This window comes from Leisingera aquimarina DSM 24565, assembly GCF_000473165.1.
GTDB lineage: Bacteria > Pseudomonadota > Alphaproteobacteria > Rhodobacterales > Rhodobacteraceae > Leisingera > Leisingera aquimarina.
The window spans coordinates 2,556,512-2,668,203 of record NZ_KI421504.1 but is presented as its reverse complement, the minus strand read 5'-3'; the positions used below and the strand labels follow the sequence as shown (position 1 = coordinate 2,668,203).

General features: G+C 62.5%; 109 protein-coding genes, 1 tRNA gene and 2 pseudogenes (2 of these 112 running past the window's edge). 55 read left to right on the top strand and 57 right to left on the bottom strand.

The annotated features are described in order from the left end of the window. From AQUI_RS0117310 to AQUI_RS0117290, 5 genes are all read left to right on the top strand, one after another. Positions 1–228 carry the 3' portion of an LPS-assembly protein LptD gene (locus tag AQUI_RS0117310; RefSeq protein ID WP_211236033.1) on the top strand. It extends 1,953 nt beyond the left edge of the window, so only the last 228 of its 2,181 coding nucleotides appear in the window; its start codon lies beyond the left edge, outside the window; its stop codon occupies positions 226–228. After that, positions 213–1,472, top strand: coding sequence for a peptidylprolyl isomerase (locus AQUI_RS0117305; protein ID WP_027258634.1), 1,260 nt, complete (start codon positions 213–215; stop codon positions 1,470–1,472). The genes AQUI_RS0117310 and AQUI_RS0117305 overlap by 16 nt, the downstream gene beginning before the upstream one ends. Further along, a complete protein-coding gene (pdxA, locus tag AQUI_RS0117300; RefSeq protein WP_027258633.1) occupies positions 1,469–2,440 on the top strand; it encodes a 4-hydroxythreonine-4-phosphate dehydrogenase PdxA in 972 nt (323 codons plus the stop codon). The genes AQUI_RS0117305 and pdxA overlap by 4 nt, the downstream gene beginning before the upstream one ends. 84 nt (positions 2,441–2,524) lie before the next feature. After that, positions 2,525–3,367, top strand: coding sequence for a 16S rRNA (adenine(1518)-N(6)/adenine(1519)-N(6))-dimethyltransferase RsmA (rsmA, locus tag AQUI_RS0117295; protein WP_027258632.1), 843 nt, complete (start codon positions 2,525–2,527; stop codon positions 3,365–3,367). A gap of 33 nt (positions 3,368–3,400) precedes the next feature. Further along, a complete protein-coding gene (locus tag AQUI_RS0117290) occupies positions 3,401–4,168 on the top strand; it encodes a pyridoxine 5'-phosphate synthase (protein ID WP_027258631.1) in 768 nt (255 codons plus the stop codon). 100 nt (positions 4,169–4,268) lie between these two features. Here AQUI_RS0117290 and AQUI_RS0117285 read toward each other — a convergent pair whose 3' ends face one another. From AQUI_RS0117285 to prfA, 3 genes are all read right to left on the bottom strand, one after another. Continuing rightward, entirely contained in the window at positions 4,269–4,952 is a 684-nt protein-coding gene (locus tag AQUI_RS0117285; RefSeq protein WP_027258630.1) for a DUF4167 domain-containing protein, read from the bottom strand. Between the two features lie 212 nt (positions 4,953–5,164). Next, entirely contained in the window at positions 5,165–6,016 is an 852-nt protein-coding gene (gene prmC / locus AQUI_RS0117280) for a peptide chain release factor N(5)-glutamine methyltransferase (RefSeq protein ID WP_211236032.1), read from the bottom strand. Positions 6,017–6,018: 2 nt separating this feature from the next. Next, entirely contained in the window at positions 6,019–7,074 is a 1,056-nt protein-coding gene (prfA, locus tag AQUI_RS0117275) for a peptide chain release factor 1 (protein ID WP_027258628.1), read from the bottom strand. 59 nt (positions 7,075–7,133) lie between these two features. Here prfA and AQUI_RS0117270 point away from each other — a divergent pair, with 59 nt between their 5' ends. Next, entirely contained in the window at positions 7,134–7,433 is a 300-nt protein-coding gene (locus AQUI_RS0117270; RefSeq protein WP_027258627.1) for a hypothetical protein, read from the top strand. A gap of 149 nt (positions 7,434–7,582) precedes the next feature. On the opposite strand, the gene AQUI_RS0117265 is transcribed toward AQUI_RS0117270, so the two are convergent. The 5 genes from AQUI_RS0117265 to AQUI_RS0117245 form a co-directional block, all read right to left on the bottom strand. After that, entirely contained in the window at positions 7,583–7,987 is a 405-nt protein-coding gene (locus AQUI_RS0117265; protein WP_027258626.1) for a hypothetical protein, read from the bottom strand. A gap of 332 nt (positions 7,988–8,319) precedes the next feature. Next, positions 8,320–8,763: a DUF1499 domain-containing protein gene (locus AQUI_RS0117260; RefSeq protein WP_027258625.1), complete on the bottom strand. Its 444-nt coding sequence runs from the start codon at positions 8,761–8,763 to the stop codon at positions 8,320–8,322. A gap of 72 nt (positions 8,764–8,835) precedes the next feature. Continuing rightward, positions 8,836–9,783: an agmatinase gene (gene speB, locus AQUI_RS0117255; protein WP_027258624.1), complete on the bottom strand. Its 948-nt coding sequence runs from the start codon at positions 9,781–9,783 to the stop codon at positions 8,836–8,838. Then, entirely contained in the window at positions 9,776–10,744 is a 969-nt protein-coding gene (gene speB / locus AQUI_RS0117250) for an agmatinase (RefSeq protein ID WP_027258623.1), read from the bottom strand. Before speB (AQUI_RS0117250) ends, speB (AQUI_RS0117255) begins: the two co-directional genes overlap by 8 nt. Before the next feature lie 79 nt (positions 10,745–10,823). After that, the gene (locus tag AQUI_RS0117245) at positions 10,824–11,990 is read right to left on the bottom strand and encodes a M20 aminoacylase family protein (protein ID WP_027258622.1); all 1,167 of its coding nucleotides are present in this window, start codon (positions 11,988–11,990) and stop codon (positions 10,824–10,826) included. A gap of 64 nt (positions 11,991–12,054) precedes the next feature. On the opposite strand from AQUI_RS0117245, the gene mazG reads away from it, so the two are divergent. After that, the gene (gene mazG / locus AQUI_RS0117240) at positions 12,055–12,870 is read left to right on the top strand and encodes a nucleoside triphosphate pyrophosphohydrolase (RefSeq protein WP_027258621.1); all 816 of its coding nucleotides are present in this window, start codon (positions 12,055–12,057) and stop codon (positions 12,868–12,870) included. A gap of 40 nt (positions 12,871–12,910) precedes the next feature. Here the strand turns inward: mazG and tnpA are convergent, their stop codons facing one another. Beyond that, the gene (gene tnpA, locus AQUI_RS0117235; protein ID WP_027258620.1) at positions 12,911–13,327 is read right to left on the bottom strand and encodes an IS200/IS605 family transposase; all 417 of its coding nucleotides are present in this window, start codon (positions 13,325–13,327) and stop codon (positions 12,911–12,913) included. A 250-nt stretch (positions 13,328–13,577) separates the two neighbouring features. On the opposite strand from tnpA, the pseudogene AQUI_RS28280 reads away from it, so the two are divergent. Further along, positions 13,578–14,704, top strand: a pseudogene (locus AQUI_RS28280) (integrase core domain-containing protein). Between the two features lie 34 nt (positions 14,705–14,738). Here the strand turns inward: AQUI_RS28280 and AQUI_RS0117225 are convergent. Next, positions 14,739–15,293: a hypothetical protein gene (locus AQUI_RS0117225; RefSeq protein ID WP_027258619.1), complete on the bottom strand. Its 555-nt coding sequence runs from the start codon at positions 15,291–15,293 to the stop codon at positions 14,739–14,741. Positions 15,294–15,568: 275 nt separating this feature from the next. On the opposite strand from AQUI_RS0117225, the gene AQUI_RS0117220 reads away from it, so the two are divergent. Together AQUI_RS0117220 and AQUI_RS0117215 are read left to right on the top strand one after the other, a co-directional pair. Next, positions 15,569–16,510, top strand: a complete 942-nt coding sequence (locus tag AQUI_RS0117220; RefSeq protein ID WP_027258618.1) for a nucleoside hydrolase — start codon at positions 15,569–15,571, stop codon at positions 16,508–16,510. Then, complete coding sequence (locus AQUI_RS0117215; RefSeq protein WP_027258617.1) at positions 16,507–16,956, top strand: GNAT family N-acetyltransferase; 450 nt, start codon at positions 16,507–16,509, stop codon at positions 16,954–16,956. The genes AQUI_RS0117220 and AQUI_RS0117215 overlap by 4 nt, the downstream gene beginning before the upstream one ends. Before the next feature lie 651 nt (positions 16,957–17,607). Here AQUI_RS0117215 and AQUI_RS31290 read toward each other — a convergent pair. The 5 genes from AQUI_RS31290 to AQUI_RS0117190 all read right to left on the bottom strand — a co-directional run bounded on the left by AQUI_RS31290 (position 17,608) and on the right by AQUI_RS0117190 (position 21,379). Then, positions 17,608–17,772, bottom strand: coding sequence for a hypothetical protein (locus AQUI_RS31290; RefSeq protein WP_169730805.1), 165 nt, complete (start codon positions 17,770–17,772; stop codon positions 17,608–17,610). A 162-nt stretch (positions 17,773–17,934) separates the two neighbouring features. Continuing rightward, positions 17,935–18,129: a hypothetical protein gene (locus AQUI_RS31555; RefSeq protein ID WP_211236031.1), complete on the bottom strand. Its 195-nt coding sequence runs from the start codon at positions 18,127–18,129 to the stop codon at positions 17,935–17,937. A gap of 226 nt (positions 18,130–18,355) precedes the next feature. Then, positions 18,356–19,633 (bottom strand): phosphopyruvate hydratase, encoded by a 1,278-nt coding sequence (eno, locus tag AQUI_RS0117200; RefSeq protein WP_027258615.1) that lies wholly within the window; start codon positions 19,631–19,633, stop codon positions 18,356–18,358. 184 nt (positions 19,634–19,817) lie between these two features. Further along, the gene (locus tag AQUI_RS0117195) at positions 19,818–20,711 is read right to left on the bottom strand and encodes a DMT family transporter (protein WP_027258614.1); all 894 of its coding nucleotides are present in this window, start codon (positions 20,709–20,711) and stop codon (positions 19,818–19,820) included. 254 nt (positions 20,712–20,965) lie between these two features. Further along, a complete protein-coding gene (locus AQUI_RS0117190) occupies positions 20,966–21,379 on the bottom strand; it encodes a Fur family transcriptional regulator (protein WP_027258613.1) in 414 nt (137 codons plus the stop codon). A gap of 349 nt (positions 21,380–21,728) precedes the next feature. Here AQUI_RS0117190 and AQUI_RS0117185 point away from each other — a divergent pair, with 349 nt between their 5' ends. Continuing rightward, positions 21,729–23,045: a DEAD/DEAH box helicase gene (locus AQUI_RS0117185; protein WP_035920056.1), complete on the top strand. Its 1,317-nt coding sequence runs from the start codon at positions 21,729–21,731 to the stop codon at positions 23,043–23,045. Between the two features lie 277 nt (positions 23,046–23,322). Here AQUI_RS0117185 and AQUI_RS0117180 read toward each other — a convergent pair whose 3' ends face one another. Next, the gene (locus tag AQUI_RS0117180) at positions 23,323–24,027 is read right to left on the bottom strand and encodes an endonuclease/exonuclease/phosphatase family protein (RefSeq protein ID WP_027258611.1); all 705 of its coding nucleotides are present in this window, start codon (positions 24,025–24,027) and stop codon (positions 23,323–23,325) included. 155 nt (positions 24,028–24,182) lie between these two features. Then, positions 24,183–25,601, bottom strand: coding sequence for a protein adenylyltransferase SelO (locus AQUI_RS0117175; protein WP_027258610.1), 1,419 nt, complete (start codon positions 25,599–25,601; stop codon positions 24,183–24,185). A 72-nt stretch (positions 25,602–25,673) separates the two neighbouring features. On the opposite strand from AQUI_RS0117175, the gene AQUI_RS0117170 reads away from it, so the two are divergent. Together AQUI_RS0117170 and AQUI_RS0117165 are read left to right on the top strand one after the other, a co-directional pair. Further along, positions 25,674–26,093: a cupin domain-containing protein gene (locus AQUI_RS0117170; protein ID WP_027258609.1), complete on the top strand. Its 420-nt coding sequence runs from the start codon at positions 25,674–25,676 to the stop codon at positions 26,091–26,093. 45 nt (positions 26,094–26,138) lie between these two features. Further along, positions 26,139–27,041 carry a fatty acid desaturase gene (locus AQUI_RS0117165; RefSeq protein WP_027258608.1) on the top strand — a complete coding sequence of 301 codons (903 nt, stop codon included), beginning with the start codon at positions 26,139–26,141 and terminating at the stop codon, positions 27,039–27,041. Positions 27,042–27,122: 81 nt separating this feature from the next. On the opposite strand, the gene AQUI_RS0117160 is transcribed toward AQUI_RS0117165, so the two are convergent. After that, positions 27,123–28,232: an anhydro-N-acetylmuramic acid kinase gene (locus AQUI_RS0117160; protein ID WP_027258607.1), complete on the bottom strand. Its 1,110-nt coding sequence runs from the start codon at positions 28,230–28,232 to the stop codon at positions 27,123–27,125. Between the two features lie 141 nt (positions 28,233–28,373). Between AQUI_RS0117160 and tyrS the strand changes: the two genes are divergently transcribed. Further along, on the top strand, positions 28,374–29,630 hold the full coding sequence (gene tyrS, locus AQUI_RS0117155; RefSeq protein WP_027258606.1) for a tyrosine--tRNA ligase: 1,257 nt from the start codon (positions 28,374–28,376) through the stop codon (positions 29,628–29,630). A gap of 402 nt (positions 29,631–30,032) precedes the next feature. Here the strand turns inward: tyrS and AQUI_RS31285 are convergent, their stop codons facing one another. Then, positions 30,033–30,170, bottom strand: a complete 138-nt coding sequence (locus AQUI_RS31285; protein WP_169730804.1) for a hypothetical protein — start codon at positions 30,168–30,170, stop codon at positions 30,033–30,035. A 46-nt stretch (positions 30,171–30,216) separates the two neighbouring features. On the opposite strand from AQUI_RS31285, the gene AQUI_RS0117145 reads away from it, so the two are divergent. From AQUI_RS0117145 to AQUI_RS0117135, 3 genes are all read left to right on the top strand, one after another. Beyond that, positions 30,217–31,143, top strand: coding sequence for a GNAT family N-acetyltransferase (locus AQUI_RS0117145; protein ID WP_027258605.1), 927 nt, complete (start codon positions 30,217–30,219; stop codon positions 31,141–31,143). Between the two features lie 89 nt (positions 31,144–31,232). Next, positions 31,233–31,988 carry an SDR family NAD(P)-dependent oxidoreductase gene (locus AQUI_RS0117140; protein ID WP_027258604.1) on the top strand — a complete coding sequence of 252 codons (756 nt, stop codon included), beginning with the start codon at positions 31,233–31,235 and terminating at the stop codon, positions 31,986–31,988. Positions 31,989–32,212: 224 nt separating this feature from the next. Next, positions 32,213–32,767, top strand: coding sequence for a sugar O-acetyltransferase (locus AQUI_RS0117135; protein ID WP_027258603.1), 555 nt, complete (start codon positions 32,213–32,215; stop codon positions 32,765–32,767). 145 nt (positions 32,768–32,912) lie between these two features. Here AQUI_RS0117135 and AQUI_RS0117130 read toward each other — a convergent pair whose 3' ends face one another. The 3 genes from AQUI_RS0117130 to AQUI_RS0117120 form a co-directional block, all read right to left on the bottom strand. Next, on the bottom strand, positions 32,913–34,721 hold the full coding sequence (locus AQUI_RS0117130) for an ABC-F family ATP-binding cassette domain-containing protein (RefSeq protein ID WP_035920054.1): 1,809 nt from the start codon (positions 34,719–34,721) through the stop codon (positions 32,913–32,915). A gap of 69 nt (positions 34,722–34,790) precedes the next feature. Beyond that, positions 34,791–35,534, bottom strand: coding sequence for a GNAT family N-acetyltransferase (locus tag AQUI_RS0117125; protein WP_027258601.1), 744 nt, complete (start codon positions 35,532–35,534; stop codon positions 34,791–34,793). Positions 35,535–35,619: 85 nt separating this feature from the next. Further along, positions 35,620–36,093: an outer membrane protein assembly factor BamE gene (locus AQUI_RS0117120; protein WP_027258600.1), complete on the bottom strand. Its 474-nt coding sequence runs from the start codon at positions 36,091–36,093 to the stop codon at positions 35,620–35,622. Between the two features lie 101 nt (positions 36,094–36,194). On the opposite strand from AQUI_RS0117120, the gene AQUI_RS0117115 reads away from it, so the two are divergent. The 8 genes from AQUI_RS0117115 (at position 36,195) to AQUI_RS0117080 (ending at position 43,206) form a co-directional block, all read left to right on the top strand. After that, positions 36,195–36,731, top strand: coding sequence for a YceD family protein (locus AQUI_RS0117115; protein WP_027258599.1), 537 nt, complete (start codon positions 36,195–36,197; stop codon positions 36,729–36,731). 223 nt (positions 36,732–36,954) lie between these two features. After that, positions 36,955–37,161: a 50S ribosomal protein L32 gene (gene rpmF, locus AQUI_RS0117110; RefSeq protein WP_008558107.1), complete on the top strand. Its 207-nt coding sequence runs from the start codon at positions 36,955–36,957 to the stop codon at positions 37,159–37,161. A gap of 36 nt (positions 37,162–37,197) precedes the next feature. Then, entirely contained in the window at positions 37,198–38,310 is a 1,113-nt protein-coding gene (gene plsX, locus AQUI_RS0117105) for a phosphate acyltransferase PlsX (RefSeq protein WP_027258598.1), read from the top strand. A gap of 17 nt (positions 38,311–38,327) precedes the next feature. Further along, entirely contained in the window at positions 38,328–39,299 is a 972-nt protein-coding gene (locus AQUI_RS0117100) for a beta-ketoacyl-ACP synthase III (protein ID WP_027258597.1), read from the top strand. 101 nt (positions 39,300–39,400) lie between these two features. Further along, positions 39,401–39,703, top strand: coding sequence for an integration host factor subunit alpha (gene ihfA, locus AQUI_RS0117095; RefSeq protein ID WP_024090431.1), 303 nt, complete (start codon positions 39,401–39,403; stop codon positions 39,701–39,703). Between the two features lie 15 nt (positions 39,704–39,718). After that, complete coding sequence (locus tag AQUI_RS32000) at positions 39,719–41,749, top strand: MerR family transcriptional regulator (protein ID WP_245596936.1); 2,031 nt, start codon at positions 39,719–39,721, stop codon at positions 41,747–41,749. A 175-nt stretch (positions 41,750–41,924) separates the two neighbouring features. Further along, positions 41,925–42,001 (top strand) — tRNA-Pro (locus AQUI_RS0117085). 125 nt (positions 42,002–42,126) lie between these two features. Beyond that, positions 42,127–43,206: a 2'-deoxycytidine 5'-triphosphate deaminase gene (locus tag AQUI_RS0117080; RefSeq protein ID WP_027258596.1), complete on the top strand. Its 1,080-nt coding sequence runs from the start codon at positions 42,127–42,129 to the stop codon at positions 43,204–43,206. An 81-nt stretch (positions 43,207–43,287) separates the two neighbouring features. On the opposite strand, the gene AQUI_RS0117075 is transcribed toward AQUI_RS0117080, so the two are convergent. Next, positions 43,288–43,818, bottom strand: a complete 531-nt coding sequence (locus AQUI_RS0117075; protein WP_027258595.1) for an Lrp/AsnC family transcriptional regulator — start codon at positions 43,816–43,818, stop codon at positions 43,288–43,290. 71 nt (positions 43,819–43,889) lie between these two features. On the opposite strand from AQUI_RS0117075, the gene AQUI_RS0117070 reads away from it, so the two are divergent. Beyond that, positions 43,890–45,041 carry an MFS transporter gene (locus AQUI_RS0117070; RefSeq protein ID WP_027258594.1) on the top strand — a complete coding sequence of 384 codons (1,152 nt, stop codon included), beginning with the start codon at positions 43,890–43,892 and terminating at the stop codon, positions 45,039–45,041. Here the strand turns inward: AQUI_RS0117070 and AQUI_RS0117065 are convergent. The 10 genes from AQUI_RS0117065 to AQUI_RS0117020 form a co-directional block, all read right to left on the bottom strand. Then, positions 45,016–45,231, bottom strand: coding sequence for a hypothetical protein (locus tag AQUI_RS0117065; protein WP_027258593.1), 216 nt, complete (start codon positions 45,229–45,231; stop codon positions 45,016–45,018). The two genes, AQUI_RS0117070 and AQUI_RS0117065, sit on opposite strands and share 26 nt — an antisense overlap. A 121-nt stretch (positions 45,232–45,352) precedes the next feature. After that, positions 45,353–46,030 (bottom strand): SMC-Scp complex subunit ScpB, encoded by a 678-nt coding sequence (scpB, locus tag AQUI_RS0117060; RefSeq protein WP_027258592.1) that lies wholly within the window; start codon positions 46,028–46,030, stop codon positions 45,353–45,355. Continuing rightward, positions 46,030–46,824, bottom strand: coding sequence for a segregation and condensation protein A (locus AQUI_RS0117055; RefSeq protein WP_027258591.1), 795 nt, complete (start codon positions 46,822–46,824; stop codon positions 46,030–46,032). Before AQUI_RS0117055 ends, scpB begins: the two co-directional genes overlap by 1 nt. Further along, complete coding sequence (gene nagZ, locus AQUI_RS0117050) at positions 46,817–47,821, bottom strand: beta-N-acetylhexosaminidase (protein WP_027258590.1); 1,005 nt, start codon at positions 47,819–47,821, stop codon at positions 46,817–46,819. The genes AQUI_RS0117055 and nagZ overlap by 8 nt, the downstream gene beginning before the upstream one ends. Before the next feature lie 127 nt (positions 47,822–47,948). Next, entirely contained in the window at positions 47,949–49,133 is a 1,185-nt protein-coding gene (locus AQUI_RS0117045) for an SPOR domain-containing protein (RefSeq protein WP_027258589.1), read from the bottom strand. Positions 49,134–49,250: 117 nt separating this feature from the next. Continuing rightward, complete coding sequence (argS, locus tag AQUI_RS0117040; RefSeq protein ID WP_027258588.1) at positions 49,251–50,996, bottom strand: arginine--tRNA ligase; 1,746 nt, start codon at positions 50,994–50,996, stop codon at positions 49,251–49,253. Positions 50,997–51,174: 178 nt separating this feature from the next. Next, positions 51,175–51,513: a YciI family protein gene (locus tag AQUI_RS0117035; protein ID WP_027258587.1), complete on the bottom strand. Its 339-nt coding sequence runs from the start codon at positions 51,511–51,513 to the stop codon at positions 51,175–51,177. Then, positions 51,510–51,809 carry a YciI family protein gene (locus AQUI_RS0117030; protein WP_027258586.1) on the bottom strand — a complete coding sequence of 100 codons (300 nt, stop codon included), beginning with the start codon at positions 51,807–51,809 and terminating at the stop codon, positions 51,510–51,512. Before AQUI_RS0117030 ends, AQUI_RS0117035 begins: the two co-directional genes overlap by 4 nt. Positions 51,810–52,040: 231 nt before the next feature. After that, the gene (locus AQUI_RS0117025; RefSeq protein ID WP_027258585.1) at positions 52,041–52,433 is read right to left on the bottom strand and encodes a GFA family protein; all 393 of its coding nucleotides are present in this window, start codon (positions 52,431–52,433) and stop codon (positions 52,041–52,043) included. Between the two features lie 409 nt (positions 52,434–52,842). Beyond that, positions 52,843–53,994, bottom strand: a complete 1,152-nt coding sequence (locus AQUI_RS0117020; RefSeq protein ID WP_027258584.1) for a deoxyguanosinetriphosphate triphosphohydrolase — start codon at positions 53,992–53,994, stop codon at positions 52,843–52,845. 89 nt (positions 53,995–54,083) lie between these two features. Between AQUI_RS0117020 and AQUI_RS0117015 the strand changes: the two genes are divergently transcribed. Then, complete coding sequence (locus AQUI_RS0117015) at positions 54,084–54,407, top strand: HesB/IscA family protein (protein WP_027258583.1); 324 nt, start codon at positions 54,084–54,086, stop codon at positions 54,405–54,407. Between the two features lie 123 nt (positions 54,408–54,530). Here the strand turns inward: AQUI_RS0117015 and AQUI_RS0117010 are convergent, their stop codons facing one another. From AQUI_RS0117010 to AQUI_RS0117000, 3 genes are all read right to left on the bottom strand, one after another. Continuing rightward, complete coding sequence (locus tag AQUI_RS0117010) at positions 54,531–55,448, bottom strand: DMT family transporter (protein ID WP_027258582.1); 918 nt, start codon at positions 55,446–55,448, stop codon at positions 54,531–54,533. Continuing rightward, positions 55,448–56,509, bottom strand: a complete 1,062-nt coding sequence (locus tag AQUI_RS0117005; RefSeq protein WP_027258581.1) for a DUF6902 family protein — start codon at positions 56,507–56,509, stop codon at positions 55,448–55,450. The genes AQUI_RS0117010 and AQUI_RS0117005 overlap by 1 nt, the downstream gene beginning before the upstream one ends. Before the next feature lie 97 nt (positions 56,510–56,606). Beyond that, positions 56,607–57,212 (bottom strand): DUF6749 family protein, encoded by a 606-nt coding sequence (locus tag AQUI_RS0117000; RefSeq protein WP_027258580.1) that lies wholly within the window; start codon positions 57,210–57,212, stop codon positions 56,607–56,609. 360 nt (positions 57,213–57,572) lie between these two features. Between AQUI_RS0117000 and xth the strand changes: the two genes are divergently transcribed. Then, positions 57,573–58,379 (top strand): exodeoxyribonuclease III, encoded by an 807-nt coding sequence (gene xth / locus AQUI_RS0116995; RefSeq protein WP_027258579.1) that lies wholly within the window; start codon positions 57,573–57,575, stop codon positions 58,377–58,379. A gap of 97 nt (positions 58,380–58,476) precedes the next feature. Here xth and AQUI_RS0116990 read toward each other — a convergent pair whose 3' ends face one another. Next, the gene (locus tag AQUI_RS0116990; RefSeq protein ID WP_027258578.1) at positions 58,477–59,643 is read right to left on the bottom strand and encodes an FAD-dependent monooxygenase; all 1,167 of its coding nucleotides are present in this window, start codon (positions 59,641–59,643) and stop codon (positions 58,477–58,479) included. A 103-nt stretch (positions 59,644–59,746) separates the two neighbouring features. Then, a complete protein-coding gene (gene dksA / locus AQUI_RS0116985; protein WP_035920362.1) occupies positions 59,747–60,169 on the bottom strand; it encodes an RNA polymerase-binding protein DksA in 423 nt (140 codons plus the stop codon). 186 nt (positions 60,170–60,355) lie between these two features. On the opposite strand from dksA, the gene AQUI_RS0116980 reads away from it, so the two are divergent. From AQUI_RS0116980 to AQUI_RS0116965, 4 genes are all read left to right on the top strand, one after another. Beyond that, positions 60,356–61,195: an AAA family ATPase gene (locus AQUI_RS0116980; protein WP_027258576.1), complete on the top strand. Its 840-nt coding sequence runs from the start codon at positions 60,356–60,358 to the stop codon at positions 61,193–61,195. 187 nt (positions 61,196–61,382) lie between these two features. Then, positions 61,383–62,753 carry a DUF2927 domain-containing protein gene (locus tag AQUI_RS0116975; protein ID WP_035920050.1) on the top strand — a complete coding sequence of 457 codons (1,371 nt, stop codon included), beginning with the start codon at positions 61,383–61,385 and terminating at the stop codon, positions 62,751–62,753. 33 nt (positions 62,754–62,786) lie between these two features. Next, positions 62,787–62,954, top strand: coding sequence for a hypothetical protein (locus AQUI_RS31280; RefSeq protein WP_027258574.1), 168 nt, complete (start codon positions 62,787–62,789; stop codon positions 62,952–62,954). A gap of 21 nt (positions 62,955–62,975) precedes the next feature. After that, positions 62,976–64,160: a vWA domain-containing protein gene (locus AQUI_RS0116965; protein ID WP_027258573.1), complete on the top strand. Its 1,185-nt coding sequence runs from the start codon at positions 62,976–62,978 to the stop codon at positions 64,158–64,160. 185 nt (positions 64,161–64,345) lie between these two features. Here the strand turns inward: AQUI_RS0116965 and AQUI_RS0116960 are convergent, their stop codons facing one another. Then, the gene (locus AQUI_RS0116960; RefSeq protein ID WP_027258572.1) at positions 64,346–64,714 is read right to left on the bottom strand and encodes a hypothetical protein; all 369 of its coding nucleotides are present in this window, start codon (positions 64,712–64,714) and stop codon (positions 64,346–64,348) included. Positions 64,715–65,243: 529 nt separating this feature from the next. Between AQUI_RS0116960 and minC the strand changes: the two genes are divergently transcribed. The 6 genes and pseudogenes from minC (at position 65,244) to AQUI_RS28260 (ending at position 70,650) form a co-directional block, all read left to right on the top strand. Next, a complete protein-coding gene (minC, locus tag AQUI_RS0116955; protein WP_051372027.1) occupies positions 65,244–66,008 on the top strand; it encodes a septum site-determining protein MinC in 765 nt (254 codons plus the stop codon). Between the two features lie 25 nt (positions 66,009–66,033). Then, positions 66,034–66,882 carry a septum site-determining protein MinD gene (gene minD, locus AQUI_RS0116950; RefSeq protein ID WP_035920049.1) on the top strand — a complete coding sequence of 283 codons (849 nt, stop codon included), beginning with the start codon at positions 66,034–66,036 and terminating at the stop codon, positions 66,880–66,882. Between the two features lie 4 nt (positions 66,883–66,886). Further along, on the top strand, positions 66,887–67,150 hold the full coding sequence (gene minE / locus AQUI_RS0116945; protein WP_027258569.1) for a cell division topological specificity factor MinE: 264 nt from the start codon (positions 66,887–66,889) through the stop codon (positions 67,148–67,150). 141 nt (positions 67,151–67,291) lie between these two features. Next, complete coding sequence (locus AQUI_RS28265; protein WP_051371923.1) at positions 67,292–68,734, top strand: HD-GYP domain-containing protein; 1,443 nt, start codon at positions 67,292–67,294, stop codon at positions 68,732–68,734. Positions 68,735–68,765: 31 nt separating this feature from the next. Then, complete coding sequence (locus tag AQUI_RS0116935; RefSeq protein ID WP_027258568.1) at positions 68,766–69,452, top strand: M48 family metallopeptidase; 687 nt, start codon at positions 68,766–68,768, stop codon at positions 69,450–69,452. 279 nt (positions 69,453–69,731) lie between these two features. After that, positions 69,732–70,650 (top strand): annotated as a pseudogene (locus AQUI_RS28260) (IS5 family transposase). A 116-nt stretch (positions 70,651–70,766) separates the two neighbouring features. On the opposite strand, the gene AQUI_RS0116925 reads toward AQUI_RS28260, so the two are convergent. From AQUI_RS0116925 to AQUI_RS0116900, 5 genes are all read right to left on the bottom strand, one after another. Continuing rightward, on the bottom strand, positions 70,767–71,315 hold the full coding sequence (locus AQUI_RS0116925) for an RSP_2648 family PIN domain-containing protein (protein WP_027258567.1): 549 nt from the start codon (positions 71,313–71,315) through the stop codon (positions 70,767–70,769). 6 nt (positions 71,316–71,321) lie between these two features. Further along, complete coding sequence (locus tag AQUI_RS0116920) at positions 71,322–72,536, bottom strand: RSP_2647 family RNA methyltransferase (RefSeq protein ID WP_027258566.1); 1,215 nt, start codon at positions 72,534–72,536, stop codon at positions 71,322–71,324. An 83-nt stretch (positions 72,537–72,619) separates the two neighbouring features. Beyond that, the gene (locus AQUI_RS0116915; protein ID WP_027258565.1) at positions 72,620–73,288 is read right to left on the bottom strand and encodes a DUF6778 family protein; all 669 of its coding nucleotides are present in this window, start codon (positions 73,286–73,288) and stop codon (positions 72,620–72,622) included. Positions 73,289–73,461: 173 nt separating this feature from the next. Then, a complete protein-coding gene (locus AQUI_RS0116905) occupies positions 73,462–73,731 on the bottom strand; it encodes a hypothetical protein (RefSeq protein ID WP_027258564.1) in 270 nt (89 codons plus the stop codon). Continuing rightward, positions 73,715–76,519 (bottom strand): bifunctional [glutamate--ammonia ligase]-adenylyl-L-tyrosine phosphorylase/[glutamate--ammonia-ligase] adenylyltransferase, encoded by a 2,805-nt coding sequence (locus AQUI_RS0116900; protein WP_027258563.1) that lies wholly within the window; start codon positions 76,517–76,519, stop codon positions 73,715–73,717. The genes AQUI_RS0116905 and AQUI_RS0116900 overlap by 17 nt, the downstream gene beginning before the upstream one ends. Before the next feature lie 664 nt (positions 76,520–77,183). Between AQUI_RS0116900 and AQUI_RS0116895 the strand changes: the two genes are divergently transcribed. Genes AQUI_RS0116895 through AQUI_RS0116875 form a run of 5 tightly spaced genes read left to right on the top strand, consistent with a single transcriptional unit; the run spans position 77,184 to position 80,939 of the window. Further along, positions 77,184–78,959: a phage tail tape measure protein gene (locus AQUI_RS0116895; protein ID WP_027258562.1), complete on the top strand. Its 1,776-nt coding sequence runs from the start codon at positions 77,184–77,186 to the stop codon at positions 78,957–78,959. After that, positions 78,959–79,387 carry a phage tail protein gene (locus tag AQUI_RS0116890; RefSeq protein ID WP_035920047.1) on the top strand — a complete coding sequence of 143 codons (429 nt, stop codon included), beginning with the start codon at positions 78,959–78,961 and terminating at the stop codon, positions 79,385–79,387. The genes AQUI_RS0116895 and AQUI_RS0116890 overlap by 1 nt, the downstream gene beginning before the upstream one ends. Further along, on the top strand, positions 79,387–79,590 hold the full coding sequence (locus tag AQUI_RS0116885; RefSeq protein ID WP_027258560.1) for a tail protein X: 204 nt from the start codon (positions 79,387–79,389) through the stop codon (positions 79,588–79,590). The genes AQUI_RS0116890 and AQUI_RS0116885 overlap by 1 nt, the downstream gene beginning before the upstream one ends. A 3-nt stretch (positions 79,591–79,593) precedes the next feature. Further along, the gene (locus tag AQUI_RS30135) at positions 79,594–80,574 is read left to right on the top strand and encodes a phage late control D family protein (protein WP_027258559.1); all 981 of its coding nucleotides are present in this window, start codon (positions 79,594–79,596) and stop codon (positions 80,572–80,574) included. Beyond that, positions 80,571–80,939, top strand: a complete 369-nt coding sequence (locus AQUI_RS0116875) for a DUF1353 domain-containing protein (RefSeq protein WP_027258558.1) — start codon at positions 80,571–80,573, stop codon at positions 80,937–80,939. Before AQUI_RS30135 ends, AQUI_RS0116875 begins: the two co-directional genes overlap by 4 nt. A gap of 430 nt (positions 80,940–81,369) precedes the next feature. Here the strand turns inward: AQUI_RS0116875 and AQUI_RS0116870 are convergent, their stop codons facing one another. Continuing rightward, on the bottom strand, positions 81,370–82,575 hold the full coding sequence (locus AQUI_RS0116870) for a DUF5677 domain-containing protein (RefSeq protein WP_027258557.1): 1,206 nt from the start codon (positions 82,573–82,575) through the stop codon (positions 81,370–81,372). Positions 82,576–83,180: 605 nt separating this feature from the next. On the opposite strand from AQUI_RS0116870, the gene AQUI_RS0116865 reads away from it, so the two are divergent. The 4 genes from AQUI_RS0116865 (at position 83,181) to AQUI_RS0116850 (ending at position 85,927) form a co-directional block, all read left to right on the top strand. Then, positions 83,181–83,636 (top strand): DUF2852 domain-containing protein, encoded by a 456-nt coding sequence (locus AQUI_RS0116865; RefSeq protein ID WP_027258556.1) that lies wholly within the window; start codon positions 83,181–83,183, stop codon positions 83,634–83,636. A gap of 109 nt (positions 83,637–83,745) precedes the next feature. Then, complete coding sequence (locus tag AQUI_RS0116860) at positions 83,746–84,177, top strand: RDD family protein (protein ID WP_027258555.1); 432 nt, start codon at positions 83,746–83,748, stop codon at positions 84,175–84,177. Between the two features lie 542 nt (positions 84,178–84,719). Continuing rightward, positions 84,720–85,544, top strand: coding sequence for an arginyltransferase (locus tag AQUI_RS0116855; protein ID WP_027258554.1), 825 nt, complete (start codon positions 84,720–84,722; stop codon positions 85,542–85,544). Beyond that, complete coding sequence (locus tag AQUI_RS0116850) at positions 85,544–85,927, top strand: VOC family protein (protein WP_027258553.1); 384 nt, start codon at positions 85,544–85,546, stop codon at positions 85,925–85,927. The genes AQUI_RS0116855 and AQUI_RS0116850 overlap by 1 nt, the downstream gene beginning before the upstream one ends. 135 nt (positions 85,928–86,062) lie before the next feature. Here the strand turns inward: AQUI_RS0116850 and AQUI_RS0116845 are convergent, their stop codons facing one another. The 3 genes from AQUI_RS0116845 to AQUI_RS0116835 form a co-directional block, all read right to left on the bottom strand. Continuing rightward, positions 86,063–88,417 (bottom strand): TRAP transporter large permease, encoded by a 2,355-nt coding sequence (locus AQUI_RS0116845; protein WP_027258552.1) that lies wholly within the window; start codon positions 88,415–88,417, stop codon positions 86,063–86,065. A gap of 14 nt (positions 88,418–88,431) precedes the next feature. Continuing rightward, positions 88,432–89,358: a TRAP transporter small permease subunit gene (locus tag AQUI_RS0116840; protein ID WP_027258551.1), complete on the bottom strand. Its 927-nt coding sequence runs from the start codon at positions 89,356–89,358 to the stop codon at positions 88,432–88,434. Between the two features lie 140 nt (positions 89,359–89,498). After that, positions 89,499–90,581 (bottom strand): TRAP transporter substrate-binding protein, encoded by a 1,083-nt coding sequence (locus AQUI_RS0116835; protein ID WP_027258550.1) that lies wholly within the window; start codon positions 90,579–90,581, stop codon positions 89,499–89,501. 282 nt (positions 90,582–90,863) lie between these two features. On the opposite strand from AQUI_RS0116835, the gene AQUI_RS0116830 reads away from it, so the two are divergent. The 3 genes from AQUI_RS0116830 (at position 90,864) to AQUI_RS0116820 (ending at position 94,064) form a co-directional block, all read left to right on the top strand. Further along, the gene (locus AQUI_RS0116830) at positions 90,864–92,291 is read left to right on the top strand and encodes a cache domain-containing protein (RefSeq protein WP_027258549.1); all 1,428 of its coding nucleotides are present in this window, start codon (positions 90,864–90,866) and stop codon (positions 92,289–92,291) included. A 62-nt stretch (positions 92,292–92,353) separates the two neighbouring features. After that, a complete protein-coding gene (locus tag AQUI_RS0116825; protein WP_027258548.1) occupies positions 92,354–92,998 on the top strand; it encodes a response regulator transcription factor in 645 nt (214 codons plus the stop codon). A gap of 70 nt (positions 92,999–93,068) precedes the next feature. Continuing rightward, entirely contained in the window at positions 93,069–94,064 is a 996-nt protein-coding gene (locus AQUI_RS0116820; RefSeq protein ID WP_027258547.1) for a LuxR C-terminal-related transcriptional regulator, read from the top strand. Between the two features lie 65 nt (positions 94,065–94,129). On the opposite strand, the gene AQUI_RS0116815 is transcribed toward AQUI_RS0116820, so the two are convergent. Continuing rightward, positions 94,130–95,287 carry a lytic murein transglycosylase gene (locus AQUI_RS0116815; RefSeq protein ID WP_027258546.1) on the bottom strand — a complete coding sequence of 386 codons (1,158 nt, stop codon included), beginning with the start codon at positions 95,285–95,287 and terminating at the stop codon, positions 94,130–94,132. Between the two features lie 262 nt (positions 95,288–95,549). Here AQUI_RS0116815 and AQUI_RS0116810 point away from each other — a divergent pair, with 262 nt between their 5' ends. Further along, positions 95,550–96,539, top strand: a complete 990-nt coding sequence (locus AQUI_RS0116810) for an MBL fold metallo-hydrolase (RefSeq protein WP_027258545.1) — start codon at positions 95,550–95,552, stop codon at positions 96,537–96,539. A gap of 81 nt (positions 96,540–96,620) precedes the next feature. On the opposite strand, the gene AQUI_RS0116805 is transcribed toward AQUI_RS0116810, so the two are convergent. Both AQUI_RS0116805 and AQUI_RS0116800 read right to left on the bottom strand, forming a co-directional pair. Continuing rightward, positions 96,621–97,595, bottom strand: coding sequence for a hypothetical protein (locus AQUI_RS0116805; RefSeq protein WP_156916857.1), 975 nt, complete (start codon positions 97,593–97,595; stop codon positions 96,621–96,623). A gap of 78 nt (positions 97,596–97,673) precedes the next feature. Continuing rightward, positions 97,674–98,525: a HalD/BesD family halogenase gene (locus AQUI_RS0116800; RefSeq protein ID WP_027258543.1), complete on the bottom strand. Its 852-nt coding sequence runs from the start codon at positions 98,523–98,525 to the stop codon at positions 97,674–97,676. Between the two features lie 404 nt (positions 98,526–98,929). On the opposite strand from AQUI_RS0116800, the gene AQUI_RS0116795 reads away from it, so the two are divergent. Both AQUI_RS0116795 and ilvN read left to right on the top strand, forming a co-directional pair. Then, positions 98,930–100,681 (top strand): acetolactate synthase 3 large subunit, encoded by a 1,752-nt coding sequence (locus AQUI_RS0116795; RefSeq protein ID WP_027258542.1) that lies wholly within the window; start codon positions 98,930–98,932, stop codon positions 100,679–100,681. A gap of 87 nt (positions 100,682–100,768) precedes the next feature. Further along, positions 100,769–101,329, top strand: coding sequence for an acetolactate synthase small subunit (gene ilvN, locus AQUI_RS0116790; RefSeq protein ID WP_027258541.1), 561 nt, complete (start codon positions 100,769–100,771; stop codon positions 101,327–101,329). Between the two features lie 33 nt (positions 101,330–101,362). Here ilvN and AQUI_RS0116785 read toward each other — a convergent pair whose 3' ends face one another. Then, positions 101,363–101,719, bottom strand: a complete 357-nt coding sequence (locus AQUI_RS0116785) for a S1 domain-containing protein (RefSeq protein WP_027258540.1) — start codon at positions 101,717–101,719, stop codon at positions 101,363–101,365. A gap of 236 nt (positions 101,720–101,955) precedes the next feature. Here AQUI_RS0116785 and AQUI_RS0116780 point away from each other — a divergent pair, with 236 nt between their 5' ends. Beyond that, on the top strand, positions 101,956–102,753 hold the full coding sequence (locus AQUI_RS0116780) for a helix-turn-helix domain-containing protein (protein WP_211236029.1): 798 nt from the start codon (positions 101,956–101,958) through the stop codon (positions 102,751–102,753). 2 nt (positions 102,754–102,755) lie between these two features. On the opposite strand, the gene AQUI_RS0116775 is transcribed toward AQUI_RS0116780, so the two are convergent. From AQUI_RS0116775 to prfB, 3 genes are all read right to left on the bottom strand, one after another. Then, the gene (locus AQUI_RS0116775; RefSeq protein WP_027258538.1) at positions 102,756–103,526 is read right to left on the bottom strand and encodes a DUF2189 domain-containing protein; all 771 of its coding nucleotides are present in this window, start codon (positions 103,524–103,526) and stop codon (positions 102,756–102,758) included. Between the two features lie 210 nt (positions 103,527–103,736). Further along, the gene (locus AQUI_RS29365; protein ID WP_051371922.1) at positions 103,737–105,146 is read right to left on the bottom strand and encodes a calcium-binding protein; all 1,410 of its coding nucleotides are present in this window, start codon (positions 105,144–105,146) and stop codon (positions 103,737–103,739) included. A gap of 196 nt (positions 105,147–105,342) precedes the next feature. Then, on the bottom strand, positions 105,343–106,470 hold the full coding sequence (gene prfB / locus AQUI_RS0116765) for a peptide chain release factor 2 (protein WP_027258537.1): 1,128 nt from the start codon (positions 106,468–106,470) through the stop codon (positions 105,343–105,345). Positions 106,471–106,713: 243 nt separating this feature from the next. Here prfB and AQUI_RS0116755 point away from each other — a divergent pair, with 243 nt between their 5' ends. Continuing rightward, positions 106,714–108,693 carry a Hint domain-containing protein gene (locus tag AQUI_RS0116755; protein WP_027258536.1) on the top strand — a complete coding sequence of 660 codons (1,980 nt, stop codon included), beginning with the start codon at positions 106,714–106,716 and terminating at the stop codon, positions 108,691–108,693. On the opposite strand, the gene AQUI_RS0116750 is transcribed toward AQUI_RS0116755, so the two are convergent. After that, positions 108,687–111,188 (bottom strand): penicillin-binding protein 1A, encoded by a 2,502-nt coding sequence (locus tag AQUI_RS0116750; RefSeq protein WP_027258535.1) that lies wholly within the window; start codon positions 111,186–111,188, stop codon positions 108,687–108,689. The genes AQUI_RS0116755 and AQUI_RS0116750 overlap by 7 nt on opposite strands. A 129-nt stretch (positions 111,189–111,317) precedes the next feature. Then, positions 111,318–111,692, bottom strand: the final stretch of a protein-coding gene (locus tag AQUI_RS28250) for a phosphodiesterase (RefSeq protein ID WP_035920044.1). Its footprint extends 414 nt past the window's final position; 375 of the gene's 789 nt are visible here — the last part of the coding sequence; the start codon falls outside the window, past its right edge — the gene reads right to left on this strand; its stop codon occupies positions 111,318–111,320.

Here is a 111,692-nt window from a genome sequence, read left to right as displayed (position 1 = left end):
GCCAGCGCCCGGCTGCGCTATGATATTTCCGGCGCCCGCGCCACCCGCGCAGGCCTCGGCGTGGCCTACAGCAACGAATGCGTGACGGTCGACCTTTCAGTCAACCGCCGCTATACCTCAACAACAAGTGTTGAGCCGACAACGGATTTCGGCTTTACCATCTCGCTCAGCGGATTTTCCGTAAAGAGCGGCAGCAAACAGTACAGGCGGTCATGCAGCAAGACGTGAATACCCGGTTCCCGGCTCCTTTCCTTTCCCGTGCTCTCAAAACCGCAGCCGCGCTGGCGCTGGCCGCGGGGTTTTCCTGGACCGGCCTGCCGGCAGGAGCACAAAACCTCTTTGCCCCGGCAATCACCGTGAATGACGAGGTCATCACCCGGTATGAGCTGGAACAGCGCGCCCGCTTCCAGTCGGCGCTGCGGGTGCCCGGTGACCCATTGGAGACCGCCCGAGAAGAGTTGATCAACGACCGGCTCAAACTTGCGGTGCTGGAACAAGCCGGGATCGAACCGGCCGACGAAGATGTCACCGCCGGCATGGAAGAACTGGCCGCACGCGCCAACCTGTCACTGAACGACTTCCTCACCGCATTGCAGCAGAACGGCGTGGCGCCGCAGACCCTGCGCGATTTCACCAAGGTCGGGCTGGGCTGGCGGGAATACACCCGCGCCCGCTTCCTGTCCCGTGCCCGCCCCACTCCGGAAGAAATTGACCGCGCCATGGGCTCGGCCGGCACCGGCAGCGTCCAGGTTCTGCTCAGCGAATTCATCGTGCCGATCAACGAACAGAACGCGGCGCAGGTCGAAGAACTGATCGAACAGGTCGCCCGGCTCAAAGGCTACGACAGCTTCTCTGCCGCCGCCGCCCAATATTCTGCCGCCGCCAGCCGCAACGAGGGCGGACGCCTGCCCTGGATGCCGCTGACCAAACTGCCGCCGCAACTGCAAGAGGTTGCGCTGGCGCTGAAACCCGGCGAAATCTCCGAACCGCTGCCGCTGCAAAGCGCTGTGGCCCTGTTCCAGATGCGCGGCGTGCGCGAGGTTGAGGGGGCAGCTCCGCGCTTCACCGCAATCGAGTATGCCGCCTATCACGTGCCCGGCGGACGCAGCCCCGAAGGGCTTGCCACCGCGCAAAAGGTGGTGGACAGCGTCGACACCTGCGAAGATTTTTATGGGCTTGCCCAGGGTCAGGACCCCTCGGTGCTGGACGTGCAAAGCCTGCCGCCGTCAGACATCCCGCGCGATGTGGCATTGGAGCTGGCCAAGCTGGATCCGAATGAGACCTCCACCGCGCTGACCCGCAACAACGGCCAGACACTGATGGTTCTGATGCTCTGCGGCCGCACTGCCGACCTGGGCGAGGACAGCTCGCGCGAGACCGTGGCCAATGCGCTGACGGCACAGCGGATGACGTCGCTGGCCAGCAGCTACCTCGAACAACTGCGCGCCGACGCCCGGATCGACATCAAATGAGCCAGCCCGGGCCGATTGCCCTCAGCTGCGGCGAACCCGCAGGCATCGGCCCGGAAATTGCCTTCAAGGCCTGGCAGACCTTGCGCAGCACGTGCCCGTTCTTCTGGATCGGCGACCCGCGCCACCTGCCTGCAGGCACCCCTGTCAAAGAAATCGCCGCCCCGGCTGAGGTTGCTGCAGCCTGCACAGACAGCTTGCCGGTGCTGCCCCTTTCCTTCAGCGGCAGCGCTGCCAAGGGCAGTGCCGACCCGGCCAACGCCGCTGGTGTCATCCGATCCATCGAAACAGCAGTTCACTTGGTCCAAACCGGCGAAGCCGCCGCTGTCTGCACCGCTCCGATCCACAAAAAGGCGCTGATCGACGGCGCCGGCTTTGCCTATCCCGGCCACACCGAGTTCCTGGCGTCCCTCGCCGGCCGCAATCGCGTGGTGATGATGCTGGCCAGCTCCCAGCTCCGCGTGGTGCCCGCCACGATCCATATCGCTTTGTCCGAGGTCCCCAGGGCTTTGACCCCTGAGCTGCTGCGCGAAACCGTTGAGATCACCGCTGCGGGCCTCAAGGATCAGTTCGGCATCGCCGCCCCCCGCATTGCTGTCGCCGGGCTCAACCCGCATGCGGGCGAAGGCGGCGCCATGGGCCATGAGGAACTGGATTGGATCAACGTCCTGATCCGGCAGATGCAATCGGAAGGCCTGAATGTCACCGGTCCGCACCCTGCGGACACACTGTTTCATGCCGCCGCCCGCACCCGCTATGACGCAGCGGTCTGCATGTATCACGACCAGGCGCTGATCCCGATCAAGACGCTGGATTTTGACCGCGGCGTCAATGTAACCTTGGGCCTGCCCTTCATCCGCACCTCTCCCGATCACGGCACCGCCTTTGACATCGCAGGCACCGGCCAAGCCAACCCAACCAGCCTGATCGAAGCCCTGAAGCTGGCGCAGCGGATGGCTGCCAGCCCTTGATTCTTCCCCGGACGGCAAATATCCCCGCCGAAGGCATGAAATTTCTGGCGCGCCGCCCGCGCCATGTCCCAAGGTACAGATGATATGAGCGCTATCGATAGCCTTCCTCCCCTGCGTGAAGTGATCGCAACGCATCAATTGTCGGCGCGCAAATCACTGGGCCAGAATTTCCTGCTGGACCTGAACCTCACCGCCAAGATCGCCCGCCAGGCCGGTGATCTGACGGGCTGTGATGTGCTGGAAATCGGCCCCGGCCCCGGCGGGTTGACACGCGGGCTGCTGGCCGAAGGCGCCCGGCGGGTGCTGGCAGTAGAGAAAGACAGCCGCTGCCTGCCCGCATTGCAGGAAATCGCAGATGCCTATCCGGGCCGGTTTGACGTCATCAACGGCGACGCGCTGGAGATCGACCCGCTGGCGTATCTGACCCCGCCGATCCGCATCGCCGCCAACCTGCCTTATAACGTCGGCACCGAACTGCTGGTGCGCTGGCTGACACCCAAGGAATGGCCGCCGTTCTGGCAAAGCCTCACCCTGATGTTCCAGCGCGAGGTGGCCGAACGTATCGTGGCCCTGCCCGGCTCCAAGGCCTATGGCCGGCTGGCAATCCTGGCGCAGTGGCGGGCCGATGCACGCATTGTGCTGTCGCTGCCGCCCGGCGCCTTCACCCCGCCGCCCAAAGTCTCCAGTGCCGTGGTGCATCTGGATGCCCTGCCCGAACCGCGCTTCTCGGCGGATGCAGCCATCCTGTCTCGTGTCGTGGCCACGGCCTTCAACCAGCGCCGCAAGATGCTGCGCTCATCGCTCAAAGGCATCTCTCCCGCGATCGAGGACTACCTCCATGCTGCCGGCATCCCGCCCACCGAACGCGCCGAGCAGGTGGGCCTGGAAGCCTTCTGTGCGCTTGCCCGCGAACTGGCCAAGGCCTGATCTATTCCCCCGCTTTGCCGGAGCCTGTTTCCGATGACCCAAACCGTTACGCCCAGCCCGACCCTCTTGTCCGTGAACGTCAACGCCGTTGCCTACCTGCGCAACCGGCGCGAGGTGCCCTGGCCCGATCTGATCGACATTGCCCGCGCCATCCTTGAGGCCGGCGCCCATGGCATCACCGTGCATCCCCGCCCGGATGAGCGCCACATCCGGTTTTCCGACCTGCCGGACCTGTCCCGGGTGATTGCCGAAGAATTCCCGCAGGCCGAGTTCAACATCGAAGGCTACCCGACCCGCCATTTCATCGATCTGGTGCTGGAGAACAAACCGCATCAGGTGACGCTGGTGCCCGACACGCCGGAACAATCGACCTCGGACCACGGCTGGGATTTCGCTGCTGATGGAGACATGCTGCAGCCCATCGCCCGGGAATTTCAGGCCGCCGGCATCCGGGTATCCTGCTTTGCAGACGCCAATCCGGCAGACCCGGCACTGGCCCTGCAAGCCGGCGCTGACCGGATTGAATTCTACACCGGCCCCTATGCCAATGAGACCGCACCAGAAGCGGTTTTCCGCGAATTGGAGAAACTAAAAGCAACTGCAGATGCGGCCCGCCGGCTTGGCGCCCTGCAGCTGAACGCAGGCCATGACCTGACCGTAGACAACCTGCCTGCCCTGCGCCGGGCCATCCCGGATCTGGCGGAAGTTTCTATCGGCCATGCCCTGACCGCCGATGCGCTGATACTGGGCTTCCCCGAGGCTGTCCGGCGCTATTTGCGGGTGCTGGGACACAGCGCCTGACCCGCAGCTTCGCGACCTGAGACAGCCATCTGAGCTGAAACGAAAAGACCCCCGGGCAGTCAGCGCCGGGGGTCTTTTCGTTTGCCGGATCCGGCGCTGATTACTCAGCCGCCTCTGCCGGGCCTTCTTCCGCCTTCGGCTTGGGCTTGGCACGCGAGCGGGCCGGTTTTTTCGGCGCAGGTGCCTCGCCGCCTTCACCTGACGCAGGCGCGTCGTCAGCCTTGGCTGCGGGCTTGCGCGTGCGGGGCTTGCGGGCCGGAGCCTTTTTGGCGGGTGCTTCAGCCTGGGCTTCAGCAGGTGCTGCCGACTGGCTTTCAGGCGTTTCCACCAAGCCGCTGTCGCCGCCATTGCCATTGTCGCCGCGCGGGTCGATCACCTCGGGTTGCGGGGCTGCTGCCGGATCGGCCGCAGACTGTGCCGCCGCGGCGGCCGCGGCCTCCCTCTCCTGGCGTTCCAGCCGCTCGGTGCGTTCGCGGTCGCGCTCAGCCTGGCGTTCGCGGTTCTGCCGCTCCTGCTCTTCGCGGCGCGCATCGATTTCGCGCTGTGCTTCGTTCAGCAGCCGCAGATAATGCTCTGCGTGCTGCTGGAAATTCTCTGCCGCAACCCGGTCATTGCTCAGCTGCGCGTCCCGCGCCAGCTGATTGTACTTGTCAATGATCTGCTGCGGGGTTCCGCGCACCTTGCCTTCGGGACCGGAGCTGTCGAACACCCGGTTGACAACATTGACGCCATTCGGGCGATTCCGGTTCGACTTGGAACGTGAACGTGATTTTGACGATCTCATATGCCTAGCGTAAGCCTTGAGTTAATGCGCCGTAGACCCTGTTCTACGCGTCTTAGCGCCGGATCATTAGCTTTTTTGGGCTTGATGCCGCGGGAAGGCTTGGAAAGCGTTCTCCTGAAGCGGCTCCTCTTGAGTAACCATGTTACGAAGCCACAGACAAGAGGCACAATAGAGTTTTCTTTGTTTTTCTTACGAAATCGCGAATTTTCGCGCTAAAATCCGCGATTTGAACCGGAATGCGCCCGCACCACGCGGTCCCGCCCATCCAGATCCGGCAGCACCGCAATACCGCTCAGCCCTGCCATTTCCAGCAGCGCACTGACCGCCTGGCCCTGCGTCGGGCCGATTTCCAGCAGAACCCGCCCGCCCGGCGACAGATGCGCCGCAGCCTGTGCTGCAATCTTCCGATAGGCGCCCAGCCCGTCGCCGCCATCCGTCAGTGCGATGCTTGGTTCATGCCCCCGCACCTCCGCAGACAGCCCTTCCATTTCGTCCAGCGCTATATAGGGCGGGTTTGACACGATCAGGTCATACCTCCCTTCAACACATTCAAACCAGTCCGATTGCTGAATATCCGCCCGTGCTTCAACCCGGTGCAAAACGGCATTGGCGCTGGCCTGCAGGCAGGCCGCCTCGCTGATGTCCACGCCCAGCCCGGTCGCCTCTTGCCGTTCCGCCAGCAGCGTCACCAGGATGCAGCCGGAGCCAAGGCCCAGGTCCAGCACCCGCTCGTAAGGGTCCGCAAGCGCCGCTTCGATCAGGACCTCTGTTTCGGGGCGCGGGTCAAGCACATCGCGCGACACTTTGAAACGGCGGCCATAAAATTCCCGCTCGCCGATCAGATGCGACACAGGCACCCGCACTGCCCTAAGCGAAATCAGCTGCTCATACCGTTCTGCCACTTCGGTTGCCAGTTCCTCAGGCGCGATCAGCGTTACACGGCTGGCTTCAATACGCGCTGCATGGGCCAGCAGCACCCGTGCATCCCGCGCCGGATCCTGAACCCCTGCCGCGCGCAGCCGGGACGTCGCTGCAGCCATCGCCTGTGCCGCGGTTTCAACCATGCTCACTGCCCCATCTCGGCCAGAAGCCGCGCCTGATTGTCCGCGGTCAGCGCATCGACAATCTCGTCCAGATCCCCGCCCATCACCTGATCCAGTTTGTAAAGCGTCAGGTTGATACGGTGGTCCGTCATCCGCCCTTGCGGGAAATTATAAGTGCGGATCCGCTCTGACCGGTCGCCCGAGCCCACCTGGCTGGCCCGGTCCGCAGACCGCTCGCTGTCGATCCGCTGCCGCTCCAGATCATAGAGCCGCGTCTTCAGCACCTGCATGGCGATCTCGCGGTTGCGGTGCTGCGACTTCTCGGATGAGGTCACAATCAGCCCTGTCGGCAGGTGCGTGATCCGCACCGCCGAGTCGGTAGTGTTCACATGCTGCCCGCCCGCGCCTGAGGCCCGCATGGTGTCGATGCGGATGTCATTTGTGTCGATATGAATGTCCACGTCCTCCGCCTCCGGCAGCACCGCCACAGTCGCCGCCGAGGTATGGATACGCCCGCCGCTTTCGGTCGTTGGGACCCGCTGGACCCGATGCACACCGGATTCGTACTTCAGCCGGGCAAAGACGTTCTCGCCTTTGATATGCGCCACCACTTCTTTGATACCGCCCAGCTCGGTCGCCTGTTCCTCGATGATCTCGACTTTCCAGCCCTGCCCCTCGGCATAGCGCTGATACATCCGCAGAAGGTCACCCGCAAACAGCGCCGCCTCATCGCCGCCGGTGCCCGGCCGGATCTCCAGCATCGCAGGGCGGCCATCCGCAGCATCCTTGGGCAGCAGGGCCAGCTGCAGTGCCTGTTCAGCCTCCGGGATCGCCGCCTTCAGCGCGGGGATCTCGTCCTCGGCCAGATCTTTCATGTCCGGATCGCCCAGCATCAGCTCGGCCTCCTCCAGATCGCTCAGCAACTTGCGGTAGGCGCTGATCTGCTCCGCCACCGGCCGCAGGTCTGAATATTCCTTGGCCAGCGCCGCAATATCCCCGCCCCCGGCACCATCCGCCATAGCGGCTTCAAGATACTGAAACCGCTGCAGGATCTGTTCCAGGCGTTCTTCGGGGATCATGGCGGACCTGTTTCCGTTCTTGTTTTGGCCAATCGTCCCCCATGTGATATGCTAGAGCCATGCGACATGCCAGAGTCCTTATTGCCACAATCCTCCTCACTCTACCCCTTGCTGCGGGCGCGGATGTTCTGGGGCCCGGCGGCAAAACCATCGACTGCTACTGCACCGACAAGTCCGGCAGCCGCGTCGAGCTGGGAGAGCTGCGCTGCCTGCAGGTGGACGGCCGCATGTTCATGGCGCAATGCCAGATGTCCCTGAACGTGCCGATGTGGCGCGAGGTGCAAAGCAGCTGCCTGTCAGCATCGCTGGAAACCCTGCCCGGAACATCGCCTGCGCCATTGGAGCTGCCGCAACTCTGAGCCGTCCAACCAACTGCTTCACTGCCTCCGCGACAAGGACGCTGATGTCCAGCAAAGGCACCTTTGTTCAATTCACGGGGGAAGGGCCCAGCGGACTCAACCCCGCTCATCCCCTTGCCGCTTAGCATGCGGAAGGGATGCCGGTCTGATCAATCCACAAATGGGGTGGAGCCGTCCCAGGCCGCACTGTTTCCAGCCGACACCACCGCCGGAGCCTCTGGTGCTGACGGCGCGGTCACAACGCGATTCTGCCATGTCTCAGAAGAGGCCAGCCCGTCTCCGCTGGAAGCACAACTGCCTGAAAAAATCGTGTATTCCGGTGCAGATGGCAACATGGAGAAACGGAGTTCTCCAACAGGACCATTGCTGCAGATCATGCCAGAGACGTGCGTTCTGATCTCCTGCGCCGTCCAATCTGCACCAGCAACGCCGCTGAACCGGCCATTCCCATCATTGTCGAGTTGCAGTTCATTGCTGGCAGGCACTCCGCCACAGGCCGCAAGCAGTGCACAACAAGCAAGGGACTGAACAGGCTTGGAAAATTTTGTGATCATGAAATACTTTCATTTTTGGGAAACAGCGCTTTTGGTCAACCTATGCAAAAAGCATATGCCTTAGAAGATGCCACGAACCACTCTCTGCAGAAACCCAGCGGGGTCAAGGGGGGGGCGCAGCCACCGCACGCATGCGCGGCTTGCTCTTGACGCCGCAAGACAAAACCCCCTTGAAATGGCCTCTTCAAGGGCAGCCTGCATCTGAAGCGCTCCTCAGCAAAACCTCAGGCTCTGCAGCCAATGGCGAAGGAGCCTGCGCCGCGCAAGCGCGGCGCTCGGCCCAACTGTGAGGGGCTTTTGCCAAAAAGCCGGCGAACAGGCGGGAGCTCCCTCTATTCCCCTGCGGACGCGGCTTGCGGCGCCCCCGCCTCCATCTCGGCCAGCCAGCCGTTGATGCGCTGCTTGTTGGCGCCCAGATCCGACCGCCCGAACCGCAGCCGGGCATAGACCTTCAGCAAGTCCCCGTCCTGAGCAGCGGTGGTATAATCCGGAAACCCCAGCACCTGGGTGCGGGTGATATAGGTCACCATTCCGTCGTCCGGGCCGCCTGCCAGCACGCTGGTGCGCGGGGCGTGACTGGCGATGCGGTGGAACCGCTCCAGCCCGTCCGGCCCCGAGCGCACCACCCGGAACACGCCGCCGCGGAACTCCTTGTCCTCGGTGAACTCCGGCTGGGTGTTCCAGTCCAGCGGATCGCTTGGTGCCAGCCGGACAAAGCCCAGCACAGCAATGCCTGCCGCTAGTACCAGCCAGGCAAACAGCATCACCCGCCTCATTGCGGTTTCAAGGTCACCCCTTGCCTCCTCCCTCTGCGGCCCTCCCCCGGCCTGACGTTCAGGCCGGACCGCTTACTTTGTCGTCACCCCCGGCAGCACGCACAGCAGCTCATAAAGCAGATTGGCGCCCACCAAAGCCGTGTTGCCCGAGGGATCATAAGGCGGCGACACCTCCACCAGGTCGCAGCCCACGATATTGACCCCCTTCAGCGACCGGATCAGCTCCAGCGCCTGCGGCGTGGTCAGCCCGCCGATTTCCGGCGTGCCGGTGCCCGGCGCATAGGCCGGATCAAGACTATCGATATCATACGATACATAGACCGGCCTATTGCCGATATCGCGGCGAATTTCCGCACCCATCTGATGCAGCTGCCGCCCCCACAGCTCAGCCGCCGGAAAATGCTGAAAGCCCCAGCTTTGCGCCTCGGCAAAATCGCTGGCGGCGTAACCTGTGCCGCGGATACCGATCTGATAGGTCTTGTCCGGGACAATCAACCCTTCCTCAAAGGCGCGGCGAAACACGGTGCCATGGGTTTCGCGCTCGCCAAACATCTCGTCGTTCACATCGGCGTGGGCATCCACATGCACCAGCGCCACAGGCCCGTATTTCTTGGCAATGGCGCGCAGAATCGGCAGGGTGATCGAATGATCGCCGCCCATAGCCACCGGGATCACCCCGCCAGACAGGATCGCCTCATAGCTTTCCTGAATGATGCGCAGCGATTCCGGCAGCGAAAACGTATTGATCGCCAGATCGCCGATATCGCCGATATTCAGACTGTCAAACGGCGCCGCGCCGGTCGCCATGTTATAGGGCCGCAGCATCGCGCTTTCAGCGCGGATCTGCTTGGGGCCAAACCGGGTGCCCGACCGCCACGAGGTGCCGATATCCATCGGAACCCCCAGCACAGCCACATCCAAGCCGTCCAGCGAGGTTGCCTGCGGCAGCCGCATAAAGGTGTTCGGCCCTGAAAACCGGGCCAGGTCATTTCCGCTGATCGGTTGATTGAAGTCAGTCATTGTCTCTCATGTTCCAGCCCAAAAGGCAGATAATTTCCGTCGCCACATGCGCCCCGGCAATAGCAGTTGCGCCGGTTGTGTCAAAGGGGGGAGAGACCTCAACCACGTCGCCACCCTTGATATTGATGCCGGCAATCTCCCGCAGGATGCGCGAAGCCTGCGCCGAGGTGAGGCCGCCCCAGACCGGCGTGCCGGTGCCGGGCGCATAGGCCGGGTCCAGGCAGTCAATGTCAAAGGTCAGATAGGCTGGCCGGTCCCCCAGGACCGCCTTGATCCGCTTGGCGGTTTCTACCGGGCCGATCTCATGCACGGTGGGTGCGTCGATGATATTGACGCCCAGCGTATCCTCATTGGTGGTGCGGATCCCGACCTGAACCGAAGTCGCCGGATCCACGATCCCCATCTTCACCGCCTTATAGAACATGGTTCCGTGGTCCACACGGTCCATGTTGTCATCCGGCCAGGTGTCGGTATGCGCATCAAATTGCAACAGCGAAATCGGTCCGTATTTCTCGGCATAGGCTTTCAGGATCGGAAAACTGATATAGTGATCCCCGCCCAGCACGACCGAGGCTGTATCCGCAGCCAAAATACCCCGGATATGCTCCGTCAAGGCGTCCGGAAACTCCGGCACATTGGCATGATCAAACGCCATGTCGCCATAATCGGCAATCGCCAGCGTGCTCAGCGGTTTATGAGGCCAGCCATAGGGTTCATCCGGGCTCTGCAGGCAAGACGCCTCGCGGATCGCCCGCGGCCCCAGCCGCGTGCCGGGCCGGTTGGTCACCGCCTGGTCAAACGGCACACCGGTGACGGCAATATCAACACTCGTCAGATCCTTGGTGTATTTGCGGCGCAGAAAAGACATCGCCCCGCCAAAGGTGATCTCAAAGCTCAACCCCTTCAGATCTTCGCGGGTAAAGGCGTGATCGATCATGTCTTTTGCGTCTTCCAGTGCCATGGCGGTGCGTCCCTGTTCTGCGGCTTCAGCTTTTGATCAAATACCGTTTCTGCAGGTGTTTGTCATCCATGCCCTGCAGTTAGCCGCCCACCGGCTGCGCGCGCTCAACCAGCCGGGCAAAGAACGACGCGCCCACTGGTGCAATCTCGTCGTTGAAGTCATATTTGGGGTGATGCAGCCCGGCACTGCTGCCCTGGCCCAGGAACAGATAAGATCCGGGCCGCGCCTGCAGCATATAGGCGAAATCCTCCGCCCCCATCTCGCGCCCGCCATCAGGCTCGACATTTCCCGTGCCTGCGATTTCCCTGGCGACCTCCACAGCAAAAGTGGTCTTTTCCGCATCATTGAAGGTGGCCGGATAGCCAATTTCATAGTCCAGCTCCGCCTCAACACCATAGCTCGCCGCCTGGCCCGCCACGATCTCCTTCATCCGCCGCATCACCATCTTCTGCACCTCCGGGTTAAAGGTCCGCACGGTGCCGTTGATATAGGCGGTGTCCGGGATCACGTTGTCGACGGTTCCAGTGTGGATCTGGGTGACTGAAACCACCAGGTCTTCCAGCGTGTGGTGATTGCGGCTGACAACGGTCTGGATCGCCTGTGCCATACCGCAGGCCGCCATCACCGGATCGCGGGTTTCATGCGGCATCGCCCCATGGCCGCCCTGCCCCTGAATGTGAATATGAAAGGTGTCCACCGCCGCCATCAACGCTCCCGGCGTGGTCAGGAAATGCCCCGCCGGCAGCCCCGGCGCATTGTGCAGCGCATAAACCTCACCGATATCAAAGCGCTCCATGATGCCTTCCTCGACCATGATGCGCGCGCCGCCGATCGCCTCCTCGGCCGGCTGAAAGATCAAAGCAACCCGGCCCCTGAAATTGCGTGTCTCCGTCAGGTATTTCGCTGCCCCCAGCAGCATTGCGGTATGGCCGTCATGACCGCAGGCATGCATGTTGCCGGCGTGGCCCGAGGCGTAGTCCACTCCGGTTTCCTCCGGGATCGGCAGTGCATCCATGTCAGCCCGCAAGCCGATGGTCGGCCCTTCCCCCTGCCCGTTGATAATCGCCACCATGCCGGTCTGCGCGATACCCTCATGCAGCTCGTCCACCCCGAACTCCCGCAGCCGCTCCGCCACAAACGCCGCCGTCTTGGGCAGGTTCAGCGCCAGTTCCGGGATCTGGTGCAGATGCCGCCGCCAGGCCTTCATCTCCTCGGCGTAATCGGCAATACGGTTCACAACGGGCATTGGGGTGGACTCCTGCTTCAGACTCGGGATTGATGCATCTGACACTGGAACAAGAGCCGCCGCAATGCCCGATACAGATCTGATCCACAATGAAACAGCAGGCATCGAGCGCCTGCTGGAAATCATGGCGCACCTGCGCGATCCAAAAACCGGCTGCCCCTGGGATGTCGAACAGGATTTCGCCAGCATCGCCCCCTATACCATTGAAGAAGCTTACGAAGTTGCCGATGCAATCGAACGCGAAGCCTGGGACGAGTTGAAGGGAGAACTGGGCGACCTTCTGTTCCAATCCGTCTTTCACGCCCAGATGGCGCAGGAAGCCGGGCATTTCACCTTCCAGGATGTGGTCACCACCATGTCCAACAAAATGGTCTCCCGCCATCCGCATGTCTTCGGCGGTGAGAGCCGCGAAAAATCCGCAGAACAGCAGACCCGCGACTGGGAAGCGATCAAAGCGGCAGAACGCGCAGTCAAAGCCGAAACCGGCACCCTGGACGGCGTTGCCGTGGGCCTCCCCGCCCTGTTGCGCGCCTACAAACTGCAGAAGCGCGCCGCACGCGTCGGCTTTGACTGGCCGTCAGCGGATAATGTCATCGCCAAGATCACCGAAGAATGCGCCGAGCTGGTCGAGGCCCGCGACACCCTCACCCACACGGAAGTCGAAGAAGAATTCGGCGACTTGATGTTTGTGATGGCCAACCTGGGCCGCCATCTGGGGGTTGAACCCGAAGCCGCCCTGCGCGCTGCCAACGCCAAATTCACCCGCCGGTTTGAAGGCGTCGAGGCCAAACTTGCCGCCCGCGGCAAACGCCCCGAGGACAGTGATCTGGCCGAAATGGACGCGCTCTGGGACGCGGTGAAGGCAGACGAGCGCGCCTAGCCCAGACTGCCAGTTTCACCTTTTCAAAAATACTGAACGGCTACCGGCTGGCGCCGGTAGGATCGGCGATATGGTTTTCCAGGTACTGAAGTACGATGTCTTCAGTGACCGCTCCTTTGGTGGTTGAAAAATACCCCCGCCCCCGGAACCGGCAGCCCCGGTTGCGTCTGCGGATCGCCGGAAATTCCCGCTGCGCCCGGCAAGACGAACGGCCCTTCATCTTGCGCACCAGATCCGAAATGGCGAGCTTGGGCGGCACGGAAACGAACATATGCACGTGGTCGCTCGACAGCACCCCGCGCAAGAGGCCGGCACCGTTCTCAGTACAGACCTGGCGGCAAATGTCGCGCACCCGCAGGCGCAACGCCCCGCGCAGCACCTTATAGCGGTATTTGGTGGACCACACGATCTGATAGCGGTGGTAGAAAACGCAGTGTTTCCCGGTATCACATTGCATGGCCTTACCCTTGGAAAAATGAGCCTTCGACCCGGCTGCAGCTCATTTTTCCAAGGGTAAGGCCACAACCGGATTCTTTCACGCTAAAGCGGTTCCGGCTGGAAGCCGGAGGGTTTGCTCCAGAGAGTGGATACTAAAACGAACCCGGCGGCGCAGCCGCCGGGTGACAGCCGCAGGCTTCAAGGTGTAGAATACGCGACTTGATCTGACATTTCTGCTCTTCTGGAGCGCAAGCAAAGAGTGCCGATCAATGACGAGTATTCAGGACAAGATCATCAAGCCGAAGCTGGGGCTGCTGGAGCCTGCGAAGCAGCTCGGCAGCGTTTCGCAGGCCTGCAAGGTGATGGGGTGCAGCCGGGACAGCTGCTACCGCTTCATGGAGCTCTGTAAACAGGGCGGCGGGCAGGCGCTGATGGATCTCAGCCGCCGCAAGCCGATCCTGAAGAACCGGGTGCCGGAGCACGTTGAGCGGGCGGTGATCGAACTGGCGATTGAAAATCCGGCGCCGGGGCAGAAGCGCGCCTCGCGGGAACTCCAGCAGCAGGGCATCATGGTGTCATCTTCCGGCGTCCGCTTGATCTGGCTGCGCGACGGTCTGGAGGCCATGAAGAAACGCCTCAAGGCATTGGAAGGCCCGTGCCGCCCAGGACGGCATCCTGCTCACCGAGGCGCAGATGGCCGCGCTGGAGAAGGCCCGGCAGAAGAAGGGGGCGCATGGCGAGATCGAAAGCCGCCATCCGGGCTGTCCCGGCAGCCAGGGCACCTATTACCTGGGCACGATGAAGGGAGTGGGACGCATCTGCCAGCAGACCTTCATCGAGACCTATGCGCGGGTGGCGGCCGGTAAGCTCTGCACCGGGAAAAACGGCGATCACCGCCGCCGGCCTGCTGAATGACAGGGTTATCCCCTTCTTTGCCGGACACGGCATCAGCCTGTTGCGCATCCTGACGGGCCGCGGCACCGAATATTGCGGCAAAGCCGGAAGCCATGCCTATCAGCTCTACTTGGCGGCCGGGGACTTGGACCACACGAGAGCCAAGGCGAACAGCCCCCAGAGTGAGACCGTAAGGCAATCGATCCAGTTGATCGATTGCAGGGCGAACGGGATCTGCGAGCGCTTCCACCGGACCATCAAGGATGAGTTCTGCGACATCGCCTTCCGCAAGAAGCTCTACCGGCCGGTGGAGGAATTGCAGGTGGACCTGGACGCCTGGCCGGCCAGATACAACGAGCAGCGGCCGCATTCGGGAAGATACTGCTATGGCAAGACGCCTATGCAATCCTTCCGCGAAACGCTGCATATTGCCAGGGACAAGACGATCATGGCTTCCGATCCATCGGACAGTCGGCAACCCATTCTCAGCACAGAGAACTGAGATGCCTGTCAGATCAAGTCTGAAGTTTTACACTTCAGGCCAGGCCGGCCTTTTTCAGATTTCCCATAATGGTCTTGAAATCCTGTAGGATCTTTTCCTTCTTCATCAGATCTTTCCACAGCTTCTCCGCCGATTTCTTATCATTCACGGCAATATTGACCATCACGTCCTTCAGCTTCTTCACGTCGCTGATGCCCAGCAGCTTGGCCGCCTTTTTAGGATCCCCCATGCCGTTCTCGGCGACGTATTTCTTGTACTCATCACTGCCGGTAAAGCCCATGACGTCCTTGTTCAGCATCTTCACCACTTCATCCTTGCCGGTCGCGATGATCTTCTTCCAGTCACCGCTCTTGAAGTCGCCCTTCTCCGCCAGAACCTTGGCAGCGTTATAGGTCTTGGAGGTTATATTCACCGGTTCCTTGCCCTTCTTCTGGTCCATATAGCGGGTCCACAGGGATTCCGGATTGCCCTTGTTCTGGGTGAACATGAATTCATTCAGGCAATAGCGCCGCTTGCAGTACTCCATGTACGCCGCGGTCATCTTCTTGTCCTTCAGGATATCGCCAACAACTTTGGGCTCTTTGGCCATCTGATCAACTCCCCATTGAAATCAATTATCTGCGTTTGCCGCTAAACCGCCGCGCACCAATACTGCCCGAACCCGGGCCTGACAAAATACCACCACGGATGCCGGGCCATCCCGCCCGCATTGCCGTTGCGTCAAGCAAACATAGGAACCAAACGCGGCACCCGCAAACATCCGTCGCAGAAAATGCCCGGAAATTTGCGCAGACCTGTGCGGCAGCGGTTCAATCCCGGCAAAACTGCGCGTAGTCTCTCAGCTCACCACCAGCGGAGTGCGCCATGAGCCCCAGAAAAATCATCATCGACACCGATCCGGGACAGGATGATGCAGTGGCCATCCTGCTGGCTCTGGCCAGTCCCGAAGACCTGGATCTGCTCGGTATCACTTGCGTCGCAGGCAATGTGCCTCTTCCGCTCACCAGTAAAAACGCCCGGATTGTCTGCGAAGCTGCCGGCCACCCGCATGTGCCGATCTACGCGGGCAGCAAGGCGCCGCTTTGCCGGCCTTTGATCACCGCCGAACATGTGCATGGTCAAACCGGCCTTGACGGGCCTGATTTGTGGGAGCCGGACATGCCCCTGGCCGAAGGGCACGGCGTCGATTTCATCATCGACACCCTGCGCCGCGAACCAGCGGGCACTGTCACCCTCTGCACATTGGGGCCGCTCACGAACATTGCCGCCGCCTTCAACACCGCCCCCGATATCATCGAACGGGTGCAGGAAGTCGTGATGATGGGCGGCGCCTATTTCGAGGTTGGCAACATCACACCGGCGGCTGAATTCAACATCTACGTCGACCCGGAAGCCGCTGAAATCCTGTTCAGATCCGGCGCGCCGATCACTGTGATGCCGCTGGACGTGACGCATAAGGTTCTGGCCACCAAACCCCGCACCGCGGCGATCCGCGCCCTGAATTCCCGCGTGGGCACCTTCACCGCCGACATGCTGGATTTCTTCGAACGTTTCGATGTGGAAAAATACGGCTCCGAAGGCGGCCCGCTGCATGATCCCTGCGTCATCGCCTGGCTGCTGCAGCCCGGCCTGTTCTCCGGCCGCCATGTGAACGTCGAGATCGAAACCGGTTCGGACCTCACCCTTGGAATGACCGTCGCCGATTGGTGGGGCGTCACAGACCGCAAACCCAACGCCCTGTTTATCGGCGATGCCGACGCGGACGGTTTCTTTAAACTCCTGACCGAAAGGCTCGCCCGACTATGAGCGCCGCCCTGCACCTCGCCAAGCCCGAACACCTGGACAGGGTACTGTCTCTGGTTGCCGCATTCCATGCAGAATCCGGTCTGGAAACAACCGAGGACCACCGCCGCGCCGGGGTTGAGCCGCTGTTGAACGGCCACCCCTACGGCGCCGTCTACCTGATCGGCCCGACCCGCGCGCCGATCGGCTATATTGTCATTACCTTTGGCTGGTCAGTGGAATTCGGCGGCATGGACGGCTTTGTGGATGAACTGTACATCCGCCCCGCCGTGCGCAGCCGCGGCATCGCCACCGAGGTGCTGACTGAACTGCCGAAAACCCTGGCCACGGCAGGATTGCGCGCCCTGCACCTGGAGGTGGATCGCGAAAACGAGACCGCCCAGAGGCTCTATCTGCGCACCCGGTTCAAGCCGCGCGAAACCTACATGCTGATGACGAAGGCATTGTAAGCCAAAGGGCACAGCCGTCATGCCGCACCCTTTGGCCCGCTCCCCCCCCAAAGAGCCTGTTCTATCGCTGCCGAAATGGCAGTAGGAGCTGCGGCGGGCACGGTGGCAATCCAAAACAGCCAGGCAAATCAATGTGCCAGTTCGCGCGGTGATGGAATCTCATGCACCGAAACGGACTAATGTGTGCCGCCGCTCACCCCTTTGTTCTGACGCTCTGCCCCCGGCCAGGGCGCCAGCCGTCCGGTCCTAAATTCCCGGATGGTTCATGAAACCGGCCGTTGCACTCATACTTCTGACCGGATCCGACGGTGCAGCGGCATCCCCGCCAAGCGGGTAGTATCCCGGCCCGCTGCACCCTAGCAGTACTGAAAGACCCACAAGAACTGCCAATCTCCGTAAACCTCGATATGACATGGTGGTCTCTCCTCTCCCGCGGTAACAACCGGACCGCGTAAGACAGAGATAACATGTCCGTGATGGACCGTCTGTGAACCGGGCCACACAAGCAGCTCCCGCCCGTACACGCAGCGTCAGAGAAACCCGCGCTCGCGGAACCCGGCAAACTTACGCAAAGAAAGGCACGTTTCCCGCCATCTTCAGGCAGGCAAGGTAAGCTGCAGTCAGGAAAGCAAAGAGGCCAGGATCTGCTGATCAGGAGACAAGCGGTGTCAGGCAATCGCTGGCATCAAGATCCTGAACCGGGTCCGACGGCCCGCATTCTTCGCCACTGATAGGATAGGTATCGGGTGCGGTACAGGCTGCAAGCAGCAGCTGCAGGGATACAAGTGAAAGGACGATAAAACGCGCGGGTGTCATGACAAGCTCCTGCTTTGAAAGTTCAGCTGCAGAATGCCTGCTCCGGCACGGCCGGGAATTGATGCAGGTCAACGCCCGTCCATGACCTTGCGGAAGGCGTTCCCTGTCAAAAACTGCCCATGACAGGGAAGAATTGGCAACCCTGCCTTATCCCAAAGGATGTCAAAACGGCGAACATTTCTTTCTGACCGCCCGCTCCAGATTCTTGACCTGTTTGCTGGCCCGTCCGCGGGGGGTCAGGGCATCAGCTTCGGCCTGGCGGTGGATGCCGTCTGTCCAGGAAAGGAACAGCAGCGTTTTGATGTCTTCATCCAAGATGTCATCGGCCAGCTTGTAGGTGCAGGTGCACAGATTCATTCCAGGCCCGTCTCCCTGCATCCGGGCGGCAAGTGCCTTGCAGGTTTCTTCGGCGCCAGGAGCTGCAGAGGCTGAAGCTGCGGCAGCGACGGCCGGCGCAGCAAAGGAAAGTGTTTTCATAAGGCGACCCGAACGTCCTTAAAGAAAACCCCCGGCCCTTTCCGGAGCCGGGGGCTGCTGTGCCCCAGCCTTGCCGGGACACAGTGCAATGGTCAAGCGGCTGCGATCAGCGCTTCAGGATCGAACGGCCTGCGTATTCGGCCACTTCACCCAGCATTTCCTCGATCCGGATCAGCTGGTTGTACTTGGCGAGCCGGTCGGAGCGCGCCAGTGAGCCGGTTTTGATCTGGCCGCAGTTGGTGGCAACCGCGAGGTCGGCAATGGTGGCATCCTCGGTCTCGCCAGAGCGGTGCGACATCACGTTGGTGTAGCGCGCACGATGCGCCATATCGACCGCCTTCAGGGTCTCGGTCAGGGTGCCGATCTGGTTGACCTTCACCAGCATCGAGTTGGCGCAGCCGCGCTCGATACCCTCGGCAAGGCGGGCCGGGTTGGTCACGAACAGGTCGTCGCCCACCAACTGCACCTTGTCGCCGATCTCCTGGGTCAGCGCTTTCCAGCCGTCCCAGTCATCTTCGCCCATGCCGTCCTCGATCGAGATGATCGGGTAGTCGTTCACCAGTGCCGCCAGATAGGCCACGTTCTCTTCCGACGACAGCGATTTGCCTTCGCCGGACAGGACGTATTTGCCGTCCTTGTAATATTCGGTCGCAGCACAATCGAGCGCCAGGTAGATTTCCTCGCCCGGCTTGTAGCCCGCCTTTTCGATGGATTTCAGAACAAAATCCAGCGCTTCGCGGGTGGAGGCAATGTTGGGGGCAAAGCCGCCTTCGTCACCGATCCCGGTCGACAGGCCTGCCGCCGACAGCTCTTTCTTCAGGGTGTGGAACACCTCCGAGCCCATGCGCACCGCGTCGCGGATGTTGTCCGCGGCCACCGGCATGATCATGAATTCCTGAATGTCGATCGGGTTGTCGGCATGCTCGCCGCCGTTGATGATGTTCATCATCGGCACCGGCAGGACGCGCGCCGAGGTGCCGCCGATATAGCGGTACAGCGGCTGGGTGGTGAAATCGGCAGCTGCCTTGGCCACCGCCATCGACACGCCCAGGATCGCATTGGCGCCCAGGCGGCCCTTGTTCTCGGTGCCGTCGAGCTCGATCATCGCCATATCCACGGCAACCTGCTCACAGGCGTCAAAGCCGACCAGCTCTTCAGCGATCTCGCCGTTCACCGCGGCAACCGCTTCCAGCACGCCCTTGCCCATGTAGCGGGAATTGTCGCCGTCGCGCTTTTCCACCGCCTCATAGGCGCCGGTCGAGGCACCCGAGGGCACGGCGGCTCGGCCCATGGTGCCGTCTTCCAGGATCACGTCGACCTCAACCGTCGGGTTGCCCCGGCTGTCGAGGATCTCACGGGCGTGAATGTCGATAATGGTGCTCATCTGTCCATCCTTGGTTTGGCCTGAAAGCGGCGCGTTCTGTTGCCAGCGTCATACCAGCCGCGGCGGAAATGTAAACCGGGCTCGTTATCGCTAACACGCATGAAAGCGGCGATTTAGGGCTAACATTGCCTTGTTTGCGCCAACAGGATTGAACGATTGCGCGCAGCGCCTGCGGCCTAAGACCTCAGGCCGCAGCAGCCGCTGCGCGCCACGCCCGCCGGGCCAGCCGCTGCTCCCGGACAAAGGTATAAAGACCGGAAGCGATAATAAGCGCCGACCCTGCCAGGGTCAGGGTATCAGGACGCTCACCGAAGACAATGACGCCTGCAAGGATCGAAAACAGCAGCCGTGTATAGCGGAACGGCGTCACCGCCGAAGCATCGCCAACCCGCATCGCCGTCACGATACCGTAATAGCCCAGCACCCCGAACAGCACACCCCCGGCCATCATCATCCACTCGCCGCCCTCCAGTGCCTGCGCGTCGCCCGGCGTGAAGATCAGCAGCAATACCCCCGCCGGGATGACCGCCATGAACGCTTGAAAGCTCAGCACGGTAGAAGGCACTCCGGCATCCATTGTGCGGGTCATCAGATCGCGGGCCGCGACCCCCAGCACTGCCACCACCACCAGCAGCGCCGCCGGTTCAAACCCGTCCAGTCCGGGCCGGATAATCAGCAGCACCCCGGCAAAGCCCAGACAGATCGCCAGCCAGCGGCGCCAGCCAACATCCTCTTTCAGAAACAGCGCCGCGCCCATGGTGATCACCAAGGGCGTTGCCTGAAACACCGCGGCCACAGTCGAGATATCCACCAGCGCCAAAGCCGAGGCAAACCCCATGGCTGATACCGCCTCGGACGCAGCCCGCATCACCGGCTTCTTCCGCCAGGCGCGCGCCGCAAGCAGCCTGTGCCCCTGCAACTTGGCCATCACCGCAAAGACCAGCCCGCTGCCCAGGCCCAGGAAAATCAGGATCTGCCCCACCGGCAAGGTGCCCGACAGGCGCTTGATGAACATGTCTTCAAGGGTGAAAAAGGCCATCGAGGCAATGACCAGCAAAATGCCATGCAGGTTGTTCATAAGCGCGCGTCCCGTATTACGGTCCGGCGGCACGCCGGGCCATCCGGGCAAAAAACATCAGTGCCCTGGCGCGGGCAACTCCGTTTCCGACCCGGTTTCATGACAAGACGTGAGCATGCATATCAATTCCCGTGATGTAATGTATTGCTCCAATCGCAGGTGCAGCCGGAATTTTGCGAAAATTCCCGCCAGAAAAACACGTGTTTTCCTAGCCGTTTTCCCCGCAGGAAAACGGCCGTACGCAAACCGGCGGTTCACTCCGCCTTGCGCGGCACCCCGTACAGCTCCAGCTTATGGCCGCGCAGTTCATAGCCCAGCTTGCGGGCGATCCGTTCCTGCAGCTCCTCGATCTCCGGGTCGCAGAACTCAATCACCTCACCGGTGTTCATGTCGATCAGATGGTCGTGGTGATCCCTTTCAGCATCCTCGTAACGCGCACGCCCGTCGCCGAACTCCAGCCGTTCCAGTATGCCTGCCTCCTCGAACAGTTTCACCGTGCGGTAGACGGTGGCGATGGAGATCGCCGCATCCTTCGCGCTGGCGCGGGCATACAACTCTTCGACATCCGGGTGATCACCGCTGTCCTGCAGCACCTGGGCAATCACCCGGCGCTGGCCGGTCATACGCAGCCCCTTGGCTTCGCAACGGGCGATAATCGGCTTTGGCATCGATGGTCCTCGCGGTTTTCTGGTCTTCCTCTTTAGCGGATGCAGTCTGCGCCGAAAACAGGCTTTTCGCCGGCATCAATGGTTGACAACCGGCTTATCCACAGTCATTTGGCACCCAGGCATCCCTCCCTGCCGCGTGAGCAGAGACCAAGACCGGCCGCGGCGCATACGCGCAACCAGACGCCGGAGGTCAAGTGATATGCCGCCATTCCCAAAATCACGCGTGGGGATTGCAGAGGCCAGCGGCCTGGCATCCGGCCAGCGCGCGCCCGAGGTCCCTGCCCCGCAAGAAACCGCTGTTCTCAGCGGACCCGGCCCGTGCTGACGCAGGGCTGTGAAAGGACGATACGTGACTGAATTTTCGACCATGGGGCTTCCTGAAAAGCTCCTCGCCCGGCTCCACGACCTGGGCCTCAATGACCCCACCCCGATCCAGGCCCGCGCCATCCCGCATGCGCTCAACGGCCAGGACGTGCTGGGTCTGGCGCAAACCGGCACCGGGAAGACCGCCGCATTTGGCGTGCCGCTGATTGCACAGATGATGCAATACGGCCGCAAGCCCGCTGCCAACACCGTGCGCGGCCTGGTGCTGGCGCCGACCCGCGAGCTGGCCAACCAGATCGCAGCTACCCTGAAAGGCCTCACCGAAAACACCCCGATGAAAGTCGGCCTGGTGGTCGGCGGCGTCTCCATCAACCCGCAGATCTCCCGCATTGCCAAGGGCACCGACATCCTGGTCGCCACCCCGGGCCGTCTGATCGACATCCTGGACCGCGGCGCGCTGGATCTGGGTTCCTGCGACTTCCTGGTGCTGGACGAAGCCGACCAGATGCTGGACCTCGGCTTCATCCACACCCTGCGCAAGATCGCAGCCCTGCTGCCGACCGAACGTCAGACCATGCTGTTCTCGGCCACCATGCCCAAGCAGATGAACGAGATCGCCAACTCCTACCTGCAAAGCCCGGTCCGGATCGAGGTTTCGCCTCCGGGCAAGGCCGCCGATAAGGTCACCCAGTCGGTGCATTTCATCGCCAAGGCGGAAAAGCTGAGCCTGCTGAAAGAGCTGCTGGCCGACCATAAAGACGAGCGCGCACTGGTCTTCGGCCGCACCAAACACGGTATGGAAAAGCTGATGAAGGTGCTGGACAAAGCAGGCTTTGCCGCCGCGGCCATCCACGGCAACAAATCCCAGGGCCAGCGCGAGCGCGCCCTTGCCGCTTTCAAATCGGGCGACATCAAGGTTCTGGTCGCCACCGATGTGGCCGCCCGCGGCCTGGATATCCCTGACGTAAAACACGTCTACAACTACGAACTGCCCAATGTGCCGGACGCTTATGTGCACCGCATCGGCCGCACCGCGCGCGCGGGCAAGGACGGCGCCGCCATCGCGTTCTGCTCACCCGATGAAATGGACGAACTGAAGGCGATCCAAAAAGTGATGAAAATCACCATCCCCGTCGCTTCGGGCCGCGCCTGGGAAGCGCTGCCGGATCCCGCGGCGGCTGGCAAGCCCGGCGGCCGTCCCGGCGGACGCCGCGGCGGCGGCTTCGGCGGCGGCAAACCCGGCGGCCAGCGCCGCCGCGGCGGTGGCGGTGGCGGTGGCAAACCCCAAGGTGCAAGCGCCGGCGGCGGCCAGCGCGGCGGCCAGAAACAGCGCGCGCGCTAATCCTGCCCGTGCTTGCCTGGACCAAGGACGGCGTCAGCGCTGTTCACCCTTAGTGCGGAACAGCCCAGTAAACACGCAAACCGGCGCTTAAGGACAACCCGCCCTTAGGCGCCTCTCAGCAGTGAGTAACGTTTCGGAAGCTGTCCGGGCGACAGTTTCCGTTTCGAACGGGCGGAGCTCCCCCGCGCTGCGCAGCAGCGCCCGGCCCAAGCCAGACAGAGAATTGCCCAAAGCAATTCATCCGGTAAGGCGCGGGAGCCACGCCCCCGCCGCCGCATCACACGACCCGCAAATCCGCCCAGACCGGCAAATGGTCCGACGCTATATGCGCCGGCCGCGCCCCATGCACCCCATGCGCCAGCGCCTTCAATCGCCGGCAATGTGCAATCCGGTCCAGCGCTCCCAAAGGCCGCAGAGCAGGAAAACTCGCCTTGGGCGGCAGAAACGTCAGCCCCGGGGCGATATGCTGCAGCACAGTCCCCCGCGACCACTCATTGAAATCCCCCGCCAGCACCACCGCACTGTCCTCGCGTTGTGCTGCACGGGCCAGGGCATGCATCTGTTCACGCCGCGCCCGCCCGGTCAGCCCAAGATGAGCCCCGATCACCCGCACCGGACCCAGCGCCGTTTCAAGCAGCACCCAGACCGCGCCTCGCGGCTCCAGCCCAGGCAGCGGGATATGTCCCTTGTCCAGAAGCTTCACCCCATCTTTGAAAAGCACCGCATTGCCGTGCCAGCCAAGCGACCCTGCCCCGCCCAGATCCGCCGCCAGCCATCCTGTTTCCTCAACAAGGAAATGCGGCAGCGCTGCAGGCCGTGGCGGCAGGCGCTTGTCGGCCTCCTGCAGCACCACGATATCCGCGCCCAGCCCTGCCATTACCTGCAATGTGCGTTCAGGACGGCGGCGCAGGTCCAGGCCGATGCATTTCTGGATATTATAGGTGGCAACCCGCAGCGTGTCCTGCGGCGGTCGATTGAGCATCCGGTCTCTCCAGGCCTGTCCTGAGTTTGGCGCAGGACGCATCTGAAACACAACTGTCATCCCGCCGCAGGCGTGGCCGGGGGGGGCTGCCCGCCCCCTCTTGAGCCTGCGGCTCAATTCACCCCTGGAGGTTTTTGAAATCAGAAAGAAGCGGATCAGGTCCCGCAGAAGGTCGCCTGCACCACTTCTTCCGGTGCGGGCGGGCGTTGCAGATCCGTGTGTTCCGGCTGGTCCGCAAAAGGGTTGGTCAGAACCGTATTCAGCCGGTGAAACAGCGCAAAGTCACCTGCCACGGCGGCGGCAATCATCTCTTCGATGCGGTGGTTGCGCGGGATGAAGGCCGGGTTGGCAGCCCGCATCACGGCCTGCGGGTCCGGCTCCTCCGCCAGCCGCGCCTGCCAGCCTTCGGCCCAGGTATCAAAAGCCGCCGGATCGGTGAACTGATCCCGTGCCGTGCCCTTAGCCAGCGCGCGGAAACTGTTGGTGAAATCGCTCTGGTTTTCCGCCATCCGCTCCAACAGGCCAGTGACCAGCTCCAGGTCATTTTCCTGCGTCGTAGTGATCCCCAGCTTGGCTCGGAACCGGGTCAGCCAAGCCTCTTCGGTCAATTGCGGCATCGAATGCACGATTTCGGTCGCCTCCTCGACGCCTGCCTGCGGGTCGTCCAGCTGCTGGATCAGCGCGGTCGCCAGCTGTGCCAGGTTCCAAACCGCTATTGAAGGCTGATTGGCATAGGCATAGCGCCGCCCCCGGTCGATCGAGGAAAACACCGTATGCGGGTGGTAGACATCCATGAAGGCGCAAGGGCCATAGTCGATTGTCTCGCCCGAGATTGCGGAATTGTCGGTGTTCATCACACCATGGATAAATCCCACGCCCATCCAGGCCGCAATCAGCTTGGCCTGCGCATCGCGCACCGCACGCAGCAGCCCCATGGCACCATCCGCTTCCGGGTAATGGCGACCAATCGCGCAGCCCGTCAGCTGCCGCAGGCTGTGTTTGTCGCCGCGCGCCGCGAAGATCTGAAACGTCCCCACCCGCAGATGGCTGGAGGCCACCCGTGTCAGCACCGCACCGGGCAGAGCCCCTTCGCGCCAGACGGTCTCGCCGGTCTCCACCGCCGCCAATGCGCGGGTGGTGGGGATGCCAAGCGCATGCATCGCCTCGCTGACCACATATTCGCGCAGCACCGACCCCAGCCAGGCACGGCCATCGCCGCCGCGGGAATACGGCGTGCGGCCCGAGCCCTTCAGCTGGATGTCGCGCCGTTTGCCGTCCGTTCCGACAGTCTCACCCAACAGGATCGCCCTCCCGTCGCCAAGCTGCGGATTATAGGTTCCGAACTGGTGCCCGGCGTAGATCTGCGCCAGAGGATCAGCTCCCTCCGGCACCAGGTTGCCGCCGAAGACCTCCGCCATCTCCGCCGCGTCGCCCGGGCTTATGCCCATCACCCGGGCCAGATCCTCGTTGAAGGCAATCAGCCTGGGCGCCTTCACCGATTGCGGCACCAGTTTGGAGTAGAACTGCCCAGGCAGGGCAGCATATGTATTGTCGAAGGGGATCGTGAGTGTCATGGCCCAAACATATGCGCCGGATACAGATTTACCAGCGCCAAAGAGGCCAAGAACCACAGGGAGTTTGCCGCAATGACCGCCGATCAGATCATCCAGCACCTGGGCCTGCAGCAGCACCCGGAGGGCGGCTGGTACCGGGAAACCTGGCGGGCGGAGAATGAAGGCCGGCCCGCAGGCACCTGTATTTACTTCCTTTTAAAGGGCGGCGAGAACAGCCATTGGCACCGGGTCGATGCGTCTGAGATTTGGCTTTTCCATGCCGGTGCGCCGCTGGTGCTGTCGATGGCGGAAACAGCGGAAGGCCCGGCGCAGGACCACTTGCTGACCCCTGATCTGATCAAAGGCGCGCCGCAGCAGATCGTGCCCGAAGGTCACTGGCAGGCCGCCCGCACAACCGGGGACTACACATTGGTGAGCTGCACTGTATCGCCCGGCTTTCAGTTCGAAGGATTTGAACTCGCTGCGCCTGGCTTTGACATCCCGCGTGGTTGATCCCGCCTCTTGCGGCGAATCAAAAGACTGGACAAGACTGTCCATATGTCTGCGCATATGGATCACACCGCCCTTATCAAGTCGCTGCCACCGGAGACCAAAGCGTCTCTGACCACCCGTTCCGATGCTGCGGGGCTGCAGCACCTTGCGCTGTACCTTGCCGCAATGGCTGTATGCACCACAGGCATTGCGCTGCAAGTGCCCTTCTGGCCGTTCTTGATGCTGCCTCAGGGGGTGCTGTTGGTTTTCCTGTTTACCCTCAGCCACGAATGCACCCACCAGACCCCTTTCCGCAGCAAGTGGCTGAACGAGGCCGCAGGCCATGTCTGCGCCCTGGCCATGGCGCTGCCTTTTATCTGGTTCCGCTACTTCCACCTGGCGCATCACAAGTTCACCAATGACCCCGAAAGCGACCCCGAGTTGGAACACGGGCCGCGCCCGGAGACCGTTCCGCAATGGTTCAAATACCTCAGCGGCTGGGGCTATTGGCGCGGCATGGCGGGGACCCTCTGGCGCAACGCCTTTGGCACCATTGATGCCCCGTACCTGCCGGAACGCCGTCACGCGCACATGCGGCTGGAGGCGCGGGTGCTGCTGGCGGTCTACGCCGCCGCGCTGCTGAGCCTGCTGGCGTCACCGCTGGTTTTGTGGCTGTGGCTTGTGCCGCTGCTGATCGGCCAGCCGTTCCTGCGCGCCTATCTCTTGGCAGAACACGGGCTCTGTCCGCCTGTTGCCAACATGCTGGAAAACTCCCGCACCACCTTCACCAACCGTCTGGTGCGTTTTCTGGCCTGGAACATGCCCTATCATGCCGAGCATCATTCCTTTCCGAATGTGCCCTTCCACCAGCTGCCCGTGTTCCATGAGATCACGCAGGCGCATCTGAAGTCGACTTCGGATGGGTATCGGGATTTCTCAGCAGATTATCTCCGGCAGATCTCCCGCTGACCGGTCGACAAAGGCCGCACAAATTTCTTCAAAGAAATTTGACAAGAAACTTCCAAGTTTCTTGTCCCCCAAGTCTCCATCTCACGCCCCCGGAACGCTAACCACACCGCCGCCGACGCAAGCCCGCACACCGGTGGTGCCGGGTGCCGATGTCGCCATCCCGCGTGCAACCCGCACCGCTAGATGCGCAAAGGCCTGCGCCTCCAGCATGTCGCCGTCCAGGCCTGCGTCCTCAACCGGCTTCACCGCACAATCGAGCGACACCCGCAGCATCTCCATCAGCACCGGATTATGCCGCCCGCCGCCTGTGACCAGAACCGCTTCTGGCGGCTCCGGGCAATGCTCCATCCCTTGCGCCACGCTGGCCGCACACATGGCGATTAAGGTCGCTGCCGCGTCGGCATCGCTCAACTCCTTCACCAGCCCCACCATCTCGGCAAAATCATTCCGGTCCAGTGATTTAGGCGGCATTCTTGCAAAGTATGGCTCTGCCAGAAACAGCTCCAGCGCACCGGCTTCCACAGTGCCGGAGCGCGCCACCTTGCCATCCGCATCCCAAGGGATGCCCAGCCGCTCCTGCACCAGATCATTGACCGGCGCATTAGCCGGACCAGTGTCGAAGGCCAGCAGCGCGCCGGGCTCCTCAGGCCGCTCAAACCGCGGGTCCACATAGGTGAGGTTGCCGACCCCGCCGAGGTTCAGAAAGCACAGCGGCCTTTCGGCGCCGATGTATTTTGCACAGGCAAAGTGAAAGAACGGCGCCAGCGGTGCGCCCTCGCCGCCCATCGACACATCATCCGAGCGGAAATCCCAGACCACCGGCTTGCCCAACCGTTCGGCCAGGGCCGCGCCGTCGCCCACCTGCAGGGTGCCTTGCCGCCGCGGCGCATGGGCCAGGGTCTGACCGTGAAAACCGATGATCTCCACATCCCCGAACTCCGCCAGCGCCGCCGCATGGGCCGCGTCGCAGACCTCTGCCGCGGCGTCCACCTCCACCCCGGTCCATTTGCCCAGGCCGGCGCGCAGTATGCTGCGTTCCTCCGCCGAGTATTCGCGGTAGCTGCTCTCGCCAAATTCGTGAATGCGCGCGCCGTCGCTCACCACCACCGCCGCATCCACCCCGTCCAGCGAGGTGCCGCTCATCGCGCCCAGTGCTCTGACCGCACCCGTTTTTGCTATGGCCTTGCTCATGGCCCTGCCCCTTCCAAGGATCCGGACCGTCCCGCCCGTTGCCAACAATACTACAGCGCATATTTTGCCGGGAAAACAGGTTCCAACCGGCGCCAATGCGATTTATAGGGCATGGTGCAAAATCATAGACCGAGGCATGTTATGACCTACACACCGAAATCGGATTTCGTCGCAGTCATGATGGAACGCGGGTTCCTCGCGGACTGCACCGATTATCAGGGCCTGGACGAGGCTCTGCTGCAAGGTGTGCGCCCGGCCTATATCGGCTTTGACGCAACAGCGAAATCGCTGCACGTCGGCTCGCTCATCCAGATCATGATGCTGCGCTGGTTCCAGAAAACCGGCCATCAGCCGATCACCCTGATGGGTGGCGGCACCACCAAGGTGGGCGACCCCTCCTTCCGCGCCGATGAACGCCCGCTGCTGACCGAGGCGCAGATCGACGACAATATCGCGGGCATCAAGAAGGTGTTCTCCGCCTACATCGACTATGACAGCGACGCGCCGAACAAGGCGTTGATGCTGAACAACGCTGAATGGCTGGACAGCTTGAACTACCTGGAATTCCTGCGCGACATCGGCCGCCATTTCTCGGTGAACCGGATGCTGGCATTCGAAAGCGTCAAATCACGCCTTGACCGCGAGCAGTCGCTCAGCTTCCTCGAATTCAACTACATGATCCTGCAGGCCTATGACTTCATGGAGCTGAACAACCGCTACGGCTGCATCCTGCAGATGGGCGGCTCGGATCAATGGGGCAATATCGTCAACGGTATCGACCTCACCCGCCGCACCATCGACCATGAGGTCTATGGCCTCACCTCGCCGCTGCTGACCACTTCGGACGGCAAGAAGATGGGCAAGTCGCAGGACGGCGCGGTCTGGCTCAACCCCGAGATGCGTTCCCCTTATGAGTTCTGGCAGTTCTGGCGCAACACTACCGACGCCGACGTGGGCCGGTTCCTGAAACTCTACACCGAACTTCCAGTGGAGGAGTGCGAGCGCCTCGGCGCGCTGGCAGGGTCCGAGGTCAACGCTGCAAAGGTGATCCTGGCCAATGAGGTCACCACCCTTTGCCACGGCGCCGAGGCTGCAGCGGCAGCAGAAGCAACCGCCCGCGAAGTGTTCGAGAAAGGCGGCATCGGTGACGACCTCCCCACCCTGTCGCTGTCCTCAGAGGATCTGGGCGACGGCATTTCCATTGTGCAGCTGATCGTGAAATCCGGTCTCGCCAAATCCGGCAAGGACGCCAAGCGCCTGATTTCCGAGAACGGCGCCAAGATCGACGACCAGCCGCTGACTGATGCGGGCCTGATGATCGACGCAGGTGCGCTGTCCTCGCCGATCAAGCTGAGCGCGGGCAAGAAGCGCCACGCCCTGGTCCGGCTGGACGGCTGAGCAGGCTGAACAGGCCGGAATGACACAATACAGGGGAGCCGCCGCGCTCCCTTTTCTATTTGCAGCAAGCCCTCCCGCCCATTCCAGCCCCATCATAGATGGGCCTTCATGGTTGGGCATGGCGCCGCGCAGCCGCGCGGCGCGGTCGCGCTTCCTTCAAGGCACACGCCGGAACAGGCCAGCGCCGGGTCAAGGACGGCGCAGCCGCCGTGCGCAGCACGGTTTATCCTTGAGGCGGGGATGGCCAGGGTAAACTCAAACAGGCGCCTTGAGGGCAAACCTGCCCTTAAGCGCCTCTCAGCCAACTTCCTTGCGCTGCAACGCGGCGCCACGCCCAGGGCCGCACAAAGGCGTATTGGCGAGCCAATGCGCCTGCGGGCGCGGGAGCCCTCCCGGCAGCCTCTATAACAGCACCTTTTCAACCAGCGTCAGCACCAGAAACACCGGCACCGACAGCCCGATGGCAATCAGCAGCGCCGCTGCCTTGGTCATCCGCGGGGCAGCTGCCGCCTGCCCCATGATCTGTTTTGTTTGCTTCATGCCGGAAGTTAACCATGATTTAGGTTTCCACCGCGTTAATGGCCTCATGTTCGACAGTGCCCCCGATCCCGATATCCCCGCAGCGGCCACCAGCCGCCCCCAGCCCCGCGCCCTCCAGCAATCGCCGGAGTTTGCCCGCGCGCTGATGGCCTGCGGGCAGGACCCGCTGATGCTGGAAGACGCACAGAACCTGCTGGTTTTGCATCGCCGCCTGCCTGGCGGGCTGCGCCTGGCGATGGTGAACCGGGCGGATTTGAGAAACACCGCGCCCCTGATGGCAGCCTTGCGCGCGCGCGGGCTGGGCCGCACCCCGCTGATCCTGTCGCCGGAAACACCCGCGCCGCAGCTCGCCCGCCTTGGTGCGGTGCCGCTTGTCACCCCGGCGCATGCGGCGCTTTGGGATCTGACCGGCGACCCCGAACAGCGCCGGACAGCCCTGCACCAGAAATGGCGCAACCGTCTGAACCACGGCAAATCCCAGGGCCTGCGCCTCACCCGGCAGAACTTGCCGCACGACCCGCGCCACTGGCTGTTTGCGGCCGACGCCAAACAGCAAACCGCCCGCGGCTACCGCAGCTGGCCCCTCCCCCTCACCCTCGCCTATGCGCGCGAAAACAAAGGCAAGGCCAAGCTGTTCCAGGCGTTCGAGGGCAAGGACCCGGTCGCCGCCATCCTGATCCTCACCCATGGCAGCAGCGCCACCTATCACATCGCGCATACCACCGCGCGCGGCAAACAGCTCAGCGCCCATCCCCTGTTGCTGTGGGAGGCCGCATGCTGGCTTGCCGCCAAGGGCATCTGCCGCCTCGACTTTGGCTTAATCGATACCGGGCGCGCGCCTGGGCTTGCCCGATTCAAACTCGGCACCGGCGCCAAGGCGCACCGCCTGGGTGGAACCTGGGGCCTTTGGCCGCCTTTGGGCCGTCTTTTACGCCCCCTGACACTGCTGGACCGGCGGCAGATGGGCGCCTGACCGCCCCGCGACGTCCCGTCCCGCTGGACAGATGCAGGCCGCCTCCATTATATGAACGAATGTTCAGATAACCGGGAGGAGCCCCGCTCATGAAACTTGCAGACACCGCTGCCATTGTCACCGGCGCCGCCTCGGGCCTGGGCGAGGCCACTGCCCGCTACTTTGCCGAACAAGGCGCCCAGGTCACCATCCTGGACCGCGACGCCGACCGCGGCGCCTCGGTCGCGCAGGAAATCGGCGGGCATTTTGCCCAAACCGATGTCACCAGCGAAGAGTCCGTCAATGCTGCAATCGCCCATGCGGTGGAAAAGATGGGCAAGATCACGGCCTGCGTGAATTGCGCCGGCATCGCCATTGGCGCCAAGACCGTCGGCAAGGACGGCGCCCATCCGCTCGATGCCTACAAGCGCACCATCGACATCAACCTGGTCGGCACTTTCAACGTCGCCCGCCTCGCTGCAGTGGAAATCGCCAAGAACACCCCCGACGCAGACGGCGCCCGCGGGGTGATCATCAACACCGCCTCCATCGCGGCCTTTGACGGCCAAAAGGGCCAGGCCGCCTATGCCGCTTCCAAGGGCGGCGTGGCCGGCATGTGCCTGCCGATGGCGCGCGATCTGGCGTCCTCGGGCATCCGGGTGATGACCATCGCCCCCGGCATCTTCATGACGCCTATGCTGGCCGGCCTGCCGGAAGAGGTGCAGCAGCAGCTGGCGGCAGACGTGCCGAACCCCGCCCGCCTGGGCGACCCGGGCGAATACGGACGTCTGGCAGGCTTCATCGTCGAGATGGGCTACCTCAACGGCGAGGTTATCCGCATCGATGGCGCCTTGCGGATGCGCTGAACCGCCTGCCGCTGCTTGCCGGTCACACACTCGAAATGGCGTCTTCAGGGCAAACCTGCTCCTGAAGCGCTTCTCAGCAAAAACTTTCAGCGTTGCGCAGCAACGCGCGGCCCAAGGCCGCACAAAGGCGCGTTGGCGCAGCCAAGGCACCTGCGGGCGCGGGAGATTCCCCCGGTCATTGACAATCCCCCGTGCCAGCCATTCACTCTCTCACGGAGGCCCCGATGAGCAAAACCGAACGGCAGAAAATGCTGGCTGGCGACTGGTACTGTTGCCAGGACAGCGAACTGGGGGCGTTGCGGTATCAGGCCCGCACCGCGGTGCATCAGCACAACACCGCACCGCTCGATCCCGCCGCCCAGTTCAGCCCGGCCCTGGCAAAACTCTTTGCCGGCCACGGCGCAAACTGCCTGATCGAAGCGCCGTTTCATTGCGCTTATGGCATCAACATCACCCTCGGCCACAACGTCTATTTGAACGCCGGCTGCACCATTCTGGACACCGCAGCCGTCACTATCGGCGACGGCACCATGCTGGGGCCGAATGTGCAGATCTACTGCGCCCAGCACCACATGGACAGGGCGTTGCGCGCCCAGGGGCTGGAGATCGCCCGCCCCGTCACCCTGGGTACCGACGTCTGGATCGGCGGCGGCGCGATCCTTTTGCCGGGAGTTACCATCGGTGATGGCGCCATCGTCGGAGCCGGCGCGGTTGTGACCAGGGACGTCGCGGCTGGTGAAACCGTAACCGGCAATCCCGCGCGTCCTCGGCGCAAGTAATCAAAAGTTCAAGGCAGCGGCCGCCACCTTAACCTGCAATTCAAATTTCCTGATAAATTCCAAAATTTTACGGCAACATCTTTGACCAAATGTTTCGCGCGCGAAACATTTGGTCAGCCTTGCTGTCCTAACCGGAACAACCGCCTCAGCCTTCGGCCTTTTCCTCCAGCAGCAGCCATTCTTCCTCGGCCGCGGCCAGTTTCTCCTGCCGCTCGACCAGCGCCTCGGTCGCCTTCTTGAATTTGACCGGCTCGCGGCTGAACAGCTGCGGATCCGCCATCAGCTCCTGCAGCTTGGCGATCTCCGCTTCCAGCCGCTCAATCTCGCCCGGCAACGCCTCCAGCCGGTGTTTTTCCTTGAAGCTGAGGCCGTCCTTGGGCTGGCTTTCCTGCTTGGGCTTAGGCTTCGAAGGCTTCACCTTCTCAGGCCGGTCAGCCGCCTCCAGCGGACCGCGCTGCGCCAGGTAATCGCTCCAGCCGCCGGCATAGGCGGTGGCCTGGCCATTGCCCTCCATAGCAATTGTGGTGGTCGCCACCCGGTCCAGGAAATCCCGGTCGTGGCTGACCAGCAGCACGGTGCCGTCGTAGTTGTCCAAGAGCTCCTGCAGCAGGTCCAGCGTCTCCACGTCCAGGTCGTTGGTCGGTTCATCCAGAACCAGCAGGTTCGAGGACCGCGCCATCAGCCGTGCCAGCAGCAGCCGCGCCTTTTCGCCGCCTGAGAGCGACCGTACAGGAGCGCGTGCCTGGCGTTCGTCGAACAAGAATTCCTTCAGATAGCCCACCACATGTTTCGGCTGGCCGCGCACCATCACCTGATCCGCCTTGCCGGAAATTCCCAGCAAGGGATCGGCAGTCAGATTCTCCCACAGGGTCGCATTGCCATCCAGCTGATCGCGGGTCTGATCGAACAGCGCAAGTTCCAGATTGGTGCCCTGCTTCACCGAACCGAAATCCGGCTCTTCCAACCCCAGCAGCATCTTCAGCAGCGTGGTCTTGCCTGCCCCATTGGGACCGACAAAAGCCACCCGGTCGCCGCGCTGCACCTTCAGCGAAAAATCCCTGACGATCTCTTTGCCGCCAAACGCCTTGCCAAGGCCCTCGGCCTCGATCACCTTGCGGCCCGATTTCGGCCCCGCATCCAGCGCCATCTCTGCCGCCCCCTGGCGCTTGATCTGGCTGCTGCGTTCGGATTTCAGATCCTGCAGCGCCCGCACCCGGCCCATGTTGCGCTTGCGGCGGGCGGAAATCCCCTCCACCGCCCAGCGGCTTTCCGATTTGATCAGCCGGTTCAGCTTGTGGCGCTGCTGGTCTTCCTCGTCCCACAACTTGTCGCGCCAAGCCTCAAAATGCTCAAACCCCTTTTCCTGACGGCGCACTTCGCCGCGGTCCACCCACAGCGTCGCCTTTGTCAGCGCCCGCAGGAACGCCCGGTCGTGCGAGATCAGCACAAAGGCCGCCCGGGTGGCCTTCAGCTCGTTCTCCAGCCAGGTGATCGCCTCGATATCCAGGTGGTTGGTCGGCTCGTCCAGCAGCATCAGGTCCGGCGCCTCGGCCATCAGCTTGGCCAGCGCCGCACGGCGCCGTTCGCCGCCCGATGCGGTTTCAACGGGCCGCGCCGGGTCGAATTTCAACCCTTCGCCCGCGCGCTCCACCTTGTACATCTCGCCGGGGTCCAGCGCGCTGGCGGCAAAATCGCCCAGCGTCGCAAAGCCCGTCATCTGCGGATCCTGTTCCATGTAGCCGACGGATTTGCCCGGCGGCACCACGATCGCGCCCTTATCCGCTTCAACAATCCCTGCCATCACCTTCATCAGGGTGGATTTTCCCGACCCGTTGCGGCCCACCAGGGCAACGCGGTCGCCTGGCTGGACCACCAGATCGAGATCGGAAAAAACCGGATCGCCCCCAAACGTGAGGAAAATGCCGGACATCTGCAAAAGAGGAATACGTGCCATGCCAGCCAGCTACCCCGGCGGCAGAATCGCGTCAACGCTGCTTCTTCATCTTTTCAAAAATACTCAAATTCACCCGGCAACCGCCCTGAGCAGCCGCTTGCGGGCAGCAGGAATGGCCCCGATCTCCAGCCCGGTGAACACATGCAGCGTGTTCATACGGGCATCGGCCACCGCATGATCGCTGACCCAGCCGCCCATCAGCAGATAGCTGCGCAGCAACGGCGGCATGTGCAGCAGCGCCTTTTTCGCATCCGGCTTCCTCCGCAGCCGCGCAGCAAAGCGGAACACCTCCGGCGCCTTCACCTGCGGGCGCCAGCAAGGCGGCGCCAGATGCCGGTGTTTAAGCAATGCAAAAGCGTCAAGGTATTCTGCCGTGGCAGTGCCGGCAAAAGACGTGCAGCCAAACAGCATCTGAATAGCGTTTGCATCAACAAAAACAGTTACCGCCCCCCAGGCAACGCGCAGGATATCCGGATCGTGCCAATCGGGGTGGATGCAGAACCTGCCCAGCTCCGCCATCCGGCCCTGGAACTCTTGCAAGCCAGGCAGATCATAAAACTGCGCCGAATAGCTGCGGCCCAGCTCCGCGCCGTCCCTCAGCGCCAGCAGCCGGAAACAGCAGACCAGAAAACCGGTCTGCGCCTCCTCCACCAGCACATGCACGCAGGCCGCATCATAAGCGTCGCAATCGGTGCCGCCGGTGCGAAAGCACTCTGTGCGCAGTGCCTGCGCCGCCGCCACATCCGCCAGCCCCGCCGCCAGGCGGGCGCGGTAACATCCCTTGTGCAAAAGCACGTCCGGCTCCGCTGCCATCGCGGCCTCCCCCCTCTCCGGCTCAGCCCTCAACATAAGCGCAGTGACAGCCCGGTGAAGCCCGCTGGACCGGCAGCCCCCAGCCTTATTGGTCCTGCAGGAACTGATCGGGGCCGAAGTTGCCCAGGCTGCCCAAGAGCTGGCGCAGGAACGTGTTGTCCTGCACGCTGGAGCTGGTCACCCGGCGTTCCAGCGGCACCACCTTGCCGTCTTCCAGGCTGAACCGTTCAATCCCCTGCACTACCCCGGCGGTGTCAAAGCTGATCGCGACCAGATCGCGTGCCACCGGTTTCGGGGCTGCGGCGCCGTAGTGGCGGAACCGGGTCGCCACGTAATAATAGCCGCTGTCGTTCAGCACGCCGGTTGAAGACGGGATGCCGACGCTTTCGGCCACCGAATCCCGTGTGTCGATCCCCGGAACCACTTCGGCCAACTGGTCCGGTGTCGGCACATACCCGTGCTTGCGGTAAATCGACGAACAGGCCGCCAGTGCCAGCCCCGCCGCAGCAAAAACCGCTCCGCGCAGAACCGACTTGAAGTGTAATGCCTTAGCAACCATGACTGCCCCCCGGCCTTATGCCGCAATGCGCGGCTTGAATACGTCTTTGAACCCGATTACCTAATGACCGCTTCCGGTTCAAGAAACGAAAGTCCCCGATTATGTCTGAGAGCACCGCACTGCGGGTGGCGGATCTGCCGCAAAACACCCCGACCGCCTTTGAAATTGTCCCGGATAAAGCAGATCTGGCCGCACTGGCAGCCGAGCTGGGAGTGAACGCCCTGCGCAAAACCCGCTTTACCGGCGAGATCAAGGCGCTTGGCAAACGCGACTGGCAGCTGACCGGATCTTTGGGCGCCACTGTGGTGCAGGACTGTGTGGTGACACTGGAGCCGGTGACCACACGGATCGAGGAAAAAGTCAGCATCACTTACCTCTCCCGCATGGAGGTCCCGGAAGAAGACGAGGCGGAAATGCCCGAGGATGACAGCACCGAGGCACTTGGCAGCCATATCGATCCGGGCGCCGTGATGGCCGAGGCGCTGGCGCTGCATATCCCCGTCTACCCGCGCAAAGACGGTGCCGAACTGGGCGAAGCGGTCTACACCAAGCCGGGTGCCGAACCGATGCGTGACGAGGACGCCCGCCCGTTTGCCGGTCTTGGCGCGCTGCGCGGGCTGTTGAAAGACGAAGACTAAGCCGGAATTTCCGCTCTTGCGGAAATTGCATCTGGAACCGGCGGCGGTGCTGCCCTAAAAAACACCTTGCGCCGCCGGAGATTCGCAGTATTTTCGCGCGCTCATCGGAATTTTTGGTTGGACAATGCTTGGGCAGGCGCCTAAACGCACGTCAGACTGATCGAACAGAACGCAATCGCGCCGCGGGGATGGCCCCAAGGCCCAAACAGACAAAGGTTGAGACATGGCCGTCCAACAGAATAAAGTATCCAAATCGCGCCGCAACAACCGCCGCGCGCACGATGCACTGGTTGCTGCAAACCCGAACGAATGCGGCAACTGCGGCGAGCTGAAGCGCCCGCACCACGTATGCCCCTCCTGCGGCCATTACGACGACAAGGAAATCGTCGCAGCGGCTGACGAGATCGAGATCGACGAAGACGCGGCATAAGCCACGGACAGGATCTGATGCCAGGCAGGCTTTCGCATGACGGGTAAACCCGATCAAAATCAGGCAGAAGCCGGCCGCATCACCATTTCTGTTGACGCCATGGGCGGAGACGCCGGCCCCGCTGTTGTGGTGGCCGGCATTGCCATGTCGGCAGAAAAGAACCCGGATATCGGGTTCATCCTGCACGGCCCCGCCGAACAGCTGAAACCGCTGGTCGCCAAAAAGCGCACCCTCAAGGGCCGCGTTGAGATCCGCGACACCCGCGACGTTGTCACCATGGAAGACAAACCCTCCCAGGTGATGCGCAACGGCAAGGGCACCTCGATGTGGTCGGCGCTGGATGCAGTCAAGAACGGCGAGGCCGCAGGAGCTGTATCCTGCGGCAATACCGGCGCGCTGATGGCGCTGTCGATGCTGCGCCTGCGCAGGCTGCCCGGCGTCAACCGGCCCGCCATCGCCATTCTGTGGCCGTCGCTGAACCCGCAGGGCTTCAACGTGATGCTGGATGTCGGCGCCGACGTCAAAGCGGACGCCGAGGACCTGCTGCAATACGCGCTGATGGGCACCTCCTACGTGCGCAATTCCATGGACATTGCCCGCCCGCGGGTGGGCTTGCTGAACGTGGGCACCGAAGAGCACAAGGGCAGTGCCGTGCTGAAAGAGGCCCATGCGCTGATTGCGGACAATGCGGCGCAATCGAGCTATGAGTTTGTGGGCTTTGTCGAAGGCAGCGATATCCCCGGCAACACCGCTGATGTGATTGTCACCGACGGCTTTACCGGCAATGTGGCGATCAAGACCGGCGAAGGCACAGCGCGGGTGATGCGCACGGCATTGCGGGAGGCGTTTGAATTCTCCTTCCTGTCAAAAATTGCCGCTGTTCTGGCGATGACCTCGTTGAAACGGCTGTCAAAACGGATGGACCCGCGGCGGGTCAACGGCGGCGTGTTCCTGGGGCTTAACGGCACTGTGGTCAAATCCCACGGCGGCGCTGATGCCATGGGGGTGTCCGCTGCGGTAAAGCTGGCGTTCCGGCTGGCACAGCATGGATTCGCCGAAAAACTGGCTGCGCGGGTTGCATCTGCCGGTGCGCATACCCAAGATGATACTGCCCCCCGCGAGACGCGGGCGGCCACCGAAAAAGATTAAAATAGGCAGGCAATCGAATGACGCGACGCGCGGTAGTTGTTGGCACAGGACACTATCTCCCCGAACGGGTGGTTAAAAACGCGGAATTCGAAGCCACGCTGGATACCACGGATGAATGGATCCGCAGCCGGTCTGGCATCGAACGCCGCCATTTCGCCGCCGAAGGGGAAACCACATCGGATATGGCCGCCAAGGCAGCAACACGCGCTTTGGCGGATGCAGGGCTGACGGCAGATGATGTGGACGCCATCATCGTGGCAACCTCGACCGCCGACCTGACCTTTCCCTCTGCTGCCACAATGGTGCAGTCCAAGCTGGGCATGACAAAAGGCTTTGCCTTTGACGTCCAGGCCGTCTGCGCCGGGTTTGTCTATGCGCTCAGCAACGCCAATGCGCTGATTGCCTCGGGCCAGGCAGAACGGGTGCTGGTCATCGGCGCCGAGACATTCAGCCGGATCATGGATTGGACCGACCGCGGCACCTGTGTGCTGTTCGGTGATGGCGCAGGTGCTTTGCTGCTGGAAGGCCAGGAGCTGGCCGGCACCAACAAGGACCGCGGCATCCTGTCGACCGACCTCAATTCGGACGGGCGGTACAAGGATCTCTTGTATGTGGACGGCGGGGTCTCCACCCAGTCGACCGGCCATCTGCGCATGCAGGGCAACCAGGTGTTCCGCCACGCGGTGGAAAAACTCGCCTCCACCGCGAACACGGCGCTGGACAAGGCCGGGCTTGCGGCCTCGGATGTGGACTGGATCGTGCCGCATCAGGCCAATATCCGCATCATCCAGGGCACCGCCAAGAAAATGGGCCTCAGCATGGACAACGTGGTGGTAACTGTGCAGGATCACGGCAACACCTCAGCCGCCTCAATTCCGCTTGCCCTGTCTGTCGGCAAAGAGCGCGGCCAGATCAAAGAAGGCAATCTGATCGTGACCGAAGCCATCGGCGGCGGCCTCGCTTGGGGTGCTGTTGTGGTGCGCTGGTAACCCCGCAATCTTAATTTCCGCCCGAAACACCCGGCGCAATTCATTGATATTGACAGGGAAATTCCCCGCGCCCTATGCTTTGGCAAACAACGGGGAATGGTATGGGCGAAAAAACACTTACACGAATGGATTTGAGTGAAGCAGTTTTCCGGGAAGTTGGCCTGTCGCGCAATGAAAGCGCGCAGCTGGTGGAAAGCATGCTGCAATACATGTCGGATGCCCTGGTGCGCGGTGAACAGGTGAAGATCTCCTCGTTCGGCACATTCAGCGTGCGGGACAAATCAGCCAGGGTCGGGCGCAACCCGAAAACTGGCGAAGAAGTGCCGATTCAGCCGCGCCGCGTGCTGACCTTCCGGCCCTCCCACCTGATGAAAGACCGCGTGGCAGACGGCAACCGTAAATAACGGGACCAATAGGCCATGTCGAAATCACCGGACGCGTTCCGCACCATTAGCGAAGTTGCGGTGTGGCTGGGCGTGCAGGCCCATGTCCTGCGCTTCTGGGAGAGCAAGTTCACCCAGGTCAAACCTGTAAAGCGCGCCGGCGGGCGGCGCTATTACCGGCCTGCGGATATGCTGCTCTTGGGCGGCATCAAGAAACTGCTGCATGACGACGGGCTGCCGATCAAAGAGGTGCAGGCGCTGCTGCGCGAGCATGGCGCGGCGCATGTGTCCGGCTTTTCCCATTCGCTTGACGGCTCCGCCGAAGAGCGCCCCGAAACCGTGCCGCCAGCCGACAAGCTTGGCGATGATTGGCAAAGCTCGCTGGAATTGAGTCCCGATGCAGCCGCGCAGGATCCTGCTGAGAGCAGCAATGTGGTCGGCTTCCCGCCCGTGTCGACAGCTGATGCAGCCACAGTTGAAACCGGCGCACAGCCGGACAGCGGCCCGGCATCCGGACCCGTTTCCGCCCCCAAGCCGCAAATTCAGACGGACCAGGAGCCACCCGCCGCTGACAGCGGTGCAGAGGACGGCACAGAACAGCCAGAGCCCGGCCCTGGCGAATCCCCCGTGGCAGATGCCCCCGCAGACCTGGGCGCGAACCTGGCCCAGGAGCCCCCCGCGCCCGAGACCTCTGCAGCTTTGCCCGATATTGAGGCGCCTGACTCTGCTGCATCGCTGGATCTGCACGCTGCTGAGGATGCCTCAGCCGATGCGTATAGGGAAGAGCCCTCAGTGGATCAGCCCGCCGACGCTGCCCCGGCACCGGAAGCTCCCGTACAGGACCTCCGCGCCGCCACGCCGGCGATTGAAGACGCCGCGCCTGCTGCAGCGGATGAGATTTCCGCCACTGACGCAGAAGCGGAGCCGGCCGCGCCAGTGATGGACAGCCTTGCAGAAGATCCTGCCGCAGCGGATCCGCCGCAAGCCGGTCCGGACTCCGCAGACCTCCCAGCAGCCTCCGACCCGGTCGGGGGCCAGCCGGCAACCGGGGGCCCGGACCTGCCTCTGGAGCAGCCGCCCGCGGTGCAAGAGGCGGCACCACCCGCAAGCGAAGCCGCGGCACTTGATCCGGGCACCGCAGCGCCAGAGACCAAAGAGGCGCAGCCCGCCCCCACGGATATCCCAACCGCTGTGCCGGGTCTGCCCCCCGAAGCGACGGTCAAAGAGCCGCAAGAATTCACCTGGGAACCCGATTCGGCTGCGAATCCGGAACCCGTTTCGGAACGGCCCGCAGTCCCGGAAGAACCGGACACCGCGCCGGCGCCGATAGCAGAGCCTGCCTCTGATCCGTCCACCGCACCGCTGGACAAACCAGCCGCAGCGGCGGAACCGGCCCCTCCTAATGCCCCCGCCCCTGTTCCCGCAGCAGAGCCGGCCGCACCGGCCCTCACACAGGCGGAACCGGAACAAGCCACAGAGCTGGTTGCAGAACAAGCACCCGAAGCCGGGTTCGAATTGGCGGCCGAGGCCGCACCGGCAGAACAGCCGGTCCCGGCGGAAGACTCCGTTCCCAGCCAGACACCGGCGCCCGCAGAAGAACCAGCAGCTTTCGCGGCGGACGCCCCGCCAGCGGATCCGGAGCCGGCCGAGGACACGCTGGTGGCCGCCGCAGGCCTGCAGCCGGAAGAGCCGCTGGACTTCAGCTTAGCCCCGCCCGAGGCCGCCGCCGCGCCTGCTTCAGAAGCGGATCCCGCGATGTCTTTCCCGCCGCATGATCTGGACGAGGCTGCCCGGCAAGTGGATGCCCTGGAGTTTTCTTCCGGCTTTGACCCTGCGGCCGAAGTGGCCCAGGACAGCCCGGCAGCAACCGAACCGCCGGCAACGCAAGACGTTGCAACGGAAACCGCGGCGCCCGGCGCGCCGGTCCAACCGCCAGCCCAGCTTCCGGTGCCGCGGCCGGGTGTTCTGGCGCATCTCGCCGCAATCCGCAGCCTGCCGCCGCATGCGTTGGTTGAAATTGCCGCCTGCGCGGAAGAACTGCGGGCCTTTACTGCTAGCAGGCACTGAACCGGGACCCGGACTCCGGCGCGAAGTCCGGCACCTTTTCCTGCGCCGGGAAAACGGCTGCCGCAGCTGGCCTGCGCTGCAACTGCTTTATCCTGCTGACTTTCTTTGCGGCGGCACAAAAAATATTGCTGCCCCCTCTTGCCCCTGCCGCCAAAACGGTTAGAAGGCTCCTCAACGGGCTATGGCGCAGCCTGGTAGCGCGTCCGTCTGGGGGACGGAAGGTCGCAGGTTCGAGTCCTGCTAGCCCGACCATATGAAAAACGCCCGGGTGTTCGCGCACCCGGGCGTTTTCGTATCCTGTGCAGGGCTTTGGCGATTGCGCAGACGGGCCAATTCGGCCAGCATCGCCGCAAAACCGGCACGCGGAGGGACAGAGAATGACAGGCGTTTTGCCCAGCCAAACCATTGAAAAGATGCTGGATCGCGGCGAGATCGCCGTCAGCACCCCACTGGTCGAAGGCCAGGTGCAGCCTGCAAGCCTCGATCTGCGTCTGGGCAACGTGGCCTATAGGGTGCGCGCGTCTTTCCTGGCCGGTCAGGGCCGCAGCGTTTCCGACCGGCTGAGTGAATTCGAGATGCACCGCATCACCCTGGACGGCGGTGCGGTGCTGGAAAAGGGCTGCGTCTATGTGGTGCCCTTGATGGAAAGCCTGGCGCTGCCCGGCGATGTGTCTGCCGTGGCCAACGCCAAAAGCTCCACCGGGCGGCTGGATCTTCTGACCCGCACCATCACCGACGGCGGCGAGGAATTCGACCGCATCAAACCCGGCTACACTGGCCCGCTTTATGCCGAGATCTGCCCGCGGTCGTTCTCAGTGCTGGTGCGCCCCGGCATGCGGCTCAACCAGATCCGTTTCCGCACCGGCCAGGCCGTTCTGTCAGACGCCGAGTTGAAGATGCTGCACGCAGGCTCGCCGCTGGTCGATGGCGACGCGGTGATCGAGGATGGCCTGGGCTTCTCAGTTGACCTGAAACTGCCCGGCAGTGATCTGGTCGGTTACCGCGCCAAGCCGCATACCGGTGTGATCGACCTGGACCGGATCGGCGAATACGACCCGCAGGAATACTGGGAGGAAGTGCGCACCAAGGACGGCCGCATTATTCTGGATCCCGGTGCCTTCTACATTCTGGTGAGCCGCGAGGCGGTGCATATCCCGCCTGCCTTTGCCGCCGAGATGGCGCCCTATCTGGCCATGGTCGGCGAATTCCGGGTGCATTACGCGGGCTTCTTCGATCCCGGTTTCGGCCATGACGCCGCTGGCGGCACCGGCTCGCGCGGGGTGCTGGAGGTACGCTGCCACGAGGCGCCATTCGTGCTGGAGCACGGCCAGGTGGTGGGACGTCTGGTCTATGAGAAGATGGCGGAGGTGCCCGAGCAGCTTTACGGCGCCGGCATTGCCTCCAACTACCAAGGCCAGGGCCTGAAGCTGTCCAAGCACTTCAGGACGCCAGCCTGAACACGTTCCGTCTGGCGGCAACGCCGGGCAGCGCCCGGCCCTCCCGACGGGAGGGCGCTGCCCTCATCATTTTCTAACCGGTCACTTTACCGGCCTGCCCTCTGCCAGTTTCTCTGTCGTGCCCGCCTGCACGGGACGGTCCAGATGCGTCGACAGCACCATATGGGTGCGGGTGCCGCGGACGCATTCGACCTCATAAACCCGCGCCAGCAAGCCTTCCAGCGCCTTGGGCGAGGCCACCCGCACCTTTAGGATCAGGTTTGCGTCGCCCGCGGCACTGTGGATTTCCTCCAGTTCCGGCATTTCTTGCAGCGCCAGCAGGTCGGTGGTCACGCCCCAGCCTTCGGTGTCCACATGGATAAAGGCCAGCAGCGGCTTACTCACTGCAGCGCCATCCAGCCGCGCTATGGTGGCCTTGATGGCGCCAGAGGCCCGCAGCCGCTTGACCCGCTCATGCACCGCAGGCGCCGACAGGCCGACCTCCTGGCCAATGGCGGCATAAGACAGCGTTGCATCGACGCTCAGCGCGCCTAATATTCTTCGGTCCAAAGCATCCAGAACCCGGCCCGGCTCGGTGCTTTTCCGAACCCCATCTGTTTTTTCTGCCGCCATATCTGTTCACCCTTCACAGAACCAAATTCAGCACATAGCAAATATACCTGAACATACTTCAAGGTAAACTCATGCAAACCCCGATTCTGATCCTGATGAGCGCAATTGGCGTGATTGGCGCAAACTCCTTGCTGCTGTCGCCGGTGGTGACAGCCGTCAGTGACACCTTGAATGCCAACACGGCAGAAGTCATGCGCGCCGCCAGCGCCTATGGGCTGGGGGTGGCCGCCGCAGCCCTGCTGCTGGCGCCATTGGCAGACCGCATCGGCGCCGGACGGCTGCTGCGCGCGGCGCTCTTGCTGCTGGCTGCAGGTCTGGCCGCCAGTGCTGCAGCGCCGGATGTCTGGATGTTGATGGCAGCACAGACGGTCTGCGGGCTGGCAGCAGGAGCTGCCCTGCCCTCGATCTACACGCTGGCGATGGTGATTGCCCCCAAGGGTCGTGAGGCGCGAGTTCTGGGTTATGTGCTGGCTGGCTGGACGGTGTCGATGGTGCTGGGCGTCAGCGTCAGCGCCTGGGCCACCGATCTGGTGGGCTGGCGCGCCGTCTACGGCGCGCTGGCGGGCGTGGCGCTGCTGCTGTGGGTTGCGGCGGCGCACTTACGCGGTGCGGGCAGCCCCAGCGGCCAGACAACCTCGCCGCTGACAGCGCTGCGAGTGCCTGGGATCACACGCGGTCTCTTGGCGACGGCGCTGCTGATGCTGGGATTTTACAGCAGTTACTTCTTCACCGGCGCCCATATCACGCAAGTGCTGGGGCACAGTACCACTCAGGCCGGCCTGCTGCCGCTATTCTATGGCATCGGTTTTGGTCTGGCGGTGCTGATTGATCCGCTGCTGGACCGATTGGGGCTGGCGCGGGCAACACCGCCGGTGTTTCTGGGCGTCACTGCCAGCTATCTGCTGATGATGATCTGGGCAGACAGCTATCTGCTGCTGTTGGGCCTCGCAGCACTGTGGGGGATCTGCCAGCATCTGGCGCTGAACCTGGTGGTGGCGCGGGTGACACAGCTGGACCCGCAGCAGCGCGGCGCCATCATGGGGTTGTTCAGCACCGTGACTTACATTTGCGTCTTCGCAGCTCCCTTTTCCGGTGCCGCGGCCTATGCTGGCTGGGGACTGGCGGGCTGCTTAACCGTCTCCGCCCTGCTATCGGCCTTCGCGGCGCTGGAGGCCTTGGGCTTGAAGCGCAAGAGGCTCAGCCCTGACGGCGCCCCGGCTTGACCGAGGGAATACGCGAGCGCCCGGTCTGCTGCAGAGGAGGCTGGGTGCCCTGATCCAGGCCTTGTCGGTGATTGGGACCTTGCCGCTTGCTGCGTTTGGCAACCGCGTTGATGCCTGCATTCACACCGGCGTTGACGGCGCGCCCCACCAGCCGGCGCAGCACCATGTTGATGATCCAGTTGATATTCATGGCGTCAGCCCTTTTCTGCCCTGCCCGCTATCTTAACCTCAAATTAAGACAATTCCGGGGCGCAGAACACCCCGGAGAATGACCTTGGCAGACACGATTACGTAAACCGTGTCCCAAGGCGTCACTCCTCGAACAGTTCTGCCTGTTCTTCCGGCTCTTCGTCGCCGTCGCCCCCCTGCCCCATAGGCAAGGCGCCGGGCGGCGGGCGGTTCTCCAGCAGGCCCGCGGCACGCAACTCTTTCAACCCCGGCAGATCGCGGGCACTTTCCAAACCGAAGTGATCCAGGAAGACCGGAGTCACCACAAAGGTCACGGGCCGGCCCGGCGTCATCCGGCGGCGGCCCAGGCGGATCCAGTCCATCTCCATCAACTGGTCGATGGTGCCTCGTGAGACCGACACGCCGCGGATCTCCTCGATCTCGGTGCGGGTCACCGGCTGATGATAGGCGACGATGGCAAGGGTTTCGATCGCGGCGCGGCTCAGCTTGCGCAGCTCGGTTGTTTCCTTTTGCATCAGGAAACCCAGATCAGGTGCAGTTCGGATCGCCCAGGCATCGCCCAGACGCACCACCCGCACGCCGCGGCCCTCGTAACGCTTGCGCAGATGCTCCACAGCTTCGCGCGGGTTGCAGCCATGCGGCATCCGCCCTTCCAGGTCGCGCAGCGTGACAGGCTCGGTGCTGGCAAACAGCACCGCCTCCACCATCCGTTCCTGCTCCGCCATCGGCGGCGCATCGAACAGCGTGTCGCTCTCTTCGCGGATGGGAGCGCCGTGGCTGTCCATAAGCTGGTCTTCCATCAGGTATCCTCGTTCAGGCTGCGCAGTTGGATCGGCGCAAATGATTCACTCTGGCGCAGTTCGGCCTTGCCTTCCTTCACCAGCTGCAACGAAGCGGCAAAGGTGGAAGCCGTGGCCGAGCGGCGCTTGACCGGATCGCTGTGCCAGCCGTCCGGCAGATAGCTGATCAGATCAGTCCAATCGCCGGTAAAACCCAGCAGGTGGCGCATCCGGTCCAGCGCTTCTTCCATCGTGAAGACCGAATCCCGGTCCATCACAAAGGGGCGGAAATCTTCCTTGGTGCGGATGCGGGCATAGGCCTGCATCAGATCCAGCAGGTTGGCCGTATAGGTCACAGTCTTGATCCGGGCGACGCTCTCTTCCTCGCCGCGGGAAAAGAAATCGCGGCCCAGCCGGTCCCGGGCCAGCAGCCGGGCGGAGGCGTCGCGCATCGCCTGCAGCCGTTCAAGCTGGAACGCCAGATGCGCCGCCAGCTCCTCGCCCGACGGCCCCTCTTCCTCCGGGTCCGGCGGCAGCAGCAGGCGGGATTTCAGGAACGCCAGCCATGCGGCCATCACCAGATAGTCGGCGGCCAGTTCAATGCGTAGTTCCTTGGCCTTGTTCACAAAGGTCAGATACTGCTTTGCCAGATCCAGCACCGAGATCTTGCGCAGGTCCACTTTCTGGGTGCGCGACAGGGTCAACAGCAAGTCGAGCGGGCCTTCGAACCCGTCCACATCCACGATCAAGGCCTCGGCTGCCAGCCGTTCCTCCACTGTCGTGTCTGCTTCTGAAAAAAGTGTCTGCTCAGCCATACACCTGCCCGCCCATGAGGGCGGCAAGTTCTCTTTCAGCGCTCAGAATGTCAAGGGCAGCAGGCGCGCGGCGGGCTGCTATAACGGCGTCTGCGCGGGTCTGCGCCGCCGCTGTCATGGGGCCCGCGGCCTCAGCCACCGCAATCCGTTCCTCCAGCGAGGCATTGCACAAAAGCACGACATCGCAGCCCGCCTCAATCGAGGCGCGGGCGTTGCCGGTCAGCGAACCCTGCAGAGCCTTCATCGAGATATCGTCGGTCATGATCAGCCCGTCAAAACCGATGCGTTCACGGATCAGACTCATCATCACCGGTGACGTTGTGGCAGGGCGGTCGTCATAGGCGTCATAGACCAGATGCGCGGTCATCCCAAGCGGCAGATCATTCAGCGCCGTAAAGGCCGCGAAATCGATCTGTTCCAGCGCGTCCGGGTGGCTTGCCACATGCGGCAGGTCCAGATGGCTGTCGGCGGCGGCACGGCCATGGCCGGGAATATGTTTCAACACAGGCAGAACGCCGCCGTCCAGATGGGCTGTGGCCACGGCGCGGGCAATCCTGGTGACAGTATCGGCGCTGGTGCCATAGCAGCGGTTTTTCAGGAACTCATGGGTTTCGGCGCAGGCGACATCGGCAATCGGCGCGCAGTTGCTGTCGATGCCCAGCGTATACAGCTCATGGGCAATCAGACGGTAGCGCAGGTACATCGCCCGGACTGCATCCTCGCCTGCCAGCTGCACATGCTCCAGCGGCGGATGCCAGTTGCGCGCCAGGGGTTTGCGCAGCCGCTGCACCCGGCCGCCCTCCTGATCGATGGTGATCGGCGCGTTGCGGCCCACCGCCTCGCGGAAGTCATCGCACAGCGCCTGGATCTGTTCTCCATTGTCCAGATTGCGGGCAAACAGGATGAAGCCAAACGGGTCAGCATCGCGGAAGAACGCCTTTTCATCGGCAGTCAGCCGCAGACCTTCGGCGTCAAGGATCGTGGCTCCGTAGGTCATGCTTACCCCCTGGTGTTCGCGGTCCCCCAATCTGGACGAAAAGGGCTGCACCCGGGCCGTTGGGGGAGGCGGGACAGGCACTGCCCGGCCTCGCAGCCGGGCGGGATTAAGTCTGCAGCCGTTGCTGTTACCGTGTGGTTACCGGAATGCAATCGGCATTGCCAGCCACCAGCGCCGAGCAGAACCGGCGGGCGTCCGACAAGCCGGCAAAGCCCATCGCCCGCAGGCGGTAGAAGGTCCGGCCGCCGCTTTCGGCGCGCTGGATCACCCGCTGCTTGCCTTCAAGATAGTCCGAGAACCGGGTGTGGATACGATCCCATTCGGCGCGCGCCACCTCCGGGCTTTCATAAGCGCCAAGCTGCGCCAGCCGGGTGCCTGCGGCAAGGGTTGCCGGATCCACATCAACGGGTGCCGCACCAGCTGCCGGTGCGGCTGCGGCCGGAGCCGGGCTGAACCGTGCGGGCCGGGCCGATGGCCGCAGCGAGACCTTGACGCCCGGCGCATTCAGAATTGCGGGGGACGGCGCGGCGGCGGCCAGCGCCGGCTGCAGCGGTTCCGGCTGCACGATAGCAGGGGCCTGCGCCGACGCGGGCACAGCGGCAGAAAGCGGCTCGGCCTCACGCGCCAGTTCGGCAACCAGCGCGTCGATATCGCCGTTCTGGAAAGAGGCCACAGCCTCTTCGCTGACGCCGGGCGCTGCAGGAACGCCGGGTTCTGCCGGGGCTGCAGGCACAACAGCCGCCGGCGCGGCCTCGGCGGCCAGCTCAGGCAGCGGCTTGTCATCTTCGGTCAGCTCAATAGCGGCGGGCGCCAGTGTCAGCCGGTCGGCAGGGGCTTCGGCGCTGCCGCTGGCGGCAACCGCATTGACAGCCAGCCCCTGGTGATCCGCCTGCGAGCCGCCCGGCAGCGCAGGCTGTTCGCGCATCGGGCCTTCGGCTGCGCGCACCACCGGTACGCCGCTGACATCCCGCATCACCAGCTTGTAGCCCCAAAAACCCACCCCGACGACCAGCGCAATCGACGCAACCGCCCCCAGAATGCTCAGCGATTTCGAGAATCGCGCCCGCAGCCCGGCGGGAGCAGCAAAAACGGCATAGTCCTGGGGGCCATGGCCCTGCCCTTCGGGCTGATAGCCATAGGCAGGGTCTTCATATCCGTAATTCGGTTCGGCCCCTGGCCCGGAATAGTGCTGACCGGCATATTGCTGGCCGGAATACTGCTGTGAGTATGTGCTGTCCGGGGCAGCGTCCTGTTCGTGACCACTGCCCTGTGTATAGGCGCGGCCTTGGCCCGCCTGCGCAAAATACGCCATTTTCCGCCTCACTGCCCGGTTTGGCAGCGCATGTGCTGCGCTGCCTCTGGGTCTCTTGAACTGCCTCAGTCCGGCGGACTGCGCGATTTATGTCCGCAAGGGCTAGCGCCCCTTTGGTTATCGCATCTCTTCTGCCGGTTTCACGCCAAGAATACCAAGACCTGCGGAAATGACAACGGAAACGGCCCGGGCCAGCGCCAAATTCGCATGTGTTGCCGATTGGCTGCTCTCGTTAACAAATCGTAAACCATCATTCGATTTACCCAGATGGTACAGCCCGTGCAGTTCGGAGGCGAGGTCATAGAGGTAGAAGGCCACTCGGTGCGGTTCATTGGTGCGGGCGGCGATTTCCACCTGGCGCGGCCATTCGGCCAGCTTCTTGACCACTGCCAGCTGCGCCGGGTCGGCAATCAGGCTCAGGTCCGCGGCGCTCAGGGTGGCCTCATCGGCAGCAATATTCTGCTCCGCGGCCTTGCGCAGGGTCGAACAGATCCGCGCGTTGGCATATTGCACATAGAACACCGGGTTGTCCTTGGACTGCTCCAGCGCCTTGTCGAGGTCAAAGTCGAAGCCCTGGTCGTTCTTGCGGGTCAGCAGCATGAAGCGGGTCACGTCCGCACCCACCGCATCCACCACATCGCGCAGAGTAACAAAGGTCCCTGCCCGCTTGGACATCTTGAATTCTTGGCCGTCCTTGAACAGTTTCACCAGCTGGCACAGCTTGATATCCAGCGGCACCCGGCCGTCGGACAACGCCGAAACCGCCGCCTTCATCCGTTTGACGTAACCGCCGTGGTCAGCGCCGAAGATGTCGATCAGCTCATCAAAGCCGCGCTCGACCTTGTCAAAGTGATAGGCGATATCGGGGGCAAAATAGGTCCAAGAGCCGTCGGATTTCTTCACTGCCCGGTCGACATCGTCGCCGTGGTCGGTGGATTTGAACAGGGTCTGCTCGCGCGGCTCCCAATCGTCGGGCTTCTTGCCTTTCGGCGGCTCCAGCACGCCCTGATAGATCAGCCCCTTGGACTCCAGCGCTTCCAGCGCCGCCTCGATCTTGCCGGTGCCATAGAGGGATTTTTCCGAATAGAAGACATCCATTTCGATGCCAAGCTGGGCCAGATCCTCGCGGATCAGCGCCATCATCGCATCGGTGGAGAACGCGCGCACATCGGCCAGCCAGACGTCTTCGCCCTTGCCGACATAGGCATCGCCCACTTTTTCCTTCAGCGCTTGCCCGACGGGGACCAGATAGTCGCCAGGATAGGTGCCGTCGGCAAAGGCCACTTCCTGCCCGTGCGCTTCCAGGTAGCGCAGGTAGACAGACCGCGCCAGCACGTCGACCTGGCCGCCGCCGTCGTTGATGTAATACTCGCGGGTCACGTCGTAGCCGGCATAGGCCAGCAGCGCCGCCAGCGCATCGCCGAACACCGCGCCGCGGGTATGGCCGACATGCAAGGGGCCGGTCGGGTTGGCAGAGACATATTCCACATTCACCCGCTTGCCCGCGCCCATGTCGGAGCGGCCAAAATCCTTGCCTGCGTCCAGGACCGATTTCAGAACCCCCTGCCAGACGCCGGGCGCAAGGCGCAGGTTCAAAAAGCCGGGGCCTGCGACTTCAGCCGAATTCACCCGCTCATCCGCCGCCAGCCTGGCCGCCAGCGCCTCGGCAATGTCGCGCGGCTTCATCTTGGCGGGCTTGGCCAGCACCATCGCCGCATTGGTCGCCATGTCGCCATGGGCAGCATCACGCGGCGGCTCCACCGCCACATTGGCAAAATCAAGCCCCTCGGGCAGCGCGCCTTCGCCGGTCATGGCGGTCAGGCTGTCAATCACAAGCGAGCGGATATCGGTAAAGAGGTTCATATCTGGCGTCCCATATGTTCACAGATGCGGATACCGGGGGCCAAAGGCAGGGTCAACAGCATTGCAGGGGCAGCCCGAGGGCTCAGTCGGGCCGTACCGGAAAATTCCAATTTTCCGGCCAATTTTCTTTCTCAAGAAAATTGCGCCGTTGCCGCGGCGCGCGCTTCACAGCCCTGCCTCACAGTACCGCGTTGCGGTCTTCCAGAATCTTGCCCCAGGTGAATATCTCGTAAGAGCGGAAGGCAGGCACGTAAAACGGATCGCCATGGATCAGATGCTCCACCTCGATCCGGTCCTCAGCCTCGACAATCCACAAGGCGCCGCAGAAGTCGCCGTCCGCGTCCGGTTTCAGTCCGCCGCCGAGGCGCAGCTCAGGGTGATCCTCGACATAGGCTACATGGGCATCCCGCCGGGCCTTGTTGGCGCGGATGTCCATCATTGCAGGCGCATCGCGGAACAGCACCGCCCAGCGGGTCAGCGCGGGCGCGGATTGGCGGAGCTCCTGAGGTGCAGTCATGACAGCATTCCCTGAATGGCAGAGGCAGTGCCCCATTCGGTAATCTTGTAAGTGCGCAAGCTGGCCACGTAATAAGGATCCTGCAGGATCAGCCGCTCGACATCCTGGCGGGTCTCGGCCTCTACATTCCAGATCGCGCCGGGAAAGTCCTGCATCGGCCGCATCGCCAGTGCGCCGCCGATCTGCAGTTCGGGCCGCGACCGCACAAAGGCGATATGCGCCTCGCGCCGCTTCTTGTCGCCGCGCACCCGGTCCATTTCGGGTTTGTCCATGAATGTGACGGTCCAGCGTGCCATGGCTTTCCCCTTGCTGTTCCTCCCGCGGATAGCGCTGATGACCCGCGGCATCATAGGGCCAGATCATAGCACGGCTTACGGCCAATTCAGGAATCTGGCTCAGGATTTCCAGGCTCCAAAAGACAACAGCAGGTCCGCGCCCTGCCTCAGGCCGGTGCAAACGCGCCTTCCTGTTGGAGAGATCCGGCGCAGACCCGGCCGCAAGCAGCCCGGTCAAAAGACTCGCCGCACTTATGCCGGATGCCCCTCCGACTGCTTTGCTCCGCCGCAGATCTCATACCAGCCCGGTTTCTCTCCCACGAACTCGTGGAAACTGTTCGTCACCTCCAGCGCCCCGTCCAGTGCATTTGCGGCGATCGGAAAACTGGCGTCCTCCGACAATATCTCCCCCAGCGAGCTGCCGCAGATCCGGCAGAAACAGCGGCCGTATTTATAGGGCGGCGCGGGCTGGTACAGCACCACCTCGTCCCTGCCGGCAATCCAGCGCAGGTCTTCCTTCTTCACAAACACAATGGTGCTAGCGCCGGCCTTGCGACAACGGGAGCAATGGCATGTGCCCATCAGCGTCGGCTGCGCCAGCAGCTCAAACTTTACCGCGCCGCAGCAGCAGCTTCCCTCAATCATTCCGGCAATCCTCTCCTATCATGTATTTTGAAGAGAACATTACAGGAACACTTACAGCAGAACAAGCCGCCACACGGCGTTGCGCCAAAGCCCGTCTCACCGCACGCCCTGCTTGCGCGGCCGTAACCCGACTATGCGACAGTCACCCACCTGCAGCACATCGCGCGGGTCTGGCACCCCGCGCACACAGGAGACCAGGACCCCCAAGACCACCTCCGCAAAAGGTGCAGGGGCGTCTGACTGATGAAGCTTTTGACCGGACCCGGGGCGCGCTGGCGTTCCGGCCCTGGCCTCCTGCCTGTCGTGGCGGCGCCATCTCTACCCTGCCCGTTTCACGGCCCACAGTAACGGCACACAGGAAAGGACCGCAGCAGACAACACAGACCGCAAGCAACACAAGGCGAAGCCCTCAGACCTCGACCTTCACCCCGATCAGCCGCTCATGCTGCTGCAGGGCGAAGCGGTCTGTCATGCCGGCGATATAATCCGACACGATCCGCGCCAGCGCGGTGCGGTCCGCCGCACCGGCAATATCTGCGTGCCAGCGCTCCGGCATGTCCTGCGGATTGTCCAGGAAGTAGGGAAACAGCGCCTCCACCACCTTGGCGACCTTGGCGCGCTTTTCCATCACCGACGGGGCGCGGTACATGCGGGTGAACAGGAAGGCGCGAATGTCCTTCAGCCCGGCCCAGAGGCCCGGCGAAAACTGCACCACCGGATAATCCAGCGCCCGTACCTCCTCGACTGTTTTTACCCCTGAGTCCGCCAGCAGCGCCCGCGCGGTGCCGATCACATCGCCAACCATGACACCGAAGAAGCGCCGCAGCGCCTCATGCCGCCGGCGGTTGGGATCAAGGCCCGGATACAGCCGGTCCACCGCGCCATACGCCTTGTCCAGCAGCGGCAGCCGGGCCAGATCATCGTCGCCGAACAGACCCGCCCGCAGCGCATCATGCAGATCGTGGTTGTTGTAGGCGATGTCATCCGCCAGCGCCGCCACCTGCGCCTCGGCGCTTGCGTGGGTGTGCAGCTCCAAATCCATCGCAGCATTGCATTCCGCCAGTGCCCAGGGCAGCTCCCCCACCACTGGGCCATTATGTTTTGCAATCGCCTCAAGGGTTTCCCAGGTGAGGTTCAAGCCGTCGAATTCGGCGTAGTGACGCTCCAGACAAGTCACGATGCGGATCGCCTGGGCGTTATGGTCAAAGCCGCCATAGGGCGCCATCAGCGCATGCAGCGCATCCTCTCCGGTGTGGCCGAACGGCGTGTGGCCCAGATCATGCGCCAGCGCCACCGCCTCGGTCAGCTCCTGGTTCAGCCCCAGCGCGCCGGCAATCGTCCGGCCCACCTGCCCCACCTCGATCGAATGGGTGAGCCGGGTGCGGTAATTGTCGCCCTCGTGTTCGACAAACACCTGGGTCTTGTGCTTCAGCCGCCGGAAAGCACTGGCGTGGATAATGCGGTCACGGTCGCGCTGATAGGGAGAGCGAAAGGAGCTTTCCTCCTCGGTCACCTGCCGGCCGCGGCTGCGGTCCGGTGACGTGGCATAAGGCGCATGCATCTTAAATCTTTTCTCCAGCAAATCTTGCCGCCTGAATTGCACCTTCATATATAATGCCTTGAGCTGCAACACGGCATTGGAGAGACCGCATGAACCTGCCCCCGAAAGTCACCGACCGCGCCTTTGCCCGGCTGGCCGAAATCGGCGCCGCGGATCAGGGCCAGGCTCTGCGCGTCGCGGTCGAAGGCGGCGGCTGCTCGGGCTTTCAATATGAGATCGCGCTCGATGCGCCCAAAACGGACGATCTGGTGCTTGAAGGCCAGGGCGAAAGGGTTGTGGTGGACGAGGTCTCGCTGCCGTTCCTGGAAAATGCCGTGATCGATTTCACCGAAGAGCTGATCGGCGCGCGGTTCACCATCGAGAACCCCAATGCCATCTCCAGCTGCGGCTGCGGCACCTCATTTTCGATGTGATACACTCCTTGGCTTTTCGTTTCCCGACGCGGGAAACGATCTGGAAAACGCGTGTTTTCCAAGCCGCAATTATCGCATAATTCCGGCGCCCCTTATGGCGCGCCGCAATTCAGGGATCAGGCTTCACGGATCGGTCTGCAGCCGCCCGGCACTGCGCAGGCGCGGCATCGCAGGTGCAAACTGGTCCCAGACCAAATACAGACCGGACGCAATCACGATGGCGCCGCCGATATAGGTGGAGGCCGGCGGAAACTCCCCAAAAAAGACTGAACCGATAACCGCCATCCAGATGAATTGCAGGTTCATCAGCGGCGTCACCGCATAAGAGGCCATGAGCCGCAACGCCACCACCAGCAGCCAGCGGGCGCCGAACAGCAAAAAGGCATAGGCCGCAGCCCACCCCACATCAGCAAGCGGCATCGGCACCCATACAAACGGCAGCGCCAACAGCATTGCACCGCAGAGCGTCAGGTTGGGATAGAACACCTGCGCCAGCGCATTGCTTTCATACCGGCCGATAAACCGTGCCATCGTCATGGAAAATGTACCAGCGACCACTGCGCCGAAGGCCACGAAGTGGCCCCAGGACGCATGGGCGTCCTCGTTGCCATGCGGCAGCAGGAACAGCACGCCGCAAAATCCCGCCGCCAGCGCAATCCAGGCCGCAGGGCGCACAGGCTCTTTCAATACTGCTCCGGACATGGCACCCGCCAGCAGCGGCATCAGGCCGATAAACACAAAAACCTCGGCAAAGGGCAGCAGCCGGAAGGCATAGAAGAAACAGACCGCAGCGATCAGCGTCGCCACTGACCTGAGCGCCATCGCCCGCGGGCAGCGGGTGCGGAAACCGCCGCGCTGCGCCGGCAGCCGGTCCGCCAGCAGGCAGAACCCCACCACCATGGCGCCGGACAGCGCATAAAGCTGCGCCGCGGCATACTGCCCCGCCAGCAATTTGGTGATCCCGTCAGCTGAGGCAATCAGGCCGGTATAGGCCACCACCAGCAATGCACCGCCCAAGGCCTGATTGCGCGTGCAGACCATCACGCGGCCCCCGCGCTGCCCGCCCGGGCAAACCCTTCGAAAAATCCGGCAAACCTGGCACAGCTGCGCTCTGCCGCGGTGAGCAGCCCGTTCTCCTCCTCGCTCAGAACCGCCTCAGCGCGTGTTTTCACCGCACTCCAGCTGGTCCGCGCCATCCCGGCGTCGAAAACGGCTTCAGACAGGCTTCTCAAAATGCTCCCTCCCTGCTGTGCCGACACATGCAGCCCGCCTAGCGGGACTGCCTGCCGGAAAGCCGAACGCCCGGACATCAACATCAGCCAGTTGACCACAAAATACTCGTGATACGCATCCTGATGTCCATAAAATTCTCCTTTAGCGAGCATATAGGCAGAAACCCGCCGGTCAAGCCACGCCTCCCAGGCAGCAGGCGGCTGTTGGCCCGCAAATCGCAGCGCAATGCAGATCTCTGCCAGCAGGTCTGCATTCTGATCCAAAAAGGCCACCAGACCGGCAAATTCCAGGCTGGTGAGCGCCGCCTCCGGCAGGTCCGGGTCGCGGCGGCCGTATTCAGAGAGATAGAAAACGATATGAGTCAGCTCATAAGCTGCCTTCTTGTTGGGAATGGCAAAGGTCTGCGGATTGGAAATGAAGCCGCGCAGCCGGTCGTCCAGCCCGTCATCAATCAGATCTATCCCGCGGCGCGCCAGCAGCCGCCGGGCTTCGGCACGCTGCAAATCGGACAGTTCGGCCTGAGCCAGCCCCTGCTTTGACACCCAGCCTGCCAGTTGCGCCCCGGTCTGCCCCGGCAGACCCAGATCCTCAAGGTCCAGGCAAATCGACAGGATAAAACGGTAATACTGCCGGAAAAAACTGATATGACGCGCCGCACCATCGTAAAATTGCTGCAAGGGCTGCAGGGCGTCAGCGGCAACATCCGCCCCGGTGCACTCCAGAATATTCAGCAGCTCGGCGTTCTCCTTGAGCCAGAACACGTCCTCCTGGCTGCGCCGGTGCGTTGCGAAACCGGCAATCAGCGCCTCTTGCGCACAGGCCCGGGACTGGCGGGCGGCAGGAGAGAAAAACGGGATGATCTGGGCCATGGAAACCTCGTTCAGACAGATGCGGCGCGATATCGGCGACCCCGGTTGCAGGGCCGCCCAAGGTCAGGGGCCGGGAAGGAGGCCGGCCCCGTCCGGATCAACTGCCCGAGGAGAACAGCCGGGTGGCATCGCCCGCGCTGGTCCGCGCCGCGGTTGCAGGGGCAGAACCGGAGGAGAACAAGTGCGTCCCCTCGCCCGCGCCCGTCTTGGCCGTGGCGGCCGGGGCTGAGCCGGAAGAGAACAACTCTGTCAGATCGCCGGCACCGGTTTCGGCCTGCGCAGCGGGGGCCGAACCGGAGGAGAACATCTCTGTCAACTCGCCAGACGCAACCTCTGATTGCTCCGCAGGGGCTGAGCCCGAGGAAAACAGTTGCACCAGATCACCTGCGGCGGCATCGCTTTGTGCAACCGGAGCGGAGCCGGAAGAATACATCTCTACCAGGTCGCCGGCTGCGGTTTCGATGGAGGCCACCGGCGCTGAGCCGCTGGAGAACAATCCGGTTTCGCCGCCAGCCCAGCGATGCGCGGCCTGCGGCATGGACCCGGAAGAATATAGCGAAACTCCTTCACCCGCGGTCAGATCCGCGGAACATTCAGGCGTTGAACCAGAGGAGAACAACTCTGCCCCGCCGCCCTCGAACAAGCTGGCGCCTGTGGTTTTACGGATTGCGTGGACGGTCTGGATTTTGTGCTGAGCAGTCATTTGGAACCCCATTCGTTAAGGACAAAAGGCTCCTCAACGCTGGCACGGGCGCCGCGCAGCGCAAATAGAAAATGCAATTTCACATTGTATTTTCTAGTGCGGATTACATTAACTTCAACTCGCTATTTTTTGCGCAATTTCAATTATTTCAATTCATCCACAGCTTATTCACCGCGTTATTCACACGTATATTATTGCAAAATAAAGAAACTCAACCTGAGGGGTATTTTTCACTTGTGCAAAACGGCCATGATTCGCCGCGCTGTCAGTGATTCGCGAATCGCGCTTCGGGCTTGCCCCGCGACGCTGATTCAGCGATAGATCGGCCTCGAATAAAGCAATCTGCCCCGGAGACAAGCCATGAAAATCGCCACATTCAATATCAATGGCATCAAGGCACGGGCCCAGGCGCTGCCGGACTGGCTGGATGAGGCCCAGCCTGACGTGGCGGTGCTGCAGGAAATCAAATCGGTGGATGAGGCGTTTCCGCGCGAAATCTTCGAGGAGCGCGGCTATAATGTCGAAACCCACGGCCAAAAAAGCTTTAACGGCGTGGCGATCCTGTCAAAGCTGCCGCTGGAGGATGTACGCCGCGGCCTGCCCGGCGATGACAGCGATGAACAAGCGCGCTGGATCGAGGCGACGGTGGTCGGCAAGCAGGCGATCCGCATCTGCGGCCTTTACCTTCCCAATGGCAACCCGGTGGAGCTGGAGGCGGACGGCAGCCCGGTGGCGGGCGGCAAATATGCCTATAAACTTGCCTGGATGGAACGGCTGAAGGCGCGCGCCGAAGCATTGCTGGCGGAGGAGATGCCCGCCCTGATGGCGGGCGATTACAACATCATCCCGCAGGCCGAAGACGCCAAACGGCCCGAGGCCTGGCTGGAAGACGCGCTGCACCGGCCGGAAAGCCGCGCGGCGTTTCAGCGGATCGTCAACCTCGGGTTTACCGAGGCGTTCAGGGCACGGCACCCGGAGCCAGGGCATTATTCCTTCTGGGATTATCAGGCCGGCGCCTGGAACCGCGACGACGGCATCCGTATCGACCATTTCCTGCTGACCCCGCAGGCCGCCGACTTGCTGCGGGACTGCCGGATCGACAAGGAGGTACGCGGGCGCGAGAAACCCTCGGACCACGTCCCGGTTTGGGTCGAGCTGGATGTCTAACTCCACCCGCGCCGCGCGCCAGCGCGGCGCCCGGCCCAACGGGAGCGGCGCTTTTCAATGCGCCTGCGACGGGCGGGAGCCGCACGCCGCCGCTGTCTCAGGCAGTGACGTCGTGGCGGTAGATCCAGTCGAACTGGCTGACCATCCTGTCCGGCGCAAAGCGGCCGCCCAGCTTCAGCACCTGATGCGCCGGCCAGCTGAGCGGCGCGCGCAAGTGGTACTTCCAAGCGTTTCTGCCGGCGGCCTGCACAACTTTCTCTGCCCGTTCGCGGCGGCGGGACTGATACTGGGCCAAGCCGCGCGCCATATCCCGCGCCTCCTGCAGGGAGCGGGCCAGCACCCAGGCATCCTCCAGCGCCAGATTGGCGCCCTGCGCCATGAACGGCAGCGTCGGATGTGCCGCATCGCCAAGGATCGCAGTGTTTTCGCCGTGCCAGCTGGCCGCCACCGGGTGGCGGAACAGGCCCCACAGCAATACGTCCTCCACCGCCTCCAGCAGCGCCGCGGCGTTACCGCCGAAGCTGGAAAAGGCGGTACGCAGGTTGGCGGGATCGTCCTTGAAATGCCAGCCTTCGTCGGCCCAGGCGCGGCGTTCTTGCACCGCAACCAGATTCATCAGGCTGCCGTCGCGCAACGGATAAGCCACCAGATGCCGTCCCGGCCCCATGAACACCTGCGCCTCGGCGGGCAGGTTCAGATGGTTGGGCACCGTGGCGCGCCAGGCCACCTGGCCGGTGAAGAAAGGCGTGCGCGCGCCATTCAGCGCCACGCGGGTTTTCGAGTGCAGCCCATCAGCACCCACCACCAGATCACCGCCGCATTGCGCGCCGTTGCTGAGGTGGACGACGGGCTGCGGTCCGGGTTCGACCCGGTCCGCCCGTTGCAGCAACCGCACCTGCACGCCTTCGCGGCGGGCGGCACCGGCCAGAATGCCGACCAGATCGGAGCGGTGCACGAAGTAATAGCGCAATCCCGCGGCATATTCATCAAGATCCAGCCGCAGCACCTGATCGCCGCGCCGGTGGCCGCGCAGCACCACGGCGCGGGCGCGTTGCGAGCACCAGGCCAGATCATCAGCCAGCCCCAGCGCCTTTAGAACAGCCACGCCGTTGGGGGTGATCTGCAGACCCGCACCCACCTCGGAGATCGCCTCGGCCTGCTCCAGCACGGTCACGGATGCGCCAAAACGGCGCAGCGCCAGTGCTGCGGTCAAGCCGCCGATCCCGGCGCCGATGACGGTTATTTTCAGGCCTTTGAGTTCCATGGGTTCCTGCAGATTCTCCGCCTGCCCCCAATGAAACAAAAAACGCCGGAGCAAAAGGCCCCGGCGTCATGAATTCGCGCGTTTTTGCTGCCAAAGCTGGCGGTCAATCGTCGCGGTGGACTTTTTCGCGGCGCTCGTGGCGTTCCTGGGCCTCAAGGCTCATGGTTGCGATCGGACGGGCGTCCAGGCGTTTCAGCGAGATCGGATCGCCGGTCACTTCGCAGTAGCCGTATTCGCCTTCGTCGATGCGGCGCAGGGCCGAGTCGATCTTGGCGACCAGCTTGCGCTGGCGGTCGCGGGTGCGCAGTTCCAGCGCGCGGTCGGTCTCTTCGCTGGCGCGGTCGGCAACATCCGGGATGTTGCGGGTATTGTCCTGCAGCCCTTCGATGGTATCGCGGCTGTCGGACAGCAGATCCTGTTTCCATTCCAATAGTTTGCGTCGGAAATACTCAAGCTGCCGGTCGTTCATGAACGGCTCATCTTCAGCCGGTCGATAGTCGTCCGGCAGAAACACTTCTTGCTTCATTTCGGCTCCTTCGGTCTGGCCCATAATGCTGGTCATAATTTGCACCTGAACATTTTGGCTCCCCCTCTGCCGCAGCGTTTATCCCCATCGGAAGGGAATGTCACTACACAATAGTGGCGCCGTTTGGTTAAAACCGTGATAACAACTTGGCGCCGCGGCACCGATCATGACTGGAACAGGAAAGATATGCAATTTCAGGGCACTAAAGAATATGTCGCAACAGATGACTTGAAAGTTGCGGTCAATGCGGCGGTGACGCTGGAGCGTCCGTTGCTGGTCAAGGGTGAGCCAGGCACCGGCAAAACCGAGCTGGCCAAGCAGGTGGCCGGGGCCTTGGGGCTGCGGATGATCGAGTGGAACGTGAAGTCCACCACCCGCGCCCAGCAGGGCCTGTATGAATATGATGCCGTCAGCCGCCTGCGCGACAGCCAGCTGGGCGACGCGCGTGTGAATGATGTGAAGAACTACATCAAAAAGGGCAAGCTGTGGGAAGCCTTTGAAGCCGGCGAAAAAGTCGTGCTGCTGATCGATGAGATCGACAAAGCCGATATCGAATTCCCCAACGACCTCTTGCAGGAACTCGACAAGATGGAGTTCCACGTCTACGAGACCGGCGAGACGGTCAAGGCGCGGCACCGCCCGATCATGATCATCACTTCCAACAATGAAAAAGAACTGCCCGACGCCTTTCTGCGGCGCTGTTTTTTCCACTACATCCGCTTTCCCGATGCGGAGACGATGAAGAAGATCGTCGAGGTGCATCATCCCGGCATCAAAGACAGCCTGCTGACCGCCGCGCTGACCCAGTTCTACGAAATCCGCGAGACGCAGGGCTTGAAGAAAAAGCCGTCGACCTCCGAGGTGATCGACTGGCTGAAACTGCTGCTGGCCGAGGATCTGTCGCCTGAGGACATCGCCCGTGACGGCGCCGATGCCCTGCCCAAACTGCATGGGGCGCTGTTGAAGAATGAGCAGGATGTGCATCTGTTCGAACGGCTGGCCTTTATGGCACGCGGGCGGCGCTGACAGAACAGCGGCAGGCGCTTTTCCCGGCGCCTGCCTGTTTCGCTTCAAATTGCTGCCGCATTCCCCTATCAGAGGAAACAGAGCCGGGCAGCACAGCCCGGGCTGATAGGAGACGCCCCGAGTGCCCGCTGACGCTGCCCCGGTTTCACACATCTCTGTCCAACACCCGCCCCGCAGGCCTGCCGGCTTGCGCGTGCTTCGGGGGGCGGCAGCCGGGCTTGCAGTGGCTGCGCTGGCCGCCTGTTCCGCTTCCGACAGGCAGGTCACAGCGCCGACCCGCGCCGCAGCCGCACCGGTTGCGCTGCCGCCTGTCAAGGTATTCACCGCCAGCCGCCCGCAGCCGCCGCAGCGCTCCAACGCCGATATTGCGCGGGATTTTCTGGATCTGCATTTCCGGCTGGAAGGCGGCAGCAGCCTGCCCCAGTTCACCCGGTTCGAGACTCCGATCACCCTGCGGGTGACCGGCACGCCCGCACCGGGTTTCAACCGCGATCTGAGCGCGCTGCTGGCCCGGCTGCAGACCGAGGCTGGGGTCCCGGTCCGCCGGGTGTCCAGCGGCGAAGCCAATATAACCATCCAGTCGGTTTCCCGCGCCGAGATCCGGCGGGCCTTGCCCAAGGCCGCCTGTTTCGTGGTGCCCAATGTCTCGTCGCTGCGTGAATACCGCCGCAACCGGCGCAGCCCGCGCACCAATTGGTCGCTGCTGCGCAGCCGCGAGAAGCTGGCGGTGTTCATCCCCAATGACGTCAGTCCGCAGGAAGTCCGCGATTGCCTGCACGAGGAGCTGGCGCAGGCAGTCGGGCCGCTGAATGATCTCTACCGGCTGCCGGATTCGATTTTCAATGACGACAATATCCACGCGGTGCTGACCGGGTTCGACATGCTGATCCTGCGCGCAACATACGCGCCTGAGCTGCGCACCGGCATGAGCCGGGCCGAGGTGGCCGCGCGGCTGCCTGCGGTGCTGGCGCGGCTGAACCCGCGCGGAGTGCGCACCGCGGCACAGTGGCTGCCGGAAACCCCGCGGGCCTGGGTTGCAGCCTATGAGCAGGCCTTGGGGCCGCAATCCTCGCTGCGGGACAGGCTGCGTGCTGCCAACAAGGCCGCGGCAATCGCCCGCGATCTGGGCTGGCAGGACCACCGCCGGGGCCTCAGCCATTACACATTGGGCCGGATGCTGCATGTCCGCGAACCCGAGCTGGCATTGCAGCATTTCCTGACCGCGCAGACCTACCTGCAGAACCAACCCGGCACCCGCATGCACCAGGCTAAGCTGGCGGTGCAGCTGGCAGCCTATGAGATTGCCGCGGGCAACGCGGGCGCCGCACTGGCGCGTCTGACACCCGCAGTGGCCGCTGCAGCACAGCATGAGAACGCAGCCCTTCTGTCGACCCTGCTGATGCTGCAGGCCGAAGCCCTGGAGCTGCAGGGCCGCATGGTGGAGGCGCGCCGGGTCAGGCTGGACAGCCTGGGATGGGCACGTTACGGGTTTGGCCCGGATTGGGTGGTCGAGGCCCGGCTGGAAGAGATTGCCGCGCTGCGCCCCTCGGCCCCTTGATCCTGCAACACGAGACAACAGACGGATAAGACCATGATCGTAATTGCCGGCTTGCTGCTGGGCGCCCTGATTGGCGCGATGAAGGCCCGCAAACGTGGCGGCAATACCCTGGACATGCTGCAATACGGGGCTGTCTATGCCATCGTATTTGGTATGCTTGGCCTGCTGGCAACCATCCTGACCCACCGGGTGCTGGCGTAACTGCTCAGCAAAGGCCCTGCTATGTTCCAGCCCTTCTTTGAAAACCTGCGCAAGGCGGCGATTCCGGTGTCTTTGCGCGAATACCTGACCTTTCTTGAGGGCATGAAGGCGGGGCTGGCGACCTACGATATCGAGGCCTTCTACTTCCTTGCCCGTGCGGCGATGGTTAAGGACGAGCGCAACATCGACAAATTCGACCGCGCCTTTGCTGCCACATTCAAAGGCCTGGAGGCCATTTCGGCGGAAGCCGTGATGGAGGCCGTCGATATCCCCGAAGACTGGCTGCGCAAGATGGCGGAAAAGCATCTGAGCGCAGAGGAGAAAGCCGAAATCGAAGCGCTTGGCGGCTTTGAGAAGCTGATGGAGACGCTGCAGGAGCGGCTGAAGGAGCAGCAGGGCCGCCATCAGGGCGGCAGCAAATGGATCGGCACCGCGGGCACCTCGCCCTTTGGCGCTTATGGCTATAATCCTGAGGGCGTGCGCATCGGCCAAAAGGAAAGCCGCCACCAGAGTGCGGTCAAGGTCTGGGACAAGCGCGAGTTCAAGAACCTGGATGGCGATGTCGAGCTGGGCACCCGCAACATCAAAGTGGCGCTGAAACGGCTGCGCCGCTGGGTGCGCCAGGGCGCCCATGAGGAGCTGGACCTGGATCACACCATCCGCTCCACCGCCGAGCATGGCTATCTGGACGTGAAAACCCGTCCCGAGCGGCACAATGCGGTGAAGGTCTTGCTGTTCCTGGACGTCGGCGGCTCGATGGATCCGCATATCAAGGTGGTGGAAGAGCTGTTCTCAGCCGCGCGGACCGAGTTCAAGCATCTGGAATATTATTACTTCCACAATTGCCTGTATGAAGGCGTGTGGCGCGACAACCGGCGGCGCTGGGGCGAGAAGACCCCGACCCATGAAGTGCTGCGCACCTACGGGCCGGACTACAAATGCATTTTTGTGGGCGACGCCTCGATGTCGCCCTATGAGATCGCCTATGCAGGTGGCGCCAATGAGCATTGGAACGAGGAAGCGGGCCAGGTCTGGCTGCAGCGCGCGCGGGAGCAGTGGGTCTCGAACCTCTGGATCAACCCTGTGCCGGAGAAGTATTGGCATTACACTCACTCCATCGGCATGGTCCGGGAGATCTTTGAAGACCGGATGGTGCCGATGACGCTGGACGGCCTGGAGCGCGGCATGCGGGAGCTGTCGCGCTAGACCTTTCAACTGAAAACCGGGGCAGCGTTGGAGAACAGCAGTTCTCCCGCGCCTGCAGGTGTGCCGGCTGGCGCCAGCCCCCTTGTCAGACTTGGGCATGGCATCCTGCCATGGCAGGATGCGCGCCGGCCCCAACCGGCAGGCAGGCATTTTCAATGCAGGCCAGGCGGGCGGGAGCCGCGCCTCTAGACGCCCCAAAGCCCCCAGCTGCCCAATGCGGCAACCGGCACAAAAAGCCAGCCCTGCGGCAAAAGGCCATAGCCCGCGCGGCGCAGCGGCGGCATCACAATGCCAATCCCTGCAGTGACCGCAGCCATGACGGTTCCCGCAAGTGCCATCTCAACCGAGCCGCGGGCGCCGAGGAACAGAAATAGCGCCATCAGGCCCAGGTATCCGGTCACCAGGTGCCAGCAGAACAGGGTGGTTTCGCGCACCACATCCGGCAGCTGCCGGTCCTGTGCCAGCGGCGCCGCGCATTCTCGGCCGCCGATGAAGGCATGAACAGCCATCCACAGCGCCGCCAGCGCTGACGCTGCAAGAATAGTCCACTGCATCGCAATTCTCCAATTCAATCCGCCAAACCAATATCACCGAGCAGTCCGGGCTCCGGACCCCGGTGCATTCAAATCATGCCCCGCCAGGGGATGCCATCGGCAATTCCGCCGCGGTTCCGGCCCCTGCCCCAAGGCCTGCTCTGCGATGGCCGGATACTGCTTGCAGCGTTGTCTTTGCGCCCGGAGGGCAGCCGGTTCCGCCAGTTTGCTGCAACAGCCGCATGTTTCGGACCGTGGTGTTTCCGGATCAAGCTGCGGCAACGATTGCCTACGTGCAGCTTCGCACCCCGAAGAACACGCATTCAGTCACGCATTGACCTGCGAACCAAGCCCTGCCTGCTGGCGCGGCAATCTCTTTTTTCGCAACCACAGGCAGTCTTCCCGCGAAATTCCGCCGCCGGAAACAGCATCCGGCGCAACTCCGCCGAAGCGATTCCGGGCCAGTTGAACGGCCCATCCCGCAGCCGCTATCCATATGCAAAAGAACAAGCGGCAAAACAAGGCCGCAATCCCCGAGCAGGAGCCTCGCGTGAGCGTGCCGCATCAAAATATCCCTCCCCGTGGCGCCCCCCCCGCCGCAGCTATAAAGCCGTTTCAGATCCGCGGCCGGTATTTCACCGCCGTGGCGCTGCGCCCGGAAGACGGGCCGCTGGATCAGGCATTTTACGCCGCCTTGGACGCGCAGCTGCGCTGGAGTCCGCATTTCTTTGACGGCGCGCCGCTGATCCTGGATCTGGCCCAGGCGCCCGGGCTGACCCGCCCGGCAGAATTGCAGGCGCTGACCGACTGCCTGCGCAGCCGCGGCCTGGCGGTGTTCGGGGTGCAGAATGCTTCGCCCTTGCAGACCGCCGCCGCCGAGGACGCCGGGCTGATCACCATCGCCAGCGGCAAGGATGCGCCGCTGAACACCGACGGCCCGGCGCGGCCCGGTACCCGGCGGGAACTGCCCAAGAAATTGCGTCCGCCGCAGAACCGGCTGATCACCCGGCCGGTGCGGTCCGGCCAGACCGTGGTGGCCGAAGGCGGCGATCTGGTGGTGGTCGGGCCGGTCAGTTCCGGCGCTGAGCTGATTGCGCGCGGCAGCATCCATGTTTATGGCCGCCTGCGGGGCCGCGCCATGGCAGGTGCCGAAGGCGACGAGGATGCGCGGATCTTTTGCCACAGCCTGGACGCCGAACTGCTGGCTGTCGCCGGGCTGTACAGAACAAGTGAGAATTTGGAGCCGGAGCTGTTGAACCATCCGGTGCAGGTGTTTCTGCAAGACGGGCGGCTCTGTGTGGAGACCCTGGGATGAGCGCAGGGATAAGGAAGGCGGAACGATGAGCAAGGACCTGAAACTGGAAGAGCCGCTGGGCAAGGTGATTGTGGTCACCTCGGGCAAGGGCGGCGTTGGCAAGACCACCACATCCGCTGCCGTCGGCGCCGAGCTGGCGCGGCGCGGCCACAAAACGGTGGTGATCGATTTCGACGTCGGATTGCGCAACCTGGACATGATCATGGGCTGCGAGCGCCGGGTGGTGTTCGACTTCATCAACGTCATTCAGGGCGACGCCAAGCTGAAGCAGGCGTTGATCCGCGACCGGCGGCTGGAGACGCTGTCGGTGCTGCCCACCTCGCAGACCCGCGACAAGGATGCGCTTACCAAGGATGGCGTCCAGAAGGTGCTGGAAGAGCTGCGTCAGGAGTTCGACTATATCATCTGCGACAGCCCTGCGGGCATTGAGCGCGGCGCCCAGATGGCAATGCATTTTGCCGATGAGGCGATTGTGGTGACAAACCCCGAAGTGTCCTCGGTGCGCGACAGCGACCGGGTGCTGGGCCTGTTGAACAGCATCACCGACCGGGCGGGCAAGGCCGGTGCGGAGCCGGTCAAGGCGCATGTGCTGATTACCCGTCACGACAAGTCACGCATCAGCAACGGTGAAATGATGAAGGTGGAGGATGTGCTGGAGGTTCTGGCAGAGCCGCTCTTGGGGATCATCCCTGAAAGCAAGGCTGTGCTGCGGGCCTCCAATCTCGGCGTGCCGGTGGTGCTGGATGACCCTTCCGCGGCGGCCACCGCCTATGAGGACGCGGTGGGTCGGCTGATCGGAGAGCAGATTGAAATGCGGATTGCCGCGGACCGGCGCCCGGGCCTGCTGCAGCGGCTGTTCGGACGGGCGGTGTAACGGGATGTTCGGTTTCTCCCTCCGCCCCCGCAAAGCCTCGGCCAGCACTGCAAAGGAACGGCTGCAGATCCTGCTGGCGCATGAGCGCAGCGGCAGCGGCGGCGCCCGCCCCGATTGCCTGCCGCAATTGCAACGCGAGATCCTGGAAGTGATCCGCCGCCATATGCAGATCGGCGACGAGGCGATCGACATCCGCATGGAACGCGGCGATGAGCTGTCGAGCCTGGAGATCAACATCGAGTTTCCCGGCAAGCTGGGCATGAACTGATCCGCGCTCCGGCGCGGCACATGTTCCGGCGGTTTTACTAAATTCCGGCGCAGTTTCCCCGACCCGCCCGCGCCGGGGTAAGGGCAGGTTAAGCCTGCCCGTGGTGTCATGGGCCTTCCGCATCTTTCGCGCAGAAGGCCCATGACCATCTTAGATCCGAACTCGCACCATACCCCTGGCGCACCCCAGGAAACCTTGCAGCTAGGGGAGCTTCTTGGCGCGCTCAGCCATGCACTGGACATGACCGAAGGCCAGCCCAAGGGGCATTGCCTGCGCTGCTGCTGGATCGGCATGCAGGTGGCAGCAGAGCTGGGGATGGCGCCGCAGGCGCGCTCCGACCTCTATTTCACTTTGCTGATGAAGGATCTGGGCTGCAGTTCCAATGCCGCCCGCATCTGCCAGCTGTACAAGACCGACGACCTCTCCTTTAAGCGCAATTTCAAAACGGTGAACGGCCTGCGCCAGGGGCTGGGCTTTCTATGGCGCAACACTGCGGGCGGCGCCGCGGTCTGGACCCGGCTGAAGACCCTGAAACAGGTGCTGGCAAAGACCAGCGGCATTGCCGCAGAGCTGATCGACACCCGCTGCAACCGGGGCGCGGCAATTGCCCGGCAGATGCGGTTTTCCGAAGCTGTGGCCGAGGGCATCGCCTGCCTGGATGAGCATTGGGATGGCGGCGGCCTGCCGAAGGGCCTGACAGGCGATTCAATCCCGCTGTTTTCGCGGATTGCGCTGATGGCGCAGGTGGTAGATGTCTTTGCCGCCGAGCGGGGGATTGAGGGCGCCGCAGCTGAGCTGGAGCGGCGCGCGGGCACATGGTTCGATCCGGAGCTGGTGCCGGTCTTCACCTCGGTGATCCGCCGTCCGCGCTTTTTGCCGGACCTGCGGGATCCCGGGCTGGAAGCAGAAGTGCTTGCCACCCCGCAGGCCCGGCACATTCACCCGGTGGATGAGGATTACCTGGATAAAATCAGCGAAGCGTTCTCATTGGTGATCGACGCCAAGAGTCCCTTTACCCACGGCCATTCCCGGCGGGTTGCGCGCTATACCGCAATGATCTGCGATCAGCTGGGCTATACCCCGGCGCGACGGCGCTGGATGGTGCGGGGGGCGCTGCTGCACGACATTGGCAAGCTGGGGATCCCGAACGCCATTCTCGACAAGCCGGGCAAGATGACCGAGGCGGAAACTGCCAGGATGAAACAGCATCCAGTGCTGGGCCATCAGGTGCTGAGCCGGATTTTCGCTTTCCGCGAGCTGGCGGATGTGAGCGCTGCCCATCACGAGCGGCTGGATGGCAAAGGGTACCCATTCGGTCTGGACGCCGGGCAGCTGAGCCAAGAGATGCGGATTTTGGCGGTGGCCGATATCTTTGACGCGCTGACCGCAGACCGCCCCTATCGCGCAGCACTGCCGCTGGATGAGACCTATGCAATCATGGACAAGCTGTCGGGATCTGGAATTGATCCGGACTGCTATGCCGCGCTGCAGGATGCGGTTACTGCCAGCGGCTGGCCCTCGGGCCAGGAGAGGCTGCTGCAGGACAGCGGATGGGTGGCAACGGATCCTGCAGAAACCGCTTGAGCCTGACAGGGTCAGCCCCCATATCTGAAGCATGCTGCGCCTATTGCCCATTCTGCTGGCCGTCGCCTATGGCCTTGTGATGTACCGGATTTCGATCTGGCGCACCCACCGTGAGCTGGACCAGCGTTCGACCGAACTGGCAGACGCGCGGCTGAAAGGGCTGACCGACCGGCTGGCGGCGGCGCTGAATGTGGCCCGCATCCCGGTGCATATCTATGAGGTCGATCCGGTCAACGGGCTGGCAGCCCCGGACGGGCGGATTTTCATCACCCGCGGGTTCTACCGCAAGTATCAGAGCGGCGAAGTCAGCGCCGAGGAGATGGCATCGGTGATTGCCCACGAGCTGGGCCATGTGGCGCTGGGGCATGCGAAGAAGCGGATGATCGATTTCTCCGGCCAGAACGCCCTGCGCACAGCGCTGATGATGATTCTCGGCCGCTACATCCCCTTTATCGGTCCGTGGATTGCCGGGGTGCTGACCGGTCTGATCGCAGCGCGGCTGTCGCGCGGCGATGAGTATGAGGCGGATGAATATGCCGCCGCCTTGCTGACCAAGGCGGGGATCGGGTTGGCGCCGCAGAAAAGCCTGTTCACCAAGTTGGAGGAGCTGACCCAGGCCCGTGCGGGCATGGCGCCGGCCTGGCTGATGAGCCACCCCAAGACCGAAGAACGCATCGCTGCGCTGGAGCGGCTGGAAGCGAAATGGGCCAAGGGATAAGACGGCTGAAGGCATCAGGGGCCTGCTGGGGGGATCGGAATTAATTGGAATGGTGAGCACGGGGTAGATTTGAACGAGGCCTGCGGGTGCGCCAAGGAAGCCCTGTGTTTACTGGAAAACCAGATTTGGCGCTCAATCCTGCACTTCGGGCGACGAGGGGCCTTGTTGCACAAATCGAGTGGGGGATTCACTGCGTGAACCCTGTATGATAGCTGGGAGGCATGAGCAGTTGCCCCCACGAGATACAAGACCACGAACTGGTCGTCGTACAATAAAAGTCTGAAGCAGCGCGAAAACTTGTCGATCTGGTTTGATCCGGAGATGATTTGGACGCCGCCGCCGACTGGCAAGCGCGGTCGCCGCTGCCAATTCAGCGACGCCGCGATCCAAACCTGTCTGACCCTGAAAGTTCTGTTCGGCATGCCGCTGAGGCAGACGACCGGGTTCGTACAGAGCCTTCTGAGGCTGGCCGGTCTGGACTGGACTGGGCCGTGCCGGACTTCAGTATCCTGTGTCGCTGCCAGCGGAAACTGAAGGTGGCTATCCCGTACCGTGGCGGCGCAGGCCCGCTGAACCTGCTGATCCCCTTTTCGGGCATTGCTGTGCAATACCCTGCCGGGCAGTGGACAGCACCGGTATCAAGGCCAAGGGGGAAGGCGAGTGGAATACCCGCAAGCACGGTGGTCCCAAGCGGCGCATCTGGCGCAAGATACACATTGGCATCGACGAGGAAACGCTGGAAGTCCGGGCCGTCGAAGTTACTGGCAGCAACATCGGCGATGCAGCCATCCAGCCTGATCTCCTGGACCAGATCCCGGCTGAAGAACCGATTGGTTCCGTGACCGCTGACGGGGCCTGTGACACCCGGAAGTGCCACGAGGTGATCGCTGCTCGAAACGCCGTTGCCGTCATCCCGCCTCGCAAGAATGCCAGACCCTGGAAACAGACGAGCCCCGGTGCCGCTGCCCGCAACGAAAGTCTGCGAGCTTCGAAATACCTGGGCCGCGCCCTCTGGCGGCGATGGAGCGGCTATCACCGCCGGAGCCGTGTCGAGGCAAAGATGAACTGCATCAAGCTGCTCGGCCAGTCCCTCATGGCTCGCGACTTCGACCGCCAGGTCGCAGGCTTGCAGGTTCGTATCGCCGTGCTGAACGGCTACACCGCCCTTGGCATACCCATCACAGTGGCCATGGAGTAAATCCGTCCGGGGGAAGGGAAAATGCACTCGGGGCTCGATTTGTGCAACAACGCCGCGCGCCCCAGTCAAAAAATTTTCGGGCCGGTCCACTGCCCCTCATACTCCCCGGAGTATTTTCACAAAGAAGAAGACAAGGCCTTGGCAAGCCGCGGCAGGCGGGCTTTCTTCAGCAACGGGCGGATCTCCCAGCTGCCGCCGGAGAGGCGATTGGCCTCGGCCAGCACCTGGGCGCCGAGGGCCTCCATACCGGAGTTATCCTGCAGCCAGAACCGGTAGAGGAGTTCGTCCGCTCCGAGACGCTCCAGGCCTTCCTCTGCCAGGGTGTGGCGGGGGAAGTCCTTGTTGTTGAGGGTGACAATAGCGTCGGCGTGGCCGGTGATGGCGGCAGCCATAACATGGATGTCGGCGCTGTCGGGCAGCCACAGGCGGGATTCAACACCCGGTGATGCGGGCACTTCGGCCTTGGGCCAATTGGCGCGGATCAGGGTGATCTCGGCCTTGGCCTGCGCGGCGCCTTCAACCCCGAGCTTCAGCGCTGCGCGTTCCCATTCGCCCAGGATGCGGGCCGACCAGAGCGGGGTGAAATGCCCCAGCCTGGCCGCGCCCAGCAGCATTTCCCGCATCACGGTCGGGTAAAGCACGCAAGTGTCCAGGAGCAGCTTCATCCCGTGTCAGTCCAGCCGGAAGAACACGGCCTTAAGGTAACCGCTTTCGGCCAGCTGCGGCAGCTGCGGGTGGTCAGGGCCGGCATACCCGGTGTGGATCAGCGTGCTGCGGCGGCCGGATCTGCCGATACCGCGGGCCGAGGCGTTGCGGAATTTCGCGAGATCCGCCGCGTGCGAGCAGGAGCACAGGCCGAGATAACCGCCGGGTTTGACCAGCGGTGCCGCCAGTTTAGCAATGCGTTCATAGGCGCGCAGACCCGCCTCCAGCGCCTGTTTCGAGGGCGCAAAGGCGGGCGGGTCGCAAATAACGACGTCGAAGCTTTCGCCCTCTTCGCCAAGGGCGGCCAGCACCTCGAAGGCATCGCCCTGGCGGGCGGCGAACCGGTCGTTATGGCCATCGGCTGCGGCGCCTTGGACGGCGAGTTCCAAGGCGGCGGCAGAGCCGTCAACGCAGGTGGCGTGCCCTGCCCCGCCTGCAAGCATCGCCAGGCCGAAGCCGCCCACATGGGAGAACACATCCAGCACCTTGGCGCCCGGCCCGGTGAGGCGGGCGGCGAAGGCATGGTTTTCACGCTGATCGAAGAAAAGCCCGGTTTTCTGGCCGCCAGTCAGGTCGGCCATATAGGTGGCGCCGTTCATTTGCACCGGCACAGGTGCGGCGGGGGTTTCGCCCAGCAGGGTCTGGTTCACATCGTCGAGACCTTCCAGCGCGCGGGTGCGGCCGGCGGCGTTTTTCAAGATCACCTCTGTGCCGGTCACCTCTGCCAGGGCGGCGGTGAGCGCGTCCAGATGCGCCTCGGCCCAGGCGGCGTTGGGCTGAACCACGCAGGCGGTGCCGAAACGGTCGATGACCACGCCGGGCAGCCCGTCGGATTCGGCATGCACCAGCCGGTAGAAGGGCGCGTCATACAAGCGTTCGCGCATGTCCAGCGCTCGGGACAGGCGGGCGGCGAACCAGGCCTGATCAATCACCGCCTCCGGGTCGCGGTCAAGCATCCGGGCGATGATCTTGCTTTCCGGATTGACCGCAGCCAGCCCCAGCGGGCGCTGCGCCTCGTCTTCCAGCACCGCGAGGGTGCCGGGCGCCAGCTTGCGGGTGCGGCGGTCGGTGACCAGTTCATTGGCATAAACCCAAGGAAACCCGTGCCGGATGGCGCGGGCGTTGGATTTGGGTTTCATTTTCACGCGGGGGCGCTGAAGCGCATCTGAGGAGGCTGTCATGGGGTCCTCATAGCCTTAAGCCCGGAACAGGAAAAGGGGCCGCATGGCCCCTTCCCGCAGAACGTCGCCGCAGCGGGCTGGCTTTACTGCAGGGCCTGCAGCAGTCCCAGACGCGGGTTCTGGTAGCTGCCGGGTTTGGTCAGCTCCTGGCGGACCACATTTGCCAGATGGCCGGTGATGCGCACTTTCTGGGTCTGGCCGCGCGACATGGCTTCCAGGGCGCGGGCGCCGCCAAAGGCCTTGAGGTCGGCATCAACCGTTTTTTCCGGGCGCAGCAGGGCGCCGGTGGCCGGATCGGTGAGGCGCATCTTGAAGGTGATCGCGTGAATGCCGCCGGTGGTGTAGCGGGCCTTTTGGGTCAGGGCGTGGAAACGCTGCAACTCGATATGCAAGTCGGCCTCGATCGCGCCGCCCATGCCAGTGCTGCCCGCCTCGATGGCGCGCTGCACGATTTTTTGCACCTGGGCGTGGCGGTCGCCGTAAGGATCCTCGCGCCAGACAATATCGCCCTTGGGCAGATAACTGTTGGCCTCGGAAACGGTGAGGCTGCGCGGCACATCGACGGTGACGCTGCTGACCCGCAGGGCCGGCACCGGATCCACCTGCGGCAAGGATTCATAACCGTCGGGCACGTTCACCGCCGCGTCGGGCACCGGCTCGAACGGCAAGTTGCGCGATGGCACGTCCACCGAGGCGCAGGCGGAAACCATCAGCCCAAGGGAGACGAATGCGAGGCTGCGGAAGATGTTCATGACTCTGCTCCTTACCGTTTTCAAGCCGCCGGATCAGGGACCAGCAGGCGGGTTCAAGAGCAGGATGAGGGTCAATCAGGGCAGAATTGGGACAAATTAAGTCCAATTTAGCGAAAAATTAACGAATGTTTATGGCCGGGTAACTATTGCCCCGGCCCGCACAGATGCTGTCCTCACCGCTCGCGCGAGCGCCAGCCGCCGCGGCGGCGCGGTGTGGCGCTGCCTTCCAGCCCGTCGCGCAGCACTGCAGTCATCGGGTGGTCCGGATTGGCATTGCCGTACATGACCAGCAGCGCGCCGATGTCTTCCCGGCTGTCGCGGGCCGCATCCATGCCCAATGCCCAGTCAAAGAAAATGCTGCGGCATTGCGCGTCCGTGATGCCGTCGATCCGGTAGGATTCGTAGATCAGACCGCGCGGGTCCTGTTCAGTGCTGCCCTTCATCCGCCTGTCCCCTTTCCAAGGCCTCTGCAATCAGCGCCGCACAGCGTGCGTAACGGGTCTGCAGCTCCTGCTCCAGCGCATCCAGCCGGGCGTATCCGGTGGAGCGGCAGAGGAACTGCGCACCGCCCTCCCCGACCGTCTCCGCCGCGATGGCCTTGCCGGAAAGCAGCCGCGCGGCACTTTGCACCGACCAGAATAGCCGGTAACTGGCGGTCAGGTATTCTGCATCCGCGTCATTCAGCCATCCGGCAGCGACAGCGCCCTGCAGGCCGGAGGCCACATCACGCGCCACCGAATCGGAGGTGAGCGCCCCGGCCTGTGACATCAGCTCGATATCCATCATCCGTCCGGCGCCGTTTTTGGCATCCCAAAGGCCCGACGGCGTCTTAGCGGCGGCCAGCCGCACGCGCATTTCGGACACCTCCTGCAGCACCTTTGCCAAGTCCCGCGGCTTTGCCAGGAAAGCGGTGCGGAAGGTCTCGATTTCCGCCGTCAGGCCGGCGTCGCCCGCCACCGTGCGGGCCCGGGTCAGCGCCAGATGCTCCCACACCCAGGCCTCGTTCTGCTGGTAATTGGTAAAACCGGTCAGGCTGACCGCCACCGGCCCCTGGTTACCCGAAGGCCGCAGGCGCATGTCGACTTCATAAAGTTTGCCCTGGGCCATCGGGGCCGACAGCGCGGTGACAAAGGCCTGTGTCAACCTGGCGAAATAGGGCCGTGTGGCCAGCGGGCGCTTGCCCTCGGACATGTCCGCATCGCCCGGATCGTAGATCACGATCATATCAAGGTCGGACTGGGAGTTGATCTGGCCCGCCCCCAACGATCCCATTGCCAGAACTGCCGCGCCGCGCCCCGGCGGGGGGCCGTGCTTGCGGGAAAACTGCGCCACCACCTCCGGTGCGATGCCGGCAATCACAACCTCGGCCAATTCAGCGTATTGGACACCGGCCTGATGACCGTCGATCAGCCCGCGCAGGTGGTGCACGCCGATGCGGAAGTGCCATTCCTTGCACCAGCGGCGGGTGGCATCCAGCCGGGCCTCGTAATCGCGTTCCTGTGCCAGCCGGGTTTGCAGTTCCGCCCGCAGCAGGTCCGCCCCCGGCCAGGGATCAAAGAAGGAGCCGCCGATCACCGCGTCAAACACCCCGGAATTGCGGGACAGGAAACTGGCAAGCCCGCGCGAGGTGCCGGCGATATCCACCAGCAGATCGATCAGCTGCGGATTGGCGCCGAACAGCGAGAACAGCTGCACCCCAGCCGGCAGCCCGGCCAGGAAACCGTCCAGCGCCACCAGGGTTTCGGCCGGTTTGGCGGTCTTGGCGACGCGCAACAGCAACTCCGGCTTCAGCCGTTCGAATATCCGCGCCCCACGGGAGGAGCGCAGCGCCGGATAGGTCGGCCATCGGGCGATAATGGCACCATCCAGCTCGGCGGTGCCCTCGGGTACCGCGTCTGCGGCGGGCTTACCGCCGGGAGAAAAGAACCCCTCTGTCAGCTCATGCACCTCGGTCAGCCGGTCCCTGATTTCCGCCGCGAGGTCCAACGGATTGCGGTCCATCAGGCAGGCGATCCGGGCAATGCCGTCCTCGGACTTGGGCATCTGGTGGGTCTGGGCGTCATGCACCATCTGGATGCGGTGCTCGACCTCGCGGTGGGCGCGGTAGTGGGCCGAGAGGGTTTCAGCGGTGTCCAGAGGCACCCAGCCCTTGTCCGCAAGTGCCGCCAGCCCTTCTACGGTGCCGCGCAGGCGCAGGCTCTCGTCGCGCCCGCCGGCGATCAGCTGGCGAGTCTGAGTGAAGAACTCGATCTCGCGAATGCCGCCGCGGCCCAGCTTCATGTCGTGGCCGGGCACATGCAGGGCGCCGCCGGTGCCCTTGCTCTCGCGGATGCGCAGGCGGATGTCATGGGCGTCTTGGATGGCAGCAAAGTCCAGGTGCCGCCGCCAGACAAAGGGGCGCAGGGTGTTCAGGAACCGCTCCCCCGCCGCGATGTCGCCGGCACAGGGGCGCGCCTTGATATAGGCGGCGCGCTCCCAGGTGCGGCCCAGGCTTTCGTAGTAGCGCTCTGCCGCTTCCATCGCCAGGCAGACCGGAGTGACCGCCGGGTCCGGGCGCAGCCGCAGGTCGGTGCGGAACACATAGCCGTCACCGGTGCGGTCGCTGAGGGCGGCGCACATGTTCTTGGTTGCGCGCACCATGCCCTGGCGCGCCTCAAAGAAGTCATCCGGGTCGAACCGGGTTTCATCGAACAGGCAAATCAGGTCGATATCGGAGCTGTAGTTCAGCTCATGCGCGCCCATCTTGCCCATCGCCAGAATGGAAAGCCCGCCTGCAGATTCCACATCATCCTCAGTCAGGCCCGGCAGTTTCTTGCGGCGGACCAGCGTGGCGATTTCCGCCTTGATGGCCACATCCGCACAAAGCGCCCCGAAATCCGTCAGCGCTCCGGTCACCTGTTCCAGGCTCCAGCCGCCGCTGAGGTCGCAAAGCGCGGTCAGCAGCGCCAGCCGCCGTTTGGCCTGGCGCAGGCCCGGTTTCAACCCGCTGCCTTCCAGCACCCGGCAGTCCGCAAAGACCGCCGCCAGCGCGGCGTCAGGATCTTGCAGCGCCTGCGGAAGCCAGCCGGCCTCGCGCGCGGTCAGCTCCTTGAGATACGGGCTGGAGCCGCAGGCGCCTGCCACCAGTTCCGCAAACGCGCCAGACAGTTCCGGCACCAGGCTGCGCGCCTCGGCGCCGAGGCCGGGATCAAAAGGACGGGGAATGCGGGAGATATTCAGGGCTGTGGTCATGCGCCGAGACTGTTCCCGCCGCAGCGGCGCGTCAATGGCCGAATTGCCGCGACCCCGCACAGGTTCACCTAAGGTCAGGAAAACCTGAATGGATAGGCCGATGAAGTTAAGGTATCGTTAACGCACGGTTATGCTCCGGTTTCCGGGGCCATTTCGATGTAAAGAGTATCTTGTTATCAGGGGATGCCGGGCTGCGCTGGAAGCACCTCAGCCTGCTTGGGACATTGCGTATTTTGCAATGCCGTCACCCGCCCGGCTTGTGGAACGGGAGCATGACCGTGCGATCCTCCGCCCAAAATCAGGCCTTTGTGCTGCCTGCCTGAAGGGAAATGACGCCGCTGCAGCCGCAGTGAGCAGCCCGGCCGGGCGCGAATTTGAAAGCCCTCCCCCCGCGTCCGAAGGCACACGCGCGGCTGTCGGCAATGCGACCTTCCTGCCAGAACCTTTAACGGCTGAGGCTGTGCGGAAACTCCCTGCCTGGCGTGGCAACCCGGTTGTGTCGAGCCTGATCACGATTGCTGAGAAAACCCGCGCCGTGGTTCTGCAGGACGGCCCCAACACACCGAAACCGACGCCAAACTGGACCGGCAGAATTACGGCTCCGAGCGTCTGTTCATCATTGACCCCGGCGTGACCGCCTTCGACCCGGTTTCTGCAACGAATGATGGAAGAGAAATACAGCCGCCAGGCCGCAACCACCTTTGTGCAGCGCCAGCGCCTGCTGGAGTTTGCCAAAGGGCTGGCCGTTGTGGTTGGCTCCACCCTGCTGCCGCAGCTCAACGAGCTGATGGAAAGCCTGATGCCAGTCATTGCCGCAGTTACGGAATGGTCAGCCGCGCATCCGGAATTGATCAATGGAATGATGAAAGCCGCGCTGGCGCTGTTCACCTTCAAGCTGGCCTCCATCGCCCTGCGCTGGACGCTGTTTTCCATCCTGCCGCCGTTCCTGCATATCATCCGGGCCGGAAGCTGGCTTCTGGCGCTGGCGCCGCAGCTTGCGCGCGGGCTGCTGGCCCTTCTGAACCCGCTGAAGCTGGTCCGGGCCGCCCTGATTGCCATCCGTTTTGCCTTCCTGGCCACCGGCATTGGCGCGCTGATTGCAGGCGTGGCGATGGGCGGCGTCTGGATCTACAACAACTGGTCCGGCCTGCAGGCTTTCTTCACCGGCTTCTGGTCCTCGTTCCGCGCCTCCCTTGGCCCGGCCGCGCCGATGCTGGACGGGATTGTGGACGCGGTGAAGCGGCTCTGGGGCTGGTTCGGCAACCTCATTGGTCCGCTGGATGCAACCCGCGATGAATGGACGGCCTGGGGCAACGGCGCGGGTCAGGCTCTGGGCGGCTTTGTCGGCAAGCTCAGCCAGTGGACAGGCATCAACGGCCAGGTGCTTGGCTCCATCGCTGCACTCTATGCCGGGTTTGCCGCCCTGAAATACATCTGGTGGCTGCCCATGACGCCTATCATCGGCGCGGGCAAGCTGCTGGCCTGGGTGGCCAAAGGCCCTATCAAATGGCTGCTGTCCGGCGTGAGCCTCTTGGCCAAGGGATTTGTGCGCCTGGGCGTCCTGGCTATGGCGAACCCGATTGGCCTTATCATCGCATCTGTCGCGGGGCTGGCCTATGCCGTCTATGACAACTGGGACAAGATCACCGGGGCCATCACCGAAAAAGTGGACCTGGTCCGCGCTGCCTTTGATGAGGGCATAATCAAGGGCGTGTTCAAGCTGCTGGCCGAGTTCAACCCCTTCACCCTGGCGGTAGAGGGCGCCATCGGCCTTGTCGCCTATGTGATGGAGCTGCTGGGCGTTCCGGATCAGATCATCGCCAAGTTCAAAGAGTTCAGCCTGTTCGCAACCGGCGTCACCTTCATGAAATCCCTATGGGACGGAATGGCGTCCATTGTGGACCAGCTGGTGACCTTCATCACCAACAAGCTGAAGGACTTGAAGCCGCAATGGCTGACAGACCTGCAGAACTGGGCCAGCGGCGGCGGTGGCCCGGCCACTCCGGCGGCACGGGCACACCCGCTGTCCGGCTCTGTCGCCCCGCGCGTGCAGGGCAACCGGGACAGCGGCGGACCTGTGCTGCCAGGCCTGTCCTATCTGATCGGCGAACGGCGGGAACCGGAGGTGTTTGTCCCGAAGGTGCCGGGCAGCATCCTGCCCGCCCGTGCCCTTAAAGCGGCGATGGCGGCCACCGCCCTGGCGGCACCTGCAGCCGCCCTGCCCGGCAAGGCGGAGATCGCACAGCGCATTGACCCGCGCCCGGCTCTGGCGGCGCAGGCCCCCGCCCCGCAGATCACCCGGCAAGGCGACACGGTCAGCGTCAATATCTATCCGCAGCCCGGCCAGGACGGCGAGGCAATCGCACGGGAAGTCATGCGCCAGCTCAAACGCAGAGACAGCGACCGCCGCGCGGATCTGCATGACGGATTGGATTACTGATGCAGCTTGGTTTGGTCATGATGGCGCTGGGGGTGTTCCGTTTTGGAATGTCCGGCGGCTCCTATCAGCAGTTTTCCCGCACCGCCGGCTACCGCTGGCAGAAGGTGGACCGGATCGGCCGCGCCCCGGCCCTGCAGTACACTGGCCCGGATGCCGAAGACCTCACCCTTGAAGGGGTGATTTACCCCCATTTCAAGGGCGGTTTAAGGCAGGTTGAACTGATGCGGCTGCAGGCCAAAACCGGCTTGCCGATGATGATGGTGGACGGGCTGGGCTGGGTCTGGGACCGCTGGACGATCACCCGCGTGGAAGAGCGCAAAAGCCTCTTTCTGGCGGACGGCGCCCCCCGCAAGATTGAGTTCACCATGAACCTGAAATCCTACGGCCAGGACAATGGTGTTCTGTCCTCATTCTTCGGGGGCTTGTGATGACCACGTACCGTACCAGCGAAGGCGACATGGTGGATGAGATCTGCAAGGACCACTACGGCCGCGAAGACATGGCCGTCGCGGTCTATGAGGCAAATCCGGGTCTTGCCCAGCTTGGCCCCATTCTTCCCAAGGGCCTTGAAATCACCTTGCCCGCTGCGCAGCCCGCAACCGTGCGCAAGCCCGTGCGGCTCTGGGGCTGAGCCATGAAAATCGCCTTCCGGATCATCGCAGACGGCGCCGACGTCACCGGTAATTTCGCCGACCGGCTCATTGGCCTGACCGTGGTCGATGAGGCAGGCAGCAAGTCAGACCGCGCCGAGATCCAGGTGGATGACCGCGACTATGCCGTCGCCCTGCCCGCGACCGGCGCCAAGCTGGAAATTGCCCTCGGCTTCACCAATGACCTGGTCGAACTCGGCCAGTTCACCGTCGATGAGATCAGCGGTGAGCTGGCGCCCGATACAATGACGATCGGGGCCAAGGCGGCTGATATGCTGGGCGGCATCCGGGCCAAGAAAACCCGCTCCTGGCACAAAGTGACTGTTGCGGATCTTGTCGGCAAAATCGCAGGGGAGCACGGGCTGAAAGCCGTCATCAGCGACAGCCTGAAGGCCCATTCTTACGCCTATCTTGCCCAGACCAGCGAAAGCGATTTGAACTTCCTCACCCGCCTGGCCAACGACCTGGACGCGGTTGCCAAGCCTGCAGGCGGTGCCCTGGTCTTTGCCAAGCGCGGCGAGAACAAAGGCGCTGACGGCGCCGATCTGCCCGTCTTTGACGTTCACAGGACCCAGATTGCATCCGGCGACTGGCAGATCAACGGGCGCGGCAAATACGGCTGCGTCATTGTTGAATGGACCGACCTGGGCACCGCCAAGGTGCAGACCTGCAAAGCCGGCGACAAAGACCCGAAGCTGAAACTGCGCCACCGCTACCCATCGCAGGAAGAAGCGCAGCGCGCGGCCGACGCCGCTCTGGAACGCACTGGCCGGGCCAGCGGCACCGTCAATGTCCGCTTGGGCGGGTTCTGGGGTGATCTGATGGCCGAAGCCAAGGTCAACCTGACCGGCATCAAGCCCGAGCTGGAAGGCGAATGGCTGATTACCAGCGTCACCCACACGCTGGCGGGTACATTGACGACAAGTTTCCAAGCAGAACGCGATAATGAGAAGGCCAATTCATGAGCAAACTGCCAGACACAAGCTGGGCCAAGAAAGGCGGCAGCCGCGACTACATCACCACCCGGCCGCTGTCCTGGGACATAGGAAAGAAGAACAGCGGCTGGGTGCTGACCATCCCGGCCGGGCGCGAGTTTGAAAGCTCTGTCCCCCGCCCCCTGCGCTGGGTGTTCTCGCCTGATGATCCCTTCTTCCTCAAGTCGGCCGTGATCCACGACACGCTGCTAGAGGAAGGGTTCCGCCGGGCCTTTGCCGACAGCCAGTGGTTTGAGGCCGCCCTAAGTGTCCATGCGCCGGGGCTGCGCACCTGGCTCGCGTACTCAGGGATGCGGGCGCGGCGGTTCTGGAAGTGGGTGTTTCTGTCGGCATAGTGACACGGGCTGACATTTTGAGCCCATAGCAGTCTTTCATATCGTCCCTGGATGATGCAGGCGCAAAAGCTAGCTCCAGCCCAAAGCGGACCTCCGGCCTACTGCATGGCCGTGACGGGTTCGCATGCAGGTAGGGCGGAGAGCAAGCTCTTGCTGCGCAGGTGACTATCGACAGCTTTGTGTAGGGAACATCCTTTGCAAAGTTGCGCGTCGTCGAAGCCCTTCGTAACGTGACCCGCCCCAACCGCGCGTTCAAGCCAGGCTCGTCGAATGACCCCTACCGCTACCGGCCCGGACAGATTGTTAGCTTGAAGACTTGAAATACTTCACTCTGAAGGCGGCTAAGCGGCCATTTCTACACCTGAAAAATTCAGGAGATTCTAAACATGGAGATGAATCGATCGAGTATGGTTCGCCTTGTCAAAAACACTTAGAGAGTGTCATCACGCGTTTTGATTGCGATATCATTCATTTCATTAGATAACTCCAAAATAACCCTTGAATGGACTGTTCGATCGAAGTTTGGCGTTACCGATAGATACGTGTTAGTGATCTGTGCGAGGGAAATTGCTGTCATCATTAGTGGGTCCGCAAACCCGGAGTTGCTCGCACCAACTAATGTAATATGGTTTTTCGTCTCTGACATACCCAACAGTTTATCATTAGGCACAAAGTCTGCGTGCGTATGCCTTGAGGCCCATTTGTACCGAGGCCTCCAGTGTTCCATCCCAACATGCCGCTCCATATCAGCGTAATTCCGATGCGCCAAGTTTATGGCAGGCCATTCACCATTCTTGTCTCGATCAATCTTCCTATCAAGTTGTTTTTCCGCTTCCGCACAATGGCTGTCAAAGGTCCGGAGCATTTCATCTGAAAACGGCTCCATCCGAGCGCGCTCGGCATGCTCATTCAGTTGATGAGCCGCTCGACGTGCAGAAAAGTGAACGCTCAACATATAGTTAAGCGCGGGTTCTTTGCCCTCTTCTAGAATATACATGGCCGATACTGTAAGTTCGTGTAAGGATCGCCATCTAGCCAAAGCGCCATCAGGGTAACCACCCTTCAAAAGACAAATGATCTCCCGAGTCACGATAAGCGCCTTCGGGAATATTTCGGAAATCGCAGCCATAACGATGTGTGTGTCTTCTAGGTTCTTTGAATCGAAATCTTTTGAATGCGCTTCGCCCAACTCTTGGGCGATGTGCCACATCATTTCAAGATGATCGAAAGCCGACTTCCAGCGTTTGAAGGTACGACTTTCAAACCCCTTGGCCTCATTTCGAACTTTATGTAACGTTTTTTCAGCGGTCTGGCGGTAGCTTCGCAAGCTGTTATTCACGCAATCATCTATTGATTTTTGTATTATCTTTGGCAAACTCTCTTCTAGAAAATCGTTCATTTTCTTATGGGTTTCTTCGCTATCTTGATCTGTGAATTCAATGATTACCTCTTCCTCTGAGCCATCATCCCATTCGTGCTCCCCATCCCCTCCAGAAAGAATATGTTCCACGATTGCGTCAATCGTCGTCTTGTCCTTAATTCCTTTTTCTGCGAGCTTACTTGTTAATGTAAAACGCAGGAAGTTGTGCGGGATTTTCTCAATCTCCGTCTCAAGCATCCTCATCATTCTGTCCATTGACTGGCTCCTTAGTACCTGACTAACAACTTCTGTATAGCGTCCTTGAAAACGGTGTAGCAGAGGTCTCTTGGTGCGTACCAACATGTTTTGAAAACTCCGCTTTCTGCGCAAAGCCGCCGCTCTCGAGCGCCCATGCTGCGCGAGCAGCGAAAGGCGCCTCGAAGCCGTCAAAACCCGTAAAGCCCCCCTTCAAACACCCTTTAAAACCCTCTGCCGCCCGGCGTTTTTTACGGTTTGGGCGGCGGATTGCCGGGTATTGCAACGGAAAGTGTCCCGTACTGCAACGGGAAGTGTCCCAAAATCGCGGCGTCAAATCGCGGAACCGGCGCAGATCCGGGCTGGCTAAACCCCGGTTTCAGGCTTAAAAATCAGGGAAATTGCAAAAATGAGTTGCTGCAACGGGAAGTGTCCCGCACTGCAATGCGAAGTGTCCCGCTACAACGAGTTGCTGCAACGGGAAGTGTCCCGCACTGCAACGCGAAGTGTCCCGCTACAGCGTGAATGTAAAATAGCTTTACATTCCCCTTGAACCCAGGCCGTCGGCATCCGATATGCCATAATGTGAAAGAGGTTTACATTCACCGATAACCTGGAGGACCCCGATGACGAGTTTCACCCCTACCGCCCCCCATGCACCCGTGCAGGGCTGGTTTTCCCGCAGCGAAGCCTGGCTGGACAGCAAGGGCAAAGGCGCCTGGATCGCCGCCATGGTCTTGGGCTTCGTGTTCTTCTGGCCAGTGGGCCTGGCCCTTCTCTTCTACATGATCTGGAGCAAACGCATGTTCAGCAAATCCTCCTGCCGCCACCGCAAATCCTGGGCGCGCCACGGATATTCCGCAATGCAGCCCTCGGGCAACAGTGCCTTTGATGCCTACAAGGCAGACACGCTGAACCGCCTGGAGCAGGAGCAGCACGACTTTGACGCCTTCCTGCAGCGCCTGCGCGAAGCCAAGGACAAAGCCGAATTTGACGAGTTCATGGATGAGCGCGCGCAAGCCGCCGCCCGCGGCGATGATCCGGAAGATGAAGCCGGCAACGGCGGCCCCAAGAGCCACTGATCTGCCCGGCCCGCGAAGGCTCAGGCTGCCCCGCCCCTGCCCGGGCGGGGAAACTGTCCGGCCCATCTCCACTCCCTCGTAGCTCCTGCAGCGCAAAGGACTTCCGCATATGACCGCCCTGCCCGACCCCGACTACCAGGCAGAATTTTATACATCCGTGCCCGCCAAACGGCTGATCGCCTGGATCATCGACAGCATTCTGATCTTTGCGATCAGCGCCGCCGCAGTGGTGCTGACGGCCTTCACCGGCCTGCTGATCTGGCCGCTTTTGTATCTGGCTGCAGGATTTGCCTACCGGACTGCGACCATCGCTAATGGCTCCGCTACCTGGGGTATGCGCTTTGCCGGCATTGAGCTGCGCGACGGTTCCGGCCAGCGGTTCGACAGCGGATTGGCTGCGCTGCACACCGCAGGTTACTCGCTGTCGCTGGCGCTGCCGGTCTTGCAGGTGATCTCGGTCATCCTGATGCTGACTTCCTCGCGCGGCCAAGGCCTGACTGACCATTTCCTCGGCACTGCAATGCTGAACCGGCGGGCGTAACAGCCTCCCCTGTTCCCAAACATGGCGCAAGGCTTGCAAATGCAGCCTTGCGTCCCTCCAGAAGTATCAGTTCTTAAAAAGCATACACCCGAGCACCTGCCTGCCCCGCTCCCAAGTCTTCAATATCCCAGGCGTTCTCATGCACAAACATCCAAGCCGCTTTCAATGAGCAAATTGAACAACAGCATATTGGAAACCTGTTCGTGAGGCATAGCCGGCAAACCGAACTTCCAGAATCGCTACGAGGCGTGCCAATAGGGCAAAAAAGGAAAGCCGGCTGACGCAGAAAGATCAGGCACGCCCGGATGCGGGCTTAAGCGTGCACCGGTGCCGCAATCTGCGCGAGTGCTCTTGCCGAAGCTTTCAGCGGCGCAATTCCTGACAGATGTTGAACAATCGGGGCCGTCTACCCGCCTTCCAACGCAAGAACCGTTAAACCATTTTCCACAAGTCCACTTGGCGCACTGGAACCGCGTTGCTATCATCATGAGACCACGTTGCGAACCGTTCCATCTGTCCTGTGAAACTGCTGAAGAGTTCTGATGCGCCATACCCTTCCTATTGCACCGCAGTTTTATGTGACGGCGCCGCAGCCCTGCCCCTATTTGGAGGGCCGGATGGAACGGAAGCTGTTCACCGCGCTGCAGGGCGACGGGGTGGAACAGCTGAACAACAGCCTTAGCCAACAGGGTTTCAGACGCTCGCAGAACGTGCTTTACCGGCCGTCCTGCTCGGAATGCTCCGCCTGCCTGTCGGCGCGGATCGATGTGGCGGCCTTTACCGCCACCCGCAGCCAGAAGCGCACGCTCAAACGCAACGCGCATCTGGAACGGCGAGCAACTTCGCCCTGGGCAACCGAGGACCAGTTTTCGCTGTTCCGCAGCTACCTCGACAGCCGCCATGCCGATGGCGGCATGGCCGATATGGATGTCTTCGAATACGCCGCAATGATCGAGGAAACCCCGGTGCGCAGCCGGGTGGTGGAGTATGCTGTGCCGGGCAGCAACCAGCTGACGGCGGTGTCGCTGACCGATGTGCTGGAGGATGGGCTCAGCATGGTCTATTCCTTCTACGCCCCTGATCAGCAGCAGAATTCGCTGGGCACGTTTATGATCCTCGACCATATCTCCATCGCACGCGAGGCCGGGCTGCCTTATGTCTACCTCGGCTACTGGGTGCCGGGCAGCCAGAAGATGAGCTATAAGGCCAAGTTCTCAGGCCTGGAAATCTATCACCGCAGCGAATGGAAAAAGATGTCCGACCCGTCTGAGTTCGAGGCCGCCGGGCATCCGCTGTCCACCGATCCGATTGCCGAACAGGTCGCCAATATCCAGCTGCCTGAACAGCCCATCCACCGCAGCCGCTGATGCAGCATATTCATGCCATTTCCCTGGTAGTGCCGGATTACGACGCCGCCATCGCCTTTTACTGCGGCCGGCTTGGCTGGCTGCTGGCCGAGGATATCGATCAGGGCCGCAAACGCTGGATCCGCATCCTGCCGCCGGGTGCCAGCCAGGGCAGTCTGATCCTGGCCCGTGCCGAAGGACCGGATCAGGAGGCCGCCATCGGCAACCAGTTCGGCGGCCGTGTCGGCCTGTTTCTGGCGACAGACGATTTCGTCCGAGATCATACCGCAATGCTGGCCCAGGGCGTCACCTTCGAGGAAGAGCCGCGGCATGAACCCTATGGCACCGTTGCCGTCTGGCGCGATCCCTTCGGCAACCGCTGGGATCTGATCCAGTTCGCCTGATCCCCAGCTTCTTTCTGGTCAAAAATACTCCGGGGTGAATGCGCCAAGGGCGCAGAGGGGCAGCGCCCCTCCCCCGGCACAAAAGCAAAGGGGCCCGCTTAGGGCCCCTTTTCCGTTTCTTATCACGCGCCCTGATCAGTTCGGGATCAACGCCGGCACGATGGTCACGATTGCCGGGAACGCCCACAGGATGGCGATGCCCACCACCTGGATCAGCACAAAGGGCACGATCCCGCGGTAGATATGGGCCGTGGTCACCTCTTTGGGTGCCACCCCGCGCAAGTAGAACAGCGCGAACCCGAAGGGCGGTGTCAAGAACGAAGTCTGCAGGTTCACCGCCACCATGATTGTCACCCATTTCGGATCGAAAGATCCGCCATAGATCACCGGCCCGACGATGGGGATCACGATGTAGATGATCTCTAGGAAATCCAGCACGAAACCCAGGAAGAACAGCACCAGCATCACGATCAGGAAGACCGTCATCTCGTTGTCAAAGCTCTTCAGGAACTGCTGGATATAGTGTTCGCCTCCAAAGGAGATCACCACCAAATTGAGCAGCTGCGAGCCGATCAGGATAGTGAACACCATTGAGGTCACTTTGGCGGTCTCTCGCACAATCGGTGTCAGCACGCCTGATTTGAACAGCACCCAGCAGCCGTATAGCAATCCGAAAAGCGCAAATAGATAGGCGCCGTAGGCCACAAAGAAAGCGATCCAGCTTTCCAAGGAAACGCCGCCCTGATTGACCCGCAGGTCAAAGTTCATGCCGACAAGAATGCACAGCATAACCGCAAAGGTGGACCAGATGATGATCTTGCCGGACCGGCCCTCATCCTGCAGTTTGCGGTAGGCCGCCAGCATGATAGCACCGCCTGCCCCCAGCGCCGCAGCGGGCGTCGGGTTGGTGATACCGCCCAGGATCGACCCCAGCACCGCAACGATCAGCACCAGCGGCGGGAACACCACCCGGATCAGATCGTTGGTGGCGCAGCGCGCGGCGGCCTCGCGGCAACCCCACAGTGCCAGCAGCAGCGGCAAAGCGATCCACAGCACGGTAGCACCTGCCGAAGTGGCCGGCGCAATGGCCACCAGATCCACCAGCGCAATCAGCAGCACGCCGATGGCGCCCAGGATCAGCGGCTTAGAATCGCGCGACGGCGCCACACCGCGGCCAAAGGCCAGCACCAGACCCAGAAGGATCATGATCACTGCGATACCGGTGCCGATCGGCGCGGCGGCGGCAATCTTGGCATCACGGGCGGCGATGATTTCATCCTCGCTCAGCCGTTCTGACAATGTCACGCCGCCGGCGGCGTCAATGGCCTCCTGTTCTGCAACAGCCGCGTCCCAGTCCTCCTGCCCGTGCAGGTCGATCATCGCGGCTTTGCATTCGGCACCGACATTGGTGCGCAAGGAGGCGGTCTCGCCTGCATCCGAGAAGGTCGAGACGGTGATGTTCTGGCTGCCGATGACGTTGAAGCTGCCCAGCAGGATGGCGCCGCCGATCACGGCCGCCGGAACCGCCAAGAACCAGGTCAGGCCTTCACCGCGGGTGATCACTTCACCGGTGCCCGGTTCCATTGCCACGGCCGGGGCCTTGTGCGGGTTCAGCAGCGCATAGCCAAAGGCGTAGGTCGCATAGAGCAGCGCCAGCAGAATACCCGGCAGCAGTGCGGCCTGGAACAGGGTGCCGACCGATACCACCGCAGGTTCGCCCAGATAGGTCAGCGCGTCTGAACAGCCCGCTTCCATCGCGCGGGTTTCCTGCGCGGTGGAATAGAGGTCGCCGGCAAGCGTGCCCAAGAGAACGATCACAATCGACGGTGGAATGATCTGGCCCAGGGTGCCGGAGGCGGCGATCACGCCGGTTGCCAGCTCGGGCGAGTAGTTGTTGCGCAGCATGGTGGGCAGCGCCAGCAGGCCCATGGTCACCACGGTGGCACCAACGATGCCGGTGGAGGCAGCCAAAAACGCGCCCACAACCACAATCGACACCGCCAGACCGCCTGGCAGCGGGCCAAAGACGCGCGCCATGGTGGTCAAGAGGTCGTTAGCGATCTTGGAGCGCTCCAGCGTGATGCCCATCAGCACGAACATCAGAACCGCCAGCAGCGTCTCGATCGAGGCACCGGCCAGAACACGTTCGTTCATCCGGTTGACAATGAAGGAAATGTTGCGGTCCAGCGCCACTTCCCAGCCCTGGGTGAACACAGGTTCGGCCAGTCTTGGCAGATCCGGGTAGCGGAAGACCGACACCTTGTCCGGCCTGATGCCGGAGCTCAGCAGATCGCGGTAGGCCTGCGACGAGGTGTCGATGGCCTGGTGGATCAGGATGCCGGAGCTGTCCAGCGCCGCGATGATCCCGAAGGAGATGATCCCGGCGCCGCCGATGGCAAAGGCCACCGGAAAGCCGGAGAGGATGCCCCCGAAGAGGCACATGAATACGATGAGCAGGCCGATTTCGACGCCATCAAGTCCAAACAACATTTTCTGACGTCCCTTTAGTGCGTGCCTTCGTAGGCTTCTTCACCCTCTCCAAGGCTGTCCTTGTCGAGGTATTTGTTTTCGCTGCCCTGGCCTTCGACAAACTCGAGGTATGAGCGGTAGAAGAAAGCGATGGCGTGCAGGAACACGAGGCCCGCAAACAGCACCAGCAGAATCTTGAACAGGAAATAGGCGTTGAACCCGTTGGGGCTGAAACCAATGGTTTCCACGTTCCAGCGCAGGGCGCGGGATTTCATCAGCAGCCGGTCGAGGCTGTCCGAGGCCGAAGGTTTCGGCACGATCAGGTGGCGCCACAGGAAGAACCAGCCGTACATCCAGGTCAGCACCGCGGCGGGCATCATGAACAGCAAGGAGCCGACCATGTCGACCACGCGCTTTGCGCGAAAGCTGATGCCGGAATAGATCAGATCCACCCGTACATGGCCGCCCTGTACAAATGTGTATGTCACACAAAGACAAACGACCAAGGCATTGTAAAACTTCAGTTCTTCAGCAAACCAGCTGATGTCCTGGCTGAATGGGATGCCAAAGCCGAAACTGATATCGGGCCGGGCAAACACACGCTGCATGAAGACAATGATAATCTGCTGCAGCACCATCAGAAGGCCAGCCCAGGCAAAGAAGCGGCCGACGGTGTTGGCCAGCCCTTCCAGCCCGCGCACCATGCCCCACATGACATTGCGGAAATAAAGGCCGATAGCGGTCAGCACCAGGAATGCGGTGAAGACGACAAAGAAGAATTCGACCGAGCCGCCGTAGTAGACAAAGCGCATGACCGAGGCCTTGTCGGACCAATCAAGCCAAAGCTGCGGATGGGTGACGGCATAGCCGAAATTGTAAAAGGCGCCGGCGATGTTCTGGATCAGCCAGACAAGACCGTCCAGAATTGCGCCAAAGAAGGTGATGCCACTCTCTTCCTGCATGTTTCCCCCGGGAAGATTGCTGCGAAGCTGCTGTTAGCGGGTTGGGCGCGCGGCGTCTGCCGGCCGTCCCGCAGTCTCAGCAACTGCATGTGGATCCCCCGCGCGGTGGCGGAGGACCCGATTGATGCCATTCAGGCAGATTAGCCCAAGACGCGGTCGCGCTGAACGCGGTAGGCGCCTTCGGATTTGGTGATCCAACCCGAGGAGGCCTTCATCGAGGCTTCGACGCTGCCGCGGATTTTCGCAAACAGTTCGTCGCCCATGAACTCGTCCAGGGTTTCTTTGGTGGCGGCACCGAAGGCATCCCAGACGCTATCCGGGAATTCCAGGGTTTTCACGCCGCCGGACTGCAGGCGCTGCAGCGCTGCACCGTTGTTGTTCATGAACTGCGCCAGGCTCCACTGGTGGCCGGCACCGGAAGCAGTTTCGATGATCTTCTGGTGCGCAGGCGACAGGCTGTCGAAGACATCGCGGTTGGTGGCAACCGACAGTGCTGCACCCGGCTCGTGGAAGCCTGCGGTGTAGTAGGTCTTGGTGATTTCCTGGAAGCCGGCTTTCTCATCAGCCCAGGGACCGATCCACTCGGTTCCGTCAATCGCGCCGGAGGAAAGCGCCTGATACACTTCGGAACCCGGGATGTTCTGCACCGAGGCGCCCAGTTTGCCCAGCGCCTTGCCGCCCAGGCCCGGCATCCGGAACTTCAGGCCGTTGAAGTCTTCGGGGCCCTTGATTTCCTTATTGTACCAGCCGCCGGCCTGCGGGCCGGTGTTGCCGCCGATGAAGGACTTCAGGCCGAAAATCTGGCCCAGCTCATCATGCAGCGCATGGCCGTCGCCGTGGTAGTACCAGTTGGTCAGTTCCTGCGGCGTCATGCCAAAGGGCACGGCGGTGAAATAGGCGTAACCCGGGTGCTGGCTGACGAAGTAATAGTCGGCAGCGTGGTACATGTCGGCCTGGCCGGCGGTCACGGCGTCGAACACTTCGAACGCGCCGACCAGCTCGCCTGCGGCTTTCAGGTCGATGGTCAGGTCGCCATCGGACATGGCGGTGATGGTGTCGGCGACGTACTGTGCGGAATCATGCACACCCGCCAGACCGCGGCCCCAGGTGGTGACCATGGTCAGCGTACGCTTGCCCTGGGCATAGGCCGGTGCCGCCAGGGTGCTGGCTGCTGCTGCGGTTCCGCCGAGCGCGGAAGTCCTCAAGAAAGAACGGCGATCCATTAATTATTCCTCCCATTATCAATTCGGATTGCCCGGAAGGTCCCCCCGGGCGGATCGGTTCGAGTGCGGCCAGCCTAGCGGCGATGAATTTTATGTGAATACCTAGTACTGCGTAGAACGGAACGTTTTTGAGGGCATTCGCCGGAAAGTTCCTGCATTCCCGGCGCGAAACCACAAAGGCGAACTCCCGCCTTAAGGGCAAATACCCCCTGCCCTGTGATTTCTCTGGGCGGCTGAGAAATGATTCGGTACAAGAATCTGACCAATTCCGGGGGCCTGCTGATGCGCCTGTTTCAATCCCTTCTGCGCCCCACCTATGCGCAGAAACTTTCGCTTTTGATGACCCTGCCGCTGATCGTGGCGGGCACCGCGATTGCGGTGCTGGTGGGTTTTCAGTCGCGCAGCCTGGCCGAGCGTGAAATCCAAGCGCTGGAACTGCAGCTGCTGGAGGCCAAGAAAGCGGAGCTGCGCAACTACGTGACCCAGGCGCGCAACGGCTTTGCCCATATCTATGGGCTGGCGGCGCCCGATGATGCCCTGGCCAAGGAGCAGGTGACCCAGATCCTGAGCGCGATGATTTATGGCAAGGACGGGTTCTTCTTTGTCTATGACTACGACGGCACCAATCTGGTCAGCCCGCGGCAGACCGAATTCATCAACCGCAACTGGGCGGGCCTGACCGACAGCGCCGGGGTGCCGGTGGTGGATCAGTTCATCCGCCTGGCCCGCAACGGTGCGGGCTGGCATACATTCACCTGGGAAAAGCCCTCGACCGGGGAAGAGGCACAGATGATTGCCTATGTGCTGGGACTGCAGGATTGGCAGTGGGCAATCGGCACCGGGGTATTCATCGACGATGTACTCGCCACCGTAGCGGCCTCGCGCGCCGAGGTAGAGGCACGGGTGCAGCGCACATTCATCTACATCGGCGGCATCACCTTGGTGTCGCTGGGGCTGGTCTTTGCGTCTGGCATGTTTCTGAACATCCGCGAACGGCGGCTGGCGGATGCAAAGCTGAAGGAGCTGACCCAGCGGGTGTTCGACGCCCAGGAGGAGGAGCGCGGCCGGGTTGCCCGCGAGCTGCACGACGGCATCAGCCAGCTGCTGGTGGGCGTGCGCTATGCGCTGGACAACACCCGCCGCCGCCTGTCGCGCGGCGATGGCGAGGGGGCGGCAGCACCACTGGAGAAAGGCACCGAGAACCTGCTGACCGCCATCACCGAAGTGCGCCGGATCAGCCGTGACTTGCGCCCCGGGGTGCTGGACGATCTGGGGCTTGGCCCGGCGCTGAAGGCGCTGACCGATGATTTTGCCGCCCGCACGGGGATCGTGACCGAGTTTTCCACCGTGGTGTTCCGCAACCGGCTGGATCAGGACGCCAAGATCGCGCTGTACCGGATTGCCCAGGAGGCGCTAACCAATATCGAACGCCATGCGGAGGCCAGCAAGGTCAGCATCGACTTGCGCGGCCACACCAAAGGCGCCACCATGCGGATCACCGACAATGGCCGTGGATTGCCGCCGCGCGATGCGCGCAGCGGGCCGGGGATCGGGTTGCGCAACATGCAGGAGCGGATTGAGCAGCTTGACGGCACCCTGCGCATTCTGTCATCACGTGGCACCCAAAGCGGCACGGTGATCGAGGCAGGTCTGCCTCTGAGCCACCTGCTGCCGCCTGGGGAAGAGGGAACGCCTGTGCAATTGCCGTGACCGGGGAGGATGCGGCGGCTTGCAGGCCTCTCAACTGATGGAAAGCTGCCTTGTGGGGGATGATGGCTGATCCGGTGAAAGTTCTGATTGTGGATGACCACCCGATGGTCGCCGAGGGCATCCAGTCGATCCTGGAAAGCTATGACGATATCGAGGTCGTCGGCTCCTTGACTGATGGGCGCGACGCGGTGGAGCAGATGGGCCGCCTGGCGCCGGATGTGGTACTGATGGACCTGAACATGCCCAATCTTGGCGGCCTGAGTGCGACCGAGATCATTCTGGAGCAGCACCCCGGCACCCGCATCCTGATCCTGTCGATGCATGACAGTGCGGAATACATTTCTACCGCACTCAGCCACGGCGCCATGGGCTATATTCTGAAGGATGTGCCGACGGAGGAGATCAAACAGGCGATCGACGCGGTGATGGAGGGGCAGACCTATCTGTGCACCGGCGCGGCCGGCTCTCTGAAGCCCAAGGGGGACGAGGCCCGCGAGGCGCTCACCGGGCGCGAGCAGACCATCCTGCTGGAGCTGGCGCAGGGCAAATCCAACAAGGAAGTCGCATTGGCGCTGGATATTTCTGTGCGCACGGTTGAAACCCACCGCAAGAACATCAAGCGCAAGCTGGGCATCTCCTCCACCGCAGGCCTCACCCGCTATGCGCTGGAGCATGGCGTGCTGCAGGGGACCGGCGCCGGGTTCTGACCCTTTGCCCCGGTATTTTCTTGGTGATCCGCGGCCCCTGCCCTAGCCTTCCGGGCCAAGGAGCCGCACCATGACAACAGACAAGCCCCCGATCCCTCCGGACACCCAGGCCAAATGGCAGCGGGTGGTGGACCTGGTGGCGGAACTCACCGATGTGCCTGCTGCGCTGATCATGGCGACGGTGGACAGGGATCACCGGGTGAAAGTGTCGAACTCGGCCGGGAACACCCCCTATTACCCGGGCCGCACATACCACCTGAATGAAAAGCTCTATTGCTTCGGCGTGTTTGAGGCCGACGGCGAACTGGTGGTCGAGGACGCCCGGTGCGAGCCGCGCTGGCGGGACAACGAGGACATGGAGCATGCCATGTCCTTTTACATCGGCTATCCGATCAAATGGCCCGACGGGGAGGTCTACGGCACCATCTGCGTGCTGGACACGCGGCGCAACAAGCGCGCGCTGATGTTCCGCAAGGGGTTGCAGGAGTTCTGCCGCGTGGTCGAGGGCGATCTGGCGCTGCTGCTGGAGGTTGCCCAGCGCAAGCAGGCCCAGGCAGAGCTGCGCGAAACGGTGCGGGCGCGCGAGGACACCATAAGGCGCCGCACCGAGGCGCTGGAGGATGCCAATACCGCACTGCGGGTGCTGATCGACAATGTGGAGGCCTCCCGCCACGAGACCGAGCAGCAGATCGTGCAGCAGATCAAGGGGATGGTGCTGCCCTATATCGCCAAGCTCCGCCATCTGGATGCGGATCGGGACCTGCAGAGCGCCTATCTCCTGATGATCGAGGACAACCTGAAAAACATCACCTCGGCCCTCTCCTCCAGGCTGGCGGAGACGCTGGAACGGCTGACGCCTGCGGAGACCGAGATCATGCAGCTGATCATGATGGGCCGCACCACCAAGGAGATCGCCGCCGCCCTCGGGCGCGGGACCAGCACCATTGACTTCCACCGCAACAACATCCGCCAGAAACTGGGGCTGAGCCGCCGCGAGAACCTGCGCCAGCATCTGATTGCGCTGAGTTCGGCGGTGCAGCACCCGCCGCGCATCCGCTCCGAATGAGCTGAGCCCGCGCGGCCGGGGCCGGGCAGCGTCTTTATCCGCAGCGTTTCCCGAGGTGCCGCCGCCTAGAGGAGACTGTTCAGCAGCGCCTGGGACGGCTCTCCGGTGGCGGGCACTCCGCGGCTGGACTGGTAGGCGCTGATCGCGGCGCGGCTCTTTGGCCCCAGCACCCCGTCGGCGCCGCCGGTGTCGAAACCCTTGGCGGTCAGGCGCTTTTGCAGCGCGATGCGGTCATTCTTGGTCAGCCCGTACTGATCCGGCGGAAAACCGGCCCGCAGCGGACCGCCGCCGGCAATGCGGTCGGCCAGATGGCCCACCCCGATCGCGTAGGAATCGGAATTGTTGTAGCGCTTGATGGCGTTGAAGTTGCCGGTGACGGCAAACTGCGGCCCGCCCGGCTGCGGCTGGATGATGCGGCCCGCGGGGGTGCCGGGCGCGCCGGCCTCGCCGCCCCATTTGACGCCGCGCGCCCAGCCGTTGCGCTGCAGGTAGGCGGCGGTGGAGGCGAGCGCGTCGGCGGGGTCCTCCGACCAGATGTCGCGGCGGCCATCGCCGGTGAAATCCACTGCAAACGCCTGGTAGGAGGTCGGGATGAACTGGGTGTGCCCCATGGCGCCGGCCCAGCTGCCGGTCATCCGCGCCGGCGTGATGTCGCCGTTCTGCAGGATCCTGAGCGCCGCCAGCAGCTGTTTTTCGAAAAACGCCCCGCGCCGCCCGTCATAGGCCAGCGTCGAGGTGGCTGAAATCACCGGCACATTGCCGCGGCGCTCGCCGTAAAAGCTTTCCAGCCCCCAGATCGCGCAGATGATTTCCGCATCGACGCCATAGGCGCGCTCCAGCGCCCGCAGCGTGGACTGGTGGCGGGCAAAGGCGGCGCGGCCCTTGGACAGCCGCTCGTCCGAGACCGCGATGGACAGGTAGTCCTCCAGGCTGCGCTTGAATTCCGTCTGGTTGCGGTCGCGCTTGACGACACCCGGCAGATAGCCCGCACCGCGGAACGCCGCGCGCAGGGTGGCCTGGGAAATGCCTCTTGCCTCCGCCCGGGTGCGGAAACCGGCGACCCAGGCGTCATAGCCCGCATTGGCCGCGGGGCGCAGGTCTGCGGGCAGGCCGGCGGCCCCGCTGGAGCCGCTGGTGCCGCTGCCCGAAGGGACAGCCCCGCTGCAGGCCGTGAGCCCGAAGGCCGCAAGACCAAATCCGAAGTGACGCCGTGTGATGCTCATGCCGCTGCCTGTTCCGCTGAGTGCTGTGCTGCCCGTTGCTGCCGGGTCGTTTGCAGACAGGCTGCCAGAATCCGGCACCGCCGCCAAGGCCCGGAAATCCGCCACAGCGGAGACCTGCCGCCGTGCCCCTACGCCTCGAATAGGGGGGCTGCCCCCCTATTTTCCCCATAAACTTCCGGGGCACCCCTTGGGCCCGGCCTCGCCTAGCCTGTCTGCAGCCCCGCCGGTGCGGGCAAGGCATCAAAACAGGGAGGCAAGACCAATGGATGAGAAAAGGAACAACCTGAAACCGGCCCGGCTGGACGGGCGCCGCGACGACCTTGCACCGGGGCTGTCGCGGCGCAGCTTCTTCAGGGCGGCGGGCGCTGCCGGGGTCGGATCTGCCGCCAGCCTGCTGGGCAGCGCCAGCGCCCAGGCGCAATCGACCGACTGGCTGCAGCCCGGCAACAACAACCATGTGATCGGCCTGCAGAACGCGGGGACTTTCCCGGATGGCGAGGTGAAGATCGATTTCTACGGCCACTGCGCCATCAAGATCACCTCGCCCGGCGGCGCGTCGGTGCTGTTTGATCCGTGGCGCGATGACCCCTCCGGCGCCTGGGGGCTGTGGTTCAAGCAGAAGTTCCCGGAGACGCTGGTGGATATCACCATGTCCACCCATACCCATTTCGACCACGACGCCATCGACCGGCCGCAATCGACCATGGTGCTGGACCGGATGGCCGGCACGTTCGAATTCGCCGACCTCAGGATCACCGGCTACGCCGACAAGCATGCCTGCGTGGCGCCGGGCTGGTATCCCTGGACCGACGCGCTGGCGGAATTCGGCGTGGACGCCTGCCCGCCCAACAATCCGGGCCACATGGACATGGTCACTTACGTGGTGGAGACCGGTGGCATCCGCACCCTGATCTGGGGCGACAACCGGCCCGATCCGGCCGACGGATTCTGGGAGGCGGTGGGACGGATCGACGTGCTGACCCTGCCGGTGGACGGCTCCGAGCACATCCTGTCCTATGACCAGGCCAATGCGCTGGTCGCGCGGATCCAGCCCAAGGCGGTGATCCCCACCCATTACCTGTCCGAGGCCACCACCTATACGCTGTCGACCCTGCAGCCGGCGGACGCCTGGGTTCAGGAGCAGAAGAGCTTCAGCATGCTGGAGGGCGCCTCGCTCACGCTGGCGGCAGCCGATGTGCAGGGGATGGACAAGGAGTTCCTCTATTTCGGGCACAACGCGCTGACGGAGTGATCCCCTCATCGCCGCAGCAAAGCTGTGCCCGGCTGGCCGGGCGCTCCCCCCCAGAGCGCCCGGCATCGGTCATTTGCCAAATCACTCCGATGCAAACCGCCGCTGCGGGAAACCTGCCCCGGCAAAGATCTCCCAGATCTTCTGTTCCAGATCCGGCGCGCCGATCTCCAGGCAATTGCGCCGGAAGTACCAAGTCATAAACTGCGCGTAGCCGCCGGTGCGGACCAATGCGCGTTCCAGCGCGGCTGCAAATTGCCCAGTCCGGGTGATGGTTTCCGCCATGTGGTGAAGATCCGAGCCGCCATAGAGAATGGCCGGCGTGCGGTGCAGGAACCCTTCGATGGCAACACCCGAATTTACCGAAACAGAAACACAGCTTACGGCTAGGATATCATGTATGTTTGCTTGGGTCGGGATGACACGGGGGTTCTGCCGGGCGATCTCCAGCAGGGCTGAGAAACTTTCGACATCTGCTGTCAGCGGATGCGGTTTAACCAGAACAGCCCGGTCTCCGGCACCGTCCAGAACGTCTTGCAATATGTCCAGATCACTGAATTGCGTGGCGCCGGTCTCACGCGGGTAGCTGCCCTGAAAGAAGACCGCGACCGCACCTGCAGGAAGGCTTGTACGTTCCTGCTCCTGCCCGTGGCGGGACCGCCGCTGATCCTTGAAATTCTGCTGCAGCCGCCCATAGAAACGCTTGGCGTATTGGAACGGAACCATGTCTGTGCGGAACGGGCGGCTGCCAATTGAGCTCAAACTGCGGATCCCCTTGGGATCAAGATGCCAGAATCCCGGCAAATAGGCGGGGGCCGCATTCAGCACATTGGGCATTTGCATATGCCGGTCATCAATGATGTGCAGGTTGCCGTCCTCGAACCTGCTGTCGGTGACTTGCCGGGTGCCGATCCGGATATCAGCGTCCCGGACCCGCCATTCCGTCTCCGCGCCGGCATCCGCAATCATCCGCTCGATCACCCGGTAAAGATCAAAGCCCCGGTTTGAGGAAATCTTGCCTATTTGCCGCTTCTTCAGGTGAAAAATAACCTTCGGCAAATGTTCGTTTCCTTTGGCGGCAAAAGCGATGACCTGCCGCAGTTGTGCAGCCCTTGCCGCCAAAGGGTCAAGCAGCAATCAATCCCGCAATGCGTCGGCGCGCAGGCCTTCACGCTCGTAATGGCGCGGCAGCACCCGGCCATACAGCTGTTTGGTCCGCTCGACCCCGCCGCACATGCCTTCTTTCTCGACAAAGGAGAAGATTCCGACATAGCGCCGCCGCGGACCCTCGACAGGGGCGACCCGGTGCAGCGAATAACGGCCGCGGAAAATCTGCAGGTCGCCGGGCTGCAGCACCAGTTTGCGCACCAAGGGGGAACCGCCCGCCAGCACCCGCGCCACCCCGTCATAATTTTCATCCGCGGGGGTGCGCAGCATCGGGGCATATTCGAAATCTCCGCCAGCCTCGCCGTTCTGTATCGCCAGCGTCACCGTGTAATTGTTCGTGTCGAAATGCCAGGGAAAGCCCTGCCCCTCCTCAACCATATTGATGATCACATCGGCCAGCGGGTCATCATAGCGGAAAAAGCGGTCCTCTGGCTCCCCCAGAGCTGTGCGGATGAAGGGCATGAAACCGGAAAACTCATAAATTGCCCGCAACGGGCTGTCCGCGTCGAAATTGTCCGCAGGAATGAAGGCATTGGAGCGGTCATAGAATTGGCGCACCGGGTGGTTCTGCGGCAGCGTGGTGTCATCCTTGCTGAAATATGCATTGGTCCGGCTGAAGGATTTATGGCCGTTCTCCGCCACCGCATCCGCCTCTGCCGCCAGCCTGGTGATACCGTCCTGATGCACAAATCCCGGCAGCACGGCACAGCCATCCGCCCCCAGATCGCGTTGCAGGTCCGCAATCAGCCGCGCATAAGCTTCGGAGCCAGGCCGGTCGATCGGATAGCGCCCCAAATCGACCAGATCAGAAAGTTGAACCATATTTGCATCCTTCCCTGTGAACTCTTTTGAGTTGAGCTTGCCTGCGGAAAACCCGCTGATCTGGCATAATCGGGACACCGGCGTGCCGGTTTTGAACGATTCCGCATCACTGTCCCCCCCTGCATTCCCGGAAATGTCGCCACACCCCGGGTTGCGAGCAAGAAAATGTCTCCGCACAGCGCTTTTTTGATACCTTTGGCGGTTGACGCCCCTGTCCAGCGACCATAATGTCGCCCGCAACGCAAGAAGGAGCCTGTGGCCGTGACCACCCTAGTCGTAATCGTAGGAACCAAGCGCATGGGCCGGTAACGGTAAACCATAATCGAACCCATGCGCCTCCGACTTGAAATCGGGGGCTTTTTTTATGCGTAACGGACGATGCCGCCAATTGGAGCAAAAAGCAGATGACACGTGAAATGACCGGCGCAAAGATGGTTGTCCAAGCCCTGAAGGATCAGGGTGTGGACGTAGTCTTCGGATACCCAGGCGGCGCCGTGCTGCCGATCTATGACGAGATCTTTCTGCAAAATGACATCCGCCACGTGCTGGTGCGCCACGAACAGGGTGCAGTGCACGCCGCCGAAGGCTATGCCCGCTCCACCGGCAAACCCGGCGTTGTGCTGGTGACCTCAGGCCCCGGTGCCACCAATGCGGTGACCGGCCTGACCGATGCGTTGCTGGATTCCATCCCGCTGGTGGTTCTCACCGGCCAGGTTCCGACCTTCATGATCGGCTCGGACGCCTTCCAGGAGGCCGATACCGTCGGCATCACCCGACCCTGCACCAAGCACAACTGGCTGGTAAAGGACACCGACGCGCTGGCCGGCACTTTGCACGAAGCGTTTCATGTCGCCACCTCGGGCCGTCCGGGTCCGGTGCTGGTCGACATTCCGAAGGACGTGCAGTTTGCAAACGGCGCCTACAACGGACCTAAGCCCGCTGCCTCTCACTACCAGCCGCAAGTCAAAGGCGACATGGAGGAGATCACCGAACTGGTCGCAGCCCTGGAGACCGCCAAACGCCCGGTGTTCTATACCGGCGGTGGCGTGATCAACTCCGGCAATGCAGCCAGCCAATTGCTGCGTGAACTGATTGACGGCACCGGCATCCCGGTGACCTCGACCTTGATGGGGCTTGGCGCCTATCCGGCCTCGGGCAAGAACTGGCTGGGGATGCTGGGGATGCACGGGCTTTATGAAGCCAATATGGCGATGCACGGCTGCGACCTGATGATCAACATCGGCGCCCGCTTTGACGACAGGATCACCGGCAGGATCGACGCCTTCAGCCCGAAGTCGAAAAAAGCGCATATCGACATCGACCCCTCCTCGATCAACAAGGTGATCCGGGTCGATATACCGATTGTCGGCGACGTGGCGCATGTTCTGGAAGACATCCTGAAGGTCTGGAAGTCGCGCGGTCGTAAGGTCAACCGCGAGGCGCTGGCCAAGTGGCACAAGCAGATCGACGAATGGCGCGCGGTGAACTGCCTGAATTTCAAGAATTCGGAAAAAACCATCAAGCCGCAATATGCGCTGCAGCGTTTGGAAGAGCTGACTAAAGGCCATGACCGCTACATCACCACCGAGGTGGGACAGCACCAGATGTGGGCGGCGCAGTATCTGAACTTTGACGATCCGAACCGCTGGATGACTTCGGGCGGGCTTGGCACCATGGGTTATGGTTTCCCGGCCTCGATCGGCGCGCAGATGGCGCATCCGGACGCGCTGGTGATTAACGTCGCGGGGGAAGCCTCCTGGCTGATGAACATGCAGGAAATGGGCACCGCGGTGCAATTCCGCCTGCCGGTGAAGCAGTTCATCCTCAACAACGAGCGCCTGGGAATGGTGCGCCAGTGGCAGGAACTGCTGCACGGCGAACGCTACAGCCACAGCTGGTCTGAAGCGCTGCCTGATTTTGTGAAACTGGCCGAGGCCTTTGGCGCCAAGGGTATCTGCGTCAGCGATCCCAGGGACCTGGACGATGCGATCATGGAGATGATCGAATACGACGGACCGGTAATCTTCGACTGCCTGGTGGAGAAGCACGAGAACTGCTTCCCGATGATCCCGTCGGGCAAGGCGCATAACGAGATGCTGCTGGGCGAGGCCGATACACAAGGTGTTATTCAGGCCGGCGGCGCAGTGCTGGTGTAACCGCGGCAGCGCCGCAAATTTCTTCAAAGAAATTTGCCAGGAAAATTCGAGTTTTCCTGGCAGCGACATACGAGAGGAAGACCACGAATGTCTGCCCTGCATATTAAAAAAGGCTCCACCCGCCACTCCGCCTATAACCTGCGCCCGACGTTTTCGGATGTGCAGGAGCGGCACACAATTGCGGTTCTGGTGGAAAACGAACCCGGTGTTCTAGCCCGTGTCATCGGGCTGTTCTCGGGCCGCGGTTACAACATCGAAAGCCTGACAGTGGCAGAGGTGGATCATACCGGCCACCTATCGCGGATCACGATTGTCACCACTGGCACGCCGCAGGTGATCGAACAGATCAAGGCGCAGCTGGGCCGGATCGTTTCCGTCCGCGATGTGCATGACCTGACTGTTGAAGGCGAGGCTGTGGAGCGCGAGCTGGCGATCCTCAAGGTCGCCGGTGAGGGCGAAAAACGCGTCGAAGCGCTGCGGCTGGCGGATATCTTCCGCGCCAATGTGGTTGACAGCACTCTGAACAGCTTTGTTTTCGAGATCACCGGCGCTCCGGAAAAGATCGACGCCTTTGCCGATCTGATGCGTCCGCTTGGCCTGTCCGAGATTGCCCGCACCGGCGTCGCTGCGCTGCTGCGCGGTAATTGACTCTGCAGCCGGCCCGCGGACGGGCCGGCAGTATCAGCCCCGGCTTACATGAAGCGGCGCCGCAACGCGCCGCTTTTTCACAGATTGCTGCGGAAAGGGAACTACAGTTCCGTTTTCCTGCCCGGCGCCCGCCGCTTCGGCGCCGCGGCTTGCTGCCGCACACAGCCGGTCCGCCAGGCCCGGGCTGCCCTGCTCAAGCAATACCGCAAGATTTTCCGCAATCCTGCAATTGCCGCTCAAAGTTAATTCAAACTCAACCCAATCGCCTGGATTCAGTTCCTGGAAGTCTTCCCCTGGCTTTTTAGTGTAAAAAGCCAGGTCACCCTGATCATCGCACCAAATAACGGCTTTGTTCAGGGATTCATCACTCCACAAAACGACTCCAATCATACCAGTCCTCGCATTGCCGCATTCCAATTCTGGAACAATTGAGGTGACGCCAACATGGTAAAATACGCGCTGCGCTATTGCATTTTGTGTCGGCTTGACTAGCCTTGTGACGTGAACTAGCAACAAGCATGACGCCGAACAGGCTCAACACTGCGCAGTCCTCAGCCAATCTCTCGCATAAGGCGTTGCCAAATAGTGCTAAAATACCGCAATCAGCCACGCCATCAGAGGCAATGATGACCAGCCATCCCCGATCCCCCGCCGATCTGAGAAACATGTTTGGTGCCAATTTGCGTCAACTGTCGCGGCAATATCCGTCGATTTCAGAACTGTCACGGCAGCTGGGGATCAACCGGACCCAATTCAACCGGTATCTGTCCGGCGAGAGTTTTCCGCGCCCGGACGTTCTGGACCGCATCTGCCAGTTTTTCGAAGTGGATGCCCGCATTCTGCTCGACCCGGTGGAAAAGCTGTCGAAAACCGGCCAGGTCATCAACGGCGCCTTTCTCGCAGATTTCCTGGGCCGCGGCGTGCTGCAGCTGCGGGAAGAGTTTTTCCCGTCCGGTTTCTACCGCTTTACCCGCCGCAGTTTCATCAATGACGACAAATTCGTCATTGGCCTGGTCTATGTGTTCCGCGACGCAGGTGTGACATACATAAAAGGCTTTGAGGCCAAGGAGGCGATGCAAAGCCAGGGCCTGCCCGCCAGTCCCGGTGTCCGCGAATTCCGCGGCTACATCAGCGGACATGAGGACGGCGTCGCCTTTGTTATCGCCCGCCGCAATGCAATGACCTATTCCTTCAACTACCTCGCCCGGGTGGCCTCGCTGGAGAATAATTTCTGGTCCGGATATGTCGCCCGCACTGTCCGGGAAAACGAAACCGGCGAGCGGGTGACACGGATGGTCTATGAACATCTGGGCCGCGACACCAAACAGGTTCTGGCGGCGGCACGCAGTGCAGGGTTCGTCAATGAGGCGGAGCTGCTGCCCTTTCACCAGCGGCTGCTGCACACTGGCCAGCCCTTTCGCTGACCCTATTCAGCGGCAGCCTGGCGGTAGATGTGCCAAGTGGCGTGGCCAAGCAGCGGCAGCACCAGAAACAGCCCCAGGAACCACGGCAGCAGCGCGGCAAAGGTCACTGCTGCGATCAAGCCGGCCCAAATCATCATCACCAGAAAATTCTGCTGCACATATTGAAAGCTGGTAATCATCGCAGTGACAAAATCCACCTCACGGTCCAACAGCAGCGGCAGTGAAATCACCGTGATCATGTAAAGCAGCAACGCAAACAGCGCGCCGACTGCGGTGCCGACGGCCAGCATGGCCAGCCCGTTGGCGGACAGGAACACCTCGGCTGAACTGGAGATATTGGTCATCGTGGCATGGCCCATGAACAGGGCAAAAATCATATGGCCAAGAAAAAACCAGAACAGGAACACCACAATGATGATGGCGCAGATCGAGGGCAGCTGACGGCGGCTTTGCTGCAGAACCACGCCAAGGATCCTGCCAACCGCTATCCCTCTGCCCTGCTCCAGGCGGTGCGAGACCTCATAAAGGCCCACCGCTGCAAAAGGGCCGATCAGCGGAAAGCCGATCGCTGCAAGAACTAGCCAAAAAGTGGTGCCGGTCTGAAGCGTGATCCAGGCCATGGCCCAGCCTGCCAGCACATAAAAGCCCGCAAAGAACAGCCCATAAACAGGTTTCGCCCGGAAGTCCGCCCAGCCCCGGCGCGTTGCCTCAAACAGCATCTGCGTCGAAATCGGCCGCAGCCGCGGCACCCCAAAGGGCTTTTCGGTGGTCATCGCAGTTTGTCCTCCCATTCGGTGTTAATGCCAGCCTAGCCGCGATTCCGGTCTTAAAAAATGCCTTCCGAATGTATATTATCAATTCCTCTGCGGGATCAGCCATCCGGCCAAGCCTTCCCAGGCTCTGCCCAGGTCCCGCCCGGGCCCCGCGCAGAGCAAAGACGGGCCTTCCGGCCCGCCTCCTGCCCCGGATAACCCAGTCTGCAGTCAGACGAACATAAAATCGTCAGAGGTCAGGCCAAGCCCCGCCTCGCCGTCCAGCCGGATTGTACCGCCGTCATGGGTGATCAGACGGTCGCCGCCGTCATCCTCGATAACAAGGCTGCCAAAGCCGCCGCTATGACCCTCGATTTTCAGGGTATCGGTGCCATCCATGAAGTCCCTGACCAGATCTTCGCCGCTGCCCGGCGCAAATACAAATGTGTCGGCCCCGCCGCCGCCCTTCAGCGTGTCATTGCCACCGCCGCCGTTCAACGTGTCCGCGCCGCCGCCGCCGCTCAGCCTGTCCGCACCGCCGCCGCCGTTCAGCGTATCACCGCCAGCCAGACCAAACAGCCGGTCATTGCCGCCCTTGCCTGCAAGCAGATTGGCCCCGCCATCCCCGGTCAGCCTGTCTCCCTTCGAGGTCCCGGTCAGGTTTTCGATGCTGGTTTCCTGAAAGAACCCGGTGCCCTCTGCATTCAAATCGCCGCCCGGTGCTCCAGGGTTCTGCCAGGCGCCGTCAAGATTGAGAGAAAACCGCACACCGGTTGCGAAATTCGAGAAATCAACAGTGTCTCTGCCGCCGCCGCCGTTGATGTTCAGTCCGAAATCGGGGTCAGTCTCCGAGACTTTCACGACGTCCCTTCCTCCTCCCAGCCGAACCATGCCAGCGCCGCCAGAGCCGATTTCTACCGTATCCTTGCCGTCGCCGGTTGAGATCAGCTCAACCCACTCCTTGCCGGTGCGGATACTGTCCTTGCCATCCCCGGTACGGACGATGCCGGCGCCATGTTTGCCAATCACAACGGTGTCGTCGCCGCCTGATGTGCTGACATATTCAACGCCCCCCTTGCGGACCACGACCTTGTCGTCACCTATGCCGGTTCGAACTGTGCCGACCCAGCCGGTCCCGATGGTGATCACATCCCCCTTGGCCCGGTCCGCATCACTGCTGCCCAGCCCGGTTTCGATGTTGAACACAAAGGCATTGCCAGTGGTGACGATGTTTTCCTCGGCAAACAGAAAGATGGAGAACGTGCTGCCGTCCTGATTGTTGCCCAGTTTGACCTCGTGTTTCTCCCCGTCCCAGCCGTTGATCTGGCGTATGCGGGTAGAGTCCAGATCCACCACAGAATTGAAACCAACCTCCAGGTAATCAATCCGGCGGCCTGCGCCGCTGTCCATATCAGTGATCGTTGTCAGGTTGTCCTCGGCGGTACTCGCGAACCGGACAATCTTAGCTGTCCAATCCTCGTCCGTGAGATCAAGGTTCGCGACAAGAAGGTTGTCCGAGTTCCCCTCAAAAACATTGTAGGTATTCATGAACCGGTCGAACCATTCGACCTCACTTTGACCTTCAAGCCGAGGGATCTCAGTTTCACCGTCAAAGGTCAGATTCAACTCTACCGTGGCCATGGCAAAGTCCTCCTCGTTAAATAGCTGAAATTGTTAAAACGGGGTTTCACTACCGGAAGCAATGCCCGGAACTCCTAAGGTTTAGTGTATCATAAGTTGACAGTAAAATGAACGCTCGCGGAAAAAGAGTCTCAGGGCAGGCACCCTGAGGCTCTTCATTTTCTGGCCCGTGCGCTGTTTCCAACGCCGTATCAGGTCAGTCCTCGCCCCGCGCCTCCGAGCGGCTTTTGCCGGCGACGTTCATCGCCAGCGTTGCGCCCATAAACCCGTCCAGATCGCCGTCCAGAACGCCCTTGGTGTCCGAGGTCTCATGGCTGGTGCGCAGATCCTTCACCATCTGGTAGGGCTGTAGCACGTAAGAGCGGATCTGGTTGCCCCAGCCGGCATCGCCTTTGGCCTCGTGGGCGGCGTTGATCTCGGCGTTGCGGCGGTCCAGCTCCTGCTGATACAGGCGCGATTTCAGCGCCTTCATGGCGATGTCGCGGTTCTGGTGCTGGGACTTCTCCGAAGACGTCACCACGATGCCAGTCGGGATGTGGGTGATCCGCACTGCCGAGTCGGTGGTGTTGACGTGCTGGCCGCCGGCGCCTGAAGACCGGTACGTGTCGACGCGGATATCCGAGGGATTCACGTCGATCTCGATATTGTCGTCCACCACAGGGTAAACCCAGACCGAGCTGAACGAGGTATGCCGCTTGGCCGCCGAGTCATAGGGCGAGATCCGCACCAGCCGGTGCACGCCGGACTCGGATTTCAGCCATCCATAGGCGTTATGGCCGGAGATCTTGTAGGCGGCGGATTTGATGCCCGCCTCGTCGCCCGCGCTTTCGGACTGCAGCTCGACCTTGTAGCCCTTCTTCTCGGCCCAGCGGACATACATCCGCGCCAGCATCGAGGCCCAGTCGCAGCTTTCTGTGCCGCCCGCACCTGCATTGATTTCCAGGAAGGTGTCATTGGCATCGGCCTCGCCGTCCAGCAGCGCTTCCAGCTCCTTCTCAGCGGCCTTGTCTTTCAACGCGCTCAGCGCGGCTTCGGCGTCTTTGATGACTTCCTCATCCTCTTCCATCTCGCCGAGCTCGATCAGCTCGATATTGTCGGAGAGGTCCTGCTTGATGCCCTTGTAGGTATCGATCGCATCCACCAGCGCTTGACGCTCGCGCATCAGCTTCTGAGCTGCGTCGGGATCGTCCCACAGGTTCGGATCCTCAACCCGCGCATTGAACTCCTCCAGGCGGAATTCGGCGGTCTCCCAATTCAGCCGCTGGGCCAGCAGCTCCAGCGATTTCTCGATGTCCGCCACGATGTTCTGGGTTTCCGCGCGCATGGGGTATCCTTGCAATATCCGGGCAATCTCAGGTCAGGCCTGCGTGATAAACCACCCGTGCGCCGCGGGCAAGCGGCCTGGCTCTGCGCAGGCGCCGCAGCTGCTGCAGCTGCTGCAGAAAATCCATTTAAAATACCGGGTGCTTTCCACAGCAGAAAATACGTGGAATTAACAGGACTGTCCGATCCTGAGTTTCAGAAAGTTCGCCGGCGGCCCGCCGCCTTGGATTTAGGGAATTGGATCATGCCCAGCGGGTATCTTGTCCAGCTTGGAGACGGGTCGCTGGATCACGGCGATACGATCACATCCACCTATTCCGCATTCACCACTGACCAGAACCTGGGCGTCGGCAACTGGAGCTGGACCGGATCGCATGGCGGCACACCTTATACCGACGAGGTCGAAAGCGGCGTCTACTATCTCGCCACCAACGGCAACGTTTACTTTGTGCCTGATCTGGGCCCCCCGGACTCCTTCAGCTCAGCCAGCGCCGACAACCCACCCGCCTATACAGACACCGACGGGCCGGTTGAGGGAACCAGCGGTTCTGACAGTATCGACGGCACTTACACCGATGGCGACGGCGATCAGATCGACAATGGCAGCGGCGGCGGCGCCTCGGGCAATCAGGACACGGTTGAGGCCGGCGCCGGCGATGATACAGTTGATGCCGGTGCGGACGACGACATGGTATTCGGCGGTGAAGGCGGCGACAGCCTGGAAGGCGGCGGTGGCGACGACACGATCTATGGTGACAGCAGCACCGAGGCCGGCCTGGCGAACTCCCAGGAAAGTATTGAAAATTCCAATGTCACCGACACCAGCAGCGGCTTCACGGTCACTGCCAAGGATCTGTCGGGCACCGCCAATGCCGCCAATATTGACTATTATGATGGCGCCTTTGGCGTTGCCGGAGCGGTTTCAGATTCCGACAGCGGCGTTGACGCTCAAATTGGATATGACAAGGCATCGGGCATTTCCGAAGAGCTGATCGTCGACTTCGATCAGGACACAACCGACGCCAGCTTTGCCTTCAAGCACCTGTTTTCCGATAGTCACGGCGAAGAAGGCCATTGGGCGATCTACAAGGACGGCGTCCTGATCGCCCAGGGAGATTTCACCGAAGATGTCGCCGGAACAGGCACCGGGACTGTCGAAATCAGCGGCTATGGCGCGTTTGACCAACTTGTTCTGTCGGCCAACCTGCAGACCGACGGCACCGACGGCTCCGACTATACGATCTCAAACATCACTTTCACGGTTCCGCCTGAATACCCCGCAGAAGGCGATGACAGTATTTCCGGCGGTGCCGGCGATGACGTGATCTATGGCCAAGGCGGCAATGACACGCTGACCGGCGGAAGCGGCGCCGACACGCTGGAGGGCGGAAGCGGTGACGACAGTCTGAACGTGGGCGAAGGGGATGCCGCCACCGGCGGCGATGGCGACGACACGTTCACCATCGTCGATACCGGCGACAGCGGCAGCAACAACATCACCATCGTGGGCGGTGATGATGGGGAGACCACTGGCGACACGCTGGATTTCAACGGCCAGCTCGACAAGGGCACGCTGAACATCACCGACAATGCCGACGGCAGTCTGACCGGCACGGCAACACTGCTGGACGGCAGCGTGGTCAGCTTCTCTGGCATCGAAAACATCATCTGCTTCGCGGCCGGAACGCGGATTGCCACCACCACCGGTCTGCGCGCCGTCGAAACGCTGCAACCGCGCGATCAGGTGATCACCCGCGACAATGGTTTGCAACCGGTGCGCTGGGTCAGCCAGTCGACGGTGCCTGCAACCGGCAATCTGGCCCCGGTGCGGATCCCGGCCGGGTGGTTCGGAGCTGAACGCGATTTGCTGGTGTCGCCGCAGCACCGGATGCTGTTTTGCGGTGCAGCCGCAACCCTGCTGTTTGACGAAAACGAAATTCTGATCCCGGCGGTGCATCTGGTCAATGGCAGCACTGTCCGCCAGGAAACTGGCGGCACTGTCACCTATGTGCATCTCCTGTTCGACCAGCATGAAATCATCTATGCCGAAGGCGCACCCTCGGAAAGTTTTCATCCCGGCGCCCAAGCGGTCTCAGCCCTGGACACTCCGGTGCGCGAGGAACTGTTCCGGATCATGCCCGATCTGCGCTGGAGCACAGGAACCTATGGCGCCACCGCGCGCCAGGTCGCAGCGCGCCACGAGGCGGCGCTTTTGCTTCAGTAAAGCCCGCCAGAGCTGATGGTGCCAAAGGTCGCCTTGGGGCCCAGCACGGCGGTGCCGCCGCTGGAGGTGGTCACTTGGCGCCCCGATTCCTGCACTTCTTCGATCAGCGGCAGGTTCGACCCCATGGCAAAGCCGCCATCATAGGTCAGGCCAAAGATCGGCTCGGCCCCGTCGCGGAAATACTCGGCCACCACATAGGCGCCTGACGCATTGTCGGGCAGCCGCGCACCGGTATAGCGGTCGATCTTGATGAAGTGGCCGCCCTCCGGCACGTCAAATGGGCCGCCGCCGAATTTCTCGGTCGCCTTGGTCATGAACTGCTGGAACACCGGGCCGCACATGGTGCCGCCATAGGCGCCGCGGCCCATCGGCCGGGGCTGGTCAAAGCCCATGTAGCAGCCAGCCACGATGTTGGAGGTGAATCCCACGAACCAGACGTCGCGGGAATCGTTGGTGGTGCCGGTCTTGCCCGCGGTGGGCACCGGCAGGTTGATCACGCTCGACGCGGTGCCGCGGTCGACCACGCCCCGCATCATCGAGGTCAGCTGATAGGCGGTGATCGGATCCATCACCTGCTCGCGGTCGGTGACAATGCGCGGCGCCTGGCCGGGGATCAGATTGGGGTCGGCACAATCGATGCAGTCGCGGTCGTCGTGGCGGTAGATGGTGTTGCCGAACCGGTCCTGCACCCGGTCCACCAGCGTCGGCTGCACCCGCTCGCCGCCGTTGGCGAACATCGCATAGGCCGCCACCATTTTATACAGCGTGGTCTCCTCCGCCCCCAGCGAGTTCGCCAGGAAGGCGCCCATGTTGTCATAGACGCCAAAGCGTTCGGCATAGCCTGCCACCACCGGCATCCCGACCTCCTGCGCCAGGCGGATGGTCATCAGGTTCCGGCTCATCTCGATGCCGGTGCGCAACGGCGTCGGCCCGTAGAACTTGTTGGTCGAGTTCTTCGGCCGCCACAGGCCTTGCGGCGTGTTGATCTCGATTGGGGCGTCGACCACGATGGTCGCCGGGCTGTAGCCGCTGTCCAGCGCCGCCGCATAGACAAACGGCTTGAAGCTGGAACCAGGCTGGCGCAGCGCCTGGGTCGCACGGTTGAACACCGAATGCTGGTAGGAAAAGCCCCCCTGCATCGCCAGAACCCGTCCGGTGTTCACGTCCATCGCCACAAAGCCGCCCTGCACTTCCGGCACTTGGCGCAGCGACCAGTGGCTGAAAGCGCCGTCCTTTTCCTCGGCCCGCACCAGCACCACATCGCCGCGGGTGAAGCTATCGTCAAAGCCGCCCTTCATCCATTTGATGTCAGAGCGCGGTACGGTGCCAGTGCCCTCGTTGTCTTCAACACCGACCGTCAGGGATTTGCTTTCAACCTCCAGCACAACCGCCGGATACCATTTGCCGCCCAGATCGATATCGCGGGACACATCAGCATTAGCCAGCGCCGCACGCCAGCTGGCCTCATCAGCCAGTTGCGCCTCCTCCAGCGTCACGCCCGTACCACGCCATTTCCCGCGCGAGCGGTCGTACTTCTGCAAGCCAGAGCGCATCGCCAGCGCTGCTTCGGCCTGCATCTCGTGGTCGATAGTCGCACGCACGGTAAAGCCGCCGGTGAAAAATTCGCCCTCGCCAAAGTCCTGGGTCAGCTGGCGGCGGATTTCATCGGTGAAATAATCGCGCGGCGGCAGCGCCGTGCGGAAGCCTTCAAAATCGCCGTTCTGCACCGAACGCAGCGGTTGCGCCACCTCGACGCCGTAGACATCCCGTGAGATGTAGCCGTTCTCGCGCATCTCCCGCAGCACATAGTCGCGGCGTGCCAGCAACCGTTCTTTTTGGCGCACCGGATGGTAATCCGACGGCGCCTTGGGCATTGCAGCCAGTGTTGCCGCCTCATGCGGAGCGAGTTCCCCCAGGGTCTTGTTGAAATAGGTCTGTGCTGCCGCCGTCACGCCATAGGAGTTCTGGCCCAGAAAGATCTCATTCAGATACAGTTCCAGGATCCGTTCCTTGTCCAGCGTCTCCTCCAGCCGGGTGGCGAGGATGATCTCCTTGATCTTGCGCTCGGCGCGGCGGTCGCCGGACAGCAGAAAGTTCTTCATCACCTGCTGGGTGATGGTCGAGGCACCGCGCACATTGGCCCCGCGCGAACGCACCGCCTCAACCGCCGCCGCCGCGATGCCGCGGGCGTCATAGCCGGCGTGGCTGTAGAAATTCTTGTCTTCAGCCGAGATAAAGGCCTGTTTCACCAGATCCGGAATGTCTGCCGACGGCGTGAACAGGCGGCGCTCCTTGGCGAATTCGTCGATCATATGGCCTTCGCCCGAGTAGATCCGGCTGATCGTCGGCGGCTGGTACTGCGCCAGCGAGTCGTGGCTCGGCAGGTCGCGCCCATAGATCCAGAACACCGCTCCAATGGTCAGCGCCACCATCGCCACCCCAAGGGTGATGGTGCTGAAGATGGAACCAAAGAAGGAGAGTATGAACCTAAGCACGGGTTTGGCCTTTCTCGCGAGGTGCCGCTTATATAGGCGCGGCAGTCCCCCGGGTCAAAACAGGAAACAGCGGATATATGCCAGAGAGATGGGAGAATTCTAGCACAATTCCCCGCCCTGTGTGGCGCCTTACGCAGCGGGAACATCCAAGCCGTGGTCACAGAACTGGCATTGCTGCAGGGTCAGCCCGTCTGCGGAGTAGTCCAGCACCGTCAGTGCCGGGGCCTCAGCAGCGGGCAGGAAGCTGCTCCAGTCCCATTCGGGACGTGGCGCCGGGGCCTGGTACAGCACTGATTTTGCAGTGGTAAAGGGGACGCTCCGCGCAGTGCCGGAACAGGGCCGGTGCACGTGCCCCGCCAGCAGATGCAGCACGTTGGGGTGTTCAGCAAGCAGCGTCAGCAGTGCGGCGCCGTTCTGCAGGTTGTCCGGATCCAGCATCGGCAGGCCCAGCGTCATTGGCGGGTGATGCATGGCCACGATGGCGGGCCGCCCGTTCAGCGCGCC

Bases quoted from the DNA above. Each gene is read 5' to 3' on its own strand.
- AQUI_RS0117305 (WP_027258634.1), top strand. From the start codon at position 213: ATGCAGCAAGACGTGAATACCCGGTTCCCGGCTCCTTTCCTTTCCCGT.
- pdxA (WP_027258633.1), top strand. From the start codon at position 1,469: ATGAGCCAGCCCGGGCCGATTGCCCTCAGCTGCGGCGAACCCGCAGGC.
- rsmA (WP_027258632.1), top strand. From the start codon at position 2,525: ATGAGCGCTATCGATAGCCTTCCTCCCCTGCGTGAAGTGATCGCAACG.
- AQUI_RS0117290 (WP_027258631.1), top strand. From the start codon at position 3,401: ATGACCCAAACCGTTACGCCCAGCCCGACCCTCTTGTCCGTGAACGTC.
- AQUI_RS0117285 (WP_027258630.1), bottom strand. From the start codon at position 4,952: ATGAGATCGTCAAAATCACGTTCACGTTCCAAGTCGAACCGGAATCGC.
- prmC (WP_211236032.1), bottom strand. From the start codon at position 6,016: ATGGTTGAAACCGCGGCACAGGCGATGGCTGCAGCGACGTCCCGGCTG.
- prfA (WP_027258628.1), bottom strand. From the start codon at position 7,074: ATGATCCCCGAAGAACGCCTGGAACAGATCCTGCAGCGGTTTCAGTAT.
- AQUI_RS0117270 (WP_027258627.1), top strand. From the start codon at position 7,134: ATGCGACATGCCAGAGTCCTTATTGCCACAATCCTCCTCACTCTACCC.
- AQUI_RS0117265 (WP_027258626.1), bottom strand. From the start codon at position 7,987: ATGATCACAAAATTTTCCAAGCCTGTTCAGTCCCTTGCTTGTTGTGCA.
- AQUI_RS0117260 (WP_027258625.1), bottom strand. From the start codon at position 8,763: ATGAGGCGGGTGATGCTGTTTGCCTGGCTGGTACTAGCGGCAGGCATT.
- speB (WP_027258624.1), bottom strand. From the start codon at position 9,783: ATGACTGACTTCAATCAACCGATCAGCGGAAATGACCTGGCCCGGTTT.
- speB (WP_027258623.1), bottom strand. From the start codon at position 10,744: ATGGCACTGGAAGACGCAAAAGACATGATCGATCACGCCTTTACCCGC.
- AQUI_RS0117245 (WP_027258622.1), bottom strand. From the start codon at position 11,990: ATGCCCGTTGTGAACCGTATTGCCGATTACGCCGAGGAGATGAAGGCC.
- mazG (WP_027258621.1), top strand. From the start codon at position 12,055: ATGCCCGATACAGATCTGATCCACAATGAAACAGCAGGCATCGAGCGC.
- tnpA (WP_027258620.1), bottom strand. From the start codon at position 13,327: ATGCAATGTGATACCGGGAAACACTGCGTTTTCTACCACCGCTATCAG.
- AQUI_RS0117225 (WP_027258619.1), bottom strand. From the start codon at position 15,293: ATGGCCAAAGAGCCCAAAGTTGTTGGCGATATCCTGAAGGACAAGAAG.
- AQUI_RS0117220 (WP_027258618.1), top strand. From the start codon at position 15,569: ATGAGCCCCAGAAAAATCATCATCGACACCGATCCGGGACAGGATGAT.
- AQUI_RS0117215 (WP_027258617.1), top strand. From the start codon at position 16,507: ATGAGCGCCGCCCTGCACCTCGCCAAGCCCGAACACCTGGACAGGGTA.
- AQUI_RS31290 (WP_169730805.1), bottom strand. From the start codon at position 17,772: ATGACACCCGCGCGTTTTATCGTCCTTTCACTTGTATCCCTGCAGCTG.
- AQUI_RS31555 (WP_211236031.1), bottom strand. From the start codon at position 18,129: ATGAATCTGTGCACCTGCACCTACAAGCTGGCCGATGACATCTTGGAT.
- eno (WP_027258615.1), bottom strand. From the start codon at position 19,633: ATGAGCACCATTATCGACATTCACGCCCGTGAGATCCTCGACAGCCGG.
- AQUI_RS0117195 (WP_027258614.1), bottom strand. From the start codon at position 20,711: ATGAACAACCTGCATGGCATTTTGCTGGTCATTGCCTCGATGGCCTTT.
- AQUI_RS0117190 (WP_027258613.1), bottom strand. From the start codon at position 21,379: ATGCCAAAGCCGATTATCGCCCGTTGCGAAGCCAAGGGGCTGCGTATG.
- AQUI_RS0117180 (WP_027258611.1), bottom strand. From the start codon at position 24,027: ATGCTCAATCGACCGCCGCAGGACACGCTGCGGGTTGCCACCTATAAT.
- AQUI_RS0117175 (WP_027258610.1), bottom strand. From the start codon at position 25,601: ATGACACTCACGATCCCCTTCGACAATACATATGCTGCCCTGCCTGGG.
- AQUI_RS0117170 (WP_027258609.1), top strand. From the start codon at position 25,674: ATGACCGCCGATCAGATCATCCAGCACCTGGGCCTGCAGCAGCACCCG.
- AQUI_RS0117165 (WP_027258608.1), top strand. From the start codon at position 26,139: ATGTCTGCGCATATGGATCACACCGCCCTTATCAAGTCGCTGCCACCG.
- AQUI_RS0117160 (WP_027258607.1), bottom strand. From the start codon at position 28,232: ATGAGCAAGGCCATAGCAAAAACGGGTGCGGTCAGAGCACTGGGCGCG.
- tyrS (WP_027258606.1), top strand. From the start codon at position 28,374: ATGACCTACACACCGAAATCGGATTTCGTCGCAGTCATGATGGAACGC.
- AQUI_RS31285 (WP_169730804.1), bottom strand. From the start codon at position 30,170: ATGAAGCAAACAAAACAGATCATGGGGCAGGCGGCAGCTGCCCCGCGG.
- AQUI_RS0117145 (WP_027258605.1), top strand. From the start codon at position 30,217: ATGTTCGACAGTGCCCCCGATCCCGATATCCCCGCAGCGGCCACCAGC.
- AQUI_RS0117140 (WP_027258604.1), top strand. From the start codon at position 31,233: ATGAAACTTGCAGACACCGCTGCCATTGTCACCGGCGCCGCCTCGGGC.
- AQUI_RS0117135 (WP_027258603.1), top strand. From the start codon at position 32,213: ATGAGCAAAACCGAACGGCAGAAAATGCTGGCTGGCGACTGGTACTGT.
- AQUI_RS0117130 (WP_035920054.1), bottom strand. From the start codon at position 34,721: ATGGCACGTATTCCTCTTTTGCAGATGTCCGGCATTTTCCTCACGTTT.
- AQUI_RS0117125 (WP_027258601.1), bottom strand. From the start codon at position 35,534: ATGGCAGCGGAGCCGGACGTGCTTTTGCACAAGGGATGTTACCGCGCC.
- AQUI_RS0117120 (WP_027258600.1), bottom strand. From the start codon at position 36,093: ATGGTTGCTAAGGCATTACACTTCAAGTCGGTTCTGCGCGGAGCGGTT.
- AQUI_RS0117115 (WP_027258599.1), top strand. From the start codon at position 36,195: ATGTCTGAGAGCACCGCACTGCGGGTGGCGGATCTGCCGCAAAACACC.
- rpmF (WP_008558107.1), top strand. From the start codon at position 36,955: ATGGCCGTCCAACAGAATAAAGTATCCAAATCGCGCCGCAACAACCGC.
- plsX (WP_027258598.1), top strand. From the start codon at position 37,198: ATGACGGGTAAACCCGATCAAAATCAGGCAGAAGCCGGCCGCATCACC.
- AQUI_RS0117100 (WP_027258597.1), top strand. From the start codon at position 38,328: ATGACGCGACGCGCGGTAGTTGTTGGCACAGGACACTATCTCCCCGAA.
- ihfA (WP_024090431.1), top strand. From the start codon at position 39,401: ATGGGCGAAAAAACACTTACACGAATGGATTTGAGTGAAGCAGTTTTC.
- AQUI_RS32000 (WP_245596936.1), top strand. From the start codon at position 39,719: ATGTCGAAATCACCGGACGCGTTCCGCACCATTAGCGAAGTTGCGGTG.
- AQUI_RS0117080 (WP_027258596.1), top strand. From the start codon at position 42,127: ATGACAGGCGTTTTGCCCAGCCAAACCATTGAAAAGATGCTGGATCGC.
- AQUI_RS0117075 (WP_027258595.1), bottom strand. From the start codon at position 43,818: ATGGCGGCAGAAAAAACAGATGGGGTTCGGAAAAGCACCGAGCCGGGC.
- AQUI_RS0117070 (WP_027258594.1), top strand. From the start codon at position 43,890: ATGCAAACCCCGATTCTGATCCTGATGAGCGCAATTGGCGTGATTGGC.
- AQUI_RS0117065 (WP_027258593.1), bottom strand. From the start codon at position 45,231: ATGAATATCAACTGGATCATCAACATGGTGCTGCGCCGGCTGGTGGGG.
- scpB (WP_027258592.1), bottom strand. From the start codon at position 46,030: ATGGAAGACCAGCTTATGGACAGCCACGGCGCTCCCATCCGCGAAGAG.
- AQUI_RS0117055 (WP_027258591.1), bottom strand. From the start codon at position 46,824: ATGGCTGAGCAGACACTTTTTTCAGAAGCAGACACGACAGTGGAGGAA.
- nagZ (WP_027258590.1), bottom strand. From the start codon at position 47,821: ATGACCTACGGAGCCACGATCCTTGACGCCGAAGGTCTGCGGCTGACT.
- AQUI_RS0117045 (WP_027258589.1), bottom strand. From the start codon at position 49,133: ATGGCGTATTTTGCGCAGGCGGGCCAAGGCCGCGCCTATACACAGGGC.
- argS (WP_027258588.1), bottom strand. From the start codon at position 50,996: ATGAACCTCTTTACCGATATCCGCTCGCTTGTGATTGACAGCCTGACC.
- AQUI_RS0117035 (WP_027258587.1), bottom strand. From the start codon at position 51,513: ATGACTGCACCTCAGGAGCTCCGCCAATCCGCGCCCGCGCTGACCCGC.
- AQUI_RS0117030 (WP_027258586.1), bottom strand. From the start codon at position 51,809: ATGGCACGCTGGACCGTCACATTCATGGACAAACCCGAAATGGACCGG.
- AQUI_RS0117025 (WP_027258585.1), bottom strand. From the start codon at position 52,433: ATGATTGAGGGAAGCTGCTGCTGCGGCGCGGTAAAGTTTGAGCTGCTG.
- AQUI_RS0117020 (WP_027258584.1), bottom strand. From the start codon at position 53,994: ATGCATGCGCCTTATGCCACGTCACCGGACCGCAGCCGCGGCCGGCAG.
- AQUI_RS0117015 (WP_027258583.1), top strand. From the start codon at position 54,084: ATGAACCTGCCCCCGAAAGTCACCGACCGCGCCTTTGCCCGGCTGGCC.
- AQUI_RS0117010 (WP_027258582.1), bottom strand. From the start codon at position 55,448: ATGGTCTGCACGCGCAATCAGGCCTTGGGCGGTGCATTGCTGGTGGTG.
- AQUI_RS0117005 (WP_027258581.1), bottom strand. From the start codon at position 56,509: ATGGCCCAGATCATCCCGTTTTTCTCTCCTGCCGCCCGCCAGTCCCGG.
- AQUI_RS0117000 (WP_027258580.1), bottom strand. From the start codon at position 57,212: ATGACTGCTCAGCACAAAATCCAGACCGTCCACGCAATCCGTAAAACC.
- xth (WP_027258579.1), top strand. From the start codon at position 57,573: ATGAAAATCGCCACATTCAATATCAATGGCATCAAGGCACGGGCCCAG.
- AQUI_RS0116990 (WP_027258578.1), bottom strand. From the start codon at position 59,643: ATGGAACTCAAAGGCCTGAAAATAACCGTCATCGGCGCCGGGATCGGC.
- dksA (WP_035920362.1), bottom strand. From the start codon at position 60,169: ATGAAGCAAGAAGTGTTTCTGCCGGACGACTATCGACCGGCTGAAGAT.
- AQUI_RS0116980 (WP_027258576.1), top strand. From the start codon at position 60,356: ATGCAATTTCAGGGCACTAAAGAATATGTCGCAACAGATGACTTGAAA.
- AQUI_RS31280 (WP_027258574.1), top strand. From the start codon at position 62,787: ATGATCGTAATTGCCGGCTTGCTGCTGGGCGCCCTGATTGGCGCGATG.
- AQUI_RS0116965 (WP_027258573.1), top strand. From the start codon at position 62,976: ATGTTCCAGCCCTTCTTTGAAAACCTGCGCAAGGCGGCGATTCCGGTG.
- AQUI_RS0116960 (WP_027258572.1), bottom strand. From the start codon at position 64,714: ATGCAGTGGACTATTCTTGCAGCGTCAGCGCTGGCGGCGCTGTGGATG.
- minD (WP_035920049.1), top strand. From the start codon at position 66,034: ATGAGCAAGGACCTGAAACTGGAAGAGCCGCTGGGCAAGGTGATTGTG.
- minE (WP_027258569.1), top strand. From the start codon at position 66,887: ATGTTCGGTTTCTCCCTCCGCCCCCGCAAAGCCTCGGCCAGCACTGCA.
- AQUI_RS28265 (WP_051371923.1), top strand. From the start codon at position 67,292: ATGACCATCTTAGATCCGAACTCGCACCATACCCCTGGCGCACCCCAG.
- AQUI_RS0116935 (WP_027258568.1), top strand. From the start codon at position 68,766: ATGCTGCGCCTATTGCCCATTCTGCTGGCCGTCGCCTATGGCCTTGTG.
- AQUI_RS0116925 (WP_027258567.1), bottom strand. From the start codon at position 71,315: ATGAAGCTGCTCCTGGACACTTGCGTGCTTTACCCGACCGTGATGCGG.
- AQUI_RS0116920 (WP_027258566.1), bottom strand. From the start codon at position 72,536: ATGACAGCCTCCTCAGATGCGCTTCAGCGCCCCCGCGTGAAAATGAAA.
- AQUI_RS0116915 (WP_027258565.1), bottom strand. From the start codon at position 73,288: ATGAACATCTTCCGCAGCCTCGCATTCGTCTCCCTTGGGCTGATGGTT.
- AQUI_RS0116905 (WP_027258564.1), bottom strand. From the start codon at position 73,731: ATGAAGGGCAGCACTGAACAGGACCCGCGCGGTCTGATCTACGAATCC.
- AQUI_RS0116900 (WP_027258563.1), bottom strand. From the start codon at position 76,519: ATGACCACAGCCCTGAATATCTCCCGCATTCCCCGTCCTTTTGATCCC.
- AQUI_RS0116895 (WP_027258562.1), top strand. From the start codon at position 77,184: ATGGAAGAGAAATACAGCCGCCAGGCCGCAACCACCTTTGTGCAGCGC.
- AQUI_RS0116890 (WP_035920047.1), top strand. From the start codon at position 78,959: ATGCAGCTTGGTTTGGTCATGATGGCGCTGGGGGTGTTCCGTTTTGGA.
- AQUI_RS0116885 (WP_027258560.1), top strand. From the start codon at position 79,387: ATGACCACGTACCGTACCAGCGAAGGCGACATGGTGGATGAGATCTGC.
- AQUI_RS30135 (WP_027258559.1), top strand. From the start codon at position 79,594: ATGAAAATCGCCTTCCGGATCATCGCAGACGGCGCCGACGTCACCGGT.
- AQUI_RS0116875 (WP_027258558.1), top strand. From the start codon at position 80,571: ATGAGCAAACTGCCAGACACAAGCTGGGCCAAGAAAGGCGGCAGCCGC.
- AQUI_RS0116870 (WP_027258557.1), bottom strand. From the start codon at position 82,575: ATGGACAGAATGATGAGGATGCTTGAGACGGAGATTGAGAAAATCCCG.
- AQUI_RS0116865 (WP_027258556.1), top strand. From the start codon at position 83,181: ATGACGAGTTTCACCCCTACCGCCCCCCATGCACCCGTGCAGGGCTGG.
- AQUI_RS0116860 (WP_027258555.1), top strand. From the start codon at position 83,746: ATGACCGCCCTGCCCGACCCCGACTACCAGGCAGAATTTTATACATCC.
- AQUI_RS0116855 (WP_027258554.1), top strand. From the start codon at position 84,720: ATGCGCCATACCCTTCCTATTGCACCGCAGTTTTATGTGACGGCGCCG.
- AQUI_RS0116850 (WP_027258553.1), top strand. From the start codon at position 85,544: ATGCAGCATATTCATGCCATTTCCCTGGTAGTGCCGGATTACGACGCC.
- AQUI_RS0116845 (WP_027258552.1), bottom strand. From the start codon at position 88,417: ATGTTGTTTGGACTTGATGGCGTCGAAATCGGCCTGCTCATCGTATTC.
- AQUI_RS0116840 (WP_027258551.1), bottom strand. From the start codon at position 89,358: ATGCAGGAAGAGAGTGGCATCACCTTCTTTGGCGCAATTCTGGACGGT.
- AQUI_RS0116835 (WP_027258550.1), bottom strand. From the start codon at position 90,581: ATGGATCGCCGTTCTTTCTTGAGGACTTCCGCGCTCGGCGGAACCGCA.
- AQUI_RS0116830 (WP_027258549.1), top strand. From the start codon at position 90,864: ATGCGCCTGTTTCAATCCCTTCTGCGCCCCACCTATGCGCAGAAACTT.
- AQUI_RS0116825 (WP_027258548.1), top strand. From the start codon at position 92,354: ATGGCTGATCCGGTGAAAGTTCTGATTGTGGATGACCACCCGATGGTC.
- AQUI_RS0116820 (WP_027258547.1), top strand. From the start codon at position 93,069: ATGACAACAGACAAGCCCCCGATCCCTCCGGACACCCAGGCCAAATGG.
- AQUI_RS0116815 (WP_027258546.1), bottom strand. From the start codon at position 95,287: ATGAGCATCACACGGCGTCACTTCGGATTTGGTCTTGCGGCCTTCGGG.
- AQUI_RS0116810 (WP_027258545.1), top strand. From the start codon at position 95,550: ATGGATGAGAAAAGGAACAACCTGAAACCGGCCCGGCTGGACGGGCGC.
- AQUI_RS0116800 (WP_027258543.1), bottom strand. From the start codon at position 98,525: ATGGTTCAACTTTCTGATCTGGTCGATTTGGGGCGCTATCCGATCGAC.
- AQUI_RS0116795 (WP_027258542.1), top strand. From the start codon at position 98,930: ATGACACGTGAAATGACCGGCGCAAAGATGGTTGTCCAAGCCCTGAAG.
- ilvN (WP_027258541.1), top strand. From the start codon at position 100,769: ATGTCTGCCCTGCATATTAAAAAAGGCTCCACCCGCCACTCCGCCTAT.
- AQUI_RS0116785 (WP_027258540.1), bottom strand. From the start codon at position 101,719: ATGATTGGAGTCGTTTTGTGGAGTGATGAATCCCTGAACAAAGCCGTT.
- AQUI_RS0116780 (WP_211236029.1), top strand. From the start codon at position 101,956: ATGACCAGCCATCCCCGATCCCCCGCCGATCTGAGAAACATGTTTGGT.
- AQUI_RS0116775 (WP_027258538.1), bottom strand. From the start codon at position 103,526: ATGACCACCGAAAAGCCCTTTGGGGTGCCGCGGCTGCGGCCGATTTCG.
- AQUI_RS29365 (WP_051371922.1), bottom strand. From the start codon at position 105,146: ATGGCCACGGTAGAGTTGAATCTGACCTTTGACGGTGAAACTGAGATC.
- prfB (WP_027258537.1), bottom strand. From the start codon at position 106,470: ATGCGCGCGGAAACCCAGAACATCGTGGCGGACATCGAGAAATCGCTG.
- AQUI_RS0116755 (WP_027258536.1), top strand. From the start codon at position 106,714: ATGCCCAGCGGGTATCTTGTCCAGCTTGGAGACGGGTCGCTGGATCAC.